The organism is Noviherbaspirillum cavernae (genome assembly GCF_003590875.1).
GTDB lineage: Bacteria > Pseudomonadota > Gammaproteobacteria > Burkholderiales > Burkholderiaceae_D > Noviherbaspirillum > Noviherbaspirillum cavernae.
The window spans coordinates 569,425-684,767 of record NZ_QYUN01000002.1; the positions used below are offsets into that span (position 1 = coordinate 569,425).

General features: G+C 60.4%; 103 protein-coding genes, 1 tRNA gene and 1 pseudogene (2 of these 105 only partly in view). 57 read left to right on the forward strand and 48 right to left on the reverse strand.

Annotation, left to right across the window (positions count from 1 at the left end; all coding sequences use genetic code 11):
• Together D3870_RS02795 and ffh are read right to left on the reverse strand one after the other, a co-directional pair.
• On the reverse strand, positions 1 to 180 hold the 5' end (the start) of the coding sequence (locus D3870_RS02795) for an SWIB/MDM2 domain-containing protein (RefSeq protein ID WP_119736481.1). The gene continues 336 nt to the left of window position 1, outside the view; only the first 180 of its 516 coding nucleotides appear in the window; its start codon is at positions 178 to 180; its stop codon lies off the left edge, out of view.
• A 535-nt stretch (positions 181 to 715) separates the two neighbouring features.
• Entirely contained in the window at positions 716 to 2,083 is a 1,368-nt protein-coding gene (gene ffh, locus D3870_RS02800) for a signal recognition particle protein (RefSeq protein ID WP_119736483.1), read from the reverse strand.
• A gap of 335 nt (positions 2,084 to 2,418) precedes the next feature.
• Here ffh and D3870_RS02805 point away from each other — a divergent pair, with 335 nt between their 5' ends.
• The 10 genes from D3870_RS02805 (at position 2,419) to D3870_RS02850 (ending at position 13,928) form a co-directional block, all read left to right on the forward strand.
• Entirely contained in the window at positions 2,419 to 3,228 is an 810-nt protein-coding gene (locus tag D3870_RS02805) for a cytochrome C assembly family protein (RefSeq protein ID WP_119736485.1), read from the forward strand.
• Positions 3,225 to 3,473 (forward strand): PP0621 family protein, encoded by a 249-nt coding sequence (locus D3870_RS23015; protein WP_119736487.1) that lies wholly within the window; start codon positions 3,225 to 3,227, stop codon positions 3,471 to 3,473. Before D3870_RS02805 ends, D3870_RS23015 begins: the two co-directional genes overlap by 4 nt.
• Positions 3,470 to 5,185 (forward strand): sensor histidine kinase, encoded by a 1,716-nt coding sequence (locus D3870_RS02815; protein WP_119736489.1) that lies wholly within the window; start codon positions 3,470 to 3,472, stop codon positions 5,183 to 5,185. Before D3870_RS23015 ends, D3870_RS02815 begins: the two co-directional genes overlap by 4 nt.
• Before the next feature lie 25 nt (positions 5,186 to 5,210).
• On the forward strand, positions 5,211 to 6,656 hold the full coding sequence (locus D3870_RS02820) for a sigma-54-dependent transcriptional regulator (protein WP_119736491.1): 1,446 nt from the start codon (positions 5,211 to 5,213) through the stop codon (positions 6,654 to 6,656).
• Positions 6,656 to 7,255: a 1,6-anhydro-N-acetylmuramyl-L-alanine amidase AmpD gene (gene ampD, locus D3870_RS02825; RefSeq protein WP_119736493.1), complete on the forward strand. Its 600-nt coding sequence runs from the start codon at positions 6,656 to 6,658 to the stop codon at positions 7,253 to 7,255. Before D3870_RS02820 ends, ampD begins: the two co-directional genes overlap by 1 nt.
• A gap of 372 nt (positions 7,256 to 7,627) precedes the next feature.
• On the forward strand, positions 7,628 to 10,537 hold the full coding sequence (locus D3870_RS02830) for a ribonucleoside-diphosphate reductase subunit alpha (protein ID WP_119736495.1): 2,910 nt from the start codon (positions 7,628 to 7,630) through the stop codon (positions 10,535 to 10,537).
• A gap of 91 nt (positions 10,538 to 10,628) precedes the next feature.
• The gene (locus D3870_RS02835) at positions 10,629 to 11,810 is read left to right on the forward strand and encodes a ribonucleotide-diphosphate reductase subunit beta (RefSeq protein ID WP_119736496.1); all 1,182 of its coding nucleotides are present in this window, start codon (positions 10,629 to 10,631) and stop codon (positions 11,808 to 11,810) included.
• Positions 11,811 to 12,344: 534 nt separating this feature from the next.
• Positions 12,345 to 12,983 (forward strand): histone H1-like DNA-binding protein, encoded by a 639-nt coding sequence (locus tag D3870_RS02840; protein ID WP_119736498.1) that lies wholly within the window; start codon positions 12,345 to 12,347, stop codon positions 12,981 to 12,983.
• A gap of 95 nt (positions 12,984 to 13,078) precedes the next feature.
• Positions 13,079 to 13,621: a YggT family protein gene (locus tag D3870_RS02845; protein ID WP_119736500.1), complete on the forward strand. Its 543-nt coding sequence runs from the start codon at positions 13,079 to 13,081 to the stop codon at positions 13,619 to 13,621.
• Positions 13,614 to 13,928, forward strand: coding sequence for a DUF167 domain-containing protein (locus D3870_RS02850; protein ID WP_242489842.1), 315 nt, complete (start codon positions 13,614 to 13,616; stop codon positions 13,926 to 13,928). Before D3870_RS02845 ends, D3870_RS02850 begins: the two co-directional genes overlap by 8 nt.
• 51 nt (positions 13,929 to 13,979) lie before the next feature.
• On the opposite strand, the gene D3870_RS02855 is transcribed toward D3870_RS02850, so the two are convergent.
• From D3870_RS02855 to D3870_RS02895, 9 genes are all read right to left on the reverse strand, one after another.
• Positions 13,980 to 14,429 (reverse strand): outer membrane lipoprotein, encoded by a 450-nt coding sequence (locus D3870_RS02855; protein WP_119736504.1) that lies wholly within the window; start codon positions 14,427 to 14,429, stop codon positions 13,980 to 13,982.
• Between the two features lie 45 nt (positions 14,430 to 14,474).
• Positions 14,475 to 15,407: a carbohydrate kinase family protein gene (locus D3870_RS02860; protein WP_119736506.1), complete on the reverse strand. Its 933-nt coding sequence runs from the start codon at positions 15,405 to 15,407 to the stop codon at positions 14,475 to 14,477.
• A 70-nt stretch (positions 15,408 to 15,477) separates the two neighbouring features.
• Positions 15,478 to 16,611 (reverse strand): DUF3426 domain-containing protein, encoded by a 1,134-nt coding sequence (locus D3870_RS02865; protein ID WP_119736508.1) that lies wholly within the window; start codon positions 16,609 to 16,611, stop codon positions 15,478 to 15,480.
• Positions 16,612 to 16,616: 5 nt separating this feature from the next.
• Positions 16,617 to 17,531 (reverse strand): 50S ribosomal protein L11 methyltransferase, encoded by a 915-nt coding sequence (gene prmA / locus D3870_RS02870; RefSeq protein ID WP_119736510.1) that lies wholly within the window; start codon positions 17,529 to 17,531, stop codon positions 16,617 to 16,619.
• A gap of 9 nt (positions 17,532 to 17,540) precedes the next feature.
• Positions 17,541 to 18,917 (reverse strand): acetyl-CoA carboxylase biotin carboxylase subunit, encoded by a 1,377-nt coding sequence (gene accC, locus D3870_RS02875; protein ID WP_119736512.1) that lies wholly within the window; start codon positions 18,915 to 18,917, stop codon positions 17,541 to 17,543.
• Positions 18,918 to 19,000: 83 nt separating this feature from the next.
• Positions 19,001 to 19,465, reverse strand: a complete 465-nt coding sequence (gene accB / locus D3870_RS02880; RefSeq protein ID WP_119736513.1) for an acetyl-CoA carboxylase biotin carboxyl carrier protein — start codon at positions 19,463 to 19,465, stop codon at positions 19,001 to 19,003.
• Positions 19,466 to 19,547: 82 nt separating this feature from the next.
• Complete coding sequence (gene aroQ, locus D3870_RS02885) at positions 19,548 to 19,985, reverse strand: type II 3-dehydroquinate dehydratase (protein WP_119736515.1); 438 nt, start codon at positions 19,983 to 19,985, stop codon at positions 19,548 to 19,550.
• Positions 19,986 to 20,065: 80 nt separating this feature from the next.
• Positions 20,066 to 20,599: a TlpA disulfide reductase family protein gene (locus tag D3870_RS02890; RefSeq protein WP_119736517.1), complete on the reverse strand. Its 534-nt coding sequence runs from the start codon at positions 20,597 to 20,599 to the stop codon at positions 20,066 to 20,068.
• A complete protein-coding gene (locus D3870_RS02895; protein WP_119736519.1) occupies positions 20,596 to 21,210 on the reverse strand; it encodes a hypothetical protein in 615 nt (204 codons plus the stop codon). The genes D3870_RS02890 and D3870_RS02895 overlap by 4 nt, the downstream gene beginning before the upstream one ends.
• Positions 21,211 to 21,284: 74 nt before the next feature.
• Between D3870_RS02895 and mpl the strand changes: the two genes are divergently transcribed.
• The 7 genes from mpl to corA all read left to right on the forward strand — a co-directional run bounded on the left by mpl (position 21,285) and on the right by corA (position 29,060).
• Entirely contained in the window at positions 21,285 to 22,661 is a 1,377-nt protein-coding gene (gene mpl, locus D3870_RS02900; protein ID WP_119736521.1) for a UDP-N-acetylmuramate:L-alanyl-gamma-D-glutamyl-meso-diaminopimelate ligase, read from the forward strand.
• Positions 22,658 to 23,254, forward strand: a complete 597-nt coding sequence (locus D3870_RS02905) for a YqiA/YcfP family alpha/beta fold hydrolase (protein ID WP_119736523.1) — start codon at positions 22,658 to 22,660, stop codon at positions 23,252 to 23,254. The genes mpl and D3870_RS02905 overlap by 4 nt, the downstream gene beginning before the upstream one ends.
• A gap of 80 nt (positions 23,255 to 23,334) precedes the next feature.
• Entirely contained in the window at positions 23,335 to 25,302 is a 1,968-nt protein-coding gene (locus D3870_RS02910; RefSeq protein ID WP_119736525.1) for a ribonuclease catalytic domain-containing protein, read from the forward strand.
• Positions 25,303 to 25,383: 81 nt separating this feature from the next.
• Positions 25,384 to 26,277: a TonB family protein gene (locus D3870_RS02915; RefSeq protein ID WP_119736527.1), complete on the forward strand. Its 894-nt coding sequence runs from the start codon at positions 25,384 to 25,386 to the stop codon at positions 26,275 to 26,277.
• Positions 26,278 to 26,279: 2 nt separating this feature from the next.
• Positions 26,280 to 27,092, forward strand: a complete 813-nt coding sequence (gene aroE, locus D3870_RS02920) for a shikimate dehydrogenase (protein WP_119736529.1) — start codon at positions 26,280 to 26,282, stop codon at positions 27,090 to 27,092.
• A 4-nt stretch (positions 27,093 to 27,096) separates the two neighbouring features.
• Positions 27,097 to 27,792, forward strand: a complete 696-nt coding sequence (gene mtgA / locus D3870_RS02925) for a monofunctional biosynthetic peptidoglycan transglycosylase (protein ID WP_119736531.1) — start codon at positions 27,097 to 27,099, stop codon at positions 27,790 to 27,792.
• A gap of 302 nt (positions 27,793 to 28,094) precedes the next feature.
• Entirely contained in the window at positions 28,095 to 29,060 is a 966-nt protein-coding gene (corA, locus tag D3870_RS02930) for a magnesium/cobalt transporter CorA (RefSeq protein ID WP_119736533.1), read from the forward strand.
• 73 nt (positions 29,061 to 29,133) lie between these two features.
• On the opposite strand, the gene hemL is transcribed toward corA, so the two are convergent.
• Together hemL and thiD are read right to left on the reverse strand one after the other, a co-directional pair.
• Positions 29,134 to 30,420 (reverse strand): glutamate-1-semialdehyde 2,1-aminomutase, encoded by a 1,287-nt coding sequence (gene hemL, locus D3870_RS02935; RefSeq protein ID WP_119736535.1) that lies wholly within the window; start codon positions 30,418 to 30,420, stop codon positions 29,134 to 29,136.
• A gap of 19 nt (positions 30,421 to 30,439) precedes the next feature.
• Positions 30,440 to 31,270: a bifunctional hydroxymethylpyrimidine kinase/phosphomethylpyrimidine kinase gene (gene thiD / locus D3870_RS02940; RefSeq protein WP_119736537.1), complete on the reverse strand. Its 831-nt coding sequence runs from the start codon at positions 31,268 to 31,270 to the stop codon at positions 30,440 to 30,442.
• Positions 31,271 to 31,366: 96 nt separating this feature from the next.
• On the opposite strand from thiD, the gene D3870_RS02945 reads away from it, so the two are divergent.
• The 12 genes from D3870_RS02945 to D3870_RS03000 all read left to right on the forward strand — a co-directional run bounded on the left by D3870_RS02945 (position 31,367) and on the right by D3870_RS03000 (position 46,395).
• A complete protein-coding gene (locus D3870_RS02945) occupies positions 31,367 to 31,519 on the forward strand; it encodes a rubredoxin (protein ID WP_061536974.1) in 153 nt (50 codons plus the stop codon).
• Positions 31,520 to 31,670: 151 nt separating this feature from the next.
• A complete protein-coding gene (locus D3870_RS02950; RefSeq protein ID WP_119736539.1) occupies positions 31,671 to 32,072 on the forward strand; it encodes a response regulator in 402 nt (133 codons plus the stop codon).
• Between the two features lie 23 nt (positions 32,073 to 32,095).
• Positions 32,096 to 32,461 (forward strand): response regulator transcription factor, encoded by a 366-nt coding sequence (locus D3870_RS02955; protein ID WP_119736541.1) that lies wholly within the window; start codon positions 32,096 to 32,098, stop codon positions 32,459 to 32,461.
• Positions 32,462 to 32,471: 10 nt separating this feature from the next.
• Positions 32,472 to 33,047 (forward strand): chemotaxis protein CheW, encoded by a 576-nt coding sequence (locus D3870_RS02960; RefSeq protein WP_340638428.1) that lies wholly within the window; start codon positions 32,472 to 32,474, stop codon positions 33,045 to 33,047.
• A gap of 59 nt (positions 33,048 to 33,106) precedes the next feature.
• The gene (locus D3870_RS02965) at positions 33,107 to 35,374 is read left to right on the forward strand and encodes a methyl-accepting chemotaxis protein (RefSeq protein WP_119736543.1); all 2,268 of its coding nucleotides are present in this window, start codon (positions 33,107 to 33,109) and stop codon (positions 35,372 to 35,374) included.
• 95 nt (positions 35,375 to 35,469) lie between these two features.
• A complete protein-coding gene (locus tag D3870_RS02970) occupies positions 35,470 to 41,499 on the forward strand; it encodes a hybrid sensor histidine kinase/response regulator (protein ID WP_119736545.1) in 6,030 nt (2,009 codons plus the stop codon).
• Positions 41,500 to 41,927: 428 nt separating this feature from the next.
• Positions 41,928 to 42,506 carry a YqgE/AlgH family protein gene (locus D3870_RS02975; RefSeq protein ID WP_340638429.1) on the forward strand — a complete coding sequence of 193 codons (579 nt, stop codon included), beginning with the start codon at positions 41,928 to 41,930 and terminating at the stop codon, positions 42,504 to 42,506.
• A gap of 12 nt (positions 42,507 to 42,518) precedes the next feature.
• Complete coding sequence (gene ruvX / locus D3870_RS02980) at positions 42,519 to 42,908, forward strand: Holliday junction resolvase RuvX (protein ID WP_119736548.1); 390 nt, start codon at positions 42,519 to 42,521, stop codon at positions 42,906 to 42,908.
• Positions 42,895 to 43,401 (forward strand): bifunctional pyr operon transcriptional regulator/uracil phosphoribosyltransferase PyrR, encoded by a 507-nt coding sequence (gene pyrR, locus D3870_RS02985; protein WP_119741586.1) that lies wholly within the window; start codon positions 42,895 to 42,897, stop codon positions 43,399 to 43,401. The genes ruvX and pyrR overlap by 14 nt, the downstream gene beginning before the upstream one ends.
• Entirely contained in the window at positions 43,394 to 44,353 is a 960-nt protein-coding gene (locus D3870_RS02990) for an aspartate carbamoyltransferase catalytic subunit (RefSeq protein ID WP_119736550.1), read from the forward strand. Before pyrR ends, D3870_RS02990 begins: the two co-directional genes overlap by 8 nt.
• A gap of 4 nt (positions 44,354 to 44,357) precedes the next feature.
• Complete coding sequence (locus tag D3870_RS02995) at positions 44,358 to 45,644, forward strand: dihydroorotase (RefSeq protein ID WP_119736552.1); 1,287 nt, start codon at positions 44,358 to 44,360, stop codon at positions 45,642 to 45,644.
• A 7-nt stretch (positions 45,645 to 45,651) separates the two neighbouring features.
• A complete protein-coding gene (locus tag D3870_RS03000; RefSeq protein ID WP_119741587.1) occupies positions 45,652 to 46,395 on the forward strand; it encodes a lysophospholipid acyltransferase family protein in 744 nt (247 codons plus the stop codon).
• A 163-nt stretch (positions 46,396 to 46,558) separates the two neighbouring features.
• Here D3870_RS03000 and D3870_RS03005 read toward each other — a convergent pair whose 3' ends face one another.
• Positions 46,559 to 47,380, reverse strand: coding sequence for a symmetrical bis(5'-nucleosyl)-tetraphosphatase (locus D3870_RS03005; protein ID WP_119736554.1), 822 nt, complete (start codon positions 47,378 to 47,380; stop codon positions 46,559 to 46,561).
• Positions 47,381 to 47,518: 138 nt separating this feature from the next.
• On the opposite strand from D3870_RS03005, the gene D3870_RS03010 reads away from it, so the two are divergent.
• The 5 genes from D3870_RS03010 to waaA all read left to right on the forward strand — a co-directional run bounded on the left by D3870_RS03010 (position 47,519) and on the right by waaA (position 54,198).
• On the forward strand, positions 47,519 to 48,934 hold the full coding sequence (locus D3870_RS03010) for a mannose-1-phosphate guanylyltransferase/mannose-6-phosphate isomerase (RefSeq protein ID WP_119736556.1): 1,416 nt from the start codon (positions 47,519 to 47,521) through the stop codon (positions 48,932 to 48,934).
• 83 nt (positions 48,935 to 49,017) lie between these two features.
• Complete coding sequence (gene gmd / locus D3870_RS03015) at positions 49,018 to 50,121, forward strand: GDP-mannose 4,6-dehydratase (protein ID WP_422879634.1); 1,104 nt, start codon at positions 49,018 to 49,020, stop codon at positions 50,119 to 50,121.
• Positions 50,122 to 50,444: 323 nt separating this feature from the next.
• Positions 50,445 to 51,821 (forward strand): phosphomannomutase/phosphoglucomutase, encoded by a 1,377-nt coding sequence (locus D3870_RS03020; RefSeq protein WP_119736558.1) that lies wholly within the window; start codon positions 50,445 to 50,447, stop codon positions 51,819 to 51,821.
• Between the two features lie 47 nt (positions 51,822 to 51,868).
• Positions 51,869 to 52,918 (forward strand): lipopolysaccharide heptosyltransferase I, encoded by a 1,050-nt coding sequence (gene waaC / locus D3870_RS03025; RefSeq protein WP_119736560.1) that lies wholly within the window; start codon positions 51,869 to 51,871, stop codon positions 52,916 to 52,918.
• On the forward strand, positions 52,918 to 54,198 hold the full coding sequence (waaA, locus tag D3870_RS03030) for a lipid IV(A) 3-deoxy-D-manno-octulosonic acid transferase (protein ID WP_119736561.1): 1,281 nt from the start codon (positions 52,918 to 52,920) through the stop codon (positions 54,196 to 54,198). Before waaC ends, waaA begins: the two co-directional genes overlap by 1 nt.
• Positions 54,199 to 54,389: 191 nt before the next feature.
• On the opposite strand, the gene D3870_RS03035 is transcribed toward waaA, so the two are convergent.
• The 4 genes from D3870_RS03035 to D3870_RS03050 all read right to left on the reverse strand — a co-directional run bounded on the left by D3870_RS03035 (position 54,390) and on the right by D3870_RS03050 (position 61,929).
• On the reverse strand, positions 54,390 to 55,745 hold the full coding sequence (locus tag D3870_RS03035) for a methyl-accepting chemotaxis protein (protein WP_119736563.1): 1,356 nt from the start codon (positions 55,743 to 55,745) through the stop codon (positions 54,390 to 54,392).
• 337 nt (positions 55,746 to 56,082) lie between these two features.
• On the reverse strand, positions 56,083 to 57,522 hold the full coding sequence (locus D3870_RS03040) for an efflux transporter outer membrane subunit (RefSeq protein ID WP_242489843.1): 1,440 nt from the start codon (positions 57,520 to 57,522) through the stop codon (positions 56,083 to 56,085).
• Positions 57,515 to 60,667, reverse strand: a complete 3,153-nt coding sequence (locus D3870_RS03045; RefSeq protein ID WP_119736565.1) for an efflux RND transporter permease subunit — start codon at positions 60,665 to 60,667, stop codon at positions 57,515 to 57,517. The genes D3870_RS03040 and D3870_RS03045 overlap by 8 nt, the downstream gene beginning before the upstream one ends.
• Positions 60,668 to 60,678: 11 nt before the next feature.
• A complete protein-coding gene (locus D3870_RS03050; RefSeq protein ID WP_119736567.1) occupies positions 60,679 to 61,929 on the reverse strand; it encodes an efflux RND transporter periplasmic adaptor subunit in 1,251 nt (416 codons plus the stop codon).
• 404 nt (positions 61,930 to 62,333) lie between these two features.
• Here D3870_RS03050 and D3870_RS03055 point away from each other — a divergent pair, with 404 nt between their 5' ends.
• Positions 62,334 to 62,984: a TetR family transcriptional regulator gene (locus D3870_RS03055; RefSeq protein ID WP_119736568.1), complete on the forward strand. Its 651-nt coding sequence runs from the start codon at positions 62,334 to 62,336 to the stop codon at positions 62,982 to 62,984.
• Positions 62,985 to 63,073: 89 nt separating this feature from the next.
• On the opposite strand, the gene D3870_RS03060 is transcribed toward D3870_RS03055, so the two are convergent.
• The 6 genes from D3870_RS03060 to D3870_RS03085 form a co-directional block, all read right to left on the reverse strand.
• Positions 63,074 to 64,384 (reverse strand): TolC family outer membrane protein, encoded by a 1,311-nt coding sequence (locus D3870_RS03060; protein WP_119736570.1) that lies wholly within the window; start codon positions 64,382 to 64,384, stop codon positions 63,074 to 63,076.
• Between the two features lie 449 nt (positions 64,385 to 64,833).
• Complete coding sequence (locus D3870_RS03065) at positions 64,834 to 65,157, reverse strand: rhodanese-like domain-containing protein (protein ID WP_119736572.1); 324 nt, start codon at positions 65,155 to 65,157, stop codon at positions 64,834 to 64,836.
• 9 nt (positions 65,158 to 65,166) lie between these two features.
• The gene (locus tag D3870_RS03070; RefSeq protein WP_119736573.1) at positions 65,167 to 65,829 is read right to left on the reverse strand and encodes a protein-L-isoaspartate O-methyltransferase family protein; all 663 of its coding nucleotides are present in this window, start codon (positions 65,827 to 65,829) and stop codon (positions 65,167 to 65,169) included.
• Between the two features lie 40 nt (positions 65,830 to 65,869).
• Positions 65,870 to 69,106, reverse strand: a complete 3,237-nt coding sequence (locus D3870_RS03075) for an efflux RND transporter permease subunit (RefSeq protein WP_119736575.1) — start codon at positions 69,104 to 69,106, stop codon at positions 65,870 to 65,872.
• A gap of 88 nt (positions 69,107 to 69,194) precedes the next feature.
• The gene (locus tag D3870_RS03080) at positions 69,195 to 70,361 is read right to left on the reverse strand and encodes an efflux RND transporter periplasmic adaptor subunit (RefSeq protein ID WP_340638430.1); all 1,167 of its coding nucleotides are present in this window, start codon (positions 70,359 to 70,361) and stop codon (positions 69,195 to 69,197) included.
• 19 nt (positions 70,362 to 70,380) lie between these two features.
• On the reverse strand, positions 70,381 to 71,031 hold the full coding sequence (locus D3870_RS03085) for a TetR/AcrR family transcriptional regulator (RefSeq protein WP_119736579.1): 651 nt from the start codon (positions 71,029 to 71,031) through the stop codon (positions 70,381 to 70,383).
• A gap of 179 nt (positions 71,032 to 71,210) precedes the next feature.
• On the opposite strand from D3870_RS03085, the gene D3870_RS03090 reads away from it, so the two are divergent.
• The 7 genes from D3870_RS03090 (at position 71,211) to recQ (ending at position 78,654) form a co-directional block, all read left to right on the forward strand.
• Positions 71,211 to 72,791, forward strand: coding sequence for an efflux RND transporter periplasmic adaptor subunit (locus D3870_RS03090; protein ID WP_119736581.1), 1,581 nt, complete (start codon positions 71,211 to 71,213; stop codon positions 72,789 to 72,791).
• Positions 72,792 to 73,092: 301 nt separating this feature from the next.
• Complete coding sequence (locus D3870_RS03095; protein ID WP_119741593.1) at positions 73,093 to 73,830, forward strand: ABC transporter ATP-binding protein; 738 nt, start codon at positions 73,093 to 73,095, stop codon at positions 73,828 to 73,830.
• Positions 73,827 to 75,059: an ABC transporter permease gene (locus tag D3870_RS03100; protein WP_119736583.1), complete on the forward strand. Its 1,233-nt coding sequence runs from the start codon at positions 73,827 to 73,829 to the stop codon at positions 75,057 to 75,059. The genes D3870_RS03095 and D3870_RS03100 overlap by 4 nt, the downstream gene beginning before the upstream one ends.
• On the forward strand, positions 75,052 to 75,324 hold the full coding sequence (locus D3870_RS03105; protein ID WP_119736585.1) for a YkgJ family cysteine cluster protein: 273 nt from the start codon (positions 75,052 to 75,054) through the stop codon (positions 75,322 to 75,324). The genes D3870_RS03100 and D3870_RS03105 overlap by 8 nt, the downstream gene beginning before the upstream one ends.
• 14 nt (positions 75,325 to 75,338) lie before the next feature.
• Complete coding sequence (locus D3870_RS03110) at positions 75,339 to 75,890, forward strand: DUF1439 domain-containing protein (RefSeq protein WP_119736587.1); 552 nt, start codon at positions 75,339 to 75,341, stop codon at positions 75,888 to 75,890.
• Positions 75,891 to 75,973: 83 nt separating this feature from the next.
• Positions 75,974 to 76,807: an undecaprenyl-diphosphate phosphatase gene (locus D3870_RS03115; protein WP_119736589.1), complete on the forward strand. Its 834-nt coding sequence runs from the start codon at positions 75,974 to 75,976 to the stop codon at positions 76,805 to 76,807.
• Positions 76,808 to 76,830: 23 nt separating this feature from the next.
• Positions 76,831 to 78,654, forward strand: a complete 1,824-nt coding sequence (gene recQ / locus D3870_RS03120; protein ID WP_119736591.1) for a DNA helicase RecQ — start codon at positions 76,831 to 76,833, stop codon at positions 78,652 to 78,654.
• 153 nt (positions 78,655 to 78,807) lie between these two features.
• Here recQ and trmB read toward each other — a convergent pair whose 3' ends face one another.
• Both trmB and D3870_RS03130 read right to left on the reverse strand, forming a co-directional pair.
• Entirely contained in the window at positions 78,808 to 79,527 is a 720-nt protein-coding gene (trmB, locus tag D3870_RS03125) for a tRNA (guanosine(46)-N7)-methyltransferase TrmB (protein WP_242489844.1), read from the reverse strand.
• A gap of 67 nt (positions 79,528 to 79,594) precedes the next feature.
• Positions 79,595 to 79,668: transfer RNA gene (locus D3870_RS03130), tRNA-Gly, on the reverse strand.
• A 495-nt stretch (positions 79,669 to 80,163) separates the two neighbouring features.
• Between D3870_RS03130 and D3870_RS03135 the strand changes: the two genes are divergently transcribed.
• The 3 genes from D3870_RS03135 to D3870_RS03145 all read left to right on the forward strand — a co-directional run bounded on the left by D3870_RS03135 (position 80,164) and on the right by D3870_RS03145 (position 82,745).
• Entirely contained in the window at positions 80,164 to 81,102 is a 939-nt protein-coding gene (locus D3870_RS03135) for a retron St85 family effector protein (RefSeq protein WP_119736592.1), read from the forward strand.
• Complete coding sequence (locus tag D3870_RS03140; RefSeq protein WP_119736594.1) at positions 81,099 to 82,046, forward strand: retron St85 family RNA-directed DNA polymerase; 948 nt, start codon at positions 81,099 to 81,101, stop codon at positions 82,044 to 82,046. Before D3870_RS03135 ends, D3870_RS03140 begins: the two co-directional genes overlap by 4 nt.
• Before the next feature lie 183 nt (positions 82,047 to 82,229).
• A complete protein-coding gene (locus D3870_RS03145) occupies positions 82,230 to 82,745 on the forward strand; it encodes an EAL domain-containing protein (RefSeq protein WP_119736596.1) in 516 nt (171 codons plus the stop codon).
• A gap of 40 nt (positions 82,746 to 82,785) precedes the next feature.
• Here D3870_RS03145 and D3870_RS03150 read toward each other — a convergent pair whose 3' ends face one another.
• Complete coding sequence (locus tag D3870_RS03150; RefSeq protein ID WP_119736598.1) at positions 82,786 to 83,679, reverse strand: LysR family transcriptional regulator; 894 nt, start codon at positions 83,677 to 83,679, stop codon at positions 82,786 to 82,788.
• A gap of 182 nt (positions 83,680 to 83,861) precedes the next feature.
• Here D3870_RS03150 and D3870_RS03155 point away from each other — a divergent pair, with 182 nt between their 5' ends.
• Positions 83,862 to 84,896 carry a YeiH family protein gene (locus tag D3870_RS03155; protein WP_242489845.1) on the forward strand — a complete coding sequence of 345 codons (1,035 nt, stop codon included), beginning with the start codon at positions 83,862 to 83,864 and terminating at the stop codon, positions 84,894 to 84,896.
• A gap of 121 nt (positions 84,897 to 85,017) precedes the next feature.
• On the opposite strand, the gene D3870_RS03160 is transcribed toward D3870_RS03155, so the two are convergent.
• The gene (locus tag D3870_RS03160) at positions 85,018 to 85,965 is read right to left on the reverse strand and encodes an AraC family transcriptional regulator (protein ID WP_119741597.1); all 948 of its coding nucleotides are present in this window, start codon (positions 85,963 to 85,965) and stop codon (positions 85,018 to 85,020) included.
• A gap of 144 nt (positions 85,966 to 86,109) precedes the next feature.
• On the opposite strand from D3870_RS03160, the gene D3870_RS03165 reads away from it, so the two are divergent.
• The 3 genes and pseudogenes from D3870_RS03165 (at position 86,110) to D3870_RS22655 (ending at position 88,002) form a co-directional block, all read left to right on the forward strand.
• Positions 86,110 to 86,493: a hypothetical protein gene (locus D3870_RS03165; protein WP_119736601.1), complete on the forward strand. Its 384-nt coding sequence runs from the start codon at positions 86,110 to 86,112 to the stop codon at positions 86,491 to 86,493.
• A 179-nt stretch (positions 86,494 to 86,672) separates the two neighbouring features.
• Positions 86,673 to 87,413 (forward strand): annotated as a pseudogene (locus D3870_RS22650) (MFS transporter); the annotation flags it as partial.
• 136 nt (positions 87,414 to 87,549) lie between these two features.
• Positions 87,550 to 88,002, forward strand: a complete 453-nt coding sequence (locus D3870_RS22655; protein WP_242490095.1) for an MFS transporter — start codon at positions 87,550 to 87,552, stop codon at positions 88,000 to 88,002.
• Between the two features lie 85 nt (positions 88,003 to 88,087).
• On the opposite strand, the gene D3870_RS03175 is transcribed toward D3870_RS22655, so the two are convergent.
• The 3 genes from D3870_RS03175 to D3870_RS03190 all read right to left on the reverse strand — a co-directional run bounded on the left by D3870_RS03175 (position 88,088) and on the right by D3870_RS03190 (position 93,765).
• The gene (locus tag D3870_RS03175) at positions 88,088 to 89,341 is read right to left on the reverse strand and encodes a hypothetical protein (RefSeq protein ID WP_119736603.1); all 1,254 of its coding nucleotides are present in this window, start codon (positions 89,339 to 89,341) and stop codon (positions 88,088 to 88,090) included.
• 264 nt (positions 89,342 to 89,605) lie between these two features.
• On the reverse strand, positions 89,606 to 91,948 hold the full coding sequence (locus D3870_RS03180) for a motility hub landmark protein FimV (protein ID WP_119736604.1): 2,343 nt from the start codon (positions 91,946 to 91,948) through the stop codon (positions 89,606 to 89,608).
• A gap of 554 nt (positions 91,949 to 92,502) precedes the next feature.
• Positions 92,503 to 93,765, reverse strand: a complete 1,263-nt coding sequence (locus tag D3870_RS03190) for a multidrug effflux MFS transporter (protein ID WP_422879660.1) — start codon at positions 93,763 to 93,765, stop codon at positions 92,503 to 92,505.
• 400 nt (positions 93,766 to 94,165) lie between these two features.
• Between D3870_RS03190 and D3870_RS03195 the strand changes: the two genes are divergently transcribed.
• From D3870_RS03195 to D3870_RS03225, 7 genes are all read left to right on the forward strand, one after another.
• Positions 94,166 to 94,681, forward strand: a complete 516-nt coding sequence (locus D3870_RS03195; protein WP_119736610.1) for a DUF1269 domain-containing protein — start codon at positions 94,166 to 94,168, stop codon at positions 94,679 to 94,681.
• Between the two features lie 221 nt (positions 94,682 to 94,902).
• The gene (locus D3870_RS03200; RefSeq protein ID WP_119736612.1) at positions 94,903 to 95,403 is read left to right on the forward strand and encodes a hypothetical protein; all 501 of its coding nucleotides are present in this window, start codon (positions 94,903 to 94,905) and stop codon (positions 95,401 to 95,403) included.
• A gap of 172 nt (positions 95,404 to 95,575) precedes the next feature.
• Positions 95,576 to 96,742: a cytochrome c oxidase subunit II gene (locus tag D3870_RS03205; RefSeq protein ID WP_119736613.1), complete on the forward strand. Its 1,167-nt coding sequence runs from the start codon at positions 95,576 to 95,578 to the stop codon at positions 96,740 to 96,742.
• 24 nt (positions 96,743 to 96,766) lie between these two features.
• Positions 96,767 to 98,530: a cytochrome c oxidase subunit I gene (locus D3870_RS03210; protein WP_119736615.1), complete on the forward strand. Its 1,764-nt coding sequence runs from the start codon at positions 96,767 to 96,769 to the stop codon at positions 98,528 to 98,530.
• Positions 98,527 to 99,213 (forward strand): cytochrome c oxidase subunit 3, encoded by a 687-nt coding sequence (locus tag D3870_RS03215; protein ID WP_242489846.1) that lies wholly within the window; start codon positions 98,527 to 98,529, stop codon positions 99,211 to 99,213. Before D3870_RS03210 ends, D3870_RS03215 begins: the two co-directional genes overlap by 4 nt.
• A gap of 16 nt (positions 99,214 to 99,229) precedes the next feature.
• Positions 99,230 to 99,922 (forward strand): heme-copper oxidase subunit III family protein, encoded by a 693-nt coding sequence (locus tag D3870_RS03220; protein WP_119736617.1) that lies wholly within the window; start codon positions 99,230 to 99,232, stop codon positions 99,920 to 99,922.
• A gap of 7 nt (positions 99,923 to 99,929) precedes the next feature.
• Positions 99,930 to 100,244, forward strand: coding sequence for a cytochrome C oxidase subunit IV family protein (locus tag D3870_RS03225; protein ID WP_119741601.1), 315 nt, complete (start codon positions 99,930 to 99,932; stop codon positions 100,242 to 100,244).
• 177 nt (positions 100,245 to 100,421) lie between these two features.
• Here D3870_RS03225 and D3870_RS03230 read toward each other — a convergent pair whose 3' ends face one another.
• Together D3870_RS03230 and D3870_RS03235 are read right to left on the reverse strand one after the other, a co-directional pair.
• Positions 100,422 to 100,712 carry a hypothetical protein gene (locus D3870_RS03230; protein WP_119736619.1) on the reverse strand — a complete coding sequence of 97 codons (291 nt, stop codon included), beginning with the start codon at positions 100,710 to 100,712 and terminating at the stop codon, positions 100,422 to 100,424.
• A gap of 132 nt (positions 100,713 to 100,844) precedes the next feature.
• On the reverse strand, positions 100,845 to 102,323 hold the full coding sequence (locus D3870_RS03235) for an NAD-dependent succinate-semialdehyde dehydrogenase (protein ID WP_119736620.1): 1,479 nt from the start codon (positions 102,321 to 102,323) through the stop codon (positions 100,845 to 100,847).
• Positions 102,324 to 102,450: 127 nt separating this feature from the next.
• Here D3870_RS03235 and D3870_RS03240 point away from each other — a divergent pair, with 127 nt between their 5' ends.
• Positions 102,451 to 102,903, forward strand: coding sequence for a carboxymuconolactone decarboxylase family protein (locus tag D3870_RS03240; RefSeq protein WP_119736622.1), 453 nt, complete (start codon positions 102,451 to 102,453; stop codon positions 102,901 to 102,903).
• Position 102,904: 1 nt separating this feature from the next.
• On the opposite strand, the gene D3870_RS03245 is transcribed toward D3870_RS03240, so the two are convergent.
• From D3870_RS03245 to dapB, 15 genes are all read right to left on the reverse strand, one after another.
• On the reverse strand, positions 102,905 to 103,612 hold the full coding sequence (locus tag D3870_RS03245; protein ID WP_119736624.1) for a helix-turn-helix transcriptional regulator: 708 nt from the start codon (positions 103,610 to 103,612) through the stop codon (positions 102,905 to 102,907).
• Positions 103,612 to 103,731 carry a TfoX/Sxy family DNA transformation protein gene (locus D3870_RS03250; RefSeq protein WP_119736626.1) on the reverse strand — a complete coding sequence of 40 codons (120 nt, stop codon included), beginning with the start codon at positions 103,729 to 103,731 and terminating at the stop codon, positions 103,612 to 103,614. Before D3870_RS03250 ends, D3870_RS03245 begins: the two co-directional genes overlap by 1 nt.
• Before the next feature lie 47 nt (positions 103,732 to 103,778).
• A complete protein-coding gene (locus tag D3870_RS03255; protein WP_119741612.1) occupies positions 103,779 to 104,147 on the reverse strand; it encodes a VOC family protein in 369 nt (122 codons plus the stop codon).
• A 97-nt stretch (positions 104,148 to 104,244) separates the two neighbouring features.
• Positions 104,245 to 105,450, reverse strand: a complete 1,206-nt coding sequence (locus D3870_RS03260) for a THUMP domain-containing class I SAM-dependent RNA methyltransferase (protein ID WP_199710493.1) — start codon at positions 105,448 to 105,450, stop codon at positions 104,245 to 104,247.
• Positions 105,451 to 105,554: 104 nt separating this feature from the next.
• A complete protein-coding gene (locus tag D3870_RS03265) occupies positions 105,555 to 106,157 on the reverse strand; it encodes a 2-hydroxychromene-2-carboxylate isomerase (RefSeq protein ID WP_119736628.1) in 603 nt (200 codons plus the stop codon).
• 20 nt (positions 106,158 to 106,177) lie between these two features.
• Positions 106,178 to 106,600: a CopD family protein gene (locus D3870_RS03270; protein WP_119736629.1), complete on the reverse strand. Its 423-nt coding sequence runs from the start codon at positions 106,598 to 106,600 to the stop codon at positions 106,178 to 106,180.
• Positions 106,601 to 106,719: 119 nt separating this feature from the next.
• Positions 106,720 to 107,985, reverse strand: coding sequence for a glutamate-5-semialdehyde dehydrogenase (locus D3870_RS03275; RefSeq protein WP_422879661.1), 1,266 nt, complete (start codon positions 107,983 to 107,985; stop codon positions 106,720 to 106,722).
• 89 nt (positions 107,986 to 108,074) lie between these two features.
• A complete protein-coding gene (holA, locus tag D3870_RS03280) occupies positions 108,075 to 109,088 on the reverse strand; it encodes a DNA polymerase III subunit delta (RefSeq protein ID WP_119736633.1) in 1,014 nt (337 codons plus the stop codon).
• A 12-nt stretch (positions 109,089 to 109,100) separates the two neighbouring features.
• Positions 109,101 to 109,601: an LPS-assembly lipoprotein LptE gene (locus tag D3870_RS03285; RefSeq protein ID WP_119736635.1), complete on the reverse strand. Its 501-nt coding sequence runs from the start codon at positions 109,599 to 109,601 to the stop codon at positions 109,101 to 109,103.
• 14 nt (positions 109,602 to 109,615) lie between these two features.
• Entirely contained in the window at positions 109,616 to 112,264 is a 2,649-nt protein-coding gene (gene leuS / locus D3870_RS03290; RefSeq protein WP_119736637.1) for a leucine--tRNA ligase, read from the reverse strand.
• Between the two features lie 94 nt (positions 112,265 to 112,358).
• Positions 112,359 to 112,685, reverse strand: a complete 327-nt coding sequence (locus D3870_RS03295; protein WP_119736639.1) for a barstar family protein — start codon at positions 112,683 to 112,685, stop codon at positions 112,359 to 112,361.
• 4 nt (positions 112,686 to 112,689) lie between these two features.
• On the reverse strand, positions 112,690 to 113,121 hold the full coding sequence (locus D3870_RS03300) for an ExbD/TolR family protein (protein WP_119736641.1): 432 nt from the start codon (positions 113,119 to 113,121) through the stop codon (positions 112,690 to 112,692).
• Between the two features lie 14 nt (positions 113,122 to 113,135).
• Positions 113,136 to 113,813 carry a MotA/TolQ/ExbB proton channel family protein gene (locus tag D3870_RS03305; protein ID WP_119736642.1) on the reverse strand — a complete coding sequence of 226 codons (678 nt, stop codon included), beginning with the start codon at positions 113,811 to 113,813 and terminating at the stop codon, positions 113,136 to 113,138.
• Between the two features lie 19 nt (positions 113,814 to 113,832).
• Positions 113,833 to 114,510, reverse strand: a complete 678-nt coding sequence (locus tag D3870_RS03310; protein ID WP_158590365.1) for an energy transducer TonB — start codon at positions 114,508 to 114,510, stop codon at positions 113,833 to 113,835.
• 56 nt (positions 114,511 to 114,566) lie between these two features.
• On the reverse strand, positions 114,567 to 115,343 hold the 3' portion of the coding sequence (gene dapB / locus D3870_RS03315) for a 4-hydroxy-tetrahydrodipicolinate reductase (RefSeq protein ID WP_119736646.1). It continues 30 nt past the right edge of the window; 777 of the gene's 807 nt are visible here — the last part of the coding sequence; the start codon falls outside the window, past its right edge; it ends in the stop codon at positions 114,567 to 114,569.

Sequence of the window (115,343 nt, forward strand, 5' to 3'; positions counted from 1 at the left end):
TGCTTTTTTTGCTGCGGGCTTGGCGGCGGCTTTCTTTGCTACTGGCTTTGCTGCTGCCTTCTTGGCCGGAGCGGCTTTCTTGGCTGGAGCTGCTTTTTTTGCTGCGGGTTTGGCGGCGGCTTTCTTCGCAGCGGGCTTCTTGGCGGCTGTCTTGGCCGCGGGTTTTTTGGCTGTTGCCATCTTCAAGCCTCCTTCACAAAGTGTGTTGGGAAAATGCGTCAAATCACGCACCGCTAATAGTGGTGCGGTTTTGCCGGCTATGCAAGTCTTTTTTATACGTATTTGCACGAATTTGTGTGGTCCGTGCCACGCGCTCTTCATAGGGGAAAACGCGCCGAAAACGCGCATGCCGCAGCCGCGAGGCGGCAGTCATGTATGCGTGACTGCCGTTGCGAGCGAGGGAATGTGCGCATGACGGCGTGCCTTCCGTGCGCGCAATGCAATGTGGCGTCGGGCGGAAAGCCTTGTCTGGTACGGGTTTCCGGCGAGTGCTTGCGTCAGGCAGGCTGGCCGGCTGCATTTGCCGGGGCCCGCGCGAAGCCTTCTGTCAGGCGACGCGCGGTGTCTTGTGACTGCCTTGGTGGCGGGCTATGTGTGGTTTTACTGTGACGCGCCGACGCTGGGTGTGCCGGGCGGAGGAGTCATGCGTGTTTCGGCGCCTGCATGGGGTCGTGCCGTGCATGATGGTGCTCGGCACGGCAGCTACAAACGCAGGTTAGCGCATGCCGGGCAGCATGCCCTTCATGTTGCGCATCATCTTCATCATGCCGCCGCCCTTGAGTTTTTTCATCATCGATTGCATCTGCTCGAATTGCGACAGCATGCGATTGACTTCCTGCACCTGCACACCTGCGCCGGTGGCGATGCGGCGCTTGCGCGAAGCCTTGATCAGTTCCGGTTTTGCGCGTTCCTGCGGCGTCATCGAATTGATGATGCCTTCCATGCGGCGCACCTGCTTTTCGGCCTGGCCCATGTCGGCATTGCCGGCAGCTTGCTGAAACTGGGCCGGCAGCTTGTCCATCAGGCCCGACAGGCCGCCCATTTTCTTCATCTGCGACAGTTGCGCCTTGAAGTCGTTCAGGTCGAACTTGCCGCCGCCCTTGATCTTCTCGGCCAGGTCTTTTGCGGCGGCAACATCCACGCCCTTCTGCGCTTCCTCGACCAGCGCCAGAATATCGCCCATGCCGAGAATGCGGTTGGCCATCCGGTTCGGATCGAAGGCTTCCAGACCATCCAGTTTTTCGGCCACGCCGGCGAACTTGACCGGCTTGCCGGTGATATGGCGCACCGACAGCGCCGCGCCGCCGCGGGCATCGCCGTCGAGTTTGGTGAGGACGACGCCGGTCAGCAGTAATGCATCGTTGAAAGCCTTGGCCGTGTTGATGGCATCCTGGCCGAGCATGGCATCGACGACGAACAGGGTTTCAATCGGCTTGACGGCCGCATGCAGGGCGGCGATTTCCTGCATCATCGCTTCGTCGATGCCGAGCCGGCCGGCGGTATCGATGAGCAGCACATCGTGATAGTGCTTTTTTGCATAGTCCAGCGCAGCCAGTGCGATATCGACCGGCTTGTCGGTCGGTGCGGAGGGAAAGAAGTCCGCGCCAACCTGCTCGGTGACGGTCTGCAACTGTGCGATTGCCGCCGGGCGATACACGTCGGCGGAAACGGTCAGCACCTTTTTCTTTTTCTGCTCGCGCAGATATTTCGCGAGTTTGCCGACCGTGGTCGTTTTGCCCGCGCCCTGGAGGCCGGCCATCAGGATGATTGCCGGCGGCTGGGTGGCGAAATTGAGTTGCGAAGCTTCGGGGCCGAGATCGCCCCCCATGATGGCGGCGAGTTCGCGCTGCACGACGCCGACCAGCGCCTGGCCGGGGGTCAATGAGCCGATAACGTCCTCGCCCATCGCTTTTTCCTTCACGCGGGCAATGAATTCGCGCACGGCGGGCAGCGCGACGTCGGCTTCGAGCAAGGCCATGCGCACTTCGCGCAGCATTTCGGCGGTATTGGATTCGGTCAGGCGCGCCTCGCCGCGCATGGTTTTGATGACTTTGGCGAGGCGTTGGGTCAGATTGTCGAGCATGGATGTTGAATCTCAGGAAATGGGAGGCAAAGGCGATGCGGCAGGCATCGTGAACAGTCGTCCATTCTAACCGAAGCGCGCTTGCGGCTCGTCGTGGGCGGAGGGGCGTTGCAGCGGGAATGCGGCGGTCCAATGGCGTCGTGTCAGCATGGTTGATGTCGGTTGACGGAGTGACATGAGTTGTACTCTTACTGTCGTTCAACTGACAGCCTTTTGACAACGCGATATAGCAGAATTGCGAGTGGCCGGGCGCGTGATATATCACCGTGTGCAAGGCAGTCGATTGCAGCCTTACATGGTATAAACTCAAAATTCGTTTACCACCATTCCGTGCAATGCAAACAACCTTTTTCGTCCTGGCGGCATTGCTGTACGCGGTATGCGCATTCCTGCCTTCGCACCAGCGCCTCGCCATCTCGGCGGGCACCGCGGTTGGCTGGCTGTTGCACGGCGTCGCGTTGTGGGGCGATGTCATCACGCCAGGCGCGTTGCGCGTCGGCTTTGCGGTCATGCTGTCGGCGGCGCTGTGGATTTCGGTCGCTGCGTACTGGCTGGAGAACCGGAATTTTTCCCTGGACGGCTTGCGCGTGCTCGTGCTGCCCAGCGCGGCCGCGGCTGTGCTGCTGCCGGTGCTTTTTCCCGGCAACGTTATGCCGCTGGCGGGCAAATCCGTCCTGCTGTCATGGCATATCGCGATTGCCATCCTGGCGTACAGTACGCTGACCATCGCGGCATTTCATGCGGTGTTGATGGCCTTGCAGGAATCGAAGCTGCATACCCGGCCCGGTGCCGGCGCAAACGGCTGGCTGGCAGCGGCCATCGACCGGCTTCCCGCATTGCTGACCATGGAGAAGCTGTTGTTCCGGCTGATCGCATTCGGTTTTGTCTTGCTGACCTTGACCGTGCTGTCCGGCGTGGTGTTTTCCGAGGAATTGTTCGGCAAGGCGTTCCAGTGGAATCACAAGATCGTTTTCACGCTGCTGTCCTGGCTGCTGTTCGGCCTGCTGCTGGCGGGACGCCATTGGCGCGGCTGGCGCGGCAAGACGGCGCTGAGTTTCACGCTGTCCGGTTTCGCCACTCTGTTCCTGGCGTATGTCGGGAGCCGATTCGTGCTGGAAGTGGTTTTGCATCGGGGACTCGCGTGAAGTTCTTGATATGGGTGATTATCGGCATCCTCGTTGTCGCGTGGCTGCTGCATGCGAAAAGATCGTTGAAGGCGCCGGACTCGGCCAAGACCGATTCAACCCCTCCGAAGGCGGCTGACGGCGGCGAAGCGATGATCCAGTGCGCGCACTGCGGGTTGCATGTGCCGCTGTCGGAGTCCTTCGGCAATTCCGAAGGACTTGTATTTTGCAGCGAAGAGCATCGCCGTCTCGGTGTTCGCTCATGAAGCCGATCGCGCAATCGCGTCGCGCCGATACCCGCGAAACCCTTTGGCGCACGCTGCAGACCTTCAGCTTCACGCGGATCGTCATTGCGATCGTATTGCTCATCTATCTCAGCCTCAATACGAAGCAGAATTTCGGCATCGCCAATCATCTTGTCAATTGGGAAATTCACGGCGCTGTCTATTTCGTGCTTGCCGTCGTTTTTGCGCTGCTGTCGGTGTACTTGAGGAAACGGTTTTCGCTGCAATTGCTTGTGCAACTCGCGGTCGATATCGCGGTGATATCGATGCTGTATGTCGCGGGCGGGGGAGCGAAGAGCGGTCTGGCGATTCTCTTCCTGTTTCCACTGGCGGGCTGCGCCATCCTTGCGTCGATGATGCTGGCGCTGTTCAGCGTGTCGGTGGTGACATTTGTATTGCTGGGCGAAGGCGGGTACGCATTCCTCACCTCGTTCGGCGAAGCGGAGCTGTCGCGTGCGGGATTGTACGGAGCTGCGTTCTTCGCGGCGGTCTTCGTGCTCAATCGTCTTGCCGCCCGGCTGCTCAAGCAGGAGGAGCTTGCCAGGCAACGCGGACGCGACTTGCAAGTGCAGCAAGCGATCAATCGCATGGTGATCGCGGACATGGGCGACGGCATCCTCGTGGTTGGCCGCGATACCAGGGTCTTTGTCGGCAATCCGGCGGCGGAGCGCATGCTCGGCTTGTCCGTTCCGTATGGGCAGGCACGCTACAGGCTGAAAGACATTCCCTCCATGGCGCCGATTGTCGAGGCGTACCGAACCTGGGCCGCATTGCCTGCCGCCAAGGCGACCAGCGAAACCGGTTCAACCGCTTTTGTCGTGGTCAAGCCGGGAGACGATCTCCCCACCCTCAATGGAGCAAGCACCATCAGCCGCGAAATGCGGCGCGAACTGGGATCGCATTTGAAGTTGCGCTTCGTGACGGTGGAGACGGAAGGCCTGAGCGAGGAGCGCACGCTGATCTTCCTGCAAGACGTGACCGAGATCGAGAACCAGGCGCAACAGTTGAAACTCGCATCGATGGGCCGCCTGACCGCCAGCATCGCGCATGAAGTGCGCAATCCGCTTTCCGCGATTGCGCATGCCGCCGCACTGCTGGGCGAAGATATCTCGAATCCGGCGCAGTCGCGTCTCCTGAGCATCGTTGGCGACAACGTCAAGCGCCTGAACCGAATGATCGAGGACATCCTCAAGTTGTCGCGCAAGGCACAATCGCCGCGCGAACCGCTCGCGCTGGCGCCGTTATTTGCCGACATCCTCGGCGAATTTCACGAAGCGCATGCGGTCATGCCCGGGCTCATACAGCTTGGCGAAATGCGCTCGCATCATGCGCGTTTCGATCCGCTGCATCTGCGCGAGGTTGTTGTGAATCTGCTATCGAACGCGCTGCGCTACGCCAGCGGCCGGCGCGGCAGCATACGCATCCATGCCGTCTCCGACATGGCCAGCCGGCTGGAAGTGCACATACAGGATGACGGTCCCGCCATCAAGCCGGGTGTGCGAGCGCACCTGTTCGAACCCTTTTATACAACATCGAGCAAGGGCACCGGATTGGGGCTCTACGTGGCGCGCGAATTGTGTTTGAATAACGGGGCGATGCTGGACTACGAATACCGGTACGACGGCTCCAGCGACGGAGCAGTCGAGCCGACCGGCAGATTCGTGATCACATTTGCCACACCGGATCGCGCCTGACCGAAAAACAAGCTTAACAATAATCATGACCTCACCGCGTATCCTGATCGTCGACGATGAAGCCGACCTGCGCGAGCTGCTGGAGATCACGCTCGTCAGAATGGGGCTGGATGTGGACAGTGCGCACTGTCTTGAGGACGCGCGCGCGCGTCTGGCAAAGGCCGACTATGCGCTGGTATTGACCGACATGCGCCTGCCGGATGGCATGGGCATCGAGCTGGTACGCGAAGTCGCGGCGAATTGCCGAAACACACCGATTGCCGTGATTACCGCATACGGCAGCGCGGATAATGCGGTCGCGGCGCTGAAGGCGGGCGCATTCGACTATCTGTCCAAGCCGGTCGCACTGGAGCAGTTGCGCCAGATGGTGCAATCGGCCTTGCACATGAACGTCACCGGCATCAGCGCAGATCACCGGAACGCGCAAGCCGCCGGGACGTCCTCCTGCCTGGTCGGGCAGTCCGGCGTCATGCAGGATTTGCGCTTGCAGATCGCGCGGTTGGCGCGCAGCATGGCACCGGTTGCGATCACCGGCGAATCGGGTAGCGGCAAGGAGCTTGCCGCACGCGATATCCACGCGCACAGCGCGCGGGTCGACAAACCCTTCCTTGCGGTCAATTGCGGCGCGATTCCGGAGGCGCTGATGGAGGCCGAATTCTTTGGCTACCGCAAAGGCGCTTTCACCGGCGCGACCGATGACCGCGACGGCTTTTTCCAGGCGGCCAACGGCGGCACCCTGATGCTCGATGAAGTTGCCGATCTGCCCTTGCAGATGCAGGTCAAGCTGCTGCGTGCGATCCAGGAGCGCCGTGTGCGCAAGATCGGCTCCACGGTCGAAGAACCGGTCGATGTGCGGCTGATCAGCGCGACGCACCAGAATCTGGCCGAGTGCGTCGAACAGGGCAGGTTCCGGCAGGATTTGTACTATCGCCTCAATGTCATCGAGCTGCGTCTGCCGCCGTTGCGCGAGCGGCTGGACGACATCGGCTTGCTGGCCGATGCGATTCTGGAGCGGCTCGCGGCACCAGGCGTGCGCGCGGTGCTGTCGCCGTCCGCGCTGGATGCGTTGCAGGCCTATGCCTTTCCGGGAAATGTGCGCGAGCTGGAAAATATCCTCGAGCGGGCGCTGGCGTTTGCCAACGATGGCCTCATCGAGGTGGCGGACCTCGCGCTGAAAGCGGTGAATTCACCGGCCATCGATGTGCGGCAGGCATCCGACGCCGTGGCATTGGCGATGCCGGATGCCGCTGCCCTTCATGTTCCGACGCCGGCGGCACGGTCTGAAACGACCGATGCGGAAGCGCTGCCAAGTTCTCTGCCGGACCATCTGGATGGCATCGAGCGCCAGATCATCGAGCGCGCACTGCTCAAGACGCGGTTCAATCGCACGCAAGCCGCCGGCCTGCTCGGTATCAGCTTCCGGCAGTTGCGTTACCGGATGCAACGCCTTTCCATCCATGAGCCTGAATAATGCGGCGCTTTAGCATAGGCGCCGATGGCTGGTGCATCGAAGCACAATGCGAGCCTTCGCCGAATTTCGATGTGCGACCCGTCGACGCGAGAGTGGATCTGTTGGTGATTCACAATATCAGCCTGCCGCCCGGCCAGTTTGGCGGGCCGTTCATTGCCGACCTGTTCTGCAACCGGCTCGACCATGAAGCCCATCCGTATTTCGACCAGTTGCGCAGCTTGCGCGTGTCGGCGCATTTCCTGATCCGCCGCGACGGCACCGTGGTGCAGTTTGTATCGGCCAACGACCGCGCATGGCATGCCGGCGCATCGTCGTTTTGCGGGCGCGAACGGTGCAACGATTTTTCGATCGGGATCGAACTGGAGGGAACCGATTTCGAAGTGTTCGAGCCCGTTCAATACGACACGCTGGTCGCACTGACTGTGGCGTTGCAATCCAGATATCAGCTTGCCGATGTGATCGGACACGAGCATATCGCGCCGGGACGCAAGACCGATCCGGGCCCGTTTTTCAACTGGTCCGATTACCATGCACGGCTCGATCAAGTCAGGCCGTTAGTACTCGCTCATCAGGCATTGCGCTTCCCCATCACGGGTTGAAAAAGTCAACTGCCGCACAATGAAAATTTGTGTTTCCTCTCATAAAAAAGGTATTGCGAACTCGCCATCCTGGCACTAGAATTAGTTTAATTCGCAATTGGAGCCACTACATATAGTGGTGCCGCGATGATCCATCGGAGCTGTTCAGATGGTGCCTTGATGCAATGCTTATTTGATTCAGGCGGGCCAGGAACAGCTCTCCTTTCGCAAAACGTCGTGTGACGCGATTGCCGGTGTGAAGAACACCTCCCGGCATGCAGGCAGGCCGCACACGCGATATCGGTATCTCGTGAACATCCGCTGAACCGGGTGTTCTAATTAATAACCACAAGCAGCAATCACGCTGCCAACAATGCAATGTAAGGAGGCTAGATGCACTCTACTCAAGAAGTTTCCGTCAAATCCCCCGCCGAATTCGGTCTGGTCTCTCCAGGCAGCGATACTCCATCCGCAGCACATCTTTCCGTCACGCTTGGCGACTACAAAATCATCCGCCGCAATGGTGCCGTAGTCGGATTCGAGCCGTCCAAGATTTCGATCGCCGTCACCAAGGCATTCCTCGCGGTCAATGGCGGGCAAGGCGCAGCATCGGCGCGCGTGCGCGAGCTGGTCGAGCAGTTGACCGCCGGCGTGGTGTCGGCGCTGGTGCGTCGCCAACCCGCTGGCGGCACCTTCCATATCGAAGACGTGCAGGATCAGGTCGAGCTGGCGTTGATGCGTTCCGGCGAACATGATGTGGCGCGTGCCTACGTGCTGTATCGCGCCAAGCGCATGGAAGAGCGTGCGCAGCAGCAATCTGCCAGGGCTGTCGAAACGCCGCAATTGCACGTCACGGACAACGGCCAGCGCCGCCTGCTCGACATCGCCCAGGTGCGCGGCCTGATCACCTCTGCCTGCATCGGTCTGGAAAAGCATGTCGATGCCGAAGCGATCCTCGCTGAAACGCTCAAGAATCTTTATGACGGCGTGCCGGTCGAGGAATTGCACAAATCCGTGATCCTCGCGGCCCGCGCCCTGATGGAAAAGGACCCGGCGTACAGCAAGGTCACCGCGCGCCTGCTGATGCACACTATCCGCAAGGAGGTATTCGGCCAGGAAGTCGCGCAAAACGATGCGCAGGCGCATTACGTCGATTACTTCCCGAAATTCATCGAGAAGGGCATCAAAGCCGATCTGCTCGATGCCAAGCTGGCGCAGTTCGACCTGCAGAAACTGGCTGATGCGTTGCAGCCGGGGCGTGACCTGCAGTTCGGCTACCTCGGTCTGCAGACGCTGTACGACCGTTACTTCCTGCACATTCAAGGCACGCGTATCGAAATGCCGCAGGCGTTCTACATGCGCGTCGCGATGGGCCTGGCATTGAACGAGGGCGACCGCGAAGCGCGTGCCATCGAGTTCTACAACTTGCTGTCCTCGTTCGATTTCATGAGCTCGACGCCGACCCTGTTCAATTCCGGCACGCAGCGCTCGCAGCTGTCGTCCTGCTATCTGACCACGGTGGCCGACGATCTCGACGGCATTTTCGAAGCGATCAAGGAAAACGCGCTGCTGGCGAAGTTTGCCGGCGGTCTCGGCAACGACTGGACCCCGGTGCGCTCACTCGGTGCCCATATCAAGGGTACCAATGGCAAGTCGCAAGGCGTGGTGCCGTTCCTGAAAGTGGTCAACGACACCGCCGTCGCCGTGAACCAGGGTGGCAAGCGCAAGGGCGCAGTCTGTGCCTACCTGGAAACCTGGCACATGGACATCGAGGAATTCCTCGACCTGCGCAAGAACACCGGTGATGACCGCCGCCGCACGCACGACATGAACACCGCGAACTGGATTCCCGACCTGTTCATGAAGCGCGTGATGGAGAAGGGCGAGTGGACGCTGTTCTCGCCCTCCGATGCGCCGGACCTGCATGACAAGTTCGGTAGCGCCTTCGAGGAAGCCTATACTGGCTACGAAGCCAAGGCCGCGCGCGGCGAATTGAAGTTGTTCAAGAAAGTGCAGGCGCTCGACCTGTGGCGCAAGATGCTGTCGATGCTGTTCGAAACCGGTCATCCATGGATTACCTTCAAGGACCCGTGCAACATTCGTTCACCGCAGCAGCACGTCGGCGTCGTGCACAGCTCCAACCTGTGCACCGAGATCACGCTGAACACCAACGACTCCGAAATCGCGGTCTGCAACCTCGGCTCTGTCAATTTGCCGGCGCACATGAAGAACGGCAAGCTGGATCACGTCAAGCTGCAAAAGACGATCCGCACGGCAATGCGCATGCTCGACAACGTCATCGACATCAACTACTACGCCGTCAAGAAAGCGCGCGACTCCAACCTGCGCCATCGTCCGGTCGGCATGGGCATCATGGGCTTCCAGGACTGCCTGCACATGATGCGCATCCCTTACGCCTCGATGGACGCGGTCGAGTTCGCCGATCGCTCGATGGAAGCGGTGTGCTACTACGCCTACTGGGCATCGACCGAACTGGCGGAAGAGCGCGGTCGTTACAGCTCTTATCGCGGCTCGCTGTGGGATCGCGGCATCCTGCCGCAGGATTCGCTCAAGCTGCTGGCGGAAGAACGCGGCGGCTATCTGGAAGTCGATACCTCCGAAACCATGGAGTGGAGCGCGTTGCGCGACCGCATCAAGCAGCACGGCATGCGCAACTCGAACTGCGTGGCGATCGCGCCGACCGCGACGATCTCCAACATCATCGACGTCTCGGCCTGCATCGAACCGACCTACCAGAACCTGTATGTGAAGTCGAACCTGTCCGGCGAGTTTACCGAGATCAACGAACATCTCGTGCGTGATCTGAAGGCGCGCGGCCTGTGGGATGAAGTGATGGTCTCCGATCTCAAGTACTTCGACGGCAGCCTGGCCAAGATCGATCGCATCCCGCAAGACCTGCGCGATCTGTATGCGACCGCGTTCGAAGTCGAGCCGTCGTGGCTGGTCGAAGCCGCATCGCGCCGCCAGAAATGGATTGACCAGGCGCAATCGCTCAACATCTACATGGCGGGCGCATCCGGCAAGAAGCTGGACGAGACCTACAAGCTCGCATGGCTGCGCGGCTTGAAGACGACCTACTATCTGCGCACCATCGGCGCCACCCATGCCGAGAAATCGACCACCAGGGCCGGCGCGCTCAACGCGGTGTCGGCGACCGGCGGACTCGGCGGCGGCATGGCGGCAGCGCCTGCAGGAACCGTGGCAGCCGATGATATTGCCGGCCCTGCGTGCATGCTGCGTCCGGGCGATCCCGGTTTCGAAGAGTGCGAAGCCTGCCAGTAAGCGCGACATGAATGCGCTGGTGCGGCATTCATGTCGCGCCAGCTTGAACATCGCGCAAGTGCCACTAGAATACGTGTAAGGAAGAATCAATATGCTAAGTTGGGATGACGAAACAACTTCTGCCGCAAGAGCGGCTCAGACTCCGCAGCCCGGACTGGCTCCGGCGATGCCGCAGGCCCGTTCGCTGAACGCGCAAATGAACGACGTCGCGCTCAACCCGTCACTGGTTTCACAACCGGCAGCCGGCGAAGCCGAGCGCCGCGTGAATGTCGCCGACAAGCGCATCATCAACGGCCAGACCGACGTCAATCAGCTCGTGCCCTTCAAATACAAATGGGCGTGGGACAAGTATCTGGCCGGCTGCGCCAACCACTGGATGCCGCAAGAGATCAACATGCAGCGCGACATCGAGCTGTGGAAGAACCCGAACGGCCTGACCGAAGACGAGCGTCGACTGGTCAAGCGCAATCTCGGTTTCTTCGTCACCGCCGACTCGCTCGCCGCGAACAACATCGTGCTCGGCACCTACCGCCACATCACCGCGCCGGAGTGCCGCCAGTACCTGCTGCGTCAGGCGTTTGAAGAAGCGATCCACACCCACGCGTACCAGTACATCGTCGAATCGCTCGGCCTGGACGAAGGCGAAATCTTCAATGCGTATCATGAGGTCGCGTCGATTCGCGACAAGGATGAGTTCCTGATCCCCTTCATCGATACGCTGACCGATCCGCAATTTACGACCGGCACGATCGAGAGCGATCAGACGCTGCTGAAGTCCCTCATCGTGTTTGCATGCCTGATGGAAGGTTTGTTCTTCTATGTCGGCTTCACGCAGATTCTCGCGCTCGGTCGTCAGAACAAGATGATGGGTGCGGCGGAACAGTATCAATACATCCTGCGCGACGAATCGATGCACTGCAATTTCGGAATCGACTTGATCAACACGATCAAGCTGGAGAACCCGCATCTGTGGACTGCGGAATTCCGTGACGAGATCAAATCGTTGTTTTTGCGCGCGGTAGAGTTGGAATATCGCTACGCAGAGGATACAATGCCGCGTGGAGTGCTCGGGTTGAATGCGACGATGTTTAAAGGGTACTTGAGATTCATCGCGAATCGCCGCGCACAACAGATCGGTCTCGATCCGATGTTCCCGCAGGAAGAAAATCCCTTCCCCTGGATGAGCGAAATGATCGACCTGAAAAAAGAGCGCAACTTCTTCGAGACACGTGTGATCGAATACCAGACAGGCGGTGCCCTGAATTGGGAATAGATGGATGAAGCTCGTAGCCGGGCGCGAGGCAGGTGGAGACAAAGTGCAGTCGGCAAACCGACACGAATAAGTCCCAAGGACAATCGACTGCAGGACTGAAAGGCTAATCCTAAATTAATGAACAGTAGACGAACGAATCGATCTGCTCTGTTATTGCTGCCGTTCCCGACGTGGTCGGGCGTGGCAGATTTTTCCTTGGAAAACCTGTTGGTTTTTCCAAAAGAGTATTCCGGCGCCGGCATTGTTGCTGGCGTTTTTTTTGGTTACGGCTGCAACAGCGTGCTCTGAGCCGCGTTGCATGGACCTCCGTCACGGTCGACGCGCGACTGTGACTCATGCAAAAAGAGAGGCGTAATCAAATGAGGCTGAAGTGCTGCATCAATGAGGGGATGCAGCAGTTCAGCTGGTGCCGAATTCATTAGCGCAAACAGAATTTGCTTGTGCCGATGAATAATCCGAGTGCTCCATCGCGATGGAGCATCCGGGTTTCCAACCTCGTAGTTTGAATTTTTCCATCACGTGAAGGAGAAACAAATGGCAACAGCAAAGAAACCCGCTGCCAAGAAAGCAGCAGCAAAGAAACCGGCTGCCAAGAAGCCGGTAGCGAAGAAAGCAGCAGCTCCGAAAAAGGCGGCTGTAGCGAAGAAACCGGTAGCGAAGAAGGCCGCAGCCGCCAAGAAGCCGGCAGCTAAAAAGGTCGCAGCGAAAAAAGTCGCAGCGAAGAAGCCGGTAGCGAAGAAGGCAGTAGCCGCCAAGAAGCCGGCAGCTAAAAAAGTCGTAGCGAAAAAAGTCGCAGCGAAAAAGCCGGTAGCGAAGAAGGCAGTAGCCGCCAAGAAGCCGGCAGCTAAAAAGGTCGTAGCGAAAAAAGTCGCAGCGAAGAAGCCGGTAGCGAAGAAGGCAGTAGCCGCCAAGAAACCGGTAGCTAAAAAAGTCGCAGCGAAGAAGCCGGTAGCGAAGAAAGCAGCAGCTCCGAAGAAGGCTGCTGCAAAAAAGCCGGCAGCTAAAAAAGTCGCTGCCAAGCCTGCTGCTAAAAAAGCAGCCCCGAAAAAGGCCGCTCCGAAAAAGGCGGCAGCAAAAAAGCCGGCAGCTAAACCTGCCGCTGCAGCTCCTGCGGTAAAGACAGTGTTGAGCCCGGCAGCGGCATGGCCGTTTCCGACCGGCACTCGTCCGTAATAACAAGCTTGTTTCGGAAGCCTGATTAGATTCAGGCATCATGCCCGTTGTGCGGCCTCGCGTTGCACAACGGGTGTTTTATTTGGGGAGCAGATGTGCTGCAGAGTATTTTTACGCTAATCGTCGATACCATCGCCGGGGTCCTCGGCGGCGCGCTGTTGCTGCGCTTCTGGATGCAAGTGGTGCGTGTACGGCCGCCGATGGCGCTCGGTCAGTTCACGTTTCAATTGACGGACTGGTTGGTGCGGCCGATGCGCCGATTGCTGCCGGGTGTCGGCGGCTACGACTGGGCAAGCCTGGTTGGCGCGGTTCTCGTGATCACGCTGTCGATAGCAATCGATCTCTTCGTAATGTCGCGTTTCTCGCCGGAGTTCCTGGTACTGTTGTCGGTATTGCGGTTCTTCGAGTGGGTGTTTTACGGTTTGATGGGCCTCATCATCATTGAAGCCATTTTCAGCTGGGTGAATCCGCATGCACCTCTCGCGCCTTTCATCCGGGCGTTGAACGATCCCTTGATGCGGCCGTTGCGGCGCATCGTTCCGTTGATCGGCAATATCGACTTATCGCCGCTGGTTGCGCTGGTGCTGCTGCAGATCGGACTGCGCGTGATTACCTATGGAATCACCTCGCTTGCCTAACGAAGCCTGGTGTACTCCGCTGCCCAATGGCATCCGGTTGGCAGTGCAGATTACGCCCAATGCGAAAAAAAGCGAAGTCATCGGCGTGCTGGGTGAGGCGCTCAAGATCAAGCTGCAGGCGCAACCGATTGAAGGAAGGGCGAATGAGGCCCTGGTCCGCTATCTTGCCGCTCTGTTCGGCGTGCCAAAAGGCGCTGTCACCATTACACAAGGCCTTGCGAATCGGCGCAAGACCGTTGAAATCACGGCGCACGGCGTGACGATGGATGGTGCCAGGCAGGTGCTCATGCCTTCTGGCCGGGAATAGCTGGCTTGCCCGCGACGCCCCGGCCCGACTTGTCGAAGCACGACGCAATGCTCAATGGGTGATGCGCGTCGAGCCGCCGCTGGTAATGACCTTGACGGTATCGCCTGGCTGGAAGGTCTCCGCGGTGTCGATGTTGTAGGTGCGTTCTTCGCCGTTTTCAAGGCGCACGGTGACAGCAACGAACTGGCGCGTGGTGCCAGCGGCTTCGACCTGGTGTCCGGCAATGCCGCCTGCGACACCCCCCCCGATCGCTGCTGCGGTGCGGCCATAACCGCCGCCGATCGAACTGCCGGCAATTCCGCCCAGCACCCCACCGATGAATGGACCCAGGCCCGAAGTTTGGCCGCCGGCGGTCGTGACGTCGCGAACCGCAGTTACTTGTCCGGTCTGGACCAGGGTACTGCCTTCCGTTGACGCATTCGGGGCTTGCGCAGGAGGCTGCGTCGAGCAGCTCGCCATCGCAAACACGAAAAATGCTGCAAGCAGGGAAACGGTGCGCATATTGATTTCTTGACGAGCCCCAGACCTGATTATGCCTTGATGCTTTTACAGCCGATAACCGAATGCCTGCTGGAAGCGGTCATCGATTTCCGCACGGGACGGCGCATGATTTTGTCCGCCTTGATGTTCGATCTTGATTGCCCCCATCAGACTGGACAGCCGCCCGATTGTGGACCAATCCATGCCATTGGTCAGACCGTACAGAACGCCTGCGCGGAACGCATCGCCGCAGCCGGTCGGATCCGCCACCTTTCCGGCTGGCACGCAAGGAATTTCGATACGCTGGCCGTCGGTGAAGATGTCCGCGCCTTGCTCGCCGCGTGTCACGATCAACGCCGAGACGCGCTCTGCAATGCCTTCCAGACTCAGTCCGGTGCGTTCGGTCAGCAACTCGGCTTCGTAATCATTGACCGCTACGTAGGTGGCGAGTTCAATGAAGTGTTCCAACTCGGCACCATTGAACATCGGCAATCCCTGGCCCGGATCGAAGATGAATGGGACGCTGCGTGCAGCGCAATCCTCGGCGTGCTCGACCATGCCGTCGCGCCCGTCGGGGGCGACAATCGCCAATTTCACGGTACCGGCATCGGCCACCTTGTTTTCATGGGAAAACGTCATCGCGCCCGGGTGGAATGCGGTGATCTGGTTGCCGTTTGCATCCGTGGTGATGAACGCTTGCGCGGTGTACGACGCGTCGATCGTCCGAATGCATCGCCGCGAAATGTGCAGGCTGTCGAGCCGCTCGAGGTAGGGCGCGCCATCCTGACCGATTGTCGCCATGATGAGCGGATCGCCTCCCAGCAATTTCAGGTTGTAGGCGATGTTGCCGGCACAGCCGCCGAATTCGCGGCGCAGCTGCGGCACAAGGAAAGCCACATTGATCTTGTGTAACTGATCCGCCAGCAATGCTTCCGAGAAGCGTCCTTCGAACGACATGATGGAATCGAAAGCGAGCGAGCCGCAGATGAGGGAAGTCATGGATATGCTTTGAGAGTGATGGAAAGAGTTGTGGGCGATTCTGCCGCTGTTGTTTCGGATCGAGGCGCGCCTAGGGATAGAACAGGTACACCCGGTAGCCCGAAGCCTTCAGCTGAGACAGTTCGAGGAACAGCTTGACCGGCTGTTCCGAGTTGGAGGCAAAGCCGCTATTTGCATCGATAGCTCCGGGCAGGTAGTCACGTGGCGTGAACACGCGACGTGCCACCGGATTTTCATTTGCATCGTTCAAGGTCAGTTCGATACTCGGCCACGCTTGAGGCGTTGCACCGTGATTGAGCAGCAGCGCATTGAAAACAAAGGTGTTTTTCTCTGGCGCCAATGCCTGCAGTTCGCTCGATTCGATCGCGACCGCTTCCGGCTGCGCCGGCAATCCCATTCGGCAATCGAACAGTGCGCATGCACGACCGAGCATCGGCTTTGTCGCGGGGAAGCGTGCCGCAATCTGGTCGCGGAATACATAGACACCCTGGAGCAGCAGGCAGATCAACAGGATGAACGAGCCAATGCCCGTGAACCACCGCAATGCACGGCCAAGGCGCTGACGTCGACGCCCCTGCGTAACGAAGCCGGGCTCTTCGTATTCATCATCGATGTCGTCATCGTGTTCGGACGCTTCGTCTTGCCTGTCGGCGCGCAAGGGCTTGTGCTGCAAGTCTTCCATCGCTTGCGCGAGCGGATCAGGTGCGTCCGGGTCATGGTGCGGCGCGGCCCTCTCGATAAAGTCCTGATCCTCCGCGGACTCCGCTTCGGCATGCGAAAAATCCATCAGCGTCATGCGTTCCAGCGGATCGGCTGCAATCGGATCTGCATGTGCGGCCGGTTTGGCGGGACTGTCGGCGGGTGCGTCGTTCAAAGGCGCGTCCCGCTCGGGCTGCGTCATCGGAGAGGCTTCCAATACCGCGGGTTTTGCGGATGGCAGCGCCGGTATTTCAGCGCTTGCCACATCGGAATCCGGCAGCTCGGATGACTTGGCTGCCGCGGGCGATGCGGCTGATGCGGGAATCGATGCAGGAGTGGCTGCAGGCGCAGGCTTGGGTGCATCTTCAGGCGGCAGCAAATGCTCGATGCCGTTGAATATCTGCTTGCAGGAGCCGCACCGGACCAGTCCGGCGCGCAGTTTAAGCTGGTCTTGCGCGACCCTGAATGTCGTATGGCAGTGGGGACACCGGGTCGCGAGCGCCATTGTTGTTATTGCGCTCCGGTTGATTGGCCGGACAGGGCGACCCAGCCGTCGTGCTCGGCCCATACCGATAGCCTGATGAAGGGGGCGTAGGCGGCGGCGACTTCATCGGCCTGGCGCGCGAGAACGCCGGATAGTACCAGGCGGCCGCCGGGTGCGACACGCGACGACAGCATGGGAGCCATCAGTTTCAACGGACTGGCAAGGATATTGGCGACCACGATATCGAATGTTTTCGGTGTCGACGCAGCGGCGAATGCTTCCGGCAGGTAGTAGTCAATTTCACAGCGGTTGCGCTCGCTGTTGTAGCGCGCGGATTCGATGGCCTGTGGGTCGATATCCACGCCGGCCACCAACGCCGCACCAAGCTTTTTCGCTACCATCGCAAGGATGCCGGAGCCGCAACCGTAATCCAGCACGGTGAGATTTTCCGGCGCGTGCGCTTCCAGCCATTCCATGCAAAGACGCGTGGTCGGATGGCTGCCGGTGCCGAAGGCGAGGCCGGGATCCAGCTCCAGCACAAGGCCGCCGGCGTCGGGCGCATCGTGCCAACTCGGCACAACCCAGATGTTCTTGCCGATATGGATCGGATCGAATTGCGATTGCGTCAGGCGCACCCAGTCCTGCTCTTCCACCGGGCGCAGCGTGTATGACGGCTGCGTTGCCAGTCCGATGGCGGCTGCAGCTTCTACCACGATGGCACGATGGTCGGCATCGTTGGATGCAAGCGCCACGACACGACTGCGTTCCCATGCGGCTTCCGCAGGTTCCATGCCGGGTTCGCCGAACAATGGTTGCTCGGCCTCGGTTCCTTCATCGGCATCTTCCACCGAAACCGACAGCGCACCCGCTTCCATCAAGGCGTCTGACAGCTGTTCGGCGTGATCGCGGGCGACTTCGATGACGATTTCAGTCCAGCTCATGGGGATGCCTTATTTCTTGACCTGGCCGGACTTGGGCAAATCAGGTTTGTCCGCGAGCTTTTGTTCCAGGTAGTGGATGTTCGTGCCGCCTTCGATGAAGCGTGCATCGATCATCAATTCGCGATGCAAAGGGATATTGGTCAGAATCCCTTCGACCACCATTTCGGACAGGGCGATCTGCATGCGGCGAATCGCCTGGTCGCGCGTGGCGCCGTAGGCAATCACCTTCCCGACCATGGAATCATAGGTCGGCGGCACAAAATAGCCGGCGTACGCATGCGAATCGACCCGGATACCGGGACCGCCCGGCGCGTGCCAGGCGTTGATGCGGCCCGGCGAGGGCGTGAACTTGAACGGGTCTTCCGCGTTGATGCGGCATTCGATCGCATGCCCGGTCAGTTCGATGTCGCGCTGGCGGAAGCGCAGTTTTTCGCCCGCCGCGACGCGGATTTGTTCCTGCACCAGGTCGATGCCGGTAATCATTTCCGTCACCGGATGCTCGACCTGGATACGGGTATTCATTTCGATGAAGTAGAACTCGCCGTTTTCATACAGGAACTCGAATGTCCCTGCGCCCCGGTAGCCGATCTTGCGGCAGGCATCGGCGCAACGATCGCCGATGCGCTCGATCAGCTTGCGCGGAATGCCTGGCGCCGGTGCTTCCTCGATCACCTTCTGGTGACGGCGCTGCATCGAGCAATCGCGCTCGCCAAGCCACACCGCATTCTTGAATTCGTCGGCAAGTATCTGGATTTCCACGTGACGTGGATTTTCCAGGTATTTCTCCATATAGACTTCGGGGTTGCCGAAGGCGGTGCCGGCTTCGGTCCTGGTCATTGTCACTGCGTTGAGCAGCGCCGCTTCGGTGTGCACGACGCGCATGCCGCGCCCGCCGCCGCCACCCGCCGCCTTGATGATGACCGGGTAGCCGACCTTGCGCGCGATGCGGATGATTTCCTTCGGATCTTCCGGCAGCGCGCCTTCCGAACCCGGCACACAGGGCACGCCAGCCTTGATCATGGCGTGCTTTGCCGAGACCTTGTCGCCCATCATGCGGATCGATTCGGAGCGCGGGCCGATGAAGACGAAACCGGATTTTTCCACGCGTTCGGCGAAGTCCGCATTCTCGGAAAGGAAGCCGTAGCCCGGGTGAATCGCTTCGGCGTCGGTGACTTCTGCGGCGCTGATGATCGCCGGCATGTTCAGATAGCTCAAGGAGGACGGCGCAGGGCCGATGCAGACCGATTCGTCGGCCAGCTTGACGTACTTTGCCTCGCGGTCGGCCTCGGAATGGACCACGACGGTTTTGATGCCCATCTCGCGGCATGCGCGCTGAATGCGAAGCGCAATTTCGCCACGATTGGCAATGAGGATTTTTTCAAACATGGTGGGGGATGTGTGAACCGTTAAGAGGTGGTATCAGGAATTGGCGCGGCACGCGGCAAAGTGCGCGTGCCGGGTACCGCCCCTTAGCCGATCACGAACAGAGGCTGGCCGAATTCGACCGGCTGGCCATTCTCGACGAGGATCTGCTTGATGACGCCCGAGGCATCCGCGTCGATCTCATTCAACAGTTTCATCGCCTCAATGATGCACAGGGTGTCACCCTCCTTGATGGAGGAGCCGATTTCGACGAACGGCGGGTTGCCCGGTGCGGATGAGCGATAGAAGGTGCCTACCATCGGCGACTTGACGATATGGCCTTGCGGTTCGGCCGGCGCAGCCGCCGCTGCGGACGCGCCGATTTGCGGGCCGGCGACAGGGGCCGCCATCGCTTGCGGTACGGCCTGCGGCTGCATCATCACGACTTGATTCTGTGCGACTCCGGAGGATTTGACGATGCGGACTTTGCTTTCGCCTTCGGTGACTTCGAGTTCGGCGATGTCTGATTCAGCGACCAGGTCGATCAGCGTCTTGAGTTTTCGTAGATCCATGAGAAATCCTTCGGAATTATTTGTCTGTTATGGCAATGAGAATTGCCGCAATTATATGCTGATTGCGGAGAGATAATGAAAGTTAAAGCTTTTTGAGTGCGTGATCAATGGCCAGTCGATAGCCTTCGGTGCCGAGGCCGCAGATGACCCCGACTGCGATATCCGACAAAAACGAGTGATGGCGGAATGCTTCGCGGCGATGAATATTGGAGATATGCACTTCAATAAAAGGAATGGCGACACCGGCCAAGGCATCGCGCAACGCCACGCTGGTATGGGTAAAGCCGGCGGGGTTGATCACGATGGCATCCACGCCCTCGATTCTTGCTGCATGAATCCGGTCAATCAGCGCACCTTCGTGATTGCTCTGGAAGGAGGTGAATTGCGCGCCGGCAGCATGTACTTGGGCGGCAGCGGCTTGCTCAATATCCGCCAACGTCGTCGATCCATACACTTCCGGCTCGCGTGTTCCGAGTAGATTCAGATTCGGCCCATTAAGCAGAAGTAGATTTTTTGCCATGGAGATGCAACTTGGTTTGACGAGGATGGCGCATTTTGCCGTCTAATGATGCCGATTGGCAAGGGAAACTATGCTTGCCCTTATCCTTGTTCATGAAGCCGCTTCAAATCCTTGCGCAGCTCTTCCATTTTCAGACGGCCGAGATAAGTCTTTTTTACTGCGCCGTCTTTGCCGATGAGTACGGTGAAGGGCAGTCCGCCGGTGGGGTTGCCAAGTTGGCGCGACAGCTCGGTGCCATTGACTCCGCCAACGTAGAGCGGATACGTGATTTTATATTTTGAAGCGAATTCGGTAATGTTGGTCGCAGAGTCGATGCCGATGCCGATGATTTGTATATTGTCCGATGCGATGCTGGTTTGCAAAGCCGACAACTCCGGCATCTCGTCAACGCAAGGTGCGCACCAGGTTGCCCAGAAGTTGACAACCAGGGCCCGGCCTTTCCATTTGGATAATTGTTGAGTCGTTCCGGTTGCGTCCGGCATGGATTGCGCGAGAAGGCTGGCCACCGCGCCGCTTTGTGGCGGTACTGGTTCGAAATGCCTTGCGCCAAAATACACGCCGATTGCGGCAAAGAGCACGCCGACCAATCCGGCCGCGAGAATGTTTTTCTTCATTTTGTTTCTGCTTGAATGATCAATGCGCGTACCGATTCCATATTCGCGCGTTCCAGTTTGCCTTCGGCCGTCGTCTTCATCGCGCCGCGCAAATCGTCGGTGGCATAAACAGCAAGATGAATGCCTTCATTTTTCCACATGAAGCTGATTCTTTCGATGGGCTCGCGGCGGCCGTTGAAGTGGGAAGTTTCCGTTACGTCAAAATCGACATGCTTGTTCAACAGGAATATTTCGACGTCTTTCGCGCTCTCTGTAAACAATTGCAAATAAATATCCGAATGCTCACCCGCTGTTCCGTTCAGTACTGCGCCCGTGAGGTAGGGTGAAAACTGCGCGAGCTCCTTCATGACATGCAAGGCCAGCTTGCGCAGATCCAGCAGCCGCGCCGGCTGGGTGTCGCCGAAGAACAGTTCGTTATAAAGCCGCACTTCCTCTTCGATCTGCGCGTTGTCGGGCATGAATTCGCCGCGGACTTTTGCATTGCCGAGAATCTGTTTTGCCGCCTTGCGCTTGGCCATGCCGTAGTCCGCGCCGTCTTCCGCGATCATGCGCGCGGCCACTGCCGCAATTTCGGCACGCAACTGTTCAATATCAGATGAATAAGCAGCCATGAGGATGATGATACCCGCACGGCGCAGGGCCGTGGCTCGGGTAGAATCTCGCTATTCTATTTCGAATTGGCACCATGCATATTCACATCCTTGGCATCTGCGGCACCTTCATGGGTGGGCTCGCGGTGCTGGCCAGGCAAGCCGGCCATAAAGTGACTGGCTGCGACAGCAATGTCTACCCGCCGATGAGCACCCAGCTTGAAGCGCAGGGCATTGAACTGATCGAAGGATTCAGTCCGGATCAGATCGGTTTGCAACCCGACCTGTTCGTCATCGGGAACGTCGTCTCGCGCGGCAATCCCTTGATGGAAGAAATCCTCAACCGCGGTCTGCCATATGTATCAGGCCCGCAATGGATCGGCGAACACATCCTGCACGACAAATGGGTACTGGCCGTGGCGGGAACGCATGGCAAAACCACCACATCGTCCATGCTGGCGTGGCTGCTGGAAGATGCGGGTTATCACCCAGGTTTCCTGATCGGTGGTGTGCCGATGAATTTCGGCATCTCTGCCCGGCTGTCTGGTACCCAGGCCGGCTCGTCCTTCTTCGTGATCGAGGCTGATGAATATGACACGGCCTTCTTCGACAAGCGCAGCAAATTCGTCCATTACCGTGCCAAAACCGCGATTCTGAACAACCTGGAATACGACCACGCTGATATTTTCCCGGACCTGGGCGCGATCGAAACGCAATTCCATCACCTGGTGCGCACGGTCCCGGGCGTTGGCCGCCTCGTTGCCAATGGTCGCGAAGAATCGATGCGGCGCGTGATCGCGCGCGGCTGCTGGAGCGACAACGAATGGTTCGGCGTGACAGGCGAGGCCGGCTGGGCGCTTGCGGAACATAACGACGGCAGTTTCGACGTGCTGTTCAACGGCGAGTGCCACGGCACGGTACGCTGGTCGCTGACGGGGGAGCACAACCGGCTGAACGGGCTTGCCGCGATTGCGGCGGCGCGCCATGTCGGCGTGCCGGTTGCGCAGGCGATCGACTCGCTGGGCCGGTTCGAGAATGTCAAGCGCCGCATGGAGGTGCGCGGCGTGGTCCGGGACATGACGGTGTACGACGATTTCGCGCACCACCCGACGGCGATTGCGACGACGGTCGGCGGTTTGCGAAAAAAGATTGGCAGCGCGCGCATCCTCGCCGTGCTGGAGCCGCGCTCCAACACGATGAAGCTGGGCACGATGAAGGAAGCATTGCCCGGCAGCCTGGGTGAAGCCGATCTGGTGTTCGGCTACGGCGCCAAATCCGGCAAGGATGCGCTGGGCTGGAATCTGGGCGAAGCGCTGGCGCCGCTGGGTAGCAAGGCCGGTGCCTATGACGAATTGGGTGAACTGGTGCAGGCGATCGCGCGCGCCGCACGGCCGGGTGATCACATTCTGGTCATGAGCAATGGCGGCTTCGGCGGCGTGCATCAGAAGATTCTGGATGCGTTGTCGCAATGATCCTGTATCTGCATGGCTTCCGTTCTTCGCCGCAATCCTTCAAGGCGCGTCTGATCGCCGAGCGCATGCAGGCATTGGGTCGCAGCGCGGAATATCATTGCCCCCAGTTGCCGGCATCGCCGCGTGACGCGATCGCACTGGCGACGGACATCGTGAACCGCTCTCCGGCCAGCGAAGTTACGCTGATCGGCTCTTCACTCGGCGGTTATTACGCGACCTGGCTGGCAGAGCAGACAGGCTGCCGCGCGGTGCTGCTGAATCCGGCAGTCAAGCCGCCGCGTGATCTGGAAACATACGTGGGCGTGACCACCGCATACCATTCGGATGAACGGTTCGAATTCAAGCGTGAATATATCGATGAATTGAAGGCATTTGCCATCGACGAGATCACGCGTCCGGAAAGATATTTCCTGATCGCGGCGACAGGCGATGAAGTGCTCGACTGGAAGGAAATGACCGCGCATTACCCGATGGCGCGACAACATGTCATTGATGGCAGCGACCATGGCATTTCCGAATTCGATCGGTATGTCGATCAGGTTCTTGCCTTTTGCGGAATAGCAACGGGAACGCCGCAACAAGGTTCACGGTGAGCGAGAGCGTGCCCCGCGCACGGCGCGATGCGGCACAGGCCGCAAGCGCCGCATGATGAAATTAACAAGCAAAGTATTTGATGAATCTATTTTTCGAAGAGTCCGGTGACTTCAAGGCCGGCGCGGTGTTGTCGCAGCAGGGCGAAGCCTATCAGGTCGAGATGTCGACCGGAAAACGTACCAAGGTCAAGGCGAAAGACGTGCTGTTGCAATTCGCCTCGCCCGATCCTGCGCAATTGATGACGGACGCACAGGCGGTCGCCGCAGACATCGACCTCGACTTCTTGTGGGAAGTCGCGGGGCAGGAAGAATTCGGTTTCGCCGAACTGGGCAATGAATATTTCGGCCACGATCCGAAACCGGGCGAGGCGGCAGGATTGCTGCTACGCCTGCATGGCGCGCCTGTCTATTTCTACAAGAAGGGCAAAGGCCGTTACAAGGCCGCACCGGAAGCATCGCTGAAAGCCGCGCTGGCCGGTATCGAGAAAAAGAAGCAGCAGGCGCTGGTCCAGGCGCAGTATGTCGAGGAACTGAAGGCGCATCGCCTGCCCGATTCGATCCGGGCGGCGGCGCTGCAACTGCTCTTCAGGCCGGACAAGAACAGCATCGAATACAAGGCATTGGAAGCGGCGTGCAATGAGCTGCAGACCAGTGCGGCGCGTCTGATGCTGGCGACCGGCGGCATTGGCTCTCCCAGGGAGTTGCACTATTCAAGATTCCTGCACGAGTTTTTCCCCAAGGGAACCGGCTTTCCCGCGATTACGATACCGTCTGCGCCGTCGCTGTCCGTGGCCGACGTGCAGGCGTTTTCGATCGATGATGTGACGACCACGGAAATCGACGATGCGTTCTCGATCGTGCCGCTCGCTGACGGCAGAATCCGCGTCGGCATTCACATCGCCGCGCCGGGCCTGGGCATCAAGCGCGGCGACACGATTGACGCGATTGCGCGGCAACGGCTGTCGACGGTCTATATGCCTGGCGACAAGATCACCATGCTGCCGGACGCGCTGGTTGACGCATTTACGCTGGCGGAGGGCAAGACCTGTCCTGCCCTTTCGCTGTACGCGACACTGGACACGCAAGACTGGTCGGTCGTCTCCACCGAGACCAAAGCTGAACTGGTACCGATCGCCGCCAATCTGCGCCACAACGAGCTGGACGAACTGGTCACCGAGGAAGCGCTTGCCGCCGATGCCGGCGACTATCCGCACAAGGCAGATATCGCGCAATTGTGGCAATGGGCACAGGTGCTCGAAAAAGGACGGATGGCGAAGCGCGAAGGTTTCGGCCTGAAACCGGAACAGACCAATCGCGTCGATTTCAATTTCTATGTCGAAGACGACGTGGTGACGATCGCCCGCCGCAAGCGCGGCGCGCCGCTCGACAAGATCGTCGCGGAACTGATGATCTTCGCCAACAGCACATGGGGCAAGCTGATGCATGACCATGGTGTGCCCGGTATCTACCGCAGCCAGGGTGGCGGCGGTGGTGGCTGGGCCGCAAGGATGCAGGTGCGCATGGTGACGCACGCCGCGCCGCATCAGGGCCTCGGCGTCGATCAGTACGCGTGGAGCACGTCGCCGCTGCGGCGTTACACCGATCTGGTGAATCAGTGGCAGATCCTCGCCTGCGTCGAGCACGGCGTCACGGCGCCGCTGGTCGCGCCCTTCAAGCCCAAGGATGCCGATCTGTTTGCGATCGTGTCCGCTTTCGATGCCGCTTACTCCGCTTATGGCGATTTCCAGTCGAACATGGAACGCTACTGGTGCCTGCGCTGGTTGGCGCAGGAAAATGCGCGACAGGTCGAGGCGGTCGTGCTGAAGGATGAAGTGCTGCGTCTGGTCGATATTCCATTGATCATCAAGTTGGCAGGCATGCCGCAAACGGCGCGCGGCACGCAAGTCAAGCTCGACCTGATCCGCTGGGACGACGTGGATCTGACAGTCGAGGCGCGTTTGCTCGAAATCGCAAGTGCTGCCGCCGCTCCCGGAGAAGAAATTGCCGAAATCGATGGCGAAAACGACACGGAAACCGTGCCCGAATGAGCTCCGCCGAAATGTCGGTTTGAAACGCCGACCTTTGTCGTAAAATTCAAACCTTCTGCAATCGCCTGCACTCGCCGCGTGATGTTCATTCGACAAAACCGAACTCTGACCATTGCCATCGCCATCTCGGTACTGGTGCATGGTGCATTGCTGGCGGTGCGCTTCGTTGCGCCGGATTCATTCAAGTTCGAGCCGACCGACCCCGGTCTGGAAGTCATCCTGGTCAATGCCAAGCACGATAAGAAGCCGGTCAAGGCGGATGCGCTGGCGCAGGCGAATCTTGACGGCGGCGGCAATGCCGAGGCCGGACGGTCGAAATCGCCATTGCCCGACATGCGCAAGAACGAGAACGGCGAAAGCCTGAAAACAATGCAGCGCCGGATTGAGGAAATGGAAAAGCAGCAGCAAGAGATGCTGGCGCAATTGAACAAGAAGACGCGCCATGCCGCTCCACAAACGAAGGATGCCATCCAGTCGAAGGATGCGCAGCCCCGGCACGATGGCAAGGACGTCACCGATAGCGATAGCGAGATTCGCCGCAGTGCAGCCGAGATTGCAAAAGATATCGAGGACTACAACAAGCGTCCGAAGAAGACGATGATCTCGCCGAGCACCCGGGAAGTCGGATACGCGATGTACTACAACGCGCTGCGCGAGCGGATCGAGAAAGTCGGCACGCTCAACTTCCCGCAGAAAGATGGCAGAAAGCTGTACGGCGAGCTCGTGCTTTCCATTTCCATTTATCAGGATGGCACGATCTATGACAAGGATGGCGGTTTGACCGTCGACAAATCCTCCGGCAATCCGGCACTGGATGAAGCCGCCAAGCGCATCGTGCGGCGGTCCGCACCCTTCGGCAAGTTCCCTCAAAACATGCGCTCGGCCGGCAAGGATGATGTCTGGGTGCTGGTCACGAATTTCAAATTCACCCGCGAAGGCGGTCTTGAGGCCAATCTGCGCGGCGGGGGCCAGTAGGAATGCCTGATCGCTATGCAGTCATTGGCAATCCGATCGCCCACAGCAAGTCGCCCGCCATCCATGCGCGTTTCGCCGCGCAAACGAATCAGGCGCTCACCTACGAACGTCTGCTCGCGCCCCTCGATGGTTTCGCTGCCACCGTGCACGCCTTCATCGATGCAGGCGGAAAGGGCGCAAACGTCACCGTTCCCTTCAAGCTCGAAGCCTGCGCGCTGGCGACCTCGCTGACCACGCGGGCGCGGGCGGCTGGCGCGGTGAATACCCTGAAGTTCGACGACTCCGCCATCATCGGCGACAACACCGATGGTGTCGGCCTGGTCACCGACATTGTGCGCAATGCCGCCGTCGCGATTCGCGGCAAGCGTGTGCTGCTGCTCGGTGCCGGCGGCGCATCGCGCGGCGTGGTGCTGCCGCTGCTCGCGGAAGATCCGGCCGAGCTGGTGATCGCCAATCGCACCGTGTCGAAGGCCGTGGAGCTGGCGGCGCAGTTTGCGGCGAACGGCAGTGTCCGTGGCGGCGATTTCGCGTCGCTGCAAGGCCGGTTCGACATCGTGATCAATGCCACCTCGGCCAGTCTCGCATCGGAGGTGCCGCCGATTTCGCCGGAGGTATTCGACGGCGGATCGCTCGCATATGACATGATGTACGGGAAGGCGCCAACGGTGTTCATGCAGTTCGCCGCGCAACACGGCGCTGCGGTGCGTGACGGCCTCGGCATGCTGGTCGAGCAGGCGGCTGAAGCCTTCCATGTGTGGCGCGGCGTCAGGCCCGATACGGCAGCTGTATTCGCAGAACTGCGCGCAGGACTCTGACCGCATGAAATTCCTGCGCAAGTTGCTGATGTGGATTGTCCTCATCCCGATACTCGTCGTGCTTGTGCTGCAGCTTTATTTCTTCGTGCAGATCTGGTGGTGGGTCGATCACAATCCGAACACCACCAGCTTCATGCGTCAGCAATTGTCGGCGCTGCAGGAAAGGAATCCTGACGCGAAGCTCAAGCACAAGTGGGTTCCCTACAACCGCATCTCGAATAATCTCAAGCGCGCCATCATCGCGGCCGAAGACTCGCATTTCTCCGAACATGAAGGCATCGACTGGGAGGCGATGCAGAAGGCGTACGAAAAAAACACGAAGAAAGGCAAGGTCATCGCCGGCGGTTCCACCATCACACAGCAGCTTGCGAAGAACCTTTTCCTGTCGGGCGAGCGCAGTTATCTGCGCAAGGCGCAGGAAGGCGTGATCACCTACATGCTCGAATTCTGGATGGACAAGGAACGGATTTTCGAGATCTATCTGAACGTTGTCGAATGGGGCAACGGCGTATTCGGGGCCGAGGCCGCCGCCCAGCATTATTACGGCGTCTCCGCCGCGCAACTGAGTGCGTCGCAGGCGGCAAGGCTTGCCGTGATGCTGCCCAAACCCCGCTTTTATGACAAGAATCGCGGCTCCTCCTATCTGGCGCGCCGCACCAACCTGATCCTGCGCCGGATGGGAGCGGCGGAGCTGCCCTGACACGCTTGCGGGAAGCTTGCCTGTCTGAATCGATATCAGTACACTTGCGCTGTTTTCAATTTCGGAGACCCCACTTGGGTAGTCCCTGTACAAACTGTCAACCGTCGGCGGACGGTCAATCGGCGAGATAGCGCTACCCAATCCGGTCTGTTTCCGGACTTCATCAAGCGCCTCTCGCCATATACTGGCGGGCGGGCGCATCAAGGCCACTCATGGCCGCGTTCCCCAGAAATCAATTTCCTGCGAAGGATCTTCGCAGGATCGTCATGCATTTTCACAAACATGCATGACCGGGAGGGCACATGATCAATGTATTTGACTTGCAAAACGGACGGCTCAACCAGGTCAATATCGAAAGCCGGAACGACCTCGAAAAGGCCGCGCCGGTGTGGGTCGACCTTACCGATCCGAACGACGAGGAACGGGCCTGGGTAAAGAGCATCTATGACGTCACGCTGCCCGGCGAAGACGAAGTGAAGGACATCGAGGCGTCGGCCCGCTACTACGAAGCGGAGAACGGCGACCTGCATCTGCGTACAGACTTTTTGCTGGAGGAGGAAGACGGACCCTCACGCGTCGTGACCGTCGCTTTCATCCTGACAAAGGACATGCTGTTCTCGGTGCACAATGACGACTTGCCGGTATTCCGCCTGGTGCGCATGCGCGCGCGTTCGCGGCCGGGATCGATTGCCGATTACAAGGACGTGCTGCTCGACCTGTACGCGACCGATGCGGAATATTCGGCGGATGCACTGGAAGGGATTTATCAAAGCCTGGAAGAAGTCAGCCGCAGCGTGCTGCAAAAGCAGGTGAGCGATGCCGATGCGGCCGAAATTTTGAATGCGATCGCGCAGGAGGAAGACTTGAACGGCCGCATCCGCCGCAACATGATGGATACGCGTCGCGCGGTCAGCTTCCTGATGCGCGGCCGCCTGCTGAATGCGGATCAGTTCGAGGAGGCGCGGCAGATTCTGCGGGACATCGAATCACTGGATGGCCACACTGCCTTCCTGTTCGACAAGATCAACTTCCTGATGGATGCAACCGTCGGCTTCATCAACATCAACCAGAACAAGATCATCAAGATATTCTCGGTCGCCAGCGTCGCGTTCCTGCCGCCGACGCTGATCGCGAGCATCTACGGGATGAACTTCAAGATTCTGCCCGAGCTGGACTGGGGCATGGGTTATCCGTTTGCGCTGGTGCTGATGGTCGCCAGTGCGATTACCCCGTTCTGGTATTTCCGACGTCGAGGCTGGTTGAACTAACGACTCAACCGGAATATCAGGATGGCCCGGTGCGCTGCACAGATGCGCGCCGGGCGGTATTTCTGGCTGCGATTCAATGTGCCAGAGCGGCAAACGCTCCGCGTGCCGCGCTGAGCGTCGCCTCGATGACCGTGTCATCATGCTGCGCCGATACGAAACCTGCCTCGAACGCTGAGGGCGCGAGATAAACGCCGGCATCCAGCATGGCATGGAAGAATTCATTGAAGCGGTTTTTGTCGCACGCCATCATCTCGCCGTAAGTGGCGGGAATCTTCTCGGCAAAATACAAGCCGAACATGCCGCCGACCGCGTTGGCACAAAAACTGATGCCGGCGTCTTTCGCGGCATCGGACAAGCCCTGCACAAGCTTGCGGGTCTGTGCGGTCAGTGATTCGTAAAAACCGGGTTCTTGAATCAGCTTCAATGTACTCATTCCGGCGGCGACGGCGACCGGGTTGCCCGACAGTGTGCCGGCCTGATAAACCGATCCCAGCGGAGCGAGATGCTTCATGAGGTCGGCGCGGCCGCCGAACGCCGCGACCGGCAGTCCGCCGCCGATGACCTTGCCCAGCACGGTCAGATCCGGTGTGATGCCATAGAGCGATTGCGCACCGCCCAGGGCAACGCGGAATCCGCACATCACTTCGTCGAAAATCAGCACAACACCATGCTGTGTGCACAGGCGGCGCATCGTTTCCAGAAATTCCGCCGTTGCCGGCAGCAAGTTCATGTTGCCGGCAACAGGTTCGACGATGACGCAGGCGATCTCGCTTCCCATCTTCTGGAACACGTCTTCCAGCTGTTGCGGATTGTTATAGTCGAGTACCAGCGTATGCTTGGCGAAATCTTCCGGCACGCCGGCCGAGGTCGGATTGCCGAATGTCAGCAAGCCGCTGCCGGCCTTGACCAGCAGCGAGTCGGCATGGCCGTGATAGCAGCCTTCGAACTTGATGATCTTGTCGCGACCGGTTGCGCCGCGTGCCAGACGCAAGGCGCTCATGGCCGCCTCCGTGCCGCTCGATACCAGCCGCACTTGTTCGACCGACGGCAACAGGCGGCAAATCTCTTCTGCCATCTCGATTTCCGCTTCGGTCGGTGCGCCGAAGCTCAAGCCACGCGCCGCCGCGTCCTGCACGGCCTTGATGACGGCCGGATGAGCGTGACCCACGATCGCGGGGCCCCAGGAGCCGATGTAGTCGATGTAACGTCTGTCGTCAGCGTCCCAGAAATAGGGGCCTTCGGCGCGGGTGATGAAACGCGGCGTGCCGCCAACGGATCGGAAGGCACGCACCGGCGAATTGACGCCGCCTGGTGTACTGATTTGTGCGCGAGCGAATAGGGAGTCGTTCCTGGAAGTCATGCGAAGAAATGAAAAAGAATCATTGATTGGAGTCGGCAGCGGATTCGCGCGCCCAGAAATAGCGGTCCGGAATCAGTTTCCCCATCCCGAGCCTTTGCGCGCCGGCGAGCGTCGCATTGGTGAATTCCTGTGCTTCGAAAGCTGCGGCAGGGACATCGACGCCGTTGGCGAGCATCGCGGCGATGGTGGCAGACAATGTGCCGCCTGCGCCGGTGAAGGGGCCGGACAGCCTTTGCCATGTGTCGTTCCGCATCACCCCCGATTCATTGAAGAGGCTGTTGGTCACACCATGCACATCGCCCGGCGTATTGGTCACGAATACATATTCGCAGCCCGAGTCGATGAGCTGCATCGCATCCGCAGCCATGGTGTCGTCGGCGGAAGGTTCACGCCACGTCTCGGCGAGGTGTCCCAGTTCAACTGCCGATGTCACGAATATCGTGGTTTGCGGAATCAGCAATTCGCGGATTGCGATCAGCGTGTCCTCGGCTTCCGGACCCAGGTCCGGCATGGCTGAAATGAACGGATCGAGGATCAGAGGGATGTCGGGATAGTCCGACACGATTTCCGCGATGACCGACACGTTCTCGATGCCGCCGACGATGCCGACCTTGAATGCCGCGACCGGCATGTCTTCCAGCACCACGCGCGCCTGATCCGCAACCCAATCGGCATCGATGATTTGCACATCCTCGATGCGGGTCGTGTCGCTGATCAAGATTGATGTCACGACAGAAAGTCCGTGACACCCCATCGCGGCAAACGACGCGAGGTCAGCTTGTATGCCGATGGCACCCACAGGGTCTGCCGCACCGAACGTCAGTATGAGTGGGGAAGTTTGGTTTTGCACGGCTGGTAGATTAAGATATTCGACTTTGCATTTTACTTGATTGAAGGGCACGCACACGTGAGCAATAACGAAACGAAGCAGGAATTCAAGACTTGGATGTGTTTGATTTGCGGATGGGTCTACGACGAAGAGGCAGGTCTGCCTGAAGAGGGAATCGCCCCTGGTACGCGCTGGGACGATGTGCCGATGAACTGGACTTGTCCAGAATGCGGTGCGCGCAAGGAAGACTTCGAAATGGTTGCCATTTAAGAACGGCATCGCTTTGCTATTATTGCAACTTTTCGGAATTTCGCATAAAAACCACGGTGGCTGAAAGAGCAGTCGGCGTATTGCTTTACAGTATCTTGCTTTTTATAACATTTGCGCCGTATATTGGACGGAAGTTTATTGAGAGCACGTCATGACAACACCTCAGGAAAACGCCCGTCTCAAGATCATGGTCATCGACGATAGCAGCACCATTCGTCGCTCCGCGGAAATTTTCCTGGGTCAGGCAGGCTATCAGGTCATCCTCGCTGATGATGGCTTCGACGCACTTGCCAAAATGAATGACCATAAGCCCGCACTGATTTTCTGCGACATCCTGATGCCGCGGCTCGATGGTTATCAAACCTGTGCATTGATCAAGAAAAGCTCGAAATTCCATTCCACCCCGGTCGTCATGCTGTCCTCGAAGGATGGGTTGTTCGACCGGGCACGTGGCGCAATGGTCGGTTCTGACGCATATCTCACAAAACCTTTCACCAAAGACAGTCTGCTCAAGACCGTGCGCGAATATACCGAACTCGCATTTTCCAAGTAATTTCCCGAAGCTAAAGGTTCAGGATGGCCATACAAAAAATTCTCGTAGTGGATGATTCACCGACGGAGCGTTATTTTCTGACGGATATCCTTATCAAAAACGGCTTTTCCGTCTCCACCGCCGAAAACGGCGAGGAGGCCTTGCTGAAGGTAAAGGCAGACAAGCCGCAACTGATTTTGATGGATGTGGTGATGCCCGGCCAGAACGGTTTTCAGATCACCCGTGCCATTGCCAGAGACCCGGAAACACAAGAAGTGCCAATCATCATCTGCACCAGCAAGGGGCAGGAAACGGACCGCATCTGGGGCCTGCGCCAAGGTGCGCGTGACTATATCGTCAAGCCGGTAGATCCCCAGGAACTGCTCGCAAAGATCGCCGCGCTTGGATAAAAATCCGCTCATGACATCACTCAATCCGGATCATGTATCGGGCGCTGCATTGACAATCCCGGATGCCGGTACCCGTCGAACCCGCCTGCGCGAATTCCAGACACAGTTGGTTGAGCGCATGCAGGCGGTACGCAGCGGCACACAGGAACATGTCAGTCTGCTCGGCGTGATGATCGGCCAAACCCGTTGGCTGCTGAACCTGCAGGACGCTGGCGAAATCGTGTCCGTTGGCGCAATCACCAAGGTTCCGCTGACGCAAGAGTGGTTTCTCGGCCTGACCAATATTCGCGGCAATTTGGTCTGCGTCATCGATTTCGCAAACTTTCAAGGCTTGTCCCCGACGCAGATCGACAAGGAAAGCCGAATCATCGCGTTTTCTCCTTCGCTGTCTTTCAATACCGGCTTGCTGGTGTCCCGCGTGATGGGCTTGCGCAATGTCGCTGAAATGGAACGCCAATCCGCTTCCGATGGAGATGCCGCGCCATGGTCCGCGCATCGCTATCTTGATCGCGATTCTCATGTCTGGACCGAACTCAACCTTTCCGTAATCGTGCAGGATCCGCGATTCCTGCATGTTGGCTTGTAAGCCGCAGCCTGCATAACCAGGCAGGCTCCCATACCGTACTTAAACGAGGAGACTCAGTAATGGCGTTCAATCTACCGTTCTTTTCCAAAGGCAACAAGGAAGAGCTTGCCGAGAAAGAGGGAGTCTCCGACGGCCATGCACAGGGTGTGATTGTCGCGCCGGCAGGCAGCGGCGCATCGGCGCAACCGAATCTGAACGCAACCTTCCTCGGGGATGCACTGCAGAAAACGGGCGACATCAGCTTGCCCCTGATTGGCCATCTGCCGCTGCAGAAGCAGATCAGTATTTTGCTGTCGACATTGGGCATCTCGCTTGTCGCCGGCGCGCTTTTTGTGGGACTCAATTCCAGCCACTCCATTCTTGCTTCCACGCAGACGCAGATCGCCGGTAACGCACTGATGCATTCGCAACGTATCGGCAAGGCGGCGCCTAATGCAATTCAAGGCAATCTGGAGGCTTTCAAACAGCTCGATGACAGTCGCAAGGAATTCAATCGCGATTTGAACGTTCTGCTCAATGGCGGGGACTACCAGGGCCGCGATGTGGATGCACCCAACGCCAGCATGGCCGCAATCCTGAGCGACACGCAGAAGGTCTGGGCCAATTCGGACAAGGCAGCAGACACGATTCTCAAGTTGAAGAATGAGTTGACCGGGTTTGGTACCACGCTTCAAAAGCTGAATGCGCTGTCGCCCGTCTTGCTCGAACTGACCGAACAGATCGCGACCCTGAAGGCGCAAAGCGGCGCGTCGCCGCGTGAAATTTCCGCCGCCGGCCAGCTTGTGATGTTGACCCAGCGGCTTGGCCGCAGCGCAAATGAATTCCTGACGTCCGAAGGTGTGAACCCGGAAACGGCGTTCCTGCTCGGCAAGGACACCAATACCTTCCGCGACATCACGGATGGATTCTTGAACGGAAGCGACGTGTTGCGCCTCGCCGCGACCAAGGATCAGGATACGCACGAAAAACTCATTGAATTGCAAAAAACCTTTGCCGAATATCAGCAGTCGGTGGCGACCATTCTTGGTAATCTCCAGAACTTCATTGTGGCCAAACAATCGGAACAGCTGATCTTCGCCGAAAACGAAACGCTCAAACAGCGCCTGACCACGCTGCAGCAAACCTATCGCGCGGAGGAGGATTCGCTGAACTGGACCTTCTGGCTGATGGTGGCGAGCGCAGTCGCCGCGCTGATCGCCGCGGTCGGTACCGCCTTGGTCCTGTTGCAGGATGGCCGCAACCGCACCAAGGAAGCAGAACTGCGCCGCCAGCAGGCCGATGACCAGCGTCTTCTGGCGATTCAGAAGGAGGACGAGGCCAAGCGCGCCAACGACCAGAATCAGGCTGCCATTTTGCGCTTGATGAATGAACTGCAGGAAGTGGCGGACGGTGACTTGACTGTGCAGGCGACGGTGTCGGAAGACATCACCGGTGCGATCGCCGACTCGGTGAACTACACCGTGGAAGAGTTGCGCGGACTGGTCGGGCGGGTGACGACAACGGCGGAGCAGGTGACTTCCGCATCCAACCAGGCGCAAAACATCTCGACTGAGCTGATGGTCGCGTCGCAGAAGCAGTCGCGTGAAATCCAGGAAACCGGCCAGGCCGTGCTCGAAATGGCGGTGCAGATTACCGACGTGTCAAAATCCGCCAATGAGTCCGCCGAGGTCGCGCGGCAGTCGGTGACCGCCGCGGAAGAAGGCGCGAAGGCAGTGGGTGACGCGATCAAGGGCATGAATGAAATTCGCGAACAGATTCAGGAAACGTCGAAGCGAATCAAGCGACTGGGCGAGTCGTCACAGGAGATCGGTGAAATCACCGAACTGATTTCCGATATTACCGAACAGACCAACGTGCTGGCGTTGAACGCGGCGATCCAGGCAGCCTCCGCAGGCGAGGCCGGACGCGGGTTCTCGGTGGTTGCAGAAGAAGTCCAGCGCCTCGCGGAACGCTCCGGCGAAGCGACCAAGCAGATCGGTGCGCTGGTGCGCACGATTCAGACCGATACGCACGACGCCGTCGCCGCGATGGAAAAATCGACGCAGGGCGTGGTCGAAGGAGCCAAACTGTCCGATGCGGCCGGTGCGGCGCTGGCGGAAATCCGGCGCGTGTCGAACCGGTTGGCCGATCTGATTCAGGACATTTCCTCCGCTACGGAGCAGCAGGCGACCTCGGCCAACGGCGTTGCGCAAAACATCCAGAACATTCTGACGGTGACCGAGCAGACGCAGCATGGCACGCAGCAGACCGCGCACTCCATTCGCGAACTGTCGAAGCTTGCCGAAGAGTTGAAAAATTCGGTATCGCGCTTCCGCGTGATGGCCTGACCCGAGTTCTAGCCGGCCTGCATAGAACCAATAGTGTGCGTGGCGATGGACCGGTTTCCCGGTTTGTCGCCCCTTGAATCTTCCGCGAGGCAGCCATGACCACCCCTTCTTCCGCCTTACCTCAAGGTGTCCGGGACAACTTCGATCCCGGACCGCTGTCCTGGGTGATGGGTGAAATCCGCGAAGCGCTTACCCGTTCCAGAAGCGCCCTTTATGAAGCAGCTGCACAGGATGCGGAAGCGCAATCAACTTCGCTGCGTCACGCCAAGAGCTACCTGCACCAGGCGCACGGCGCACTGCAGATCGTGGACGTCGACGGCGTTGCCATCATTACCGAAACGGTCGAGGATTTGCTGGAACGCATTGATACCGGCAAGCTCGCGCTGACACGTGAACTGGCGCAAGCCATCGATCACGGTTATCAGGCGCTGGTGGAATATCTTGAAGAACTGCTGTCCGGAATGCCGCACCAGCCGGTGCGTCTGTTTCCGTACTACCGTGCCTTGCTGCAGGCGCGCGGTGCAGAGCGGATTCATCCTGCCGATTTGTTTTTTCCGAACCTTGCAATCCGGCCGCAACTGCCAATTTCCGCTTTGGTGCCGGAAGCAAGTTCTGCCGACTATACAAACCTGCGTCAGCGCTATGAGCGGGCGCTATTGCCGTTCCTGAAGAGTACGGACCGTAATGCAGAACAGGCGAACACTGCCGTCATGCGCGATCTCACAGGAGAGATCGAGGCGATGCAGGAAAATCCGCAATCGCGCGCCTTCTGGTGGGTGATGCATGGGTTTGCCGAAGCGGTTGCGGCGGGGCAGATTCCCAGCGAAATCTATGTCAAGCAGCTGTTTGCGCGCATCAATCTGCAAATACGCCGATTGAGCCAAGGCTCGGCAAGCATTGCCGAAAGATTGCTGCGCGATGCATTGTTTTTCATCGCACAGGTGAAGGATCCCGCGCCGCGCATCCGGCAAATCCGGACTGCCTATCAGTTGGATGGACTGGTGCCTGGCGATTACGAGAAAAAACGCTACGGGCAGATCGATGTAGACGCCTTGGTGGTGGCGAAGGAACGTCTGGCGCAGGCGAAGAACATGTGGAACCGGATTGCCGGAGGGGATGTCGGTATCGCGGATTCATTCGAGAACGAGATGCATGGCCTGGTGGAATCCGGTGCCAAACTGAATTCGCCTTCATTGACGAAGCTGCTGCGCGAGTTGAGCGGGATCGCGCGTCATGCCGCACGGGCCCGGCCGGGAGACAACATCGGCCTCGAAATGGCGACCAGTCTCTTGTTCGTCGAAAATTCGCTGAACAACATCGGGCGTTTGCCGGACAACTTTGCCGAGCGCGCCGATGCATTGACGGCTCGCTTGCTGTCGGTTGTTTCCGGCGAATCGCCGGCGGAATCGGCGCAATGGCTGGATGACATGTCGCGCGAGGCGCAGCAGCGCCAAACCATGACGGCGCTGTCCGGTGAAATGCAAACGAGTCTGCGGCAGGTCGAGAAGATGCTCGACGAGTACTTCAGGGATCCGGCGCAAGCTGCACCGTTGACCCAGCTTGATGCGATCCTGCATCAACTCGAGGGCGCGATGGCGATTCTCGATCAGGATGACGCGGTTCGCACGGTGCGGCATACGAGAAAAGCAGTGCAGCGCTTTATCGATGCGGAATCCGAAGCGATGCCGGATGTTCAGGAGTTTCAGCAAGTCGCCCGCAACGTGGGGGCGTTGAGTTTTTTTATCGAAACGCTGCAACACAATGCGGAAGGCGCGGCAAAGCGCTTTTCGTTTGACGAGACACATGGCGTGTTTCAGGCCAACCTGCTGGACAAGAATGCCGGGTCGAATGCATCGACGGATGATGCCGCCACCCTCGTGATCGTGGACCAGCCGGACGGCTTCATTGCGCCAGTCACGGAAACTGCGGTCCTGCCGACAGTGGAAGACGATCTTGCTTTTCACCAGAAGCAGTCGGCCGAGCTGGCGCTTTCCCTGAGCGCGGAACCGGGCAACAAGGCGCTGCAGGAGCAGCTCAAGGAATCGCTGGAGCAGATTCGCCTGGATGCAACGCTGGTCGACAACCCGGAAGCGAATGATCGCGCGCAGACAGGGATTGCGATTCTCGAACGGCCCGGGTTTTCCGACTCCCGAAGTGCATTGGCCGACATCATTACCGCAACGGTTCCGGTGCAGGAATCCGTCGAGATGCAACCGCTTGCCGCTGTCGCGGCGCCTTCCACCGACGAGGCAATCGATGCCGAGCTGCTCGACATCTTCCTGTCCGAGGCGGTGGAAGTGCTGGACTGCGTCAGGAAGACTGTGCCCGAATCGCGGAATGAGCCACACAACCAGGAGCATCTGACCACGCTGCGCCGCTCGTTCCACACGCTCAAGGGCAGCGGCCGCATGGTGGGCCTGGTCGCGTTCGGCGAGGCCGCGTGGAGTATCGAACAGGTATTGAATCTGCGCTTGTCCGAATCGCGCAGCGGCGACGCCGAACTCTATGCGCTGCTCGACAAGGCGGCCCAGGTGCTGGGGGCATGGGTCGATGACCTGCAATTGCACGGGCGATCGAATCGCACCCCGCATGCGCTCTCAAGCGCGGCGGAAGGCGTGAGGGAAGGGGGGGCATTCGTGTTCGCCGAAACGGCGGACCATGCCGAAGCTGTCGCGGCAGGCTCGACGATGGAAGCGGCTCCTGTCGCAGACGTCGAATGGCAGGTTGCTGCGCACGCGGCACCGTCTGACGTGCTGAAAGATGCGAAGCCGGAGCTTTCGTTTGATCTGGAGTTGCCCGTGGTGGCGCCGACGGCGGATGCATTTCCGGAGTTGCGGCTGGAGCCGCTCGCATCCGCCGGCGATGCGGATAGCATTCCTGAACAGGGCGACATGGCGTCTGCTTTGCCCCAGGCCGAAGAAATCCAGTTGTCGGATGCGGATCTGGCATTGTTCCATACCGAGGAAGTCGCAGCCAATGGGGGCAGCCCGGTGGATGCGCTTGTTGATATTACGCAGCACGACAAGGCGGTAACGCCAGGCGCGGCGATAGCGGAAGTGATTGCCTTCCCTGGCATGGCCACGTCAGGCACCGGTTTTGATGACAACATCAAGCGCATCGGGAATGTCGAGATCAGCGTCCCGCTGTACAACATTTACCTCGCTGAAACCGATGAGCTGGTGCGGCGGCTGGCCCAGGACATGGCGGAATGGCGTCATGAACCAGAGCGTCATGTCAACATCCAGTCGGTACATGCCGCACATTCTCTGGCGGGAAGTTCAGCGACGGTCGGATTCCTGGCGTTGCAGGAAATCGCACATGCGCTTGAGCTCGTGTTGCAATTCCTTGCGCGCTCGCCGGTCACGCTGACGCCCGGCGAATTCGACACGCTCGAGCATAGCGTCGATCGGATGAGACTGATGTTGCAGGCATTCGCGCTGGGCGAGATGCCGGATCACGTGCCGGAGTATGCGCGCGTCCTGAACAGCCTGAAGCAATCCATTGAAGCGCGCTCGGGCATCCAGACCAGTGCTGCATCGCATGCATCCATATTCAAGGGTGACCTGCCGGCGTCGGTCGAGTCGGCAGTCGCGGACGGATCCGACGCCACAATGGGGGCGACCGCGTCGAGTACATCCTCGCTGCCACAGCAATCTCCGGGCGCGCCATTTGCGGAACCGGTTTTCCCCAGCGCGGCCGATGCGACAGCCGATCCGGCCTTGGTCATCAAGGATGAACTTGATGCGGACCTGCTGCCGGTTTTCCTCGAGGAAGGTCGCGACATGCTGCCGCAGATGGGCCAGGTGTTGCGTCTGTGGCAAGAGCAGCCAGCCAATGCCGGATTGCCGCAATCGCTGCTGCGCGTGCTGCATACCCTCAAGGGCAGTGCGCGGATGGCGGGTGCAATGAGTCTCGGGCAGCATCTGCATGACATGGAAACCCGGATCGAGAACATCATGCGGCTGGGCGTGCCTGCGGCGCATGCAATCGATGATTTGCTGGTTCGTTACGACCAGGGATTGCAATCCTTCGAGGAATTGCAGAATCCGGGTGCGATCAGGCAAGCACCTGATGCGACGCAAGCTGCGGATGAGCCGCGTCAATCAGCGAAGTCCGACGAAGCGGATGTGATGGCGGCGAATGTCGATCCGGTCGTGCTGTCACCCTTGATGCCGTTGCAGACCGGTCCGCTGGCGTCGCAGACCGCGCCGACCTTCAGACCTGCGGCTGTGCCGGCAACAAGCTCCACGCTGGTGCGTGTGCGTGCCGACATTCTCGATCGCCTGGTGAATCAGGCTGGTGAAGTGTCGATCTCGCGCTCCAAGCTGGAAAACGAAGTCGGAACGCTGCGCCAATCCCTGTCCGAGTTGACCGAAAATGTGGTGCGCCTGCGCGATCAGTTGCGTGAAATCGAAATGCAGGCCGAATCCCAGATCACGTCGCGCATGGCGCACTCCGCCGACCGCGAATTCGACCCGCTGGAATTCGATCGCTTCACGCGCCTGCAGGAATTGACGCGGATGATGGCGGAGAGCGTAAACGACGTCGGCTCGGTGCAGCAGAACCTGAGCAGGGCGCTGGATAGTGCGACAGGCGATCTCTCGACGCAGGCACGCCTGACGCGCGATCTGCAACAGGACCTGATGCGGGTGCGTATGGTGCAGTTCGCCAGCATTTCCGAGCGCCTGTTCCGCGTGACGCGGCAGGCTGCCAAGGAGATCGACAAGCGCGTCAATCTCGATATTCGCGGCAGTGCGGTCGAGATCGATCGCGGCGTTCTGGAAAAAATGACCGGTCCGTTCGAGCATCTGCTGCGCAACGCGATCGTGCACGGCATCGAATCGCGCGAGGCACGCCGCGCCGCAGGCAAGAACGAGACGGGAGAATTACTCGTCGAAATCCGGCAGGAGGGCAATGAAGTCGTCATCCAGTTTTCCGATGACGGACAGGGCTTGAACCTGGCCAGCATTCGCAACAAGGCCGTGGGCGCAGGCTTGCTGACGGACGGCAGCGAACCGACCGATGCGGAGGTTGCCGATCTGATTTTCCATCCCGGTTTCTCGACTGCGGAGGAAGTCACCGAACTGGCGGGTCGAGGCGTGGGCATGGACGTGGTTCGCTCCGAAGCAGCCGCGCTGGGCGGACGTGTTCTGACGCATTCGGTGGCGGGCAAGGGGGCAAAATTCACCATTCACCTGCCATTGACGCTGGCGGTGACGCAAGTCGTGCTGCTGTCCTGCGGTGGCAGAACGTACGCGGTGCCTTCGGTGCTGGTTGAACAGGTGCAGCAGCTCCGGGCCAATCCGCTTGCCGCCGCATACAACGACGGCGCGGTGCTCTGGCAGGGGCAGCGCGTGCCGATGCATTACCTTCCCGCGTTGCTGGGCGATACACATGTTTCACCTGTCACGCAGCAATATTCGCCGCTGATGATTCTCAAGAGCGGCAAGGACCGTGTCGCGTTGCACGTCGATGAAGTCCTTGGCAACCGCGAAGTGGTGGTCAAGAACATCGGCCCGCAACTGGCGCGAATGGTCGGTATCGCGGGCGCGACCGTGCTCGGTTCCGGCGACATCGTGCTGATCCTGAACCCCGTTCCGCTGGCGCAGCGCGCGGCACACGACAACATGCGTGCGCCTCGCATCATTGCATCCGATGCGCCGAACGCGATGGGTGCGGTGGCCGAAATGACGCCTGCGCAACCAAGCGCCCCGAATGCGGAGCCGATCCAGGGCCTGCGCACGCAACGCATCGTCATGGTGGTCGATGACTCGCTGACGGTACGCCGCGTGACGCAGCGCTTGCTGTCGCGCGAGGGATACCAGGTGGTGGTGGCAAAGGATGGCGTGGATGCACTCGAGCACCTGCAATCCATTACACCGGACGTGATGCTGGTGGATATCGAAATGCCGCGCATGGATGGTTTCGACCTGACGCGCAACGTGCGTGGCGACGAACGTACGCGCGATATTCCGATCATCATGATCACCTCGCGTACTGCCGCCAAGCATCGCAACTACGCGATGGAACTGGGTGTCAATCAATATCTGGGCAAGCCGTATCGCGAGGATGAGCTGCTTGCATTGATTGCCGGTTACATCGGCAGGGAAATGCCTGCGTTGTAAGAAAGCCATTTTCCGTAGGAAAGCAAAAGACCCGCAGGAGATTTCTGCGGGTCTTTTGCTTTCGTCACAAGCGCAGTCGCCTGCTGTCCCAGCTGGCATGTGCAGTGCGCTGGATTTTCTTCATGGCTGCTGTACAACCGTGTTTCCATGCGGACCATGTTCAGCGGGGTGCTTGTGCGAGTCGTTTGTCAATGCGGCAACACCTGCGTGAATCAATTCGCGACGGCGTCATGCAAGGGATTTGTCGAATCGATACATGACGATGGTCGCTTGCGCCGAATGACGAGGGCTCGATGCAATCGAGGAAGGCCATCAGCGCAAAACTGATAAAATGACCAGCTATGGTGAAGCAAAGCAAGCCTCGTAAATTCCCCTTCACGCCTGAGCCGTCTCAGGATACTCCCGGTTTTTCCCGATCTTCCGATACTGTGACTGATACCGAATTCAATCTGGCGGATCACTTCCTGATTGCCATGCCGTCGATGCTCGATCCGGTTTTCGGCGGTACGGTAGTGTATCTCTGCGAGCATAACGCCACCGGCGCGCTGGGCGTAATCATCAACAAGCCGACCGACATGACGATGGATGTCTTGCTTGAGCGCATCGACCTCAAACTGGAAATCCTGGCAAGCCACGTACCGCTCGACAAGAAACCCGTCATGTTCGGCGGCCCGGTCCAGGTCGAGCGCGGCTTTGTACTGCATGCGCCGCATGGTAATTTTTCGTCAACGATGAACGTGACGGACGAGGTTGCGCTGACGACGTCGAAGGACGTGCTGGAAGCGCTGGCTTCCGGTGACGGGCCGCGCCGCATTCTCGTCAGCCTCGGCTGCGCGGGCTGGAGCGCCGGCCAGCTCGAGGACGAGATTGCACGCAACGGCTGGCTGACCGTGCGCGCCGATCCGGACATCATGTTCGCGCTTCCGATTGAACAACGTTTTGCTGCGGCGATGAAGTTGCTGGGCATCGATCCGATGATGCTCGCCGGCGATGCCGGCCATGCCTGACAAGGCTGCGTAGTGGGGACCATCCTGTGCTTCGACTTCGGCCTGAAACGCATCGGTGTCGCGGTTGGCAACACGCTGCTCAGGCAGGCGCAGCCGTTGACGGTGATTTCCGCAGAGGCCAACGATGCGAAGTTCGCCGCGATTTCGGTGCTGATCAAGGAATGGCAGCCGACGCTGTGCGTGGTCGGCTTGCCGAGTCATCCCGATGGCACCGAGCATGAATTGACGGTACGCTGCCGCCGCTTTGCCAACCAGTTGAACGGACGCTTCGGCGTCGCCACCGTGCTGGTCGATGAACGATATTCCTCCGCAGTGCTGTCCCAGCGTCGCGGCGAGCTGATCGATGCGGAAGCAGCCGCAATCATTTTGCAACAATACTTCAATGAACATGCCGAATCCTGAACTGGACGCCGAGGCCTTGTACAAGGTGCTCGCAGAACGCGTCAAAACCGGCCTCGCGCAGGCCGAGAACGTCGCCCTCGTGGGTATTTACTCCGGTGGAGCATGGCTGGCCGAACGGCTGGCGGCCGAGCTGCAACTGAACGAACGATTGGGCTATATCGATGTCTCGTTCTATCGCGATGACTACGCCGCGAAAGGCTTGCACGCCGAGGTCAAGCCGACCCAGATTCCTTTCGAGGTGGAAGGCGCGACGATCCTGCTGGTCGACGACGTCCTGTACACGGGCCGCACGACGCGCGCGGCGATCAATGAACTGTTCGACTACGGGCGCCCGGCGAAGATCATGCTCGCGGCGCTGGTCGATCGCGGCGGGCGCGAGCTGCCGATTGCAGCCGATATCGTCGCCGACACCATTACTCTTCCAGATAACCAGCAACTCGTACTGCAGCGCGCGGACGATGGCCGATTTTCCCTGACGGTGGACCATGCATAATCCGCAACTGAACAAAAACGGTGAGCTGCAGCATTTGCTCACCATCGAAGGCTTGCCCAAAGCCATCATTACGCACATCCTCGATACCGCGTCTTCGTTCGTCAGTGTTAGCGACCGCGAAGTGAAGAAGGTGCCGCTGATGCGCGGCAAGAGCGTCTTCAATCTCTTCTTCGAAAATTCCACACGCACGCGCACGACCTTCGAGATTGCCTCGAAGCGCTTGTCGGCGGACGTGATCAACCTCAATATTTCCGCCTCCAGCGCCAGCAAGGGGGAGTCGCTGCTCGACACCATCGACAACCTGGCCGCGATGCATGCCGACATGTTCGTGGTGCGCCATGCGCAATCCGGCGCGCCTTACCTGATCGCCAGGCATCTCACCGACACCAAGCAACCGCATGTACATGTGGTCAACGCGGGCGATGGCCGCCATGCGCATCCGACCCAGGGCTTGCTGGACATGTACACCATCCGTCACTACAAGAAGGATTTCACCAAGCTGACGGTGGCCATCGTCGGCGACATCCTGCACAGTCGCGTGGCGCGTTCGGACATCCATGCAATGACCACGCTCGGTGTGCCGGAAGTGCGCGCCATCGGACCGCGCACCCTGCTGCCCGGCGGACTGGAACAGATGGGGGTGCGCGTGTTCACCGATATCAAGGAGGGCCTGAAAGGCGCGGACGTGATCATCATGCTGCGCTTGCAGAATGAGCGCATGAGCGGCGCGCTGCTGCCTTCCGCGCAGGAATTCTTCAAGAGCTACGGCTTGACGCCGGAACGCCTCGCGCTGGCCAAGCCCGACGCGATCGTGATGCATCCGGGGCCGATGAACCGCGGGGTCGAGATCGACTCTGCGGTGGCGGACGGTTCGCAGGCGGTGATTCTGCCGCAGGTCACGTTCGGTATTGCGGTCCGCATGGCGGTGATGAGTATTTTGGCGGGAAACTGAAAGAATGAAGATCCATATCAAGAATGGCCGCCTGATCGATCCGGCCAATGGCATTGATGCGCAAAGGGATTTGTATATTGCCGCAGGCCGCATCGCCGGCGTGGGCGAAGCGCCGGCTGGATTCGCCGCCAGCAAGACGATCGACGCCAGCGGTCTGGTCGTCGCACCCGGGCTGGTTGATTTGAGCGCACGGCTGCGCGAACCCGGCTACGAATACAAGGCGACGCTGGAATCCGAGATGCAGGCAGCCATGCAGGGTGGCGTCACCAGCCTCGTTTGTCCGCCGGATACCGATCCGGTGCTGGACGAGCCGGGCCTGGTCGAAATGCTGAAGCATCGCGCCAAGACGCTCAACCAGGCGCACGTTTATCCGCTCGGCGCTCTGACCACTGGCTTGAAGGGCGCGGCACTGACCGAGATGGCGGAGCTGACCGAAGCCGGCTGCATCGGTTTTTCGCAAGCCGAGGAGCCGATTCTCGACACCAATGTGCTGATGCGTGCGATGCAGTACGCCAGGACCTTTGATTACACGGTCTGGCTGCGGCCGCAGGATCCGCATCTCGGACGCACGGGCATCGCGCATAGCGGGCCGGTCGCGTCGCGCCTGGGATTGTCGGGCGTGCCGGTCATGTCGGAGACGATTGCGCTGCATACCATTTTCGAATTGATGCGCTCGACCGGCGTGCGTGTCCACCTGTGCCGCATCTCGTCGGCAGCGGGACTCGATCTCGTGCGCGCGGCGAAAAAGGAAGGCTTGCCGGTGACCTGCGATGTCGGCGCGCACCATATTCACCTGACCGATGCGGATATCGGCTTCTTCGATTCGAATGCGCGTGTGACACCGCCGTTCCGCGCCCAGCGCGATCGCGATGCAATTCGCCAGGGTCTGCTGGATGGCACGATCGACGTGATCTGCTCCGATCACACGCCGGTCGACGACGATGAGAAATTGCTGCCGTTCGGCGAGGCATCGCCCGGTGCGACAGGTCTGGAATTGCTGCTGTCGCTCGCGCTGAAATGGGCGGACGAGTGCGTCGATACATCGGAACAGCCGCTGGCCAGGGCGATCGCCAAGGTGACCGCCGATGCGGCGCGCGTGATCGGATTGCCGTCAGGCCAGCTTGCCACAGGCAGCGTTGCCGACATCTGCATCTTCGATCCGGCGGCGCGCTGGACAGTCGATTCGACGGTGCTTGCCAGCCAGGGCAAGCACACGCCTTTCCTCGGTTATGAACTGGCAGGCCGGGTGAAGACGACCATCGTCGCCGGACACGTTGCGTTCGAGCGGTAAGCGCGGCATGCACGTCGTCCGGCTCCTGCGAGTCGTGCTGCATCTGTTTGCCGGCCTGGCGATTTCCGCCTTCGTCTATCCGCTGATCGGCGAAGCGGGACGCCAGGCGCAGATCCGCCGCTGGTCGATGAAGCTGGTTGCGCTATGCGGCGTCGAGGTGGAGACCAGGCATGCGGCCGGCGCGCAACCCGCGCCGCGCGCGCTGATCGTCGCCAATCACATCTCCTGGCTCGATATCTTCGTGATCAACTCGCTGCAGGCCAGCCGTTTCGTCGCCAAGTCCGATATCCGCGACTGGCCGCTGCTCGGCTGGTTGTGCGAAAAGGCGGGCACGATTTTCATCTCGCGCGGCAGGGTGCGCGACGTGCGGCGGATTTACGAAGGCCTTGTCACCAGCCTGCACGCAGGCGAACACGTCGCCTTTTTCCCGGAGGGCACGACCGGATCGCAGGGAAGCGTTCTGCCTTTTCATGCCAACCTGTTCGAGGCGGCAATCGAGGCGGAAGTGCCGGTGCAGCCCTATGCGTTGCGCTATGTCGATGCGCAGGGGCGCTTGCACCCGGCGGCCGATTTCGTCGGCGACATGACCTTCGTGCAAAGCATGCTGACGATACTGAAGGCGCGCGGCATGAAAGCCGAGCTGACGATTCTGCCGATCATTGAAACCGCGCCGGACTCGCACCGGCGCGAGCTTGCCGATGCGGCGCATCGGGTGATCGAGTCGGCGCTGAGTGCTGGCGAGAAGGTTTGATCGAAACGCACATCGGTATTTCAAACGCGGGGAGTGGTCTTGAATGTGCTCGCGGGTGCATGCGGCCGGGATGTCCCACACTGCGCGCAAAGTCCACATGCTTTCCGAATCCCCTGCCTCACGTTACGCTCTACACAAGCAGACGTGATGCCCGCATCTCTCCTCACATCGTCCCCGGCGTCTGATACTGCGGACAATCCACCTGGATCGACGCGCGGTCTTCCAGGCGCACGGCGGTCAGCTTGCCGCCCCAGAGGCAGCCGGTATCCAGCGTCAACAAATTGGGCCGCATCATCAGGCCCAGCGTTGACCAGTGTCCGGCGACGACCGTAACGTCTTCCGTCTTGCGGCCCGGCACGTCGAACCAGGGCATGTAGCCTGGCAATACGGTTTCCACGCCTTTCGACAACATCTCCATCGTTCCATCAGCAGTGCAGAAGCGCAGGCGCGTCAGCGCGTTCACGATGCAGCGCAGACGGTCGGCGCCTTCAAGCGCATCGTCCCATCTGGCCGGAGCGTTGCCGTACATCGTGCGCAGGAATTCCACCCAGTCCGGGCCGCGCAGCGCCGTTTCCACTTCGTGTGCGAGATCGACCGCCTGCTGTGCGGTCCATTGCGGGACGACGCCCGCATGCACGAACAGGTGGCCGTTTTCCAGCAGCGCCAATGGCTGGCGGCGCAGCCAGTCGAGCAATTCATCGCGATCCTCGGCGTTGAGAATGTCGTCCAGCGTATCGCTGCGATGCGGCTTGCGGATACCGTTGGCGACGGCGAGCAGGTGCAGGTCGTGATTGCCCAGAACGACGGAGGCGGTATCGCCGAGGGCGCGGATGTTCCGCAGCGTGGCGAGCGAGTGCGGACCGCGATTGACCAGGTCGCCGACGAAAATCAATCTGGGACTGGGTGAGGTCTCGTAAATCCGCTGCAGCAACGCGGTCAATTGTTGCTGGCATCCTTGAATGTCGCCGATGGCGTATGTTGTCATGCGTAAAAATTGTGAAGCGGTAATAGAACGCACGCCATTTGTCGCAAAACAATAAAGCGTACGGCTGGGTGACATATAAAGGGACTGTACCGAACGGCTCATGCAACTCGCGGAGCCATCACGAAGTCCTTTTATATCATGTTACTTCCAATCATCCTTTCCGGAGGGGCGGGCACACGCCTGTGGCCCGTTTCGCGCGAAGCGCATCCGAAGCCCTTCATGCGCATCGGCGGCGGCAAGAGCCTGTTCGCGCAGACCTACGAACGCGCGATGGCCATTGCGGATCAGTGCGCGCCGCTGATCGTCACGAACCGCGAATATTACTTCCGCTCGCGCGACGAACTGGCTGCGCAGGCGGTCAAGCCTCATTATCTGCTGGAACCGACGGGGCGCAATACCGCACCCGCGATCACCGTGGCCGCGTTGTGGGCGGCGCGCCAGGATGACGATGCCTGCCTGCTGGCGATGCCCGCGGATCATCTGATCACCGACACCGAGGCCTTCCTCAAGGCGGCGCAGCATGCGGAGCTGCTGGCGCGCGACGGCTTCATCGGTCTGTTCGGCATTCGTCCGACCACGCCCGAAACCGGTTTCGGCTATATCGAAATGGGCGACAACGTGAGCCAGCAAGCGCATGCGGTGCGGCGCTTCGTCGAGAAGCCCGACGCGGCCACTGCCGCCGCTTATCTGGCGCAAGGCAACTACGTCTGGAACAGCGGCATTTTCTGCTTCAAGGCGAGTGTCATTGTCGCTGCCCTTGCTGCCTGCAACCCGGCGCTGCTGGAAGCCGCGCGCGCCGTGCTGGACGCGACCCGTGCGGAAGGCGACAAGACGGAGCTGGGTGCCGCGTTTTCGCAACTGGAAAGCATTTCGATCGACTATGCCGTGATGGAAAAGGCGCAGAACATCGCTGTCGTGCCGGCCGAATTCGGCTGGAGCGACATGGGTGCGTGGGACGCGGTATCGGACATGATTCCCGCCGACGACCATGGCAACACCAGCAACACCAGCAGCAACGGTCAGCCCATCTTCATCGACAGTCGCAACACTTACGTCGATTCCAGGGACCGGCTGGTGGCGGCGATCGGTCTCGACAACCTGCTGGTGATCGATACGCCCGATGCCTTGCTGGTGGCCGACAAATCGCGCAGCCAGGAGGTGCGGCAGGTTGTGAGCCAGTTGAAAGCCAGCGGTCATGAGGCGCACAAGATTCATCGCACCGCGCTGCGTCCCTGGGGCACGTACACGGTATTGGGCGAAGGTCCCGGCTTCAAGATCAAGCGGGTGCTCGTCAAACCGGGACAGGCGCTGTCGCTGCAGATGCATCATCACCGCAGCGAACATTGGGTCATCGTGTCCGGCACCGCCAACATCACGGTCGATGACAGCACCGTCCTGATGAGCCAGAACCAATCCACCTACATTCCGATCGGCGCGAAGCATCGTCTGGCCAATCCCGGCATCACCGATCTGGTGCTGATCGAGGTGCAGTGCGGCAGCTATCTGGGCGAGGACGACATCGTGCGCTTTTCCGATGCGTACGGACGGGTGTAAGCGGCCGATACAGACAGTCCCTGGCACGTATGCAGCGCATGCAAGCGGAATGAAGATCCATCACAGTTCAACAAGGAAAACACATGCTGATGAAATCAAGAATCGACAAGGTGGCGCTCATTACCGGAGTCACAGGCCAGGACGGCGCATATCTCGCCGAACTGCTGCTGTCGAAGGGGTATGAAGTTCACGGCATCAAACGCCGTACCTCGCTGCTCAATACCGATCGCATCGATCACCTGTATCAGGATCCGCACGAACAGGATATCCGCTTCAAGCTGCATCACGGCGATCTGACGGATTCGAGCAGCCTGATCCGCATCATTCAGCAGGTGCAGCCGGACGAAATCTACAACCTTGCGGCGCAGAGCCATGTCGCCGTGTCGTTCGAGGAGCCGGAATACACGGCCAACTCGGATGCGCTGGGGGCATTGCGCATACTCGAGGCGATCCGCATCCTCGGACTCGAAAAGAAGACGCGTTTTTATCAGGCCTCCACTTCCGAACTGTACGGCCTGGTGCAGGAAATGCCGCAGAAGGAAACCACGCCTTTCTATCCGCGCAGCCCCTATGCGGTGGCGAAGCTGTATGCTTACTGGATGACCGTCAACTACCGCGAAGCGTACGGCATGTATGCATGCAACGGCATCCTGTTCAATCACGAAAGCCCGCTGCGCGGCGAAACCTTCGTCACGCGCAAGATCACGCGCGCGCTGGCGCGCATCAAGCTCGGCCTGCAGGATTGCCTGTATCTCGGCAACCTCAACGCCAGACGCGACTGGGGTCATGCACGCGATTATGTCGAGATGCAATGGCTCATGCTGCAGCAGGACAAGCCGGAGGATTTCGTCATCGCCACCGGCGTGCAATACAGCGTGCGTGACTTTGTCGACGCCGCCGCACGGGAGCTTCATCTGCCGATTCGCTGGGAAGGCGAGGGCGTCGAGGAAAAGGGCATGAATGCGCAGGGAAAATGCATCGTCGCCGTCGATCCGCGCTACTTCCGGCCGACCGAGGTCGAAACGCTGCTGGGCGATCCGACCAAGGCCAAGACCAAATTGGGATGGGAACCGAAAACCAGCTTCCAGGAGCTGGTCGCCGAAATGGTGTGCGAGGACATGGAAGCCGCCGAGCGGGACGAGTTGGTAAAACGGCACGGCTATCGGGCGCTCAATCATCACGAGTGAATCACGCGCAAATCACGAGAAAACTTCGGGGCCGTGCATTGCCGCCTTCTCGAAACTGTCAATCTGTCAATGACGGTCCGCAGCATCAATGTCATTCCGGTCCGCGCCGGAATGACGATCCACTTTGTTGATTCCAGGTACCCGGGCTGCATTGAAAGACGGAAAGTTGCAGGCTTCTGCGCGAACAGCCCGGACCGCTACGGCGCAGCGCAATTCGTACGGTAAAATCCCGTAGTTGCGATGTTCACATCAGAGAGCGAATCCGCCCGCCGGCACCAGGTGCATGACGGGTCCGCGTCTTCCAACCTCTCCATTCCAAAACCATGTTGACCCTATCCCCCAGCATTTTCAAGGCATATGACATTCGCGGTATCGTCGGCAAGACGCTCGATGCGGCGATTGCAAAACAGATCGGTCAGGCTTTCGGTACCGCCGCGCGCGCCAAGGGCGAGCAGACCGTGATCATCGGCCGCGATGGCCGCCTGTCCGGCCCGGAACTGGCGGCGGCGCTGGCGACCGGCCTGCAGGCAAGCGGCGTCGATGTGATCGACCTCGGCGTGGTCGCTACTCCGATGCTGTATTTCGGCACCCATGCGCTGGCAGCGCAATCGGGCATCATGGTCACCGGCAGCCACAACCCGCCCGACTACAACGGCTTCAAGATGGTGCTGGCCGGCGAGGCGATCTACGGCAGCACGATCCAGGCCCTGTATCAGGCGATCGTCAAGGGCGAGTTCGCGCAAGGCGCCGGCGCGTACAGCACGCACGACATCAAGGACGCCTACCTGCAGCGCATCGTGTCCGATGTGAAACTGCGCCGCCCGCTGAAGATCGCCGTCGATTGCGGCAACGGCGTGGCCGGTGCGTTCGCCGGCGACCTGTACCGCGCGCTCGGCTGCGAGGTGACCGAACTGTTCTGCGAAGTCGATGGCACCTTCCCGAACCACCATCCCGACCCGGCCCATCCGGAAAACCTGCAAGACCTGATCGCCTGCCTGAAGAGCACCGATGCCGAACTCGGCCTCGCGTTCGACGGCGACGGCGACCGTCTGGGTGTGGTCACCAAGGACGGCAGCATCATCTATCCCGACCGGCAGCTGATGCTGTTTGCGCAGGACGTGCTGACGCGCCATCCGGGACGCGAAATCCTGTACGACGTCAAATGCACACGCCACATCGCGCCCTGGGTCAAGCAGCATGGCGGCAAGCCGCTGATGTGGAAGACCGGCCATTCGCTGGTGAAAGCCAAGATGCGCGAGACCGGCGCGCCGCTGGGCGGCGAGATGAGCGGCCATATCTTCTTCAAGGACCGCTGGTACGGCTTCGACGACGGCTTGTACGCCGGCGCGCGCCTGCTGGAACTGCTGTCGCAATGCGACGATCCGTCGGCGGTGTTGAACGCATTGCCGCAATCGGTCAGCACGCCGGAACTGCAACTGCAATTGGCGGAAGGGGAGAACTTCACGCTGATCGACACGCTGCAGCGCGAAGCCCGTTTCCCCGCCGCAGAAGAGATCGTGACCATCGACGGCGTGCGCGTCGAGTATGCCGACGGCTTCGGCCTGGCGCGCTCGTCCAACACCACGCCGGTGGTGGTGATGCGGTTCGAAGGCGAATCGGAGCAGGTGCTCGATCGCATCAGGCAGGAATTCAAGACCGCGATTCTGGCGATCAAGCCGGATGCGAAGTTTCCCTACTGAGATCGCTGCATGACAGGGAAAGCTGCATCCGCAAGCGGAGCAAGGGCGTGAACATCCTCATCGTTCGCGTTTCCTCGCTGGGCGACGTCGTGCACAACATGCCGATGGTGGCCGACATCCTGCGCCACCATCCCGATGCGAACATCGACTGGGTGGTGGAAGAGGCGTATGTCAGCCTCGTCCGGCTCAATCGCGGCGTGCGCAACATCATTCCGTTCGCGCTGCGGCGCTGGCGCAAGAGCCTGCTGTCGCAACAGACGCGCGCCGAGATGCGCGACTTCTACCGCAAGCTGCGCGGCGAGCGCTACGACTACATCTTCGACACGCAAGGCTTGCTCAAGACCGGTGTGGTGATGGGACTCGCGCATGCAGCGCCCGGCGGCAAGCGTATCGGCCTGGCCAATGCCACCGAAGGTTCCGGCTACGAAGGCGCATCACGGATTTTCCACACGATCAGCGTGCCGGTCGATCCGCGCACTCACGGAGTGCTGCGCGCGCGCATCGTGACCGCCGCGGCGCTCGGCCACACGATCGACACGCCGGCTGATTTCAACATGGATGCGCCGGATGCCGCATCGGCAAGCTGGCTGCCGCAGCAGCCTTACGTTGTCTTCTTTCACGGCACGGCGCGCGCCGCCAAGCGCTGGGACGATGCGAACTGGATACGGCTGGCGCAGTTCCTGGAGCCGCACGGCATGCCGATCCTGCTGCCATGGGGCAGCGAAGCGGAACGGCAGGCGGCGGAACATCTCGCCGCGAACATGAAGCATGCGCGCGTGCTGCCCAGACTGCCGATGATGGAAGCCGTCGTGCTCGCACAAAAGGCGGCATTCGCGATCGGCGTCGATACCGGCCTGACGCATATCGCCGCCGCGTTCAATCGCCCGACCGTCGAACTCTACTGCGACTCGCCGCGCTGGAAGACCGAGGGGAACTGGTCGGACAACATCATCAACCTCGGCGACCTCGGCCAGCCGCCGACCGTGGCGGAAGTGGAAGCGGCGCTGCAAACCCTGATGGCGGCCAGCGGCAAACGGTCCGGCGGCAATCTGAAGGACGCTGCGCCGGCTGCCATGACCGGGCGCCAACCGGATTGATGCGCGCTCTCTATTCCGCTTTATGGTGGCTGGCGCTGCCGCTGGTGCTGGGGCGGCTGTGGTGGCGCGGCCGCAGGGAGCCGGGCTATCGCCGACATGTGGCCGAGCGGCTCGGCTTCTATCCGCGCAGTTCCGCGAATCCATCAACGCAAGCGACGATCTGGGTCCACGCGGTATCGGTCGGCGAAACGCGCGCGGCGGAACCATTGGTCGAAGCCCTGCTGCGCGCCTATCCCGATCACCGCATCCTGCTGACCCACATGACCGCGACCGGCCGCGCCACCGGCCATGCCTTGTTCGGCAAGCACGCATCGCGCGTGGTGCAAAGCTTTCTTCCCTATGACACCGGCTGGATGATGCAACGCTTCATCCGGCATTTCCGGCCGCGCCTGTGCGTGCTGATGGAAACCGAGGTGTGGCCGAACCTGATCGCGCAATGCAAGAGACGCGGCATCCCGGTCGTGCTCGCGAATGCGCGCCTGTCGGAGCGTTCGCTGCGCAAGGCGCAGAAGCTGCAGAGCCTGATGGGCGAAGCCGCACGCGGAATTTCCTGCGTCGCCGCGCAGACCGACGCCGACGCACAGCGCATACGCCAGCTCGGTGTCGCCAACGTCCATGTCACCGGCAGCATCAAGTTCGACGTCACGCCACCGGAGGATGCACTGGCAAAAGGCGCGGCACTGCGGCAGCAGATCGGCCCGCGCTCCGTGCTGCTGTGCGCCAGCACGCGCGAAGGCGAGGAAGAACTGATCCTCGATGCGCTCGCAACCGCCGACATGGCCGATGCGCTGCTCGTCATCGTGCCGCGCCATCCGCAGCGCTTCGATGAGGTCGCGCGCATGATCGCAGCGCGCGGCATCGCGCTGCAGCACCGCTCGGCACTCGGCAGCGCGCCCTTGCATGCGGATACGCGGATTCTGCTGGGCGATTCGATGGGCGAGATGTTCGCCTACTACGCGGCATGCGATGTCGCCTTCATCGGCGGCAGTCTGCTGCCGCTGGGCGGACAGAACCTGATCGAAGCCTGTGCCGTCGGCAAGCCGGTGCTGATCGGATTGCACACCTTCAACTTCGGCACGGTGAGCGAGGATGCGATTGCGGCGGGCGCGGCGATGCGCGTGACGGATGCGCAAGCCATGTTGGCGCGGAGCGGCCGCTTGCTGCGCGATCACGACGAGCGTGCAGCGATGGGAGAGAACGCGCTTGTCTTCTCGCGTCATCATCGCGGCGCCACGGCGCGCACATTGGCGCTGCTGACGACCATGCTTGCCAGCGCCTGACAAGCTCACCGCGTCACCCGACGCCAGGCGCTGGTGGTGATTGCCTTTTCCCACGCCGGGGATATCGTCAATGCCAAACTGATTCTCAACGTGCTGGCGCGCCTTGCAGCATGCATCCGGCGCCTGGCTGTTCGTTTGCATGGACGACGGCTCGTCCGCCGCGCAGCCGCGCAAGCGCTATTGAAATCGCGCTAGGCGGCCGGCCGCTTGCCTGTCCTGGAGTGATCGAGCTGTTTGATGGCATCGTTGACCTGTTCGATACCCGCATTCTGATCGTGTGAGGCGCGTGTGATGGTATCCATGATGCCGGTGATGCTTTGCATGGACGACACCATTTCCTGCATCGTGCCGCCGGCGTTGGTGACGAAACCGGAGCCCTGGTTGATTTCGCGCACCGAGTCATCGATCAGGGTCTTGATTTCCCTCGCCGATATGGCGCTGCGATGGGCCAGATTGCGCACTTCACCTGCCACGACCGCAAAGCCGCGCCCCTGTTCGCCGGCACGCGCCGCTTCCACTGCGGCGTTGAGCGCCAGCAGATTTGTCTGAAACGTGATGCCGTCGATGACGCCGATGATGTCGGCAATTTTCCGGGCGCTGTCGTTGATGGCGCTCATCTTCTTCACGACATCGTTCATGACCTCGCCGCCCTTGTGGGCGATCGAGGCAGTCGATTGCACCAGTGCGCTGGCGTGCTGCGCGTTGAGCGCGCTTTCCTTGAGCGCCTGGGACAGGCCGCTGACGGCCGATTGCAAGGTCTGGGACGCCTGGATTTGCAGGGTGAGGTCGGAGGCATACTTGACGATCTTGAAGGGCTGCTGGTCCTGTCCGAGGATGGGGCTGTAGCTGGCTTGCAGCCACAGCTCTCGCCCGCCCTTGCCGACGCGCCGATACAAGCCGGAGTCATACTGACCCGCGCCCAGTTGTTGCCAGAACCGCTTGTAGGCTTCGCTGGTCCGCTGCCTTTCTTCGACAAAAATGCGGTGGTGCTTGCCCACGATCTCTTGCAAGGTATAGCCGGTGGCAGCGAGAAAGTTGTGATTGGCGAACAGGATGTGCCCGCCCAGGTCGAATTCAATGACCGCCTGTGCCTTGCTTATGGCCGCGATTTGTCCGGCGAAGTCGGCGGATTGGCGCTGCTCATGAGTGACGTCGCGTGCGTATTTGACGACTTTGAAAGGACGGCCCCGCGCATCCATGATCGGATTGTAGGTCGCCTGAATCCATATTTCGTTGCCGTGTTTGCCGATGCGCTTGTAAAGGCCTTCGTCATATTCTCCACGGCGCAATTTCTGCCAGAACTGACGGTATTGTTGCGACTCTCTCTCCGACGGTTCGACCAGCATGCTGTGATGCTGATTCTGCAGTTCTTCGAGGCGATAACCAACGGAATTGAGGAAATTTTCGTTGGCGTGCAGGATGGTTCCATCCAGACGGAATTCGATGACGGCTTGCGCTTTGCTGATGGCGGCGAGTTGGCCTCGCAGGTCGGCTTGCCGATTACTTCGTCCTCCGAGGGACCCAAAAAATTGAAGTAATGATTTCATGCTGGTGCTTCCTTCTGATGTTGTGCGTAAAGAAGACGGTCTCCATTTCTTATGAATAAATATTTCTATATGGCAAATATTTGGCGGAATGATATCCCATGTTTATGGGATGCTTTTGAGGAAACGTTCTAATCAAGCAATTGAAAAAAGCATCGTGCCAACACAGAAAAACAAATCGGCACGTGGCGGACGAGGAGCCGGAATGGCGAATGGGGGAATTGCCGCCGCAATGCAAAAAAGGGCCGCGATTCGCATCGGCGCCCCTTCTTTTCAGGTTTTTTTGTGATGGTCACGGCATGCGGCGAATGGCGCCGCATGCCGTGACAAAAGCACGCGCTTACTTTCCGCTTTGCGCCGTCACCGTGTTCTCACTCCATCCGCCACCCAGCGCGCGATATAAATCCACCGCATTCGTCAGCCGCAGCACCCGCGCCTGAATCAGCAATTGCTCGTCAGCGAACAACTGGCGCTGTGCGTCCAGCACGTCCAGCGAACTGGCCACGCCGTTGCGGTAGCGCTGCTCGGCCAGCTTCAGGCGTTCGGCCTGGGCGACCTGCACCTTCTGCTGGGCGTCGATCTGTTCTTCCAGCGCGGAGCGTGCGACCAGCGCATCCGACACTTCGCGGAATGCGGTCTGGATGGTCTTTTCGTAGTTCGCGACAGCGACGTTGTTGCGCACTTCGGCGACCGTGAGGGTGGCGCGGTTGCGGCCGGCGTCGAAGATCGGCAGCACGAGTTGCGGCGCGAACGACCATGTTTGCGTTCCGGTTTGGAACAGGTTCGACAGTTCGTTGCTGGCGGTGCCGATGCCGGCGGTCAGCGAAATGCGCGGGAAGAAGGCCGCGCGCGCTGCGCCGATGTTGGCGTTGGTGGCCTGCAGTTGCTGTTCCGCCGAGCGGATGTCGGGGCGACGCGCGATCAGGTCGGACGGCAGGCCGGCGGGGATGTCGGTGACGATGTTCTGTCCCGACAGCGGTTGCGCCGGAGGCAGATCGGACAGCGGTTTGCCGGCCAGCAGGATCACTGTGTTCACGGCCTGAGCGCGCTGGCGTGCCAGTATCGCGAGCGAGGCGCGGGCCGATTCGACCAGGACTTCATCCTGGCGCAGATCGAGTGCCGAAGAGGCGCCGACGTCGAATCGCTGCTTGGTGATCTTGTACGCGGCCTGGCGGCTTTCCAGCGTCCTTTGCGCGTATTCCTGCTGTTCGGCGAGGCCGCGCTCGGCGAGGTAGGCTTTCGCCATTTCCGCGACCAGGCTGATGTGAACGGCCTGCTGCGCTTCCTGTGTCGCGAGGTATTGCGACAGCGCGGCTTGATTCAGGCTGCGCACGCGGCCGAAGAAGTCGAGCTCGAACGAGGCGAGGCTGAGTCCGACCTGGTAGGTATTGCTGATCATCGCCGCGCCGGTGGGCGAGATGCTGGCCGGGGTGCGTGCGCGCGAGCCGCTGGCGGCGGCATTCACGTTGGGCCAGCGGTCGGCCGATTGGATGTTGTAGAGGCCGCGCGCTTCCTCCACGCGCAGGGCGGCGACGCGCAGGTCGCGGTTGTTTTCCAGTGCGATGGCGATCAGGGCCTGCAGGCGCTGGTCGGGGAAGAACTCGCGCCAGCCAATGTTGGTGGCGTTGTCTGCCGCGTTGCCGGCGGTTTGCGCCTTGCCGCCGTCTTCCGCCGGGTAGACGCTGGAGATGGGCGCCTCGGGCCGCGTGTAGGTCGGCGCAAGCGAGCAGCCCGCCAACACGCCGGCAGCGAGCAGTGAAAGGGTGATTTGTTTAAGCATCTTGGCTGCCTTCGTACTGTTGGACATGTTCAGCATGAAAACGTCGCTGACGTTCGCTGCCCTTGAAGAGTTTGCGCACGACGACGAAGAATACCGGCACGAGGAACACCGCCAGTACCGTCGCGGTGATCATGCCGCCCATCACGCCGGTGCCGATCGCACGCTGGCTGGCGGAGCCCGCACCGTTGGCGATGACCAGCGGCAGGACGCCGAGGATGAACGCCAGCGAGGTCATGATGATCGGGCGGAACCGCAGGTGAACAGCTTCCAGCGTCGCGTCGATCAGGCTCTTGCCCTGCGCCTGCAGGTCCTTCGCGAACTCGATGATCAGGATCGCGTTCTTCGCCGACAGGCCGATGATCGCGATCAGGCCGACCTTGAAGTAGACGTCGTTCGGCATGCCGCGCATGGTGGCGCCGAGCAGCGCGCCGAGAATGCCGAGCGGCACCACCAGCATCACGGAGATCGGAATCGTCGTGCTCTCGTACAGCGCTGCGAGCACGAGGAACACGGCGATCAGCGACAGCAGGAACAGCGCCGGCGCCTGCGAGCCGGAAGTCTTTTCTTCCAGCGACTGGCCGGTCCATTCGTAGCCAATGCCTTGCGGCAGCTGGCCGACCAGATGTTCCATTTCCGCCATCGCGTCGCCGGTACTCCGACCCGGAGCAGCTTCGCCGGAAATCTTCATCGCCGGATAGCCGTTATAACGGAACAGTTGCACCGGTCCCATGATCCATCGCGACGTCGCGAACGAGGAGAAGGGCACCATTTCGCCTTTGTTGTTGCGCGCATAGAGGCGCATCAGGTCTTCCGGCTGCATCCGGTCCGGTGCATCGGCCTGGATCACCACGCGCTGCTGACGGCCCTGGTTCGGGAAGTCGTTGACGTAGGTGGAGCCGAGTGCGGTGGACATCGTGCTGTTGATCTCGGCAAAGCTTACGCCGAGGGCATTGGCCTTGTCGCGGTCGATATCAAGTTGCAGCTGCGGGGTGTCTTCCAGACCTTCCGGACGGACGCCCTGCACGACCTTGCTTTGCGCGGCCATGCCGAGCAACTGGTTGCGCGCGGCCAGCAATGCATCGTGGCCGAGGCCGCCGCGGTCCTGCAGGCGCAGGGTGAAGCCGATTGCGTTACCCAGTTCCGGAATCGGCGGCGGGCTCAGCGGATAGACGATCGCGTCCTTGATCTGCATGAACGCGCCGAACGCCTGGCCTGCAAGCGCGCTGGCCGATTGCTCGGGGGTACGTTCGCTCCAGTCCTTCAGCGGCGTGAACACCAGCGCCGCGTTCTGGCCGCTGCCGGAGAAGCTGAAGCCGGCCACGGCGACGACACGTTCGACTGCCGGATTCTTCAGGTAGTGATCTTCCACCTGCTTGATGACATCCATCGTGCGGTTGGTGCTTGCACCCGGCGGCAACTGGATGTTGGTGATCAGGTAGCCCTGGTCTTCCTGCGGCAGGAAGGAGGTCGGCATGCGCACATAGAGCAGGGCGACGCAGGCCACGATCAGGCCGTACACCACCATGTAGCGCGCGGACTTGCCGAGCATTCTTGCGACCATGCCCTGATAACCAGCGGCGGTGGTGTTGAACTTGCGGTTGAACCAGCCGAAGAAGCCTTTCTTCTCGTGGTGATGTCCGGGCTCGATCGGCTTGAGCAGCGTCGCGCACAGCGCGGGCGTGAGCGTCAGCGCCATCAGTGCGGAGAACGTCATCGAGGCCACCATCGACAGCGAGAACTGACGATAGATCGCGCCGACTGCGCCGCCGAACAGCGCCATTGGCAGGAACACCGCGATCAGCACCAGCGTGATGCCGACGATCGCACCTGTGATCTGGCCCATGGCCTTGCGCGTGGCTTCGCGCGGCGACAACCCTTCCTCGGCCATGATGCGCTCGACGTTTTCCACCACGACGATCGCATCATCGACCAGGATACCGATCGCCAGCACCATGCCGAACATGGTCAGCACGTTGATCGAGAAACCGAACAGCAGCATCGTGGCGAACGTGCCCATCAATGCGACCGGCACGACGATGGTCGGGATGATCGTGTAGCGGAAGTTCTGCAGGAACAGATACATCACCAGGAACACCAGCACGATCGCTTCGAGCAGGGTCTTCACCACTTCTTCGATGGAGATCTGCACGAAGGTCGAGGTGTCGTAGGGAATGTCGTACTTCACGCCTTGCGGGAAGAACTTCGACAGCTCGTCCATGCGTGCGCGCACGGCCTTGGCGGTGGCGAGCGCGTTGGCGGTCGGCGACAACTGCACACCGATGGCGGCGGTCGGCTTGCCGTTCAGGCGGGCCGAGGTGTCATACGCCTGTCCGCCGATCTCGACGCGGGCGACGTCGCGCAGACGCACCGTCGATCCGTCGGCGTTGGCGCGCAGCACGATGGCGCCGAACTCCGCCGGTGTGGACAACTGGCCGGTGACGACGATCGGTGCGGTGACCTGCTGCGAATCCAGATTCGGCAAATCACCCAACTTGCCGGATGCGACTTGCGCATTCTGGTTGCGGATCGCGGTCGAGACATCGCTCGGCGTCAGGCTGTAGCCGACCAGCTTGGCGGGGTCGATCCAGATACGCATCGCCCGTTCGGTACCGAACAGTTGCGCCTGGCCGACGCCGGGCACGCGCTTGATTTCGTTCAGCACGTTGCGCGACAGGTAGTCGCCCAGCGCGACCGGATCGAGGCGGCCGTCGGTCGACGACAGCGTGGCAAACAGCAGGAAGTTGTTGCGCGACTTGGTGACCTGCACGCCTTGCTGCGTCACTGCCTGCGGCAGACGCGGTTCGACGCGCTTGAGACGGTTCTGCACATCCACCTGCGCGAGATCAGGATTGGTCCCGGGCAGGAAGGTCACGGTCACCTGCGCCTGGCCGTTGGCCTGGCTTTGCGACTCCATGTACTGCAAACCGTCGGCGCCGTTCATCTCCTGTTCGATCAGGCTGATGATGCTCTCGTCGATGGTCTTTGTGGTCGCGCCGGGGTAGGTCGCGTTGATCTGGACTGCGGGTGGTGCGATGGTCGGGTATTGCGCGATCGGCAACTGGAAGATCGCCAGTGCGCCGGCCAGCAGGATGAAGAGTGCGATCACCCAGGCAAACACCGGGCGATCGATAAAAAACTTTGCCATGCGGTGCTCCCTTAGTTGGTCTTGGGCTTCTGGTCTGCCTGCGGCGCGTTCGGAGTGGCTGCATTGGCTTCAGACTTGGCGGCGGCTTGCGGCGGCGTGCCGCCGTTGGGCGCCGACGATTTCCACGGCACGGCCTTGACCGGTGCGCCCGGCTTCACCTTCTGGAACCCTTCGACGATGACCTTGTCGCCCGCCTTGAGTCCCTCGGTGACGATCCAGACATTGCCTTGCGCTTCGCCGGTCTTGACCGGTTGCAAGGCCACCTTGCCGTCGGCGCCGATCAGCATGACCGAGGCACCGGTCTGATCGCGCTGGATGGCCTGTTGCGGCACCGTGATCGCGTTGTCCTGCACGCCTTGCTCCAGCTGCGCGCGCACATACTGTCCTGGCAGCAGGAATTTATCCGGGTTGGGGAACTCCGCGCGCAAGGTCACTGCACCGGAACTTGGATCGACCGAGATGTCCGAGAACAGCAGCTTGCCGGCCTGCGCATAGGCACGGCCGTCTTCCGTCACCAGGGTGACGCGGGCCTGGTCCTTGCCGGCTTTCTTGAGCTGGCCGCTGGCCATGGCACGTTGCAGTTGCAGGAATTCACTGCTGGACTGGGTCAGATTGACGTAGATCGGATCGAGCTGCTGGATCGTCGCCAGCGGTGTCGCTTCGTTGTGGCCGACCAACGCGCCCTCGGTCACCAATGCGCGGCCGACACGGCCGGAGATCGGCGCGTTGACCGTGGCATAGCCGAGATTCAGGCGCGCCGTTTCACGCGCTGCCTTGGCGGCTGCCACGTCTGCCGCCGCCTGCTTCTGTGCGGTCAGCGTGTCGTCGTATTCCTGCTTGCTGACGGCATTGGTTTCGACCAGCGGCTTGTAGCGCTGATTCTTCAACGTGGCCTGCGCCAGATTTGCTTCTGCTCTCGCGAGCGTCGCCTCGGCGCTGCTGTATGCGGCCTGGTATTGCGCGGGATCGATGCGGAACAGCACATCGCCAGCCTTCACGTCACTGCCTTCGCGGAACACGCGCTTGAGCACGATGCCGGGTACGCGCGCACGGACCTGCGCGACGCGGCTGGCATCCAGCCGTCCCGGCAGCTCGGCCGACATGACGATGCGCTGGGGGGCCACGGTGACCACGGACACTTCCGGCGGAGGCATGCCGCCGCCCTGGGCTTGTCCGTTCTGCCCCTTGTCGCCGCAGGCGGCCAGCGCGGACAGGATCAATACAGCCGCAGTAATGCGCGGAACGGGATGGATTGAATTCATAGACTCTCGCACGGTTAATGGTGGTTGGTTCGTAATGGTTCGGGCAGTCGCGTGACCGGGTCGATGCAGATTCACGAGCATGGCCGGGTCTGGTTTCGGCATTCGCGTGCAGGCGCACATAACTGGCGGAAATACGCTTCCAGTCCTGTTGCGGAAAAAACGAAATCCACTTCACCCATCATGGCGAAGTGAAGTGTCCGATATGCAACGGGGGCGAATGCAACAAACTGCAATTCTGTTTGCAATGTCCTTTTGGATATTGCCGTTCTTCAATACAACACGGCGATTATACATACATTCGTGAATGTATGTATATAATGCGTTCCATTGTCGGTACGACAGAGCGCCCGGCACTAAAATCCGCCAGCCGGTGACTATTTTTGGCAAGCAACAGGATCTGATATATGGCAAGAAACACGAAAGAGGAGGCGATTGAAACGCGCAACCGCATCCTCGACGCCGCCGAGAATATTTTTCATGCGCAGGGCGTCGCGCGCACCTCGCTTGCCGATGTGGCCAACGCCGCGCATGTGACACGCGGCGCGATCTACTGGCATTTCAGGAACAAGAGCGACCTCCTCAATGCGATGTTCGAGCGGGTTCGGCTGCCGATGGAGTCCATGATCGAGGCGGACGCGGAAGAACGCGACGCCGACCCGCTGGCCCGTCTGCGCAGCAGATTCGTCTTCGTGCTGAAGGAAACGGTCAACAATCCGCATTCGCGCAAGGTGTTCGACATCCTGCTGCACAAATGCGAGTTCGTCGATGAATCCGATCCCTTCTTCGTGCGGCACAGGGAAATCACCCGGGAATTCATGGCGATCACCGTGCAAACCTTGCGCGATGCGGTCGCCAAGGGGCAGTTGCCGGAGGATCTGGATGTAGATCTGGCGGGCATTTCCATCCAGGCCATTGTCACCGGGTTGTTGAACAACTGGCTGTTCGCGCCAGAGTCGTTCGATCTGGACGCCATTGCCGCGCCGACCATCGACGCCTGCATCGATACCTTGCGCCATGCCACCTCGCTGCGCAAGGGGAGGGGCCGGCAGCGTTAGCGGAATGCGGATTTCGCGCGATCATGAAAAAAGGCATGTCGCCGGTCTGGAGACATGCCTTTTTGTTTGGCCCGGTTGCAAGCCTTGCGTCAGTGCTGCAACAGCGCATTCACCTGTGCCAGATCCTCTTCCTTCAGCGTGCCTGCAGCCGATTTCAGCTTCAGGCCGTTCATGATGGTGTCGTAGCGTGCCTTCGCCAGGTTCTGGCGGGTCGTGTACAGCTGCTGCTGCGCGTTCAGCACGTCGATGTTGATGCGCACGCCGACCTGATAGCCGAGGCGGTTGGAGTCGAGCGCCGACTGGCTCGACACTTCGGCGGCCTCCAGCGCGCGGACCTGCGCGAGCCCGGAGTTGACGCCGAGGAATGCCTGGCGCGCGCCTTGAGCGGCGGTGCGTCGCACGTTCTCGAGATCGGAGCGCGCCTTGTCTTCCAGTGCGATTGATTCGCGTACCTTGCTAGTGACGGTAAAACCCGAAAAAATGGGAACGGCGACTTGCACGCCAATTGAGTTGGTATTCGGTACAGATACTGAGCCGCCTGAACCGATCGAGACGTTCCGATCGGAGTCGTAATTGCGTGAAGCTACCAAAGTCACGGTTGGATAATGGCCAGCGCGATTAAGCTTTATGTCGTGCTTGGCGCTTTCCAAAGCCAATTGCTGTTGCAAAACACTGTAATTTTGTTGTTCGGCGCTATCTACCCATTTCTCAATCTGTGCCGGTTCCGGTGAATTGATCTTCATACCAGGCCGCAAGGACGCCAGTTCTCCCGCTGGCTTGCCGATGATCTGCTGCAGCGCGTTGCGCCGGATTTCCAGGTCGCTTTGCGCAGCGAATTCCTGCGCTAACGTGAGGTCGTAGCGCGCCTGCGCTTCCTGCGAGTCGGTGATGGTGGTGGTGCCGACCTCGAAGTTGCGCTTGGCGGCTGCCAGCTGCTCGGTAATCGCGACCTTCTGCGCCTGCACCGATGCCAGCGTATCCTGCGCGGTCAGCACGTCGAAGTAGGCTTGCGCGACGCGCACGATCAAGTCCTGCTGTGCCTGCGCGAATTGTGCTTCGCTAAAGGCGGCCGAGAGGTTGCCTTTTTGGTAGTTTTCCCAATTGCCTATGTTGAATAATGGCTGCGACAGTGAAAGCGTATAGCCACGAGAGTTTCGGTCAGGGAGGAAATCTACCGGTAGATTGGTTCGGGTAGCATTGGCAGTCAATCCCACAGTCGGCAGCAGCCCGGCCCGGCCCTGCACGCTCTTTTCCTGTCCGGCGGTCAGCGTCGCGCGCGAGCTCGCATATGGCGCGTCGTTGGCGAGCGCTTCCTGATACACCTGAACCAGATTGATCGCGTACGCATTCATGGACAGAAAGGCGCCGGCTGTCAGCGTCGCGATTGTGGACTTGCGCATTACATTCTCCCTCGGGACATCAATTTTTCGGTATTGGATCGGTTCGGTTTGCCGATCGGTGCAGGGTGCGCCCTGCGCGTCAAACGTTTGGTGATGCACTGGTACGCCGGGCGCACCCTACAGCCTTGTTCTACCGCCGTCCCGACGCCAACCGGGATCCGTCCGGACAGCGTCTGGGCATCTCGTCGCACGACACTGTATTCCGGCTGGCGACGGGATGGCAATCATGATTTTGTACGCTTTTGTAGGGGCCGTTGTCAGACCGCGGCAACGGATTCTGGCAGCAGCCCCTGGTGTCCTGAGTTGAAAATTCGTTGCGAATAAAAGTGATGAAATCGCGACGAGACAAGGAAAAAAGCGCAGCAAGGCCGAGGCCTTGCGAGCATTTTTGACGCGGTATCGGTGCGATTCTCGTCATCTTTTATGTGGCGAATTTCTAACTCAGGACACTAGTACGTCGGCATCGTGCCGTCCACCTGCTGCGCCCACGCATGCACGCCGCCGGTCAGGTTGGTGACTTGCGTGAAGCCGTTGCGCTCGAGGAAGGCGGCGACCGACATGCTGCGTGCGCCGTGGTGGCAGATGCAGACGATCGGCGTATCCTCGTCCAGTTCGGTCAGGCGCGCCGGAATCGCATTCATCGGAATCGGGGTCGAGCCGGCGATGTGGCAGGTCTGGAATTCCCAGGGTTCGCGCACGTCGAGCAGCATCGGCTTCGGGCGCGATGCATCGGCCAGCCACACGGCCAGTTCCGGCGCAGTCACGGTTTGCATGATGAATCCTTAAAACTTGAATTGGGAAGGCGTCAGCGCCCCGCGCAAGGCCTTGACGCTGGTTTCGAAAATCTTTGCACTGGAATACGCCGTGTCGGACACGCGCGTGATGATCTGCGCGCTCATCACCGGCGCTTCGCCGACGATCGCGAAGAGGCGTCCGCCCACCTTGAGCTGTTGCAGGACGCTGTCGGGCAGCACCGGCAGCGAACCGGACATCACGATCACGTCGTACTGCGCGTTGCCGGCGGCACCGGGCCAGCCTTGCGCGCCGTTGCCCAGTTCCACGTCCACGTTCGCAACACCGAAGGCGGCCAGATTCCGGGCCGCCATCTCCTTCAGCGCCGGGTCGATCTCGACCGTGGTCACGTGCCGCGCCTTGTACGCCAGCAGCGCGGCCATGTAGCCGCTGCCCGCGCCGATTTCGAGCACATTTTCGTGCTTCTTGACGGCGACTTCCTGCAGGATGCGTGCTTCCATCTTCGGCGAGAGCATGTGCTCGTCGCCGGGCAGGGGAATCTCGGTATCGGCAAAAGCCAGGCTCTGGTACTCCGCCGGCACGAACGCCTCGCGCTTCACCACGAACAGCAGTTCGAGCACGTCCAGATCCAGGACATCCCAGGGGCGGATTTGCTGCTCGACCATGTTGAAACGGGCTTTTTCGATATTCATTTCAAAGACTCAAGGGTAAAGAGGGAAAGCGGACATTTTATCAAACGGCGTCTTCATTTTTGCTCTGCGGCACTGTTTTTGCCGCGCCGCCGTGCGGTGTTTCGGGCTGGGCGTGCCCCCATTTGCGCCGCGCCCATGCCGCCAGGTCGTCCAGATAGGTGTACACCACCGGCACCACCACCAGCGTCAGCAGCGAGGAGGTGATGATGCCGCCGATGACCGCCTGGCCCATCGGCGCACGCTGCTCGGAGCCTTCCGACATGCCGAACGCCAGCGGCACCATGCCGAACACCATCGCCAGCGTCGTCATCAGGATCGGCCGCAGTCGCACGTGGGCCGCTTCCAGCAGCGCGGCGGAACGCTCCATGCCGGCCTTGCGCATCTGGTTGGCGAAATCGACCAGCAAAATTGCATTTTTTGTAACCAATCCCATCAGCATGATGAAGCCGATGATGGAGAACATGTTCAGCGTCGAGCGGAAGAACATCAAGGCAAGGAACACGCCGATCAGCGTCAGCGGCAGCGAGGACATGATCGCCAGCGGCTGCATGAAGCTCGCGAACTGCGAAGCGAGGATCATGTAGATGAACACAATGGCAAGCAGCAGCGCCGCCAGCGCATAGCCGAAGGATTCCTGCATGTTCTTGGCCGAGCCGCCGATCTGGTAGCGGTATCCGGGTTGCCAGTTCATGCCGTCCAGCGCGGCCTTGATTTCGGCGTTGGCCTGTCCGGCGGAACGGCCGACAACGTTGGCCGACAGCTCGACTTCTCGGTTGAGGTCGCGGCGGTTGATCTGATTGGCGCCGGTGGCCGGCTTGATGTCGGCCACCTGGCGCAGCGCCACCATGCGCGGCGAGCCGTCGGCATTGGTTTGCGCGCTGGTCAGCATGAGGCGCGACAGGTCGTCCATGTTGTTGCGGTCGCTCGGCGACAGGCGCACGTTGACGTCATAGTTCTCGTCGTCCGGCGCGCGCCAGGTGCTGGCCGCTTCGCCCGCCAGCAGGGGACGCAGCGCGCCGCCGATCTGCGCCACGCCGACGCCGAGGTCGGCCCCGATGTCGCGCCGCGGTTCGATGGCGATCGTCGGCTTGTTCGGCTTCAGGCTGGAGTCGAGATCGGTGACGCCGGGGATCGCGCGCATCCTTGCCTGCGCTTCCGCCGACAGCTTCGCCAGCTGGTCGAGATCGGGGCCCAGGAGGCTCAGGCGGATCTGCTTGTTGTCGCCGCCGACGCCATCCAGCGAACCGATATGCGTGACGGTGATGCCCGCCACCTGCGACAGGCGCTCGCGCAGCGGCACGCTCAACTGGTACGTGCTGCGCTGGCGTTCGCTGCGCGGCACCAGGCGCACGAAAGTCGTCGCGTAATTCTTGCCCTGCGACGTGCCGGTGTTGATCGACGTGTACAGGTCGCGCACCTCCGGGAATTCGCGCAATACCGCTTCGACCTGGCGCGCCTTGGACTCGGTGAATTCGAGCGAGGAGCCGACCGGCGTGTAGTACACCACGCCGGTTTCCGAATAGTCCGCCTGCGGCACGAATTCGCTGCCGATCAGGCCCGACATCGGCAGCGCGAAGCCGCCGAAGAAGGTGGCAAGCGCGACCGCGATGGTGGTCTTGCGATGGCGCAGCGACCACTTCAGCAGGACCTGGTAGGTGTCCGATAGCCATTGCACCATGCGTTCGAACTGTTCCAGCACGCGGCCAATCGTTTTCGCGTAGAGGCCCTTGCGCTGGCCGCTCGCTCCGTGCACCGCAGGGTCGGGCCAGATCGCCGACAGCATCGGGTCGAGCGTGAACGAGACGAACATCGAGATCAGCACGGCGGCGGTGACGGTGATGCCGAACTGGTGGAAGAAGCGGCCGATGATGCCGCCCATGAAGCCCACCGGCAGGAACACCGCGACGATCGAGAAGGTGGTCGCCAGCACCGCGAGGCCGATTTCGGCCGTGCCTTCCAGCGCGGCCGTCTTGTGGTCCTTGAAGCGGCCGTTCACCTTCATGCCGGCGTGGCGCACGATGTTCTCGCGCACCACGATCGCGTCGTCGATCAGGAGGCCCACGCACAGCGACAGCGCCATCAGCGTGATCATGTTGATCGTGAAGCCGAACATGTACATGAAGAGGAAGGTGCCGATCAGCGCCACCGGCAGCGTCAGGCCGGTGATCACGGTCGAGCGCCAGGAATTGAGGAACAGGAAGACGATCAGCACCGTCAGCACCGCGCCCTCGATCAGCGTGCGGCGCACGTTCTCGACGCCGACGCGGATCTGGCGCGAGCTGTCCTTGATCACCTCGACCTTGACGCCGGGATAGAGCGAATTCAGCGTCGGCGTCAGCTCCTTCAATGCCGCGTCCAGGCCGGTCGTGACCTCGATCGTGTTCTGTCCCTGTGCCTTCAGGATGTTGAGCGCGAGGGTGCGGCGGCCGTTGAACATCGCCAGGCTTTCCTGCTCCTGCTGGCCATCGACCACGGTCGCGATCTGCGTCAGCGTGACCGGCTGGCCGCCGCGCCGCGCGACGACGATGCGGCCGAACTCGTCCGGATTCTTGACGCGCCCCTGGATCTGCACCACCTGTTCGTTGGCGGAAGAACGGATCGCGCCGGTCGGCAGCTCCAGGTTCTCGTTGCGCACGGCGTTGATGACCTGATCGACGCCGATGCCGAGCGCTTCCATCTCGGTCGGCTTCACGTAGATGTTGATTTCGCGCTTGACGCCGCCGACCAGGGTAACGGAGCCGACGCCGCGCACGTTCTCCAGCCGCTTCTTCACCACCTGATCGGCGATGGTGGTCAGGTCGCGCATGCTGCGCTGCTTGGCGTTGGCGTCCGCTTTGTCGTCATTGCTGACGGAGATCGCGTAGATCGGCTGGTCGGCCGGGTCGTAGCGCATCACGCGCGGCTCCTCCACCTCCTTGCGGAAGGCCGCTTTCACCAGCGCCACCTTTTCACGCACGTCCTGCGCCGCCTGCGCCGGATCGACGGTCAGCACGAATTCGATGATGACGACCGACGAGCCTTCATAGGAGCGCGACGTCAGGCTGTTGATGCCGCTGATCGTGTTGACGACTTCCTCGACCTTGCGCGTGACGTCGGATTCGACCGTCTCCGGCGATGCGCCGGGATAGTCGGTCTGCACCACGACAACGGGAAACGTGACGTCCGGGAATTGATCGACCGGCAGGCGCTGATAGGAAAACAGGCCCAGCACGACGAAGGCCGCCATCATCATGGTGGCCAGAACGGGATTGCCGATACTGATGCGCGTGAACCACATGGCTTTTATCTTTCGTTTTCAGGAATTCGGCGCGGGCTTGCGGATTGGAGTTGATCGAGGCGGTGCGAGGTGGTGTTGTCGAAGCGGATCATTTCGCCGCGGCAGCGGCTTCCGTCGTATTTGCGGTCTGGGCAAACCTGACCAGCGTGCCGCTGCGCAGCGTGCCGAGATTGGTCTTCACGATTCGCGCGCCGCCCTCAAGGCCTCCGATCACTTCGACCGCGCTGCCTGCACCGTTATCGCCCTTGAGCCCGAGCGTGACGGTTTTCTGCGCGATCTTGCCGTCTTCGATGACGTACACGAACGTGCCGGCCGCGTCGCCCCGGATTGCCGCTTGCGGCACGGTCAGCACGCCGGATTTCTTCGCCAGCGTCAGTTGCGCCTCGCCGAACATGCCGACGCGCAGCAAGCCTTGCGGGTTCCCGACCTGCACGTACACCATGATCGAGCGCGAGCCGGTCTGGGTCGAGGGATTGATGCGCGCGACCTTGCCGGTCAGCGGCGCGGGCAATCCTTCGACTCTGACCTGCACTTCCTGGCCGAGCGCGACATGCATGATGTCGGAGGTCGGCACCGACGCTTCCATTTCCATCTGGCTCAGGTCCACCACGTCGAGCAGGCGATTGTCGGCGGAGACCTTCTCGCCCGGCTGCACGGTGCGGCTGCTGACCAGGCCGGTAATCGGCGCGCGGATCACGGTGTCGGCCAGCGCCTTTTGCGCGACGTCGAGCGCGCCCCGTGCGGAGTCGACATTCGCGCGCGCGATGTCGAACTGGCTTGCCGCATTGTCAAAGGCATTCTTCGAAATGAACCCCTTGGCGAGCAGCGCCTTGTTGTTGTCGCGGGCATTGGTTGCGATCTCGAGCTGGCCGCGCGCGGCCGACAACGAGCCCTTCGCCTGATCGACGCGCGCCTGGTACTCGTTGGTGTCCATCCGGATCAACACCTGGCCGGCCTTCACCGCTTCGCCTTCGCGCACCAGCACCTCGCGCACTTCGCCGGAGACACGCGCCTTGACTGATGCCTGATTGACCGCGCGCAGGGAGCCCGACAGGGGCAGCAATTGCCGCAGCTCGCCTGCCTGCACCAGTGTCACATCGGTGGCGAGAAATTCGAGGATGGGTGCTGCCGGTGCGGTGGATTGGGCGGCAGCGGCCGCCTGTTGCTTGCCCTTTTTCAGTACGGTTGCGCCAACGCCGGCCGCCAGCAGGGAAACAGCAAGAATGGTCCACAAGGTGCGGCGTTTCAGCATCATTGTCATATCCGGTTGTTGTTTATTTTGAATGTGCCGAATTATCCGTCAGCAATCCATTGAGGAACAGATCAATAAAAGTATCGAGATACTTTTGCGGCGAGATCGGTTTGACGCAGCATTGGCTGAAGGAATGTTTCCATGCCATCAGCATCAGGATGGGGGCGACCACCACGTTCATTGCCTCGCTCACGTCGATCTGACGGAATTCGCCGCGCTGAATGCCCCGTTCCAGCATGCGCACAATCATTGCATTGCCGCGCAAGATGACTTCATCGTGATAGAACTGGGTGACTTCCGGAAAGTTGCCGGCTTCGGCCATGATCAGTTTGGTAATGCCGGACAAAGGCGTATTGCCGATGCGTTCCCACCAGCCCAGCATGATTTCGCGGAACAATTCCGCGCTCGAGCCTTCATATGCATCGATAATCTCTTCGGCTTCACCGAGGATGGGAATCACATTGTCACGAATGACAGCCTTGAACAGCTCTTCCTTGTTGGTGAAGTACAGATAGAGCGTGCCCTTCGACACACCGGCCCGCGCAGCCACGTCATCCAGCCGGGTCGCTGCGAAACCGCGCTCCACGAACAGGTCGAGCGCCGCCGCCAGCAATTCCTGGGGGCGCGCATCTTTGCGTCGTTCCCAACGCGGTTTGGATACGGGAGGCATCATTGACATCCAAATAACTTACTTACGAGTCAGTAATATAGGCAGCAAAACCCCCGCCGTCAAGATTGCTGACAAAGCGGCACAGCAATGATTCCGACTGACATATGCCGATACAAAGCGACAAATCGAGGGTGGGGGAATCACAGTAGAATCGGGGCGTTCATTCCTCTCGACAGACGCATATGATTTGGTTAAGAAAATGGTGGGTGTGGCTGATCGTCGCCCTGCTCGCGGCGGGCGGCATCTTCGCGTTCCAGTCCTGGTACAAGAAGAACGGCGAACCGCAATACAAAACGGTCAAGATCGAAAAAGGCACGATCACGGCCAGCGTGTCCGCCTCCGGCACCTTGAGTCCGGTGGTGTCGGTGCAGGTCGGCTCGCAGGTGTCGGGCCAGTTGAAGGAAATCCTGGTCGACTTCAATAGCGAAGTGAAGCAAGGGCAGCTGATCGCGCGCATCGATCCCGAGACATTCGAATACAAGGTGCGGCAGGCGCAGGCCGATGTCGACGCGGCGCGGTCACTGGTCCTGACGCAGCAGGCCAACATCGCCGCGCAGCAGGCCAACGTCACGAAAGCCGAAGTCAACGCGGCTGACGCCAGGCGCGACCTTGACCTCAAGCAGCAGCTGGTGCAGAAGGGATTCATCTCCGGCGCGGACCGCGACAAGGCGCAAGCGACCTACAACGCACTGGCCCAGGAAATCAACACCGCCAAGGCGCAGCTTGCGGTCGCCGCCGCCAACGCGCGCAACGCCGAATCCGTCGTCAAGCAGCGCGAAGCCGTGCTCGCGCAATCCAGGGTCGATCTGGAGCGTACCGCCATCAAGGCGCCGGTCAACGGCATCGTGATCAAGCGCAGCGTCGAGAAGGGCCAGACCGTCGCCGCCAGCCTGCAGGCGCCGGAGTTGTTCGTCATCGCGGAAAACCTGACCGACATGCAGGTCGATACCGCCATCGACGAATCCGAAATCGGCCGCGTGCGCATCGGCCAGAAGGCGAGCTTCACGGTCGATGCATTTCCGGGACGCAGCTTCGAAGGCGAAGTGAAGCAGATTCGCAAGGCGGCCCAGAACGTGTCGAACGTCGTGACCTACACCGTCGTCATCAGCGCTGCCAATGCCAATCGCGAATTGTTGCCCGGCATGACCGCGAATGTGCGCGTCGTGACCGACAGCCGCAACGATGCGCTGAAGGTCGCCAACGCCGCGCTGCGTTTTCGTCCGGCCAGTGCGCAGAACGACAAGTCGTCCGCTGCGCCGGCAGCTTCCTCCGGCCCGCACGATGGCGTACCGGCCGGCGCGGGCGGCTCGGGTCGGCAGATGCGCGCCATGCGCGAACGACTCGACAACGAGCTGAAGCTGAACGAGCAGCAGAAGGCAAAGCTTGATTCGATCTTCTCCAGCCTGCGCGAAAAATCGATGGCGGCGCGCGAAGCGCCCGAAGGCGAGCGTCAGAAACTGGCCGAGCGCAATCGCAGCGAGATGCGCGCGCAGATCACGGACATGCTGACTCCGGAGCAGAAGAAACAGTACGAAGTCATCCTCGCCGAAAGCAGCGAGCGCCGCGGCGGCGCCACGCGCGGCAAGCTCTACGTGCTCGACGAGAGCCGCAAGCCGAAGGCCGTCGACGTGCGTTTCGGCCTGACCGACGGCGCGATGACGGAAGTGTTCTCGGCCGATCTGAAGGAAGGCACGGAGATCATCACGTCGGCGTTGCAACAGAAGGCCGCGTCACGCCCGCAGGCGGGGCCGCGGATGTTCTAGTCCTGGCGCCGGTGCGGCCTGGCGCGGAATGGCATGAGCACTTCGACATGGAACGGCAAGCGGCTGACCGCCCGCCTGTCATTCCGAGTGCAGCGAGCAGTCCCGATTGCATGCGCTTGTGTTGTGGCGAGGCGAGATTCCTCGTTTTACCGGGAATGACAGCCGTTGAAATGACAGCGCGGCGAGCGACAGTGCCCGGAATGAAACTGAACGATGGCGCTGTCGTTCGCACCCGCGCCATGCCGGATGCCAATTCGGCATTGGCATGAATGACCGATTCACCAGCAACAGATTGAAGCCCATGTCCCTGATCAAAACCACCAATCTCGCCAAGGAATACGTGATGGGCACCACCCTCGTGCATGCCTTGCGCGGCGTGTCGATCTCGATCGGCGAGGGCGAGTTCGTGGCGATCATGGGCGCATCCGGTTCCGGCAAGTCCACCTTCATGAACCTGCTCGGTTGCCTCGATTCGCCGACCTCCGGCGAATACCTGCTGGCCGGCGACAAGGTTTCCGCACTATCGAGCGACGCGCTGGCGGCGATCCGCAACAAGCGCATCGGCTTCGTGTTCCAGCAGTTCAACCTGCTGCCGCGCACCACCGCGATGGACAATGTCGAACTGCCGCTGCTGTATTCCGGCGTTGCGGCGCCCGAGCGCAAGGCGCGCGCGCAGCAAAGACTGACGGAAGTGGGCCTCGGCGAACGCATGGACCATCACCCCGCGCAGCTGTCGGGCGGTCAGCAGCAGCGTGTCGCCATTGCGCGCGCGCTCGTCAACAATCCGTCGTTGATCCTCGCCGACGAACCGACCGGCGCGCTGGACTCGCGCACCAGCATCGAGATCATGGCGCTGATGCAGAAACTGAACCGGCAAGGCATGACCATCGTGATTGTCACGCATGAACCCGACGTGGCGGCCTTCGCATCGCGCATCATTGCCTTCCGCGACGGCATGGTCGTGCGCGATGAGCCGAATGCGCCGCTCGATGCGCAGGCCGAGCTTGTGCGCCACGACAGCACGGAGGTGGCGAAATGAATCTGCTTGCCACACTGCGCGTTGCCCTCAATGCGCTGCACGTCAACAAATTGCGCTCGATGCTGACCATGCTCGGCATCATCATCGGCGTCGGCGCGGTGATCACCATGATCGCCGTCGGCCACGGCGCGCAGGCGAGGGTGGAAGAGCAGATCAAGAGCCTCGGCTCCAACCTGATGATCATCATTCCCGGTTCCACCACCGCCTCCGGCGTGCGGCTCGGTTCGGGTGCGAATCAGAATCTGACCGAGGATGACGCGATCGCCATCGCGCGCGAAGTTCCCGAAGTGCAGGTCGCCGCGCCCTCCACGCGCAACACCGGCCAGGTGGTCGCCGCCAATGCCAACTGGGCCACGCAGATCCACGGCGTCACACCGGATTACTTCGAGGCGCGCGAGTGGCCGCTGGCATCCGGCCGCATGTTCGAGCAGGCCGAGATGTCCGGCTCCGCGAAGGTTGCCGTGATCGGCCAGACCGTGGCGACGCAATTGTTCGGCGACATGGACCCGCTCGACCAGAGCATCCGCATCCGCAATGTGCCGGTCACCATCGTCGGCGTGCTGGACCGCAAGGGGCAGAGCATGATGGGACAGGATCAGGACGACGTGATCATGGTGCCGCTCTCGACCGCGCGCAACCGCCTGTTCGGCAACACGCAGGGCAAGCTGCGCCGCGTCGGCACCATCCAGGTCAAGGTCTCCGAAGGCGCGAGCATGAAGGATGCGGAAGACAAGATCCGCGAGCTGATGCGCCAGCGCCAGCGCACCCAGCAGGGGCAGGACGACGCCTTCACCATTCGCAACCTCACCGAGATCCTGCAGGCGCAGGAAGCCTCCTCGCGCGTGATGACGCTGCTGCTGGCGGCGGTCGCCTCGGTGTCGCTGCTGGTCGGCGGGATCGGCATCATGAACATCATGCTGGTATCGGTCACCGAACGCACGCGTGAAATCGGGCTGCGCATGGCAGTCGGCGCGCGCGGCTCGGACATCCTGCGGCAGTTCCTGGTCGAGGCGGTCACCCTGTCGATGATCGGCGGCCTGATCGGCATCATTCTCGGCGTGGCCGGCTCGTATCTGGTAGGCCATTTCGCCGGCTGGGCGACCCGGCTGTCGCCGCAATCCATCGTGCTGGCGGTCGGCTTCGCGGCCGCGATCGGCATCTTCTTCGGCTACTATCCGGCGCGCAAGGCATCGAAGTTGCTGCCGATCCAGGCGCTGCGGTATGAGTGAGCTTTCGTGCCGTGCAGGATGCGGCGCGTGTTGCATCGCGCCGTCGATCTCGTCACCGATTCCCGGCATGCCGTCAGGGAAACCGGCGGGCGTGCGCTGCGTCCAGCTGGACGAGACCAACCGCTGCCGGATTTTCGGCAAGCCGGAAAGGCCTGCGGTGTGCGGCAGCCTGCAGCCGTCGCAGGAAATGTGCGGCGACAGCAGGGAGCATGCATTGCATTATCTGCTGCGACTGGACGAACTGACTTCCACTTTGCCGCATTGAGCATCCTTGAACAAATGAAAACGAAATTCGCCGCACTGCTGTTGCTGCTTTCCACCTTGCTGCTAACCTCGTGCGCGACCCTGATGGGGGCGCGCGAAGTCGAGGTTCCGCTGGCCACATTGCAGCGGGCGATGGCGGACAAGTTCCCTTTCAACAACCGCTACCTCGACCTACTGGACGTCACCGTCAGCAATCCGCGCCTTTCCCTGCAGCCGGACACCGATCGCCTTGTCTCCAGCATGGATGCCATGATTGCGCCGCCTTTCCTGAACAAGTCGTGGAACGGCAGCTTCACCGTGTCCGGCAAGCTGCGATTCGACCCCGCGCGCAATGCCATCGTGCTGGGTGAACCGCGCATGGAAAAATTCAACCTCGACGGCCTCGATCCGCGTTACGGAAATGTCATCACGAAGATCGGCATCCTGCTGACCGAACAGGTGCTGCAGGACGCGCCCTTGTACACCTTCCGCCCCGAGGAATTGCGTTACGGCGGCACCGACTACACGTTGTCGAAAATCACGACAAGAGCCGACAGGATCGTGGTAACCTTTGAGCCCTTGAAGTAACCCGCCAGCACTCATCACTGCACCCGCGCGGCATCGAGCCCGGCGGGTTTTTTGTTGATCATCACACCACACCTCGCAAAAACATGGATGTCGCACTCGCGCTCAAGGCGCTCATCATGGGGCTTGTCGAAGGCTTCACCGAGTTCCTGCCGATCTCATCGACCGGCCACCTGATCCTGGCCGGCAGTCTGCTCGATTTCACCGGACCGAAGGTCAAGGTGTTCGAGATCGCGATCCAGGCCGGCGCGATGCTGGCAGTGTGCTGGGAATACCGCGCACGGATCGCCAGCGTGTTCGCCGGCCTCTTCAGTGACGACAAGGCGCAGCGGTTCGTGATCAATCTCGTGATTGCCTTCATGCCTGCGGCGGTCCTCGGTTTCCTGTTCAGCAAGGCGATCAAGGCAACATTGTTTTCGCCGCTGCCGGTCGCGCTGGCATTCATCCTTGGCGGTCTGGTCATCCTGTGGGTGGAGCGCCGCCACAAGCTCGCGCCGATTGCTGCGCGCGTCGATTCGGTCGATGACATGACCGCGCTGGATGCGTTGAAGGTCGGCTGCGCGCAGGCGTTCGCACTGTTTCCGGGCACCAGCCGTTCCGGCGCGACCATCATCGGCGGCATGCTGTTCGGCCTGTCGCGCAAGGCGGCGACCGAGTTCTCGTTCTTCCTCGCCATCCCGACCCTGTTCTCGGCAACCGTCTATTCGCTCTACAAGGAACGCGACCTGCTGTCGATGGCCGATCTTCCGATGTTCGGCATCGGCACCGTGGCGGCATTCGCATCGGCCTTCCTGTGCGTGCGCTGGCTGTTGCGCTACATCAGCTCGCATGACTTCACGATATTCGCGTGGTACCGGATCGTGTTCGGATTCATTGTCATCGCATCCGCATACAGCGGCATGGTGGCCTGGGCCGACTGAGGCGTTTGCAAAGACATAGCGGCATGCCCGAATCCAGCACCAGCGCGCGCGCGCTGCACGTACTGCAAACCGTTTTCGGTTATCCAGCCTTTCGCGGCCAGCAAGCCGAGATTGTCGATCATGTCGCGCAGGGTGGCGATGCACTGGTGTTGATGCCGACCGGCGGCGGCAAGTCGCTGTGCTACCAGATACCTTCCCTCGTTCGCGACGGCGTCGGCGTGGTGATTTCGCCATTGATCGCATTGATGCAGGACCAGGTCGATGCGCTGGCAGAACTCGGTGTGCGCGCCGCCTTCCTCAACTCGACCCAATCCTTCGACCAGGCGATGCGCACCGAACGCCGTGTGCGCACCGGCGACCTTGACCTGCTGTACGTCGCGCCGGAGCGTCTGATGACACCGCGCTGCCTCGAATTGCTGCAGGCATCGAACATTGCGTTGTTCGCCATCGACGAGGCGCACTGCGTCTCGCAGTGGGGCCACGATTTCCGCCCGGAATACATCAAGCTGTCGGTGCTGCACGAGCGTTTCCCGCAGGTGCCGCGCATCGCATTGACCGCGACCGCCGACCCGCAGACCCGCGCCGAAATCGCGCACAACCTGCAACTCGATGATGCGCTGCAATTCGTCTCTTCCTTCGATCGCCCCAACATCCGCTACCAGATCGTCGAGAAGGCCAATGGCCGCAAGCAGGTGCTCGACTTCATCAAGGAAGAACATGCGGGCGATGCCGGCGTCGTCTATTGCCTGTCGCGCAAGAAGGTCGAGGAAACGGCGGAGTTCCTGCGTGCGCACGGTGTCGCCGCATTGCCGTATCACGCCGGCATGGACATCGCCACCCGCAGCGCGAACCAGTCGCGCTTTCTGCGCGAAGACGGCATCGTGATGGTAGCGACGATCGCGTTCGGCATGGGGATCGACAAGCCGGACGTGCGCTTCGTCGCCCACCTCGACTTGCCGAAAAGCATCGAAGGCTACTATCAGGAAACCGGCCGCGCCGGCCGCGATGGCGCGCCGGCCAATGCATGGATGGCGTATGGCCTGCAGGACGTCGTGCAGCAGCGCCGCATGATCGACGAATCCGAGGCGGACGAGAACTTCAAGCGCGTGCAGACCGCGAAGCTCGACGCCATGCTCGGCCTGTGCGAGACGCTGAGTTGCCGCCGTGTGCGGCTGCTCGACTACTTCGGACAGGAGTCTGCGCCGTGCGGAAACTGCGACAGCTGTCTCAATCCGCCGGTGTCGTTCGACGGTTCGGTGCAGGTGCAGAAGCTGCTATCGTCCATCTACCGCGTCGATCAGCGCTTCGGTGCCGGTCACGTGATCGACGTACTGCGCGGCATCGATTCCGACAAGGTAAAGCAGTGGCGGCACGACAAGCTATCGACCTTCGGCGTTGGCAGCGACATCAGCGAAGCGGAATGGCGCGCGATCCTGCGGCAGGCGATCGCGCTGGGGCTGGTCCAGATCGATCACGATGCCTACGGCTCGCTGAAGCTCACCGAGCAGGCACGCCCGGTGCTGCGCGGCGAGCAGAAAGTGCAATTGCGCCAGTACCAGAAGCCGGCCAGGCCCAAGCGTCAGGCAGTCCGGGCGAAAGGCTATGTGGAAAGCGAGTTGTCCGCAACGGAACAGGCAGTTTTCGAAAAGCTGCGCTGGTGGCGGGTCGAAACGGCGCGCAAGCACAATGTCCCGGCCTACGTCATTTTCCACGACGCCACCATGCGCGAAATCGCCAAACTCAAGCCGGGGTCGCTGGACGACCTGCGCAATGTGTCCGGCGTGGGCGAGAAGAAGCTGGAGACTTACGGCGAAGAAATCGTCGCGCTGATCGCGGCAATGAGTTGAGCCTCGAACCTGTCATTCCGAACGTAGTGAGGAATCTCTGAGATCGGCATTGAATGCGTCCGGCATCATCTGCCGAACACTCCTATGCCTCAGCGATGCAGGGTGCGCGGGGCGGAACCTGCACCGATTGGCAAACGTCACACCCGACAACGCTTAACGCTTCGCAAACACCAGATCCCACACCCCATGCCCCAGCCGCAAACCGCGGTTCTCGAACTTGGTGACAGGACGATATTCAGGGCGCGGCGCATAAGCCTCGGCGGTGTTCTGCAAGGCAGGTTCCGCGCTCAACACTTCCAGCATCTGCTCCGCATAATCCTGCCAGTCGGTCGCACAGTGCAGATAGCCGCCCGGTGCAATGCGCGACACCAGCAGCTTCACGAAAGCCGGCTGAATCAGCCGCCGCTTGTTGTGCCGCGCCTTGTGCCATGGATCGGGGAAGAACACGTGCACGCCCGCCAGCGATTCCGGCGCGATCATGTTCGTGATGACCTCGACTGCATCGTGCTGGATCAGGTGCAGATTGGTCAGCCCCTGTTCGCCGATCAGCTTCAGCAGGCTGCCGACGCCCGGCGTGTGCACCTCGACGCCGATGAAATCCTTGTCCGGCATGCCCGCTGCGATCTTCGCCGTCGTGTCGCCCATCCCGAATCCGATTTCCAGAATCGTCGGAGCGCTGCGCCCGAAGGACTGCGCAAAATCGCACGGCGCTTTCTCGTATGGAATGCAGAACTGCGGACCCAGCGTCTCGATCGCCCTGGCCTGCGCCGGGGACAAACGCCCCGCGCGCGTCACAAAACTGCGAATCCGTCTTTCGGTCGGGTCGTACAGCATGGGCCGGTTGGCCCCATCGGAGGAATGATTGTCGGACATGCTAGAAAAATGACTATGGTTGGGCGCTGCCAACAAAAAAGGCACCGCGTCCCGGTGCCCGATGATCTGGAGCGGGTGAAGGGAATCGAACCCTCGTCGTAAGCTTGGGAAGCTTCTGCTCTACCATTGAGCTACACCCGCGGAACCCGCATTTTACGTGGGTTTTGCAGTGGTTTGCAAAACGGTGGAATGGATAGTGTGCTGGAAGATGATATGGCCGATTCTTCCGAGGCGTGGCGGCTCATGCCGCTGGTTTAATCCCTGCCGTTACCCAATCAGGCTCGATATCTCCAAGCTCCAAGTCCGATATGCAGAGGTCGAGACTATGCGTTCGCTTTGGGACGCAGGGTAAGCGATAACTTCCAAATGATCTCCATCTATTCCGGAGAGCAGGTTACTCGCAAAGGCCTAAAGTTTTTGCCTTTTGTTGCTATAACACACATAATTGCGCAGCTCAGTTACGCGACTTGTGGTTGTTGGTAAAACGACATGCCATCGTCGGGCGCATCGCCAGACGGAAAATGATTGAACGACATTGGCGGCACGAAAACGGCCACGCGCCCAATCTGCTCCTTTGTCGCATCTTGGGCGCGTGTCCATTTTCGTGCCTGTAATTCAAGGTAGCTGAGCCTACCTATGACGTTAAAAACTATTAATTTTTTTATTGCGACAGTCGACCCTCATAAGGCGACTGTCGTTTCTTTTCCAGAATTCATTGCGATATTCGGAGGAACGATTTCGTCCTCGGGAAAGAAGTCAAAGGCAAAATCGCAGCGAGACGTGTTCGTAAGATGGTGGTCTGAAAACCGTAAAGACCTGAAAGATTTAATGCTCCTGCCAGAGAATTATGATGACTGGAGCGACTTTAATACCTACTCAGATCTTTTGCTTTTCGAAAAGGATTTGGGGTATCTGACTAGCGCTGTTCTCGTTTTTCTCGAGGCTCCCGGTGCCATTGCCGAACTTGGAGCATTTTCGCAAATCGACTCGTTGAGTGAGCGATTGGTAATTGTAGTTACAGAGAATCATCATCCGCGAAACTCATTTATTAGCTTAGGCCCGATTCGCAGTGTGGCAAAGACGCAGGGCCACGCGAATAGCGTGTGTGTAATTCCTGATGTAAAACCTGAGGAGCTAGCTCGTCATATTCTGGTCGTCGTAAATACCCTTGATCAAAAACGGGCACGGACGAACCCCAATTCAACATTTAATCCCGAGGACTCTCAGCACGAAATTTTGCTCGTCCTTGATCTCGTAAATCTATTTTTAGTTTGTCAAATTACCGAGCTACAGTTCTTGTTATCGCATTTTGGTATTGACGTAAAAATCGCCAGACTCGAGCAAATTCTATTCTTGCTTGAGAAAACTCAACTTGTCACCTGCCAGCACTATGGCGATAACAAATATTTTGTTCCTCGCAAATTTCGTAAAATTTACGTTGATTACACTTCAAAATCCGGAGCCGCATCATTTAAGCGCGATCGTGCAAAAGCAGACATTTGGACAGAAGTTCAAAAGGATCCGTTTCGAAAAAACGTATTCGAGCTAGCTAACAAAGGAGGACATGCTAAATGAGCCTCTTGCAAAAGATGTTGATTGACCTTCCGTTTTCTGGGGACGAACTAAAGGCATTAATTTCGACAGCACCGTACCGCTACAAGGTATATCAGATCCCTAAACGACAGCCAAATCAATTTCGAACAATCGCACAACCATCCGCAGAAATAAAGGTCATTCAACGTTGGTTGATAAAGAACGTGCTGTCATCTTTACCGATCCATAAAGCTGCAACCGCTTACCGACTAGGTGAATCAATTTCTGATCATGCGGTGATTCATGCGGATAAGCGATTCTTGCTGAAGATGGATTTTGAGGATTTTTTTCCGTCGATTTCTGCGGCGGATATTCAAATGCACTTGATCCAGAGCGGTAAGCTGTCCCAAGACGATGCGCGTTTAGTGCGTCAGATTGTTTGTTGGTTTGACAAGATCAAGGGAGGGTTTTGTTTATCCATTGGTGCTCCAAGTTCGCCGCTTTTGTCCAATGCGCTGTTGTACACCTTTGACAAAAAAATCACTCAATTGTTGAAGGGAAAGAAAGTCTCCTATAGCAGATATGCAGACGATCTTGCGTTCTCGACGAACCGAACTGACGTTTTATCGACTATCCCTGCACAGGTGCAAAGTATCTGTGACGAACTTGAATATCCCCAGTTACGCATCAATCATTCAAAAACGGTGTCTACTTCTCGTGCTTTCCGGCGTACTTTGGTTGGGCTTGTTCTTACTCCAACTGGAGAAGTGTCGCTTGGAAGAGAAAAGAAGCGACGGATGAGGTCCGAGCTTTATCGGTTTTCAAAAGGGCTATTGGCAGTGACTGAAACTCCAAGGCTTCGTGGAGAACTTGCTTTCGCTTGGTCAGTGGAGAGAGCATTCATAAATTCTTTAGTTCGTCAGTTCGGTATAGAAGTCTTTCGAATCCTCGACTTACCTTTTGGCGAGGAATACGACCTCAACTGAAGCAAAGTCCTACGTATGCAAGGCGAATCCTACTTGTCGAACATTGTTCGTGAAACGAATTCTGGGTTGAGATAGCCAATAGCCAAATGTCTGCGTTTAGCTAGAACTCATTTTATAAATGCTGGTCTGGCTGCATTTCAGGCAAAGCGGAATCTGGGATGGCGAGCCGGCAATTTCTTACGGATGAACAATCTTTCCGGCACGACGATTGGCGACAGCGAATTTCTCCAGTTTGTGCGTGAGCAGCAGCTTGTATTCGGGATCGATCGCCATACCATCTGTTTCGAAATTACCGAAACCGCTGCAATCGCCAATCTGGCGAAGGCGAAAACCTTCATTCAGGAACTGAAGGGATGCGGATACCGTTTCGCACTGGATGATTTCGGCGCAGGCATGTCGTCCTTTTCATACCTCAAGCATCTTCCGGTGGATTTCATCAAGATCGACGGCAGCTTTGTGAGCGACATGCTGAACAGTCCGACCGATCATGCGATGGTCGAGGCCATCAACAAGATCGGGCATTTGATGGGAAAGAAAACCATCGCCGAATTCGCGGCCAATGAACAGATCATCGCCAGGCTCGCGGAGATGGGTGTGGATTTTGCGCAGGGTTATGGCATCGGCAAGCCGCAACCTTTCATTCCATGGATCGACGCGGAACGGCCTCTGGCAACATGCGCTCGCATTCTGCATGCATGACGCAGCGTTTCCCGGACCGACCTGCAGCAGGCATGGCCGTCTACTGCCACACCCGGCAAAAGTTCCTGAATTCCGTCAGCGGCTTTGACAGTGTCTTGCCTGCGCTGTAGATCATGTACAGATTGCGGCTCATCCTGGGCAGCGTCGTGCCGACTTCCACAAGCCGTCCCTGTGCGAGGAGGTCGGCGACCACCAGACGCGACAGGCAGGCGAGCCCGAGACCGGCCATGCAGGCGTGCTTGATCGCCTCCGAGCTGCTGAACACGCCGCCCTCCGTGATGTAGTGCAGATGTGGCAGCAGCGCATCCTCGACCGCTTCCCGCGTGCCCGACCCGCTTTCCCGCAGCAGCCATTTCGCCTTCGCCAGCGTGGATGGCGTTGCCTTCTGCCGCGATTTCCTGCTGCCCGGTTCATGCTCGGGCGCGGCCACCACGATCAGCTCGTCCTTGATCCACGGTTCGATGCGCAGGCCGCGCACGTGGCAGGGACCTTCGATGAAGCCGATCTCGACGTCGAAGTTGGCGACTGCGGTCGCGACGTCCGCCGTGTTCGCAATCGTGATGCGCGGGATGACTTCGCCGTAGCGGCTGCGGTAGCGGGCTAGCAGGGCGGGCAGGATGTAGGTGCCGATGGTCGTGCTGGCGCCGATGATCAGGTCGCGCGACACGCCTTGCTCGCCGTTGAACTGGCCTTCGATCGTCCTTGCCATCGACAGCATCTGCTTCGCATGTCCAAGCAGCGCGCGGCCGTTGTCGTTGATGATCAGCTTTCTTCCGACCCGGTCGAAGAGCGTTGCACTCAACAGGTTTTCCAGTTCATTGAGCGCGGCGCTGGTCGCCGACTGCGACAACGCGAGCTGTTCGGATGCGGCCGTGGTGCTGCCGCTGGAAGCGACCGCTTCGAAAATCTGCAGTTGTCTTAATGTTATTCGCATGGAGATATATCAGTAAAACAGGTAGATTTAAGAAGAATAACCCGTTTTACCTGTATATATGCGCGGCGTAGAATCGGCTCGTTTTCAATCCTGATTCAGGTGCATCGATGAGCCGGATTCCGGTCACTTCCGTGTCCCCGACGCTTGCAGGTGCGTCTTTGCAAGGTGCGAATTTGCGCCGCATGGGGCGATACCTGCCGGGCATCGGTTTGAGCGTCGCAATTGCAGTTGCAGCGACCTGGCTTGGCGAACTGCATTGGCTGCGAGAGTATGGCATCAGCGCGCTGGTGATCGCCATGTCGATTGGCATGCTTGCCGGAAATCTTGTCTATGCCCGCATTGAGTCCGCCTGCGCACCGGGCGTCGCGTTTTCCCGGCAGGTACTGTTGCGGACCGGGATAATCTTTTTCGGCATTCATCTGACGTTGAATGACATCGCACGCGTCGGATTGCCGGTGATGCTGGCGGACGTGCTGATTCTCGTCTCTACCTTCGGCCTCGCGCTGCTGGTCGGAACGAAGCTTCTGAAAATGGATGCAAACACGATCTTCCTGATCGGAGCCGGCAGTTCGATCTGCGGCGCGGCCGCGATCATTGCAACCGACCCGGTGGTGCGCGGCCGTCCCGAGCAGGTATCCGTCGCAGTGGCGACCGTTGTCGTGTTCGGCACCATCGCGACGTTTCTGTACCCGGCGCTGTATCAACTCAATCTGCATTGGCAATGGTTGCCGGCATCGCCGGGCGCCTTCGGCATCTATGTTGGTTCGACCATCCACGAGGTGGCGCAGGTGGTTGCGGCGGGACGCTCGCTCGGCCCCGAAGCGGCGAATGCCGCAGTGGTTGCCAAGATGCTGCGCGTGATGCTGCTGCCGGTGTTTCTGCTTGTGCTTTCCTTTCACATCGTGCGCCGACGGAACGCTCTGCTCCCCGGACACGCTTCCGGCAGGGCGCGCGTGACGGTGCCATGGTTTGCGTTCGGCTTCATCGTCGTCGTCGCACTCAATTCAGTGATGGCCATGCCGGTGGCGATAACGCAGGCTGTCGCACACATCGATGCGCTGCTGCTGACGACCGCGATGGCTGCGCTCGGCTTGACGACGCATGGGTCGGCATTCCGCCTCGCGGGGAAGAAGCCCATCGTGCTGGCCGCCGTGCTTTTCGCGTGGCTGGTTGTCGGCGGGGCATGGATCAATTTCCGGCTGGTCGGTGTTTCCTGATTGCGAACCTTGCGCGTTCCGCTACGTCACCACCTGCCGTCATGCTGGCAGCGATGAGATTTTCTCGGGAACACCTGGAAGAATGGCGGCGCGGCCTCGCGGCATTGAAGAACACAACGCATCAGCGCGCCAGGTTTGCAGCGGTCCTCTGAGCGGGCCCTGCATCCCCGCGTCGATATGCTCCCGGTGCAAGTCCCATGGCCCGCTTGAATGCCTTGTTGAACGCCGATTCGGACTCATAGCCGATCACATCCGCGATCTCGCCCAATGACCGGTTGCTCTGCCGCAGCATGCAGCTCGCCTTGAACATGCGCCAGCGTGTCAGGTATTCAAGCGGGGATTCGCCGACTCGTTCCTTGAAACGCATGGCGAACGCCGAGCGCGACAGTGTGGCGATCGATGCGAGCGATTCCACCGTCCATGATTTCGCGATATCGCGATGCATGGCGCGCAGCGCGGGGCCGATCTTCCTGTCCGACAGTGCCGCCAGCCAGCCGGGCGCCGCATCGCCGCTTGCCGCGACATGGGCGCGAATGGCCTGCACGAACACGATATCGGCCAGGCGGCTGATGACGAGACTGGAGCCGAGGCCGGGCTGTTCGGTTTCCATCGCCAGCAATTGCAGCGTGGCCTGCAATGCGTGCACACGCGCCTGGTCCATCCTGACGTGGAGCACGGTCGGCAGCAGTTCCACCAGCGGCTGCGCGCTGAGTTCGTCGAAGGTGAACCAGCCGCAGATGACGGTGGCCGGCGTGCCGCCGCCTCCCAGATCGACCACGCCGCCTATCCTGTCGCGCACGACCGAGGTGCAGCTCACCGTGGGCGTTCCTGCCTTGTCGCGCAAGACATATGGCGTTCCCCGCGCCAGCACATAGCAATCGCCTGCGGTGAGCGCAATCGGTTGGACCACTCCCTCCACGCTCAACAGGCAGCCGCCGCGCACGACGAGACCGAAGCGCGCGCTCTGGCCGCCTGCGAGGCTCAAGCCCCAGGGTGCTGTGGCTTCCAGCCGCGCATAGACCGCACTCTGCACGCGCATGGCGGCGAAGACATCATCCAGCGGATCCATGTTCATCCTTCGAATTCAATCCTGGAAACAAGACGATCAGACAATGAATGAAGATGTTTAAGCATTCATCGTCCATTATTTTGGTCGGAGAATGCTCGGCAAGACAAGTCTTGTTTTTTCTCTTTAACGCAAAGGAAAGTCATCATGGACGAATTCAACATGTTTGCGGAGCGATACGTAGCCGCCTGGAATGAAACCGATGCAGAGGCTCGCCGCGCGGCAATCGCGGCCTTGTGGACGCAGGACGGTGCGCAACTCAACAAGACACTGGAGGCGCACGGGCATCAGGCAATCGAAACGAGGATCGTCAATTCGCACAACAAATGGGTGCGCGATGCGGGCTATCTGTTCCGCTCCGCGCGCAATGCCGATGGGCACCACAACACCGTGAAATTCAGCTGGGAAATGGTGCGTCCGGACGACGGCACGGTGGTGTCCGTCGGCGTTGACTTTCTGCTGCTCGATGAGGAGGGTCGCATTCTCGCCGACTACCAATTCATCGAACCATCGCGTCCCGCAAGGACCTGATTACCTCGCAGGTAATTGTCCGCAAGCTGAATCGGTTTCACACTGAATTTCACACCCCATTTTCCATCGAGATCAACATGACACATGCCAATACCTTGAGGAAAGAAAGCCCTGTCGTGGCCGGTGTTTCGAGCACATTCCGGTGGCCGACGCTGCTGGTCATGCTGGCCGGCACCTTCATGGTCGTGCTGGATTTTTTCATCGTCAATGTCGCGCTTCCTTCCATTCAGCACGAATTGCAGGCCAGCGCCGGCGCGATCCAATTCGTGGTCGCCGGCTACGGCCTTGCCAATGCGGCCGGATTGATTACCGGAGGGCGACTTGGCGATATCTTCGGCAGGCGTCGCATGTTTGCGCTCGGGATGGCGCTGTTCACGCTCGCTTCCGCTGCCTGCGGCCTTGCGCCGAACGCCACCGTGCTCGTCATCGCGCGCGTCCTGCAGGGAGTCGCTGGGGCGCTGCTGCAACCGCAGGTGCTTGCAATGGTAGGGCTGGTATTCACCGGGACCGACCGGGCCAGGGCATTTTCCGCATACGGCTTGACGCTCGGACTGGGTGCGACTCTCGGCCAATTGGTCGGCGGTGCGCTGATCCATGCCGATATTGCGGGGCTCGGATGGCGTCTCTGCTTCCTGATCAACGTGCCGATCGGGATCGCGGCACTCATGCTGACGCCTAAAGTGATTCCGCCGCTCAAGGGGCAGGGCGGCAATCGCCTCGATCTCGCGGGCGTGGTGCTGATTGCCATCGGTCTGGTGGCTGTCGTGCTGCCGCTGGTCGAAGGCCGGCAGCAGGGATGGCCGATGTGGAGCCGGGCATGTCTCGCCTTGTCGTTGCCGGTACTGCTGCTGTTCGCGCTGCAACAGCGGCGACTTGCAGCAAGGGACGGCGAGCCGTTGATCGCTCCTGCGCTGTTTGCGCAGTCTGCTTTCGTGATCGGCTTGCTCATCACATTGATCTTTTACATGAGCAATGCGTCGTTCTATTTCGTGCTGGCGCGCGCTCGAGTCAGGATTGCTCTTTACGGCGCTTGCCGTCGGCTTTTTCGCCGCTTCAATGGCGGCCCCTCGACTTGCGCAATGGCTCGGTCATCAATCGATTGCGATCGGCGCGCTCGTTCTTGCCGCCGGTCACGCGCTGCAGTATGCGGTCATCTTCGCGATCGCGAAGGACCATGCGGTTTTCTGGATGATTCCGGTATTGCTGATCGAAGGCACGGGCATCGGCATGATCATGGCGCCCATGGTGGCCACCGTACTGGCCGGTTTGCCGCCGCAATTTGCGGGGGTCGCCTCGGGCGTGCTGGCCACGGTACAGCAGGTGGGCAACGCGCTGGGCGTGGCGCTGATCGGCATTCTGTTCTACGGCAAGCTTGGCGATGCGGCCGGTCGGTATGTCAACCCCGATGCATGGACCGGTGCGTTCGGCGCGAATCTGTTGTATTTGCTCGTTCTTTCGCTGGGCGTGGCGGTGTTGTTTCAGCGCCTGCCGCGTCGCATTGCGCAATGAGTACGCAACTTTGCGTTGCGATGCAGGCGCAATGAAAAACGGCCCGGTTGTCGCCGGGCCGTTTGATGCATTTTGCCGAATCGTATCAGTTCGAGAAAATTCCCTTCAGCAGATTGAGCGGATTGGGCACGCTCGGCAGCGGTGACGTTGCGTCGGCATCGCCGCCAGCACCCGCACTCTGTCTGCCGGCGCTGCGTTCGCTGCCGCCATCCTCCATGCCGAGCATGGTCATGCCGGTCGATTTGATGCGCACGCGGGCGGTCCATTCCGGCTGCCAGTCGGCGGGCGCTTTCTGCGGCCGCTGGGGATGCGACAGGTTCAATTCCGGGCCGTAGGCGATCATGTTCAGCATCGCGCCCTGCGCCTTCTCGAAGATGGCCTTCGGTATTGCGCAGTTCGCGGTTGACGGTGGCAGCACCACTTTCTGCTGAAGCAGTTTGGTGATCTGCGCCGGCGACTGATAGGTCATCAGTGCCCAGCCATTGTCCGGCTTTTCGCTCGAACTCCAGAGGATCATGTCATGCGCGCCGTTGGCCGATTCCGCGCCACCCTGCGCAGTCAGGAAATAAGCCTTGGCATTCTGCATGGTCTGCCATTGCGCCAGCACGCTGTCCTTCGGCTCGCCCTTGGTGGACAGCTGCACTTTGGGCAGGAAGTCGTAACCGGCGCCGACAGTGAATTTCAGGCTTGCCGGCACGCCATCGCCGGTGACCGCGTGATCGCCCAGCAGCGATGCCTCATTGGGCACGCGCTTGCTGTCGCGCTCGTTGGGCCAGATCGAATGTCCGGGCCTGCCTTGAACACCCTTGCTCGGCGCACCGTGACTGGCGAAGAACTGTGCGTACTCGCCGTATTCCTGTTTGGCGAAGTCGAGAATCTTCGGCTGTCCCGGACGGACCGTTTCGCCGCAACCCCAGTACAGCAGGATGCGGCCCTTGGGTTTTTCGGTCGATTCGTCGCGGGAGGTCCGGGTAGAGCCCTGGGTCGATTGCTTCGGACGGATCGGCGTCAACAGCAGCGACGGCCCCATGTTCATGACCGACGGGATGGCATGTGTTCCGTCCACGCCGTTCGAATTGGCGCGCACATAGAGTTCCGCATCGAGCCATTTGCCGCGCGACATGCCCATGCCCATCGATCCGCCGAAGGCGTTGCCGCCCATCAGGCCACCCAGCAAACCCGCCCCCGCGCTGCCTTCATCCGGCATACCGGGCATGGAAACGTTGCTGGTCGAAAGGTCGACCCAGTATTGAGCCGCCGGTCCGCGTGATTGTGCATATGCACCGAAGGCAGTGGCCGATAGCAGTATCGCTGCCGTCAGGCGTCGGTTGTTGACCATCACTTTCTCCCTGTGTTGAGTTATTTTTGATGGATTTTACGGCAATTTGAGCGAAATACTGCCGAAAACAGGGCACGTGATCAGCCGCCGCGAGACGACGGGGGGCGATGGGGGAAGTTTGGCTGAATGCCGATTCTGATAGCTGGCGTCGCGCGGGAAGCAGGTTGGTGCGGGAATGCGCATGAAGCGGTTCCGGGCGCTTGGCCAGAAGCGCTTCACTTCATTCGGAAACGGTCTCTACATGTCTTGATGCCGATGCTGTGCTCAAGCGAGTGCGGCCAGCATCGATTTCGCCTGCTCGGTTTGTTCTTCCGTGCCGCCTTGTATCACTTCTTCCAGCAGCAGACATGCACCTTCCTTGTCGCCGATATCCTGGTAGGCGACAGCCAGATGCAGCTTGATCGCCATGGGCGACATGTCGTCGCGGCTCATCAAGTTTCTTGCCGCATCCGGCTTGTTCGATCCGAATGCAGGGCTTGCGTCGCCGGTCTTTACGACGCTGTCCGGTTCCGCCAATGCCAGCCCGTGCGATGCCAGCTCGTCCAATGCGTCTGCCGCAAACGATGCGCCCGATCCAGTGGCGCGCACCGCGTGGCGGTCTGCGTCACGCCCTTCGATGATCCGTTGATGCGGCACGGCGACATACTCTGTCCGGCCGTGCGTGCGCGGGTCAGTATCCCGTGCGACATGGAGCGGTTCCTCGGCAAGTGCGTCCATGCGATCTTCGTCCGCATCCGCATGGGGCCTGGCTGCGGATGGCGCTGCAAACAGTATCTCCCACGCCTTGGGATCCATGGCCCGATCGGCTCGTTTCTGCCGTTCCGGATTGCCGGCGATCGTGATCAGGCGCAGGATGTCGCGATACGCAGGCAGGTCGAAACCTTCGCGCATGCCGTCACGGTTGTCCCGCACAAGGCTGTTCAGGTAGGGCAGTACCTCATCGCTTTCCCACAGGGCAAGAATCGTTTCCCTGACATGCGGAAAATCGGCCAGCGCTCTCGGTCCAGGAACGCCGGGGGGTGTTTCCCACTGTCTCAGCTTGACGTTGAAAATGCGCTTGATGCGCGCCAGAATCGCTTCAAACTTCTCGCGGTCGCCCAGGGAACGGTACACATCGAGCAGACACAGCCATGGTAGCGGCGACTTCGGCTGGTCGGTGTCATTGAAGGGATCGAGCAGTTCCAGCACCTTGGAGGGATTGTGCAAAGCCATCCAGGCTTCCGCCAACTCCATCACATCCGAAATCTCTTCGACCTTGAGCGCATGTTCCGGACGTGCGCGCGCAGTTTCGGTCTGGTTTGAATAGACGTAAGGAATTGAACCGCCGCTGACGTATTTGAACGGCTGCGAACGCTCGGCCTCGCCGGGCGCTGCAGGCGCGGCAACGGGCGCAGACAGCTCCGGCGTGAACGTGCCGGTCGCTGGCAGGGCGAAGCCGGTATTGCTCTCCGTGATTGGCGAAAATGTCGACTGGACATGACCGGCGGCCTCAATCTCGCTGGTGTTGATGGTCGTGAGACTGAATTCGGTGGTGTTGAATTCGGTGTGGCCGTCCAGTTGCGTGGCGGCGGTTGTGTCCGCGAACAGTTCGTTCCATGAGGTCCGGGAGGCCTCCATCTTCATCGCGCGCATGCGCCACAGCAGCCAGCCCATCGCGCCGAGGCAAAGCGCGAGCAGCACGCCGAGACCCTTGATCCAGCTCAGCGATTCGTTCCGCATCGCCTCCTGCGCGGCCTTGTCCTGTTCGTATTGCTTCTTGACGCGCTCCGTTTCTGCCCGCAATGCGCGGGTTTCCGCCAGCAGGGTTTCCATTTGTGCCAGCGCGATTCTCGCAACCTCTTCGCCGGGCGTCGTGGCCGGCTTCTGCAGCGGCGCTTCGTCACGCCCTGCCGGCGTTGCTTCCGCCGGCTTCAGCGGCGCTGCGGCCGCAGCGTTGTCGGCGGGAATGTCGATGGGCGACATCTTGAGAATGCTGCGCACGGGCTGCTCGGCTTTCGCTGCCTTGGCGCGAGCCTTCGCAGGCGCTTCGCCGTTTGCGACTGACCGGACACGCGCCTGCACAGGGGCGGCGTTGCGCTTTCTTGTCTTGCGCTTGCGCGCGGCCGGTTGGGCGGGGGATTCGCTGGATGCCGACGTGGCGACGGCTTGCGCAGCGGGTGCTGCAGCCCGTGGAGCTTTCGCCGCAGGAAACTGCGGCGAGGCTGGCTGCGACATGGCCGCCGTTGCGGGCAAGGCCGCGACCGGATCCAGCAGAATCTGGTATTCGCGGCGAACCAGCGTGTCGCAGCTCATGTCGACGAGGACGTTCAAGACCGGTTCGTTGATGTGTTCGCGCGTGGTGAGCAGAACCGATGCGGATTGCCCGGAGCGGACCAGCCTGATCGCGGGCGTGATCGATATGGCGCCGTCGAGCGACGTGACTTTGGCCGCGATGCAGCGCGATTCAAAGTTGGCGGTGTCGTTGCCAACAAGCGTGATGGCCGCGCGCAATGGCTCGCCCAAGCCCGACTGCACCTGAACCGGCCCCAGTCCCGCCGCATGCGCCGCAGGTGCCAGAAACGCCAGCGCCGCTCCCCATCCAACTCGTCGCAGTAGTGGAAATGCCATGATTTCTCTTTTCTTTTTGCGAATCCCTAACGTGCCATTTTAGCAATTTTGTCAATTAAATAAACGATTTTCAAAGGAATTAGCGTTAAATCTTCAAATGTTTATTTATAAAATCTGAAAACAGGTACGTTGATTTCAAATGCGTAACGTTGTTCCGCTAATGAAACATTTCCCCTTCCATGCGCCTCGCCCAAGCGATTTGTGCCGATTGCATGCATTACCGACGCACAGGATTCGTCGCGGCCTGACGCTGTCGTCGTGCGATTTCAGGTGAACCGCAGGAAGGAGAAATTCTTTAAAGAGCTTGTCAGTGACCTTCTCGACAGGTCCTCGCAGCCGGCAGGCGCGCGGAATCCGGGCCGCATCGGCAATGGATGCGGCGCGTGATGCATCCGGTCACGAAACTGCTGCAGTTGATCCCGACATGATGACAGCGGGGCCTTCAGGCATGGCCTCATGCGCGTGGCATGTCGTCAGTTATCACCATGATGAGTGGTTGCGCGAGTCGGGGAGTTCCATCTCACCGCGTTGCGCGGAGCGCTGATGCGGCCGGGTTACTTCGCATTCCCATTCTTGATTGTCAGCTGCTGGCGATGGTTGCGTGCGCCGCGCCAGCACATCAGCCCCAGCAGGGTGCACACGAGCTGCCCCGCCGCCAGCCACAGGACCGAATGCGACAGCGCCGGCGCGATGACGCCTGACACCACCGCGGCCAGCATCGTCACCGCAAAGGACTGGTAGGATGCGACGATGCCGCGGATGTGCGGGAACAGGTCGAGCATCAGCAGCGTCGCGCCGGGGGCGGCGATCGACATGCCGAAGGTGTAGAAGAACAGGGGCGCTACCGACCATGGCAATGCGGGCGGAAAGAAGACGTGGTAGAGGGTGTTGACGCAGGCCGATCCGATCAGGAAGGCGAAGCCGAGCATCACCTGCGAGGGAATCGCGATTTTTCCCGCAAGGCGGTTGACGAGCAGCGCGCCGAAAAAGACGCCCGCCACCGTCGGCACGAACTGCCAGCCGAACTGATCCGCGCCGAGCTTCAAGTGCTGCGTGATGAACACGGGCGCGGCGGCCACGTACAGGAACATGCCGGAGAAGTTGAAGGCAATGGTGCCGGCGATGAGCTGCAGCAACGGCGAGCGAAACAGCAGTTGGTAGCTGTGCCACAGAAAGTGCGGATTGAACGGCTGCCGCTTCGCGACCGGCAGCGTTTCCGGCAGGTGCTTGTAGCAGTACCACAGCAGCAGCGCGGTATAGAAGAACAGGAACAGGAAGATCGCGCGCCAGTCCGCCAGCTTGACGATCCAGCCGCCGAGGATGGGCGCAATCGCCGGTGCGATGGAAAAAATCATCGTGACCAGCGACAACAGCCGCGCGGCGGACGCTCCCGAGTACACGTCGCGCACGATGGCGCGTCCGATCACGACGCCTGCGCCTGCGGAGATGCCTTGCAGGATGCGAAAGGCCCACAGGTACTGCACGCTGTGCGAGGCCGCGCAACCGAGCGTCGCCACCGCGAATACCGCGAGCGAGCCGAGAATGATGTTGCGCCGCCCGAACGCATCGGCCAGTGCGCCATGCCACAGGATCATCACGGCGAAGGAGAGCATGTATGCGGTCAGCGTCTGCTGCACTTCGATCGGGCTTGCATTCAGCGATGCTTGAATGTCGGGGAAGGCGGGCAGATAGGTGTCGACGGCGAAGGGGCCGAGCATCGACAGCGCGGCCAGCATGAGCGCCAGCGCGTTTGGGCCGGGGAGTTTTGGCGAGGATGAATCCGGGTCGGGATTCGTGGAGGAACTTGGCGGCACGATGTGTTCTTTCTGTGCAATTCTGGGTTCGGTATTTCTTGTCGGCGCAGGCGCCGGTCAGTGATGCCTGCATACGGGATGCAGACGTCGCCTTGATTCGGGCGTGCGAATGACGCAAACGAAACTTGCCGGCTGACAGTCTTTGCAGGCATGGCCATCGCCAGCCCGCCGTTCTCCATCCATGACAGCATGGCAGCGATTCATTGCCGCAATTCATGATTCCCACAGGATAGTTCCAAACCGTTTTTCACGCTGCCTAGCCTATCGTCGGCACTCCGGAACTCCTGCTTTTGATGCTGTGCAAAGTTTTCATTGAATGTCTGCGCGCATCTTTTGTCAAAGATTGAAAGCAGGATAAAACTGCATATACTGAATCGTGATTGCCCAGTCACAGGAGTTGCTCATGAGGCATCGACTCTACTATTTGCTTCCCGATCTGCAGAGCGCCAGGCGGTCGCTGGACGATATGCTGTTGAACAGGATCGAGCAAAGACATCTGCATTTTCTGACCAACGGTGCACCGCTTCCGCATGACATGCCGGAAGCCAACTTTCTGCAAAAGACCGACATCGTGCATGGCGCCGGCAACGGCATGATCGCCGGCGGGTTGCTCGGCATGCTGATCGGTGCAATCGTCGTCTTCTATTTCGACATACCGGCCAAATCGTCCGAGGCGGCGGTCGTCGTGCTGATCGCGTTCGGCGGTCTTGTGTTCGGTGGCTGGGCCGCAAGCATGGTGGCGGCCGCGATCCCGAATACGCGGCTCAACGCGTTCTATCCGGAGATCGAGAAGGGCAAGATACTGTTGATTGCGGACGTGCCGGCGCGGCGCGTCGATGAGATCGAACGAATGATGGCGCAGCGTCATCCGGAAATTCGATTCAGCGGCGAGGAACCGCATATTCCGGTTTTTCCGTGAACAGTTGACAATCGACAATCCGGTTCCGCATTCACGCATTCAAGAATTGATGTCGGCGTTGCGGCATTCGGATTGAAACCATAAGAGCGTCTAACAAAATGAAGCGAAGCGGTTCTGAGTAGGCGCGCCGCCGCAGACAGTACGACCTGTACGGCAAGGCGGCGCAACACCCTCAGAATCATTTTGTTAGACGCTCTAAGCGTATTCTGCGGGAGGTCGCCATGGAACTTCGTGTGCGTTCGAATCGCCTTGAGACCGGCCGGCCAGACTGGCTTGCCGGCGCCGTGGCCGGGTTTGTCGCCGGCGCGATCCTGATGGTGCTCGAGCTGCTATGGTCCGCCACCGAGATCGGGGGAAATCCCTGGATCACTACCCACAAGATCGCCGCCATCGCGATGGGCCAGGATGCCTTGCGTTCGATGACTGAATTCAACGTCGGCATCGTGTCCGTTGCACTCGTCATTCATTACATCCTGGGAATCTTCTCCGGCCTCGTCGTGGCCGCGATCATCACCGGCTTTCACCTTGACGACAATCTGAGCATGGTGCTGCTGGTCGGTGCGGTGCTCGGCGTCGTCATCTACGTAATCAACTTCTACGTGATGGTGACGTACTACCCATGGTTTGCCGACCTGCGCGGTTCGGCGACGATGCTGGCTCACATGATTTTCGGCATGGCTGCGGCGGCCATGTATTGGTACCTGGGCAGGATCGAGCGCTAGCAAAACGCCGCGCGCTGACAATTACGCTGCGCCGATACCGGACGGTGCGGCCACGGTGGACGGATGGCCAACGCCTTCCGTCCGCTTTCGCATGATGGCCCGCGTGGCAGTGCGGCATGCAGGACGTCGAGATTCGCTTCTGCGGCTTGCGCGTGCAAGCAAGGGGACTGGTATGGCGATGGCTGTTGCGCTTGTCGTTGTCGTTCTCGGCTCGGTGCTGTTCCACTTTCTCAGTCCGTGGCAGGCGACGCCGCTTGCATCGAACTGGCAGCAGATGGACGATACGCTGACGATCACGCTGATTATCACCGGCATCTTCTTCGTCCTCATCAACCTGTTCGTGGTCTACACGCTGGTGCGCTATCGCCATCGCGCCGGCAAGCACGTCGGCCATCGCGCGGCATACGAACCCGACAATCGCAAACTGGAGCGCTGGCTGATCGGCATCACGACGGTCGGCATCATGGCGCTGCTCGCGCCGGGACTGTTCGTCTATGCGGAATACATCAATGCGCCGCGCGATGCGATCGAGCTCGAAGTGCTGGGGCAGCAATGGCAATGGCGCTTTCGCTTCCCGGGCGCGGACGGCAAGCTGGGGGCGAGCGATGCGCGCTTCTTCAGCGCCGACAATCCCTTCGGGCTCGATCCCGACGATCCCGCCGGTCATGACAATGTGCTCGTCAATGGCAATGAAGTGCATCTGCCGCTGAACAAACCGGTCAGGATACTGCTGCGGTCGCACGATGTGCTGCACGATTTCTACGTGCCGCAATTCCGCGCCCGCATGAACATGGTGCCGGGCATGGTGACGTCGTTCTGGTTCACGCCGACCAAGCCCGGCCGTTATGAAATCATGTGCGCGCAATTGTGCGGCGTCGGCCACTCCAACATGCGCGGCATCGTCGTGGTGGAGGATCAGGCGACGTTTTCGGCATGGCTGAAGGAGCAGCCGACCTTCGCCATGGCGAAGGCGAAACCGGGAACCGGCGGCACCACTGCCGGCGCGCTGCCGGCCGATACCACGCAGGCAAAGGGCAAGATGCTGGCGCAAACCAAGGGTTGCATCGCCTGCCACTCGATCGATGGCAGCCCGGGCGTCGGACCGACCTGGAAAGGGATGTCCGGCAAGCCCGGAACGATGGCCGACGGTTCCAGCGTGATGGCCGACAACGCGTACCTGAAGAAGGCGATCCGCGACCCGCAGGCGCAAGTCGTCAAGGGCTACCAGCCGATCATGCCGAAGGTGGAGCTGACCGACGATGAACTGGCCGCGCTGGTGGCCTACATCGAATCCCTTTCCGGAGGGACGCCGCCGCCCGTGCAAAAGACGCAGCGATGAGACGCAGCAATCAGGAGGAAAGACATGGATCACGCCGAACACGCAAGGGACGATGGGCATCATGCGCCGCAATCGTTCTGGACCAAATACGTCTGGAGCCAGGATCACAAGGTGATCGCGGTGCAGTATGCGACGGTCGCGATCCTCGTCGGCCTGGTCGGCGTCGCGCTGTCGAATCTGATGCGGCTGCAGCTCGGTTTTCCCGGCCGCTTTCCGTCCATCGACGCGGCGCATTACTACCAGTTCATGACCATGCACGGCATGATCATGGTGATCTATCTGCTGACCGCGCTGTTCCTCGGCGGTTTCGGCAACTACCTGATTCCGTTGATGGTCGGCGCGCGCGACATGGTGTTCCCGTATCTCAACATGCTGAGCTTCTGGGTCTATCTGCTGTCGGTGCTGGTGCTGATGGCGAGCTTCTTCGTGCCGGGCGGACCCACCGGCGCGGGCTGGACGTTGTATCCGCCGCAGGCGATCCTGGCGGGAACGCCGGGCCATGAGTGGGGCATCATCCTGATGCTGGTGTCGCTGGTGATCTTCATCGTCGCCGCGACCATGGGCGGCTTGAACTACGTCACCACCGTGTTGCAGGCGCGCACCGAAGGCATGACGCTGTTGCGCATCCCGCTCACGGTGTGGGGAATTTTCGTCGCCACCATCCTCGCGCTGCTGGCCTTTCCGGCGCTGTTCGTCAGCGGCGTGATGATGCTGCTCGACAAGACGCTCGGCACCAGCTTCTTCATGCCCGCGCTGGTGTCGATGGGGCAGGTGACGGATTACAAGGGTGGAAGTCCGCTGCTGTTCCAGCACCTGTTCTGGTTCTTCGGCCATCCGGAGGTCTACATCGTCGCGCTGCCGGCCTTCGGCATCGTGTCCGATCTGATCAGCGTGCATGCGCGCAAGAGCATCTTCGGCTACCGCATGATGGTGTGGGCGATTCTCGCCATCGGCATACTGTCGGTGGTGGTGTGGGCGCATCACATGTTCGTGTCGGGCATGAATCCGTATTTCGGTTTCTTCTTCGCGACCACCACACTGATCATTGCCGTGCCCACCGCGATCAAGGTCTACAACTGGCTGCTGACGCTGTGGCGCGGCGACATCCATCTATCGGTGCCGATGCTGTTCGCGCTGGCCTTCATCTGCACCTTCGCCATCGGCGGCCTGACCGGATTGTTCCTCGGCAATGTGAGTGTGGACATTCCCTTGTCCAATACCTATTTCGTCGTCGCGCATTTCCACATGGTGATGGGCGTCGCGCCGATCCTCGTGGTGTTCGGCGGTCTCTATCACTGGTATCCCAAGGTGACCGGCCGCATGCTGAACGACACGCTGGGCAAGCTGCATTTCTGGATTACCTTCCTCGGCACCTATGCGATCTTCTTTCCCATGCACTACCTCGGCATCCTCGGCATGCCGCGCCGCTACTATTCCTTCGATCAGTACGAATTCATCCCGCCTTCTGCGCATGCGCTCAATACCTTCATCACCGTGGTCGCGCTGATCGTCGCCACGGCACAACTCGTGTTCGTCTTCAATCTGGTATGGAGCGCGTTTCGCGGCAGGCGCGCCGACGGCAATCCGTGGCGCGCGGCATCGCTGGAATGGCAGACCCCCGATACGCCGCCGGTGCATGGCAATTGGGGGCCGCATCTGCCCATCGTCTATCGCTGGGCGTATGCGTACAGCGTTCCCGGTGCGCCGGAGGATTTCATCGCGCAGAATGCGCCGCCCGAAGCCGGCGGCGCGGAACCCGAGCCGCACGGCAAGGAGGCATTGGCATGACTGGCATCAATGCGGCAACCACCATCCTGAAAGACACGCGGCGCGACCGCGAAGGCCCGGGCGAGCCGGGGCCTTCGCATGCCGCCGGTTCGAACCGCAATCATCGCGGCTCGCCTTCCGGCGTCGCCTTGTGGTTCTTCATCGGCGTCGCGACCACCTTGTTCGCGCTTTTCATCCTGTCGTACGCGATGCGCATGGATGCCGCCGACTGGTCTCCGATCGCGATGCCGTGGCAGCTGTGGCTCAGTACCGCACTGCTGGTGGCAGGCAGCGTGACGCTGCAGCAGGCGAGTTCGGCGGCGCGTGACGCGCGCTGGCAGCGCGCGCATTTTCTGGTGCTGACAGGCGGCATCTGCGCGCTTGCCTTCCTCTGCGTGCAGCTGTGGGCGTGGCAGGCGCTGCTGGCCAATCGTGTCATGCCGGTCGGCAATCCTGCGGGCAGCTTCTTCTACCTGCTGACGGCGATGCACGGCCTGCACGTGATCGGTGGCCTGGCAGGATGGGCGATCACCGTCCATCACATGCCGCGCAGTGCCGTGCCGCATGATCCGGTACGAACCGCCAGCACCATCGCGCTGTGCGCGCGCTACTGGCATTTTCTGCTGGCGGTATGGGTGGTGCTGTTCGCCACGCTGGGCTGGCTCACGCCGGAAATCGTGCGCGCCATCTGCGGCACGCGCTGACAACCACGGAGGACCCATGAGCGCGCTACTGTCTCCATCGCCGGAAACATCGAAACCATCGTTCGGCGGCCTGCGCGGACTGGTGGCCGACTGGTCGTCCGATCAGCAAGCCTTCCAGGTATCGTGGGGCAAGGCGATGATGTGGATTTTCCTGCTCTCCGATACCTTCGTCTTCAGCAGCTTCCTGATCGGCTACATGACGGTGCGCATCGCCACCACCGCGCCTTGGCCCAATCCGAGCGAAGTGTTTGCGCTCCACGTCGGTGGCGTCGAAGTGCCGCTGCTCCTGATCGCGATCATGACCTTCGTGTTGATCACCAGCAGCGGCACGATGGCGATGGCGGTCAACTTCGCCTACCGGCGCGACCGCATGAAGACGGCGCTGTTGATGCTTGCCACCGCCTTTCTGGGGGCCGCCTTCGTCGGCATGCAGGCTTTCGAATGGACCAAGCTGATCGTCGAAGGCGTGCGGCCGTGGGGCAACCCGATGGGCGCGGCGCAGTTCGGTTCCGCCTTTTTCATGATCACCGGCTTCCACGGTCTGCATGTGTCCGCCGGCGTGATCTATCTGCTCGTCGTGGCGCTGCGCGTATTGCGCGGCCGTTACGAAAAGAGCGGCAACTATCAGATCGTGGAAATTGCCGGGCTCTACTGGCACTTCGTCGATCTGGTCTGGGTATTCATCTTTGCGCTGTTCTATCTCTGGTGAGGTGGCCATGACTTCCCACAGCGGACAACAACATCCGATCAGCCTGTACCTCAAGATCTGGGGGCTGCTGTTCGTTCTCAGCACGCTGTCGTATCTGGTGGATTACTTTCAATTCCAGGGTTATCTGAGATGGAGCCTGATCATCCTCTTCATGCTGCTGAAGGCAGGGCTCATCGTGGCCATCTTCATGCACATGGCATGGGAGAGACTGTCGCTGGTGTATGCGATCCTCGTGCCGCCCCTGTGCCTGCTGGTACTGGTGATATTGATGGCGGCCGAGGCGGATTACACCTTTGCCTTGCGGCAGATGTTTTTCCGGTGAGCGATTGCGGCGCGACTGGCGAATGCTGAACAGTCGCAAGCAATTCCGTCATTCCGAATGCAGTGAGGAATCTCGAACAAGGGCATGGCTGCCGTCGTTGCAGATTCCCATTGCGCCGGGAATGACGCGCTAAACGGACGCGTTCCCCGATACAAATCCGGAAACTGCCGTGATGCGTCATATCCGGCAAAAGACATCGATGACCACCTTGTCGTCCCGCTTGTATTCCGGGCGCGGGACAAAAGGTGTTTCGGTCAGATGAACGAGAACCGCATCCTTGATCTTGAGCAATTTCCACCCCGCGCGTTCGCCGCTCTCGCTGCCACCGGCCAGTTGATAACAGCGCACGACTTCGTCGCCGTTTTTATCCTCTCCATGGATATGCGGCTCGACGATGCGGGAATAGCCGTGATAGCGCAGTTCAAGGACGCGCTTCTCTTCAATCGCCTTGCAGATCGTTGCGTTCATTTGAGGCCACGGGTTTCTGTCGATAGTCGTACGACTGCCAAAGGCACATGGCGTTCATGCGTGCGTTGAACCCGAAAGAAAAAAGCCGCCGGATTGCCCGGCGGCTTTTCATTGGTGATGTCCGATCGGCGATCAAATGCCGCCCATGCACAGATATTTCATTTCCAGATATTCATCGATACCGTACTTCGACCCTTCGCGTCCCAGACCGGATTGCTTGACACCACCGAACGGCGCGACTTCATTCGAGATGAGGCCAGTGTTGATACCGACCATGCCGTATTCCAGCTTTTCAGCCACGCGCCAGACGCGGCCGATGTCGCGCGAGTAGAAATAGCTCGCCAGTCCGAATTCGGTATCGTTGGCCGCGGCCACCACTTCCTCTTCCGTCCGGAATTTAGCGACTGCCGCCACCGGCCCGAAGGTTTCCTCGCGCATGATCTTCATGTCGCCGGTGACGTTAGCCAATACAGTCGGCTCGTAGAAACGGCCGCCGAGCGTGTGCGCCTTGCCGCCGGCAAGCACCTTCGCGCCTTTTGCCACGGCATCGGAGACATGGTCCTCAACCTTGGCGACGGCTTGCTCGTCGATCAATGGTCCCTGCAGCACGCCTTTTTCGAAACCGTTCCCCACCTGGATTCTTGCCGCGCCCGCCGCCAGTTTCGCGACGAAGGCGTCGTAAATCGATTCATGAACATAGAAGCGGTTGGTGCAGACGCAGGTCTGGCCGGCGTTGCGATACTTCGATGCCAGCGCGCCTTCGACCGCGGCGTCGAGATCGGCATCCTCGAACACGATGAAGGGCGCATGGCCGCCGAGTTCCAGCGCCAGCTTCTTCACGGTCGGCGCGGATTGCTGCATCAGGATGCGGCCGACCGGCGTCGATCCGGTGAAGGAGAGATGGCGCACGACCGGACTGTCGCACAGCACCTTGCCGACTTCGATCGAGCGTTCCGAATCGGCGGTGACGATGTTGATCACGCCAGCCGGCAAGCCGGCGCGATGCGCCAGCTCCGCGAGGGCCAGGGCCGACAGCGGCGTTTGCTCGGCCGGCTTGATGACGATGGTGCAGCCCGCAGCAATCGCCGGCGCAACCTTGCGCGTGATCATCGCAATCGGGAAGTTCCATGGCGTAATTGCGGCACATACGCCAATCGCCTGGCGGATGACAACCATGCGCTTGTCGGACCAGGTCGACGACATCACATCGCCCGACACGCGCTTGGCTTCCTCTGCAAACCATTCAATGAAGCTCGCGCCGTACACGACTTCGCCCTTGGCTTCCACCAGGGGCTTGCCTTGCTCCGCGGTCATCAATGCCGCCAGATCGTCGGCATGGGCAATCATCAGGTCGAACCATTTGCGCAGGACGGTGGCGCGTTCCTTGCCCGTCTTCGCGGACCAGGCAGGGAAGGCGGCATTCGCCGCATCGATGGCGCTTTGCGTTTCAGCCGCGCCAAGGTTGGGCACGGAGGCGATGGTCACTCCATCGGCCGGATTGGTCACATCGAATGCATTCGTGCCGCTGATCCATGCGCCGTTCAGATATGCCTGATTGCGCAGCAATGCGGAGTCGTTGAGTTTGGGAAGCCCTTTGACTGCCTGCAGCATGATTCATCTCCTGTGATGGCTTTTGTAAAGAGACAAGAATAGCGCAATCCTGCACGATATGCTGTCGGGGCAGGGAGGCGACAAGCGCCGTACCATATCGAATTTGCGACCCGAAAGGAGCTGCTGCATGGAAAAGAGAGTCAACCTGGGCAAGGCTGCACCGGAGCTGTACCAGACCGTCATCACCCTCGACCGGCAAGCCGGCGAATACGCTGCGTCGGCCGGGATTGCCGATGGATTTGTGCACCTGCTGCGACTGCGCGCATCGCAGCTGAACCAATGCGCGTATTGCGTCAGGCTCCATACGCGCGATGCGCTCGCCAGCGGCGAATCCAGCGACCGCATCAGCGTCCTGCCCGCATGGCGCGAGACACAGTATTTCGATGAAAAGGAGCAGGCAGCCCTTGCGCTTTGCGAAGCGGTAACGATGATTGCGGACGGGCAGGTACCGGACTCGGTCTATGCGCAAGCTGCTGCGGCGCTGTCGAACGAGGAAATCGCGGCGGTCGAATGGCTCTGTGTCGTGATCAACGCCTGGAACCGGATTGCCATTCCCAGCCGGTATCCGGTGAAAGCCTGATTCAGGCCTTGCCGCCGTTGCGCGAGCCGCTGTTTTCCCGCTGCATCGCGCGCACGAAATCGGCCAGCCGCCTGCCTTCCTGAGCGGGATACACTTCTCCGACATCGAGGGTCTGAACACGGTCCAGCCGGAAGTTGCGGAAATTGCCGCGCATTTCACACCACGCGGCAATCGACCAGCCGCCGCCCCAGAAATACAGCGCCAGCGGCCACACGACGCGGCGCGAACCTCGGCCCTGCGCATCGACATAATCCAGCTGCAGTTTGCGGTGCTCGCCCGCCGCCTGCCGGATCGTTTCCAGACGTTCGCCGTGTTTCGGATCGATGTGAAAGGCGGGGGCAAACAACGGCGTTGCCTCGACAAAATCGCGTTTCTCCTTCGGCAGCGCGAGCGTGATCTTGGCTAGTGCGGCGGCGCTGGAGGCAGCCAGTTGCGGCCCACCCCAGGCCTGCACCATGCGCATGCCGATCACCAGTGCATCGATTTCGTTGGAAGAAAACATGAGCGGTTGCAAATCGAATCCGGCCTTGATGCGATAGCCGACGCCCGCTTCGCCTTCCACCGGCACGCCGGACAGCGACAGGTCGCGGATGTCACGGTAAATCGTGCGTTCGGAAACCGAGAGCCAGTCGGCCAGTTGCCTGGCGGTAGTCAGGCGTCGACCGCGCAGGTACTGGGCGATCTGGAACAGGCGGTCGGCGCGGCGCATCAGATACGCACTCCGCGTGTCGCGAGCTCTTCGAGCGTGCGGATGCCGATGGCACGAAGCATGGCTTCGGACTTCGGCCCGAGATTGCGCAGGTCGGACAGGCGTTGTGCATTCATCATTGCATTCTGGCAAATGTGCGCAGCGCCGTCCAGCGCATCCCGGTATCTCAGTTCTGGGCGTGCAGCGCCAGTCGGTTACCTTCGGTGTCGATGAAATTCGCAATGAAGCCGAGGTTGCGCGGCAGTTCCATTTTCTCCATCGCGATATGGCCGCCCGCCGGTTCGATGCGCGCCAGGATGGCATCGAGCGATCCGGTGGCATCAAGATAGAGCACCGGGCCGTGCGCGCTCGGCGCGAAATGCTCGCCATGAATCACGCAGCCGACGCTATCTTCGTCCAGCGTGGTAAAGATGCCCATCCGGGGGCCGCCGGTTTCTTCGATTTTCAGCTTGCAGTCGAAGATCGATTCGTAGAACGACACGGCACGGGAAAAGTCGCGGGAAGGGATTTCGAACCAGTTGATTTTTGTCTGCATGATGCGCTCCTGTACGTTGAAATGCCACATGGCATGGGACGTATCATGCGGGAGGGCTCCTGACAGCGTTGTGTCAGGAGCCTTGCGCTCCGTTCGCTCAGTCGGCTTTCGGCTTGGCTTCTTCGCGGCGATTGAACCCGGCCACCATGTCGAAGCGGAACAGCCGGCATTCCAGCGCGCCGTTGAAGAACGGCGTCTTGCGCGACTCCTTCAGGCGCAAGAGTTTCGGCACGCCGAGGTCGGCGGTGAACAGGAACACCTGCCAGCCTGCAAAACGCTGCTTCAATGTCTTGCTGAACGCGCTGTAAAACGCTGCGGTCATCTCATCGGCTTCCTGCGTGCTGTCGCCACGCACGCCGATGCGCTCGCCGTAGGGCGGGTTGGTGAGGATGATGCCAGGTGTCTCTGCGGGCGGTTTCACTTCCTGCGCCTCGATCTGCTTCAATGGCACGTCAAACATGACACCCGCATTGCGCAGGTTGTGGCGCGCCATGGTGATCATGTCGCCGGAAATGTCGCTGCCGAAGATCGTGGGCGTGGTCGGAATCGGATTGGGTTTGAAGCTGCCCTTGATCGCCTGCCACTCGGCGGAGTCGAAATCATTGAATTTTTCAAACGCAAAATTGCGCCGCGCGCCCGGCGGAACACCCGCCACGATCTGTGCCGCCTCGGCAAGAATGGTGCCGGAGCCGCACATCGGATCGAACAGCGTCATGCCCGGCTTCCATCCCGCCACGCGCAACAATCCCGCCGCGAGATTTTCGCGCAGCGGCGCGTCGCCCGTCTCCATCCGCCAGCCGCGCTTGAACAGCGCCTCGCCGGAGGTGTCCAGATACAGGGTGAAGGTGCGGGCATCGAGGAAGCCGACGATGCGCATGTCCGGTGTTTTTGTATTGACTGAAGGCCGTTCCGAATACTGATCACGGAAACGGTCGCAGACCGCATCCTTGATCTTGAGCGTCGTGAATTCCAGGCTCTTCAACGGCGACTTCACGGCGGTGACATCGACGCGGATAGTGTGCTTGAGGCTGAACCAGTCTTCCCACGGCTGCGCGAGCGCGAGGTCGTAGATGTCGTTCTCGTTGACGTAGCTGCCATGCGCAATGCGCAGCAGCACGCGCGAGGCGATGCGCGAATGCAGGTTGATGCGATACGCATCGGTCAATGCACCGGAGCAATGCACGCCGCCCGGTACTTGATTGTGAATGTTCAGCGTCCTGCTTTGCTGCGCGATTTCGCCCAGTTCTTCCGCCAGCGCGGCTTCCAGACCGCGCGGGCAGGGACAGAAAAATGAATGTGACATGGAGAACCCTTTATCCGTGGTAAATCAATCTGATCGTTATTTCGGCATGCGCCGAAGCGATACACAGTCGTAGCGTGGGCACGCAATGCCCACGCGGTAATCGTCTATTTTGCGAAAGCCCGCTCGACAAAATCCAATCTATCCTGGCCCCAGAAGCTTTCGCCATCCACGACGTACCAGGGAGAGCCGAAGACATTCGCCGCAATGGCTTCGTCGGTAAAGCGGTCGTACTCGCTCTGCACGCTCGTCGTCTCGGCGGATTTCAGCAGCATCCTGCCGTCATGACCGCACGCGAGTCCGATGGCGGCCAGCGTATCCGCGTCGGCGATGTTTTTCTCCTCCGCCCACAAGGCGCGCATGACTGCGCCTGTGAGCGCCAGGGCCGCGTCTGTGCCATGCGCAAGCTTTGTCGCAATGATGAACTTCGCGGCGGGTTCGGCCGGCACGGGGAAATGCTTCGGCTGCAGATTGAGTGGCATGCCGAGGTGTTCACTCCAGCGCTTCAACTCGACCAGCCGGTATGCCTGTCTCTGCGGCGCGCGCCTGGCCAGCGGCAAGCCGCCGGACACGGTAAAGACCCTGGAGAGGTCGCAAGGCTTGATCTCGATCTGTACACCATGCTTCGCCGTCAAATCGACGAAGCGCTGATGTCCGAGATACGCCCACGGCGATTGCGGGGCGAAAAAGTATTCACAGGTTTTAGCCATGACGGCTCCGATGGAAATGGTCAGAATGGCTTGACGACCACCAGCACGACGGCACCGAGCAAGCCCAGAACGGGAAATTCATTGAACCAGCGATACCAGGTGTGGCTGCGTGTGTTGCGCCCGCTCTCGAATTTCTTCAGCAACACGCCGCAGCCGTGGTGATAGCCGATCAGCAGCACGACGATCGCCAGCTTCGCATGCAGCCAGCCGTTGCCCGGACCTTTACCGATACCGTAACCGAGCCACAGCCACAGGCCGAACACCAGCGCGGGAATGGCGAGCATGCCCATGAAGCGATACAGCTTGCGCGCCATCAGCAAGAGGCGCGCCGTGGCCGCAGCATCGGTCTCCTGCGCGAGGTTGACGAAGATGCGCGGCAGATAGAACAGACCCGCGAACCATGATGCGACAAAGACGATGTGCAGCGATTTGACCCAGAGCATATGTATCCCGGCAGATGTGTTACTTGCGTACTTCGCCGTGGCGGAGCAGGGGTTTCGCGGAGCAATGCCCCGCGCCTGCGTAACGGTGCAGCCTTGCAAGGCTGCACTCCGTATGCATGTTATTCACGCACTTCTCCATGCCCGAACACGACATACTTCAACGAGGTCAGCCCTTCCAAGCCGACCGGGCCACGCGCATGCAGCTTGTCGTTCGAGATGCCGATCTCGGCACCCAGTCCGTATTCGAAACCGTCGGCGAAACGCGTCGAGGCATTGACCATCACCGACGCGGAATCGACTTCGCGCAGGAAGCGCATGGCGCGGCTGTAGTCTTCGGTCACGATGGCATCGGTATGTTGCGACGAAAAAGCGTTGATGTGGTCGATCGCTTCGGTGACATCCTCGACGATCTTCACGGCGAGGATTGCGGCGAGGTACTCGGTGCGCCAGTCTTCCTCGGTTGCTGCCGCCAGATGCGGATAGCCGGCGAGAATCCTGCGCGCTTCGTCGTCGCCGCGCAGTTCGACTTCCTTCGTACCATACAGCTCGGCCAGCTTTGGCAATACCTGCGGGGCGATGCCGCGCGCCACCAGCAGCGTTTCCATCGTGTTGCAGGTGCCGTAGCGATGGCATTTCGCGTTGAACGCGATCTTCAGCGCCTTTTCGATGTCGGCCTTGTCGTCGATGTACACGTGGCAGATGCCATCGAGGTGCTTGATCATCGGCACTTTCGATTCCTTCATCAGGCGCTCGATCAAGCCCTTGCCGCCGCGCGGCACGATCACGTCCACGTATTGCGGCATGGTGATCAATTCGCCGACGGCGGCGCGATCGGTGGTTTCGACGATCTGCACCGCATCTTCCGGCAGTCCGGCACCGGCAAGGCCTTCCTTCACCAGTTTCGCCAGCGCCTGATTGCAGTGGATCGCCTCCGAACCGCCGCGCAGGATGGTCGAGTTGCCGCTCTTGATGCACAGGCCTGCCGCATCGACCGTCACGTTCGGCCGCGCCTCGTAAATGATGCCGATCACGCCGAGCGGCACGCGCATCTGTCCGACCTGGATGCCGGTCGGACGGTACTTCATATTGGACACTTCGCCAATCGGATCAGGCAGGGACACGATCTGTTCCAGACCTTCGGCCATCGTCGCGATTGCCTTGTCGGAAAGGGTCAAGCGATCCAGCATTGCCGGCGCAAGGCCATTGCCGCGCGCGGTTTCCAGGTCGCGCTGGTTGGCTGCGCGCAGGGTGTCGGCATCGCGCCGGATGGCGACGGCGATCAGCAACAAGGCGCGATTCTTCGCGCCGGTGTCGGCCTTGGCCATGGCGCGCGATGCCTTGCGGGCGCGCTGGCCAACTTCGTTCATGTAGTGCTTGATGTCCATATTCGACATAGGAGTGAGGTGATTCGGTAGGGCAGGTTCCACCCGCCGCGCATGTGTTCATTGACGGGCGGGACTCGCCCTGCTGGCTGCTATCGGGCCACTTTCAGCCCAAGCTGCAGCAACGCATCCCACGCATCGCCGGCAAACGCCTTGGCGCGCAGGCCCTTGACCATCTTATCGATTTGCGCCGCTTCCTGCAGCGCGGCTTCCAGCGTCGACAACTTGAGGCGGCGCAGCGCTGGTTCCATCAGGCGCTCGCGCGGACCCCAGATGCGGTATTCCTTCAGCAACGCGCCTAGCGGGCGACCTTGCGCCGTGCCGGATTTCAGCTTCAGCAAGGTGCGGATTTCCTCCGCCATCGCCCACAGCACCAGCGGCAGCGCCTCGCCTTCGCCCTTCAATCCCTCGATCATGCGCACCAGCCGCGCGACGTCGCCGGTCAGCATCGCCTCGTTCAGCTTGAACACGTCGTAGCGTGCGACATTCAGCACCGCGTCGTGTATCTGCTCGAAGCTCAACTTGCCTTCGGGGTGCAGCAGCGCGAGCTTTTGTATCTCCTGATGCGCCGCCAGCAGATTGCCCTCGACGCGGTCGGCGATGAAGTCGATGGCCTGGCGGTCGGCGCTTTGACGCTGCGCCGCCAGACGCCCACCTATCCACGCCGGCAACTGCGCCCGCTCCACCAGCGGAATGTCGATGTAGACGCCGGCCTGCTGCAGCGTCGCCACCCATGCGCTTTTCTGCGCCTGCCAGTCGAGTTTCGGCAGCGTGATCAGCGTGACATTGTCCGGGCTCAAGGCGTTCGCATATTCCTGCAATGCCTGTCCGCCATCCTTGCCGGGCTTGCCGGTCGGGATGCGCAATTCGATCAGCTTGCGGTCGCCGAACAGAGACTGCGATTGATTGGCTGCGAGCAGTTGGCCCCACTTGAAGCTACGTTCGACGACCAGCACTTCGCGCTCGGAAAGTCCCTGCGTGCGCGCCGCCTTGCGAATGCGATCCGCCGCCTCCAGTGCCAGCAGATGCTCGTCGCTGGTGATCACGTACAGTGGCGCAAGCGTCTTCGCCAGATGTGCGTCGAGAGCGTCGTGCCGCAGTTGCATCGTGATGTTCCGTTACGCCGATTTCAGCGCGGACAGTCGCCGCAGAATCTGCTGCACGAGGTCGGATTGCATTTCGCGGTACAGCATCTGTTCTTCCAGTTCCTTCGCCATCACCTGCGATTCGTTGAAGCTGATGTCGCGCTTGAGCGTGATGTCGGTGGCGGGCATCAATTCCTGCCCCTTGCTGTCTTTCACGCGGAACAGGAACTTGTAGTAGAGCGTGTACTCGCGCACGCGCCCCTGGCTGTTTAGCGAGAGGATGGCCTTTTCCCGCAGCTCCGACAGCACTTCCAGGTTAGCTTCCGCCGCCTTCTGATCAGTCACGATCACGGTATCGCCGCTGGCGCGGATGTAACGCCTCAATTCGCTACCCAAAGGGGAATTGTCCGCCAAACCAATATAGATCGACTTGAACGGCAATTGCGTGCTGCTCGCGCCGCGCAGTTGAAAACCGCATGCCGACAAGGTCAGCACTGCGATCAGGGCGAATGCATAAGCGATGCGAAGTCTCATGGGAGTTTTAGCGGTCAGGCCACGATGTTGATCAGCTTGCCGGGCACGACGATGATTTTCTTCGGCGTGCCTTCGACAAATTTTTTCACGTTTTCATTGGCCAGCGCGGCGGCCTCGATGGCGGCCTTGTCGGCATCCTTCGCTATCTTGACGCTGCCGCGCAGCTTGCCGTTGACTTGCACCATCAGTTCGATTTCGGCCTGCTCCAATGCGGCGGCATCGACCTGCGGCCATGGGGCATCGAGGATGTCGCCATGGGTCTTTGCAAAGCCAAGCTCCTGCCACAGTACGTGGGTGATATGCGGTGCAACCGGATTCAGCACGCGCAGGAAGATCGACAAGCCTTCGGCGATGACTGCATTGGATTCTGCGGAATCATCCAGCTTGGCGGCTTCGAGCGTGTTCAGCATCTTCATGCACGCGGATACGACGGTGTTGTACTGAATGCGCTTGAAGTCGTGGTCGGCTTGTTGCAGGATCTTGTGAATTTCGCGGCGCAGCGCCTTGTGCGTTTCCGGCAGGCCGGCAAAATCCATGGCCGTTGTTGCGGCAACACGCGCCGTCTGTACATGAGCAAAAGCCCATAGACGTCGAAGGAAACGGTTTGCGCCTTCCACGCCGGACCCCGACCATTCCAGCGTCTGTTCCGGCGGCGAGGCGAACATCGTGAACAGGCGCGCGGTATCCGCGCCGTACTGATCGATCTGCGCCTGCGGGTCGATGCCGTTGTTCTTCGACTTCGACATTTTTTCGGTGCCGCCGAGCTCTACCGGCTTGCCGTCCGACTTCAGTATTGCGGATACCGGTCGTCCCTTGTCGTCGAAGGTCAATTCGACATCCGCCGGATTGAACCAGGTCTTCTTGCCGGTGGCATCTTCGCGGAAGTAGGTTTCGTTCAGCACCATGCCTTGCGTCAGCAAGTTGACAAAGGGCTCATCGAATTTGAGCAGGCCGAAGTCGCGCATGACCTTGGTCCAGAAGCGTGCGTAAAGCAAATGCAACACAGCATGCTCAATACCGCCGATGTATTGATCCATCGGCATCCAGTAATCGTTGCGCGCATCGACCATCGCGTCATTGCTGCCCGGCGAGCAATAACGCATGTAGTACCAGGATGAATCGACGAAGGTATCCATCGTGTCGGTTTCACGACGTGCCGGCTTGCCGCATTGCGGGCAGTCGACATGCAGGAACTTCTCGTGCTTGTTGAGCGGGTTGCCGGTGCCGTCCGGCACGCAGTCTTCCGGCAGCACCACCGGCAAATCCTTTTCCGGCACCGGCACGTCGCCGCAAGTGGCACAGTGGATGATCGGGATCGGCGTGCCCCAGTAGCGCTGGCGCGAGATGCCCCAGTCGCGCAGGCGGTAGGTGATCTTCTTTTCGCCGATGCCCTTGGCACCGAGGTCGGCGGCAATCGCATCGACTGCGGCCTGATAGCTCAAGCCATCGTATTCTCCGGAATGGATGCAGCGGCCGTTTTCCTTGTCTGCGTACCATTCCTCCCAGGCATCGGTTGAGTAGGTCTTGCCTTCGACGGCGATGACCTGCTTGATCGGCAGGCTGTATTTTTTCGCAAAGGCGAAATCACGCTCGTCGTGTGCCGGCACGCCCATCACCGCGCCGTCGCCGTAGGTGATCAGCACGTAGTTGCCGACCCAGACTTCAACCTGCTCGCCTGTCAGCGGATGCGTGACGAACAAACCGGTCGGCATGCCTTTCTTTTCCATCGTCGCCATGTCGGCTTCGATCACGCTGCCCTTCTTGCATTCGTCGATGAATGCGGCGAGCGCCGGATTCGACTTGGCGGCGTGCGTGGCCAATGCATGTTCCGGCGCGACCGCGCAGAAGGTCACGCCCATGATCGTGTCGGCACGGGTGGTGAAGACCCACAGCTTGCCGTCGTTGATCGCCTTGCCGGATGCATCCTTGACGTCGTGTGGAAATGCGAAGCGAACGCCGGTCGATTTGCCGATCCAGTTCGACTGCATGATGCGTACACGTTCCGGCCAGCCCGGCAGCTTGTTGTCGACATGGTCAAGCAGTTCTTCCGCATACGACGTGATCTTCGCGTAGTACATCGGAATCTCGCGCTTCTCGATCAGCGCGCCGGAACGCCAGCCGCGACCGTCGATCACCTGCTCGTTGGCGAGCACGGTCTGGTCGATCGGGTCCCAGTTCACGGTGCCGGTCTTCTTGTAGATGATGCCTTTCTCCAGCATCTTCAGGAACATCCACTGGTTCCACTTGTAGTATTCCGGCTTGCAGGCGGTCATCTCGCGCGACCAGTCGATCGCCAAGCCCATCGACTGCATCTGCTGCTTCATGTACTCGATGTTGGAATAGGTCCATTGCGCCGGCGGCACGTTGTTGGCCATCGCCGCGTTTTCGGCGGGCATGCCGAACGCGTCCCAACCCATCGGCATCAGCACGTTGTAGCCGTTCATCCGCAGGTAGCGGTACATCACGTCATTGATCGTGTAATTGCGCACATGGCCCATGTGCAGCTTGCCGGACGGGTAGGGCAGCATCGAGCAGGCGTAGAACTTCGGCTTGCTCTTGCCGTTCTTGTCCTTCGCGTGTTCGACCGCCTTGTAGGCGTCGATGGCTTGCCAGTGGTCTTGCGCCGATTTCTCGACGTCGGCGGGGCTGTATTTTTCTTGCATGACGGATGAAGCGGAATAAGTGGATGTGAACCGAGCATTATACTGGTTCGGCCCGGCGAATAGGACGCGGGCGGGGCGCATTGTCAAGCCGGAATCAGCGCAATACGAGCGACAAAGCCGTTTTTTCGCCGCTATCGGTGTAGCGTTCGTTGACTTCGGCAGTGCATTCTTCCAATGCGCCGAGGATTTCAGGCGCCTCGCGCCGCAAGACCAGCGAGTGGAGCACTTCAATGTGCAACACTTCATCAGCCGCCAGCGAGAATCCGCTCATGCCGTCATCGTCGCGCAGACCGGACAGGCAATCGATCCATGCGCTCATGTTGCGGCCGTAAAAGTCCGGAAAGCCGAATGCGGTCCTGCATTGCCGATGGAATGCATCCCAATCGGTGATCGCCGTACCATCCAACGTAACCGTGGCCATTTTGTTATGGTTTTTGCGGCGGTTCTTTAGCGTCGGTGACGAAACCCATTTTCGTCATCCCGCTGCTCTGTGCCGCCGACATCACCTGTGCAATCACTTCGTAGCGCGTGTTTTTGTCGGCACGCAGCTGCAATTCCGGTTGCGGCTGTTGTTGCGCGGCGGCGGCCAGCTTCGCCCCTAGGTCATTCTGCTGGAGCGGGTCGTTGTTCCAGAAAAGGGCACCTTCCGCGTTGATGGAGAGAGAAATCGTTTCCGGCTTTTCAGGTGCGGCCGCAGATTGCGCATTCGGCAAATCGAGCTTGATCGCATGAGTGAACAGAGGCGCGGTAATAATGAAAATCACCAGCAGCACCAGCATCACGTCCACCATGGGCGTGACGTTGATGTCCGACATCGGGCCCTGCTGCTTGTTGCCGTCGAATCCGCCGAAAGCCATTTTTCACTCCGCAATCATTTGCCGACGCGCGCGCCGGTTGTCAGGTAGGCATGCAGATCGTGCGCAAACGCATCCAGCTCGGCCAGCGTCACGCGATTGACGCGGGTGAAGGCGTTGTATGCGAGCACCGCCGGAATCGCGACCACGAGGCCCAGTGCCGTCATGATCAATGCCTCGCCCACCGGACCGGCCACCTTGTCGATCTGCACCGTGCCGGTGGTCGATACCGCAACCAGCGCATGGTAGATGCCCCACACGGTACCGAACAGGCCGATGAAGGGCGCGGTCGAACCGACCGATGCCAGTATCGTCAGGCCGCTTTCCAGACGCGAGGACACGCGATTGATTTCCTGCCGCAAGGTGCGCGTGATGAGTTCGCCCGGATCCACGGCCGCATTGAGCGAGCCGGCCTGATTGGTGAGATTGGCGGCCTCCGCGCTTTGCGCAGCCAGCGGCGTGTAGACGTCTTCGCTGTCGGCATTCTTCAAGACGGCAATCGCATCGGTCAGGGTCGGTGCTTTCCAGAATCCGTTCAATGCGCCGGCGCTCCGTCGAATGCGCCATGAGCTCCAGGATTTGGAAAAAATGTAATACCAGCTGACGACCGACATCAACAGCAGCGCGTACGCCACCGAGTGCGAAATGGCATCGCCTTGCGCCCAGTAATGAGCAAATCCGAGGGTTTGATTCATGGTGTCAGATGGAAATGAATTAGTTTTCAAGTGTAAACGGAACGGGAACTTGATACCACTCCGCAATCGGCTTGCCATCGCTGGTGGCGGGATTGAAGCGCCAGCCTTGCACGGCGCTCCTTGCCGACTCATCCAGCAGCGGATGGCCGCTGGAAGTCTTGATGTCGACCGCGCCTGCTGTGCCGTCGGGTTTGACGAAAACGCGCAAGATCACTGTGCCTTCTTCCTGGAAACGGCGCGACATGAGCGGATATTGGGGCTTGCGGTTACCGGCGGCATAGCTTGCGGAAATCGAAGGCTCTGTCCTGACCGGCGCAGCGGCAGCGGCAGGGGAGGCGGGGGCAGTGGTGGACGTGCTCGGCGCGTTGTCGATAGCCGGTGCGGATGGTTCCGCCTCGATGGGCGCGCTGGATGTCCTGGACTCGCGTGCGGTGGTTGTGTGCGGCTTGCTGGGAGGTTTTGGCATGGCGGTGCGTTTTGGCTCGCTGCGCCTTGGTTCCGGACGCGCTTGTTCCAGCGGGGGGGAGGGGGCAGTCGGCAACGGTGCGGGCGCGGTACTCTCGTCGATTGTCGAGGGCACCAGCGCGACCGTGATGACCGGCGGCTCGAGCGCAACGCTTTTATGGTTCGCAAATCCGGCCACGACTGCCGCTACCAGCGCCGCATGCAGCAGCAGGGTCGCAGCGATACACGGCAATGAGGAGGCGGTATGCGCGCGAATCATTGAGAAGGGTTGACCGCCTCCTGCAGTGTTTATCGAAGACCGAGCACGTCCTGCATGTCGTACAAACCGGTTTTCCTGTCTTGCAGGAAACGCGCCGCGCGCAGGCTGCCATGTGCATAGGTCACGCGGCTGGCCGATTTGTGCGTAATCTCGATGCGTTCGCCGATGCCGGCAAACAGCACTGTGTGGTCGCCCACGATGTCGCCGCCGCGGATCGTCGCAAATCCGATGGAAGACGGATCGCGTTCGCCGGTGACGCCTTCGCGCGCATAGACCGCGACATCCTTCAGATCGCGGCCAAGCGCATCGGCAATGACTTCACCCATCTTGATCGCGGTGCCGGATGGCGCATCGACCTTGTGGCGATGGTGGGCTTCGATGATTTCGATGTCGTAGCCGTGCGAAAAGCTTTTCGCCGCCATTTCCAGCAGCTTCATCGTCACGTTGACGCCGACGCTCATGTTCGGGGCAAACACGATTGCGGTCTTTTGCGCCGCCGCCGCGATGGCCGCCTTGCCGGCCTCATCGAAGCCGGTGGTGCCGATGATCATCTTGATGCCATGCGCGGCGCAGTATTCGAGATGCGTCAAGGTGCCTTCGGGACGCGTGAAGTCGATCAGGAATTCCGCGTTGGCCAGGCCTTTGGCCAGGTCTGATTCGATAGGCACGCCGGCCGGTTTGCCGAGAAATGCGGCGGCATCGGTGCCAATGCCGGATGTGCCCGCAACGTCGAGCGCGCCGGCCAGAGTGGCATCGTCGGCGTTATGGACGGCTTCGATCAGCATGCGGCCCATGCGGCCGGATGC

Bases quoted from the DNA above. Each gene is read 5' to 3' on its own strand.
- ffh (WP_119736483.1), bottom strand. From the start codon at position 2,083: ATGCTCGACAATCTGACCCAACGCCTCGCCAAAGTCATCAAAACCATG.
- D3870_RS02805 (WP_119736485.1), top strand. From the start codon at position 2,419: ATGCAAACAACCTTTTTCGTCCTGGCGGCATTGCTGTACGCGGTATGC.
- D3870_RS02815 (WP_119736489.1), top strand. From the start codon at position 3,470: ATGAAGCCGATCGCGCAATCGCGTCGCGCCGATACCCGCGAAACCCTT.
- D3870_RS02820 (WP_119736491.1), top strand. From the start codon at position 5,211: ATGACCTCACCGCGTATCCTGATCGTCGACGATGAAGCCGACCTGCGC.
- ampD (WP_119736493.1), top strand. From the start codon at position 6,656: ATGCGGCGCTTTAGCATAGGCGCCGATGGCTGGTGCATCGAAGCACAA.
- D3870_RS02830 (WP_119736495.1), top strand. From the start codon at position 7,628: ATGCACTCTACTCAAGAAGTTTCCGTCAAATCCCCCGCCGAATTCGGT.
- D3870_RS02835 (WP_119736496.1), top strand. From the start codon at position 10,629: ATGCTAAGTTGGGATGACGAAACAACTTCTGCCGCAAGAGCGGCTCAG.
- D3870_RS02840 (WP_119736498.1), top strand. From the start codon at position 12,345: ATGGCAACAGCAAAGAAACCCGCTGCCAAGAAAGCAGCAGCAAAGAAA.
- D3870_RS02855 (WP_119736504.1), bottom strand. From the start codon at position 14,429: ATGCGCACCGTTTCCCTGCTTGCAGCATTTTTCGTGTTTGCGATGGCG.
- D3870_RS02860 (WP_119736506.1), bottom strand. From the start codon at position 15,407: ATGACTTCCCTCATCTGCGGCTCGCTCGCTTTCGATTCCATCATGTCG.
- D3870_RS02865 (WP_119736508.1), bottom strand. From the start codon at position 16,611: ATGGCGCTCGCGACCCGGTGTCCCCACTGCCATACGACATTCAGGGTC.
- prmA (WP_119736510.1), bottom strand. From the start codon at position 17,531: ATGAGCTGGACTGAAATCGTCATCGAAGTCGCCCGCGATCACGCCGAA.
- accC (WP_119736512.1), bottom strand. From the start codon at position 18,917: ATGTTTGAAAAAATCCTCATTGCCAATCGTGGCGAAATTGCGCTTCGC.
- accB (WP_119736513.1), bottom strand. From the start codon at position 19,465: ATGGATCTACGAAAACTCAAGACGCTGATCGACCTGGTCGCTGAATCA.
- aroQ (WP_119736515.1), bottom strand. From the start codon at position 19,985: ATGGCAAAAAATCTACTTCTGCTTAATGGGCCGAATCTGAATCTACTC.
- D3870_RS02890 (WP_119736517.1), bottom strand. From the start codon at position 20,599: ATGAAGAAAAACATTCTCGCGGCCGGATTGGTCGGCGTGCTCTTTGCC.
- D3870_RS02895 (WP_119736519.1), bottom strand. From the start codon at position 21,210: ATGGCTGCTTATTCATCTGATATTGAACAGTTGCGTGCCGAAATTGCG.
- mpl (WP_119736521.1), top strand. From the start codon at position 21,285: ATGCATATTCACATCCTTGGCATCTGCGGCACCTTCATGGGTGGGCTC.
- D3870_RS02905 (WP_119736523.1), top strand. From the start codon at position 22,658: ATGATCCTGTATCTGCATGGCTTCCGTTCTTCGCCGCAATCCTTCAAG.
- D3870_RS02910 (WP_119736525.1), top strand. From the start codon at position 23,335: ATGAATCTATTTTTCGAAGAGTCCGGTGACTTCAAGGCCGGCGCGGTG.
- D3870_RS02915 (WP_119736527.1), top strand. From the start codon at position 25,384: ATGTTCATTCGACAAAACCGAACTCTGACCATTGCCATCGCCATCTCG.
- aroE (WP_119736529.1), top strand. From the start codon at position 26,280: ATGCCTGATCGCTATGCAGTCATTGGCAATCCGATCGCCCACAGCAAG.
- mtgA (WP_119736531.1), top strand. From the start codon at position 27,097: ATGAAATTCCTGCGCAAGTTGCTGATGTGGATTGTCCTCATCCCGATA.
- corA (WP_119736533.1), top strand. From the start codon at position 28,095: ATGATCAATGTATTTGACTTGCAAAACGGACGGCTCAACCAGGTCAAT.
- hemL (WP_119736535.1), bottom strand. From the start codon at position 30,420: ATGACTTCCAGGAACGACTCCCTATTCGCTCGCGCACAAATCAGTACA.
- D3870_RS02945 (WP_061536974.1), top strand. From the start codon at position 31,367: ATGTGTTTGATTTGCGGATGGGTCTACGACGAAGAGGCAGGTCTGCCT.
- D3870_RS02950 (WP_119736539.1), top strand. From the start codon at position 31,671: ATGACAACACCTCAGGAAAACGCCCGTCTCAAGATCATGGTCATCGAC.
- D3870_RS02955 (WP_119736541.1), top strand. From the start codon at position 32,096: ATGGCCATACAAAAAATTCTCGTAGTGGATGATTCACCGACGGAGCGT.
- D3870_RS02960 (WP_340638428.1), top strand. From the start codon at position 32,472: ATGACATCACTCAATCCGGATCATGTATCGGGCGCTGCATTGACAATC.
- D3870_RS02965 (WP_119736543.1), top strand. From the start codon at position 33,107: ATGGCGTTCAATCTACCGTTCTTTTCCAAAGGCAACAAGGAAGAGCTT.
- D3870_RS02970 (WP_119736545.1), top strand. From the start codon at position 35,470: ATGACCACCCCTTCTTCCGCCTTACCTCAAGGTGTCCGGGACAACTTC.
- pyrR (WP_119741586.1), top strand. From the start codon at position 42,895: ATGCCGAATCCTGAACTGGACGCCGAGGCCTTGTACAAGGTGCTCGCA.
- D3870_RS02990 (WP_119736550.1), top strand. From the start codon at position 43,394: ATGCATAATCCGCAACTGAACAAAAACGGTGAGCTGCAGCATTTGCTC.
- D3870_RS02995 (WP_119736552.1), top strand. From the start codon at position 44,358: ATGAAGATCCATATCAAGAATGGCCGCCTGATCGATCCGGCCAATGGC.
- D3870_RS03000 (WP_119741587.1), top strand. From the start codon at position 45,652: ATGCACGTCGTCCGGCTCCTGCGAGTCGTGCTGCATCTGTTTGCCGGC.
- D3870_RS03005 (WP_119736554.1), bottom strand. From the start codon at position 47,380: ATGACAACATACGCCATCGGCGACATTCAAGGATGCCAGCAACAATTG.
- D3870_RS03010 (WP_119736556.1), top strand. From the start codon at position 47,519: ATGTTACTTCCAATCATCCTTTCCGGAGGGGCGGGCACACGCCTGTGG.
- gmd (WP_422879634.1), top strand. From the start codon at position 49,018: ATGCTGATGAAATCAAGAATCGACAAGGTGGCGCTCATTACCGGAGTC.
- D3870_RS03020 (WP_119736558.1), top strand. From the start codon at position 50,445: ATGTTGACCCTATCCCCCAGCATTTTCAAGGCATATGACATTCGCGGT.
- waaA (WP_119736561.1), top strand. From the start codon at position 52,918: ATGCGCGCTCTCTATTCCGCTTTATGGTGGCTGGCGCTGCCGCTGGTG.
- D3870_RS03035 (WP_119736563.1), bottom strand. From the start codon at position 55,745: ATGAAATCATTACTTCAATTTTTTGGGTCCCTCGGAGGACGAAGTAAT.
- D3870_RS03040 (WP_242489843.1), bottom strand. From the start codon at position 57,522: ATGCTTAAACAAATCACCCTTTCACTGCTCGCTGCCGGCGTGTTGGCG.
- D3870_RS03045 (WP_119736565.1), bottom strand. From the start codon at position 60,667: ATGGCAAAGTTTTTTATCGATCGCCCGGTGTTTGCCTGGGTGATCGCA.
- D3870_RS03050 (WP_119736567.1), bottom strand. From the start codon at position 61,929: ATGAATTCAATCCATCCCGTTCCGCGCATTACTGCGGCTGTATTGATC.
- D3870_RS03055 (WP_119736568.1), top strand. From the start codon at position 62,334: ATGGCAAGAAACACGAAAGAGGAGGCGATTGAAACGCGCAACCGCATC.
- D3870_RS03060 (WP_119736570.1), bottom strand. From the start codon at position 64,384: ATGCGCAAGTCCACAATCGCGACGCTGACAGCCGGCGCCTTTCTGTCC.
- D3870_RS03065 (WP_119736572.1), bottom strand. From the start codon at position 65,157: ATGCAAACCGTGACTGCGCCGGAACTGGCCGTGTGGCTGGCCGATGCA.
- D3870_RS03070 (WP_119736573.1), bottom strand. From the start codon at position 65,829: ATGAATATCGAAAAAGCCCGTTTCAACATGGTCGAGCAGCAAATCCGC.
- D3870_RS03075 (WP_119736575.1), bottom strand. From the start codon at position 69,106: ATGTGGTTCACGCGCATCAGTATCGGCAATCCCGTTCTGGCCACCATG.
- D3870_RS03080 (WP_340638430.1), bottom strand. From the start codon at position 70,361: ATGATGCTGAAACGCCGCACCTTGTGGACCATTCTTGCTGTTTCCCTG.
- D3870_RS03085 (WP_119736579.1), bottom strand. From the start codon at position 71,031: ATGATGCCTCCCGTATCCAAACCGCGTTGGGAACGACGCAAAGATGCG.
- D3870_RS03090 (WP_119736581.1), top strand. From the start codon at position 71,211: ATGATTTGGTTAAGAAAATGGTGGGTGTGGCTGATCGTCGCCCTGCTC.
- D3870_RS03095 (WP_119741593.1), top strand. From the start codon at position 73,093: ATGTCCCTGATCAAAACCACCAATCTCGCCAAGGAATACGTGATGGGC.
- D3870_RS03100 (WP_119736583.1), top strand. From the start codon at position 73,827: ATGAATCTGCTTGCCACACTGCGCGTTGCCCTCAATGCGCTGCACGTC.
- D3870_RS03105 (WP_119736585.1), top strand. From the start codon at position 75,052: ATGAGTGAGCTTTCGTGCCGTGCAGGATGCGGCGCGTGTTGCATCGCG.
- D3870_RS03110 (WP_119736587.1), top strand. From the start codon at position 75,339: ATGAAAACGAAATTCGCCGCACTGCTGTTGCTGCTTTCCACCTTGCTG.
- D3870_RS03115 (WP_119736589.1), top strand. From the start codon at position 75,974: ATGGATGTCGCACTCGCGCTCAAGGCGCTCATCATGGGGCTTGTCGAA.
- recQ (WP_119736591.1), top strand. From the start codon at position 76,831: ATGCCCGAATCCAGCACCAGCGCGCGCGCGCTGCACGTACTGCAAACC.
- trmB (WP_242489844.1), bottom strand. From the start codon at position 79,527: ATGTCCGACAATCATTCCTCCGATGGGGCCAACCGGCCCATGCTGTAC.
- D3870_RS03135 (WP_119736592.1), top strand. From the start codon at position 80,164: ATGACGTTAAAAACTATTAATTTTTTTATTGCGACAGTCGACCCTCAT.
- D3870_RS03140 (WP_119736594.1), top strand. From the start codon at position 81,099: ATGAGCCTCTTGCAAAAGATGTTGATTGACCTTCCGTTTTCTGGGGAC.
- D3870_RS03145 (WP_119736596.1), top strand. From the start codon at position 82,230: ATGAACAATCTTTCCGGCACGACGATTGGCGACAGCGAATTTCTCCAG.
- D3870_RS03150 (WP_119736598.1), bottom strand. From the start codon at position 83,679: ATGCGAATAACATTAAGACAACTGCAGATTTTCGAAGCGGTCGCTTCC.
- D3870_RS03155 (WP_242489845.1), top strand. From the start codon at position 83,862: ATGGGGCGATACCTGCCGGGCATCGGTTTGAGCGTCGCAATTGCAGTT.
- D3870_RS03160 (WP_119741597.1), bottom strand. From the start codon at position 85,965: ATGGATCCGCTGGATGATGTCTTCGCCGCCATGCGCGTGCAGAGTGCG.
- D3870_RS03165 (WP_119736601.1), top strand. From the start codon at position 86,110: ATGGACGAATTCAACATGTTTGCGGAGCGATACGTAGCCGCCTGGAAT.
- D3870_RS22655 (WP_242490095.1), top strand. From the start codon at position 87,550: ATGGCGGCCCCTCGACTTGCGCAATGGCTCGGTCATCAATCGATTGCG.
- D3870_RS03175 (WP_119736603.1), bottom strand. From the start codon at position 89,341: ATGGTCAACAACCGACGCCTGACGGCAGCGATACTGCTATCGGCCACT.
- D3870_RS03180 (WP_119736604.1), bottom strand. From the start codon at position 91,948: ATGGCATTTCCACTACTGCGACGAGTTGGATGGGGAGCGGCGCTGGCG.
- D3870_RS03195 (WP_119736610.1), top strand. From the start codon at position 94,166: ATGAGGCATCGACTCTACTATTTGCTTCCCGATCTGCAGAGCGCCAGG.
- D3870_RS03200 (WP_119736612.1), top strand. From the start codon at position 94,903: ATGGAACTTCGTGTGCGTTCGAATCGCCTTGAGACCGGCCGGCCAGAC.
- D3870_RS03205 (WP_119736613.1), top strand. From the start codon at position 95,576: ATGGCGATGGCTGTTGCGCTTGTCGTTGTCGTTCTCGGCTCGGTGCTG.
- D3870_RS03210 (WP_119736615.1), top strand. From the start codon at position 96,767: ATGGATCACGCCGAACACGCAAGGGACGATGGGCATCATGCGCCGCAA.
- D3870_RS03215 (WP_242489846.1), top strand. From the start codon at position 98,527: ATGACTGGCATCAATGCGGCAACCACCATCCTGAAAGACACGCGGCGC.
- D3870_RS03220 (WP_119736617.1), top strand. From the start codon at position 99,230: ATGAGCGCGCTACTGTCTCCATCGCCGGAAACATCGAAACCATCGTTC.
- D3870_RS03225 (WP_119741601.1), top strand. From the start codon at position 99,930: ATGACTTCCCACAGCGGACAACAACATCCGATCAGCCTGTACCTCAAG.
- D3870_RS03230 (WP_119736619.1), bottom strand. From the start codon at position 100,712: ATGAACGCAACGATCTGCAAGGCGATTGAAGAGAAGCGCGTCCTTGAA.
- D3870_RS03235 (WP_119736620.1), bottom strand. From the start codon at position 102,323: ATGCTGCAGGCAGTCAAAGGGCTTCCCAAACTCAACGACTCCGCATTG.
- D3870_RS03240 (WP_119736622.1), top strand. From the start codon at position 102,451: ATGGAAAAGAGAGTCAACCTGGGCAAGGCTGCACCGGAGCTGTACCAG.
- D3870_RS03245 (WP_119736624.1), bottom strand. From the start codon at position 103,612: ATGCGCCGCGCCGACCGCCTGTTCCAGATCGCCCAGTACCTGCGCGGT.
- D3870_RS03250 (WP_119736626.1), bottom strand. From the start codon at position 103,731: ATGATGAATGCACAACGCCTGTCCGACCTGCGCAATCTCGGGCCGAAG.
- D3870_RS03255 (WP_119741612.1), bottom strand. From the start codon at position 104,147: ATGCAGACAAAAATCAACTGGTTCGAAATCCCTTCCCGCGACTTTTCC.
- D3870_RS03260 (WP_199710493.1), bottom strand. From the start codon at position 105,450: ATGTCACATTCATTTTTCTGTCCCTGCCCGCGCGGTCTGGAAGCCGCG.
- D3870_RS03265 (WP_119736628.1), bottom strand. From the start codon at position 106,157: ATGGCTAAAACCTGTGAATACTTTTTCGCCCCGCAATCGCCGTGGGCG.
- D3870_RS03270 (WP_119736629.1), bottom strand. From the start codon at position 106,600: ATGCTCTGGGTCAAATCGCTGCACATCGTCTTTGTCGCATCATGGTTC.
- D3870_RS03275 (WP_422879661.1), bottom strand. From the start codon at position 107,985: ATGGACATCAAGCACTACATGAACGAAGTTGGCCAGCGCGCCCGCAAG.
- holA (WP_119736633.1), bottom strand. From the start codon at position 109,088: ATGCAACTGCGGCACGACGCTCTCGACGCACATCTGGCGAAGACGCTT.
- D3870_RS03285 (WP_119736635.1), bottom strand. From the start codon at position 109,601: ATGAGACTTCGCATCGCTTATGCATTCGCCCTGATCGCAGTGCTGACC.
- leuS (WP_119736637.1), bottom strand. From the start codon at position 112,264: ATGCAAGAAAAATACAGCCCCGCCGACGTCGAGAAATCGGCGCAAGAC.
- D3870_RS03295 (WP_119736639.1), bottom strand. From the start codon at position 112,685: ATGGCCACGGTTACGTTGGATGGTACGGCGATCACCGATTGGGATGCA.
- D3870_RS03300 (WP_119736641.1), bottom strand. From the start codon at position 113,121: ATGGCTTTCGGCGGATTCGACGGCAACAAGCAGCAGGGCCCGATGTCG.
- D3870_RS03305 (WP_119736642.1), bottom strand. From the start codon at position 113,813: ATGAATCAAACCCTCGGATTTGCTCATTACTGGGCGCAAGGCGATGCC.